The organism is Planctomycetaceae bacterium (assembly GCA_041398825.1).
GTDB lineage: Bacteria > Planctomycetota > Planctomycetia > Planctomycetales > Planctomycetaceae > F1-80-MAGs062.
Genome location: JAWKTX010000001.1, coordinates 865,069 through 980,411, shown reverse-complemented (window position 1 = coordinate 980,411; position 115,343 = coordinate 865,069). Strand labels below are relative to the sequence as shown.

Annotated in this window: 87 protein-coding genes, 1 tRNA gene and 2 pseudogenes (1 of these 90 running past the window's edge); 28 read left to right on the top strand and 62 right to left on the bottom strand. The window is 53.9% G+C overall.

What is annotated here, in order from left to right; all coding sequences use genetic code 11:
- The 9 genes from R3C20_03530 to purM form a co-directional block, all read right to left on the bottom strand.
- On the bottom strand, positions 1-655 hold the 5' portion of the coding sequence (locus R3C20_03530; protein ID MEZ6039549.1) for an acyltransferase. 68 nt of this gene lie to the left of the window's left edge; 655 of the gene's 723 nt are visible here — the first part of the coding sequence; the start codon lies at positions 653-655; its stop codon lies beyond the left edge, outside the window.
- Between the two features lie 39 nt (positions 656-694).
- On the bottom strand, positions 695-2,197 hold the full coding sequence (locus tag R3C20_03525; protein ID MEZ6039548.1) for a lipopolysaccharide biosynthesis protein: 1,503 nt from the start codon (positions 2,195-2,197) through the stop codon (positions 695-697).
- Between the two features lie 333 nt (positions 2,198-2,530).
- Positions 2,531-4,123, bottom strand: coding sequence for an O-antigen ligase family protein (locus R3C20_03520; GenBank protein ID MEZ6039547.1), 1,593 nt, complete (start codon positions 4,121-4,123; stop codon positions 2,531-2,533).
- Positions 4,120-5,358, bottom strand: coding sequence for a TIGR03087 family PEP-CTERM/XrtA system glycosyltransferase (locus R3C20_03515; protein MEZ6039546.1), 1,239 nt, complete (start codon positions 5,356-5,358; stop codon positions 4,120-4,122). The genes R3C20_03520 and R3C20_03515 overlap by 4 nt, the downstream gene beginning before the upstream one ends.
- A 54-nt stretch (positions 5,359-5,412) precedes the next feature.
- Positions 5,413-6,381, bottom strand: coding sequence for a DUF3473 domain-containing protein (locus tag R3C20_03510; GenBank protein MEZ6039545.1), 969 nt, complete (start codon positions 6,379-6,381; stop codon positions 5,413-5,415).
- A 51-nt stretch (positions 6,382-6,432) separates the two neighbouring features.
- A complete protein-coding gene (locus R3C20_03505) occupies positions 6,433-8,634 on the bottom strand; it encodes an AAA family ATPase (protein ID MEZ6039544.1) in 2,202 nt (733 codons plus the stop codon).
- Positions 8,635-9,042: 408 nt separating this feature from the next.
- Positions 9,043-9,390 carry a hypothetical protein gene (locus R3C20_03500; protein MEZ6039543.1) on the bottom strand — a complete coding sequence of 116 codons (348 nt, stop codon included), beginning with the start codon at positions 9,388-9,390 and terminating at the stop codon, positions 9,043-9,045.
- A gap of 36 nt (positions 9,391-9,426) precedes the next feature.
- Entirely contained in the window at positions 9,427-9,948 is a 522-nt protein-coding gene (locus tag R3C20_03495; GenBank protein MEZ6039542.1) for a hypothetical protein, read from the bottom strand.
- Between the two features lie 52 nt (positions 9,949-10,000).
- Positions 10,001-11,056 carry a phosphoribosylformylglycinamidine cyclo-ligase gene (gene purM / locus R3C20_03490; GenBank protein MEZ6039541.1) on the bottom strand — a complete coding sequence of 352 codons (1,056 nt, stop codon included), beginning with the start codon at positions 11,054-11,056 and terminating at the stop codon, positions 10,001-10,003.
- Positions 11,057-11,379: 323 nt separating this feature from the next.
- Between purM and R3C20_03485 the strand changes: the two genes are divergently transcribed.
- Together R3C20_03485 and R3C20_03480 are read left to right on the top strand one after the other, a co-directional pair.
- Positions 11,380-12,141 (top strand): ATP-binding protein, encoded by a 762-nt coding sequence (locus R3C20_03485; GenBank protein ID MEZ6039540.1) that lies wholly within the window; start codon positions 11,380-11,382, stop codon positions 12,139-12,141.
- Positions 12,142-12,463: 322 nt separating this feature from the next.
- Complete coding sequence (locus R3C20_03480; protein MEZ6039539.1) at positions 12,464-13,594, top strand: beta-ketoacyl-ACP synthase III; 1,131 nt, start codon at positions 12,464-12,466, stop codon at positions 13,592-13,594.
- A gap of 140 nt (positions 13,595-13,734) precedes the next feature.
- Here the strand turns inward: R3C20_03480 and R3C20_03475 are convergent, their stop codons facing one another.
- Positions 13,735-15,849: a serine/threonine-protein kinase gene (locus tag R3C20_03475; GenBank protein MEZ6039538.1), complete on the bottom strand. Its 2,115-nt coding sequence runs from the start codon at positions 15,847-15,849 to the stop codon at positions 13,735-13,737.
- A 48-nt stretch (positions 15,850-15,897) separates the two neighbouring features.
- Positions 15,898-16,428, bottom strand: a complete 531-nt coding sequence (locus R3C20_03470; protein MEZ6039537.1) for an ECF-type sigma factor — start codon at positions 16,426-16,428, stop codon at positions 15,898-15,900.
- A 414-nt stretch (positions 16,429-16,842) separates the two neighbouring features.
- Between R3C20_03470 and R3C20_03465 the strand changes: the two genes are divergently transcribed.
- The 4 genes from R3C20_03465 to R3C20_03450 all read left to right on the top strand — a co-directional run bounded on the left by R3C20_03465 (position 16,843) and on the right by R3C20_03450 (position 21,669).
- Positions 16,843-17,154 carry a hypothetical protein gene (locus R3C20_03465; GenBank protein MEZ6039536.1) on the top strand — a complete coding sequence of 104 codons (312 nt, stop codon included), beginning with the start codon at positions 16,843-16,845 and terminating at the stop codon, positions 17,152-17,154.
- Between the two features lie 678 nt (positions 17,155-17,832).
- Positions 17,833-18,309, top strand: a complete 477-nt coding sequence (locus R3C20_03460) for a hypothetical protein (protein MEZ6039535.1) — start codon at positions 17,833-17,835, stop codon at positions 18,307-18,309.
- A gap of 3 nt (positions 18,310-18,312) precedes the next feature.
- Positions 18,313-19,326, top strand: a complete 1,014-nt coding sequence (locus tag R3C20_03455; protein MEZ6039534.1) for a hypothetical protein — start codon at positions 18,313-18,315, stop codon at positions 19,324-19,326.
- Between the two features lie 75 nt (positions 19,327-19,401).
- Positions 19,402-21,669, top strand: coding sequence for a vWA domain-containing protein (locus R3C20_03450; protein MEZ6039533.1), 2,268 nt, complete (start codon positions 19,402-19,404; stop codon positions 21,667-21,669).
- Between the two features lie 768 nt (positions 21,670-22,437).
- Here R3C20_03450 and R3C20_03445 read toward each other — a convergent pair.
- The 11 genes from R3C20_03445 to R3C20_03395 all read right to left on the bottom strand — a co-directional run bounded on the left by R3C20_03445 (position 22,438) and on the right by R3C20_03395 (position 33,944).
- Positions 22,438-22,713, bottom strand: coding sequence for a hypothetical protein (locus R3C20_03445; protein MEZ6039532.1), 276 nt, complete (start codon positions 22,711-22,713; stop codon positions 22,438-22,440).
- A complete protein-coding gene (locus R3C20_03440) occupies positions 22,682-22,846 on the bottom strand; it encodes a hypothetical protein (protein ID MEZ6039531.1) in 165 nt (54 codons plus the stop codon). The genes R3C20_03445 and R3C20_03440 overlap by 32 nt, the downstream gene beginning before the upstream one ends.
- Entirely contained in the window at positions 22,843-23,088 is a 246-nt protein-coding gene (locus tag R3C20_03435; GenBank protein ID MEZ6039530.1) for a hypothetical protein, read from the bottom strand. Before R3C20_03435 ends, R3C20_03440 begins: the two co-directional genes overlap by 4 nt.
- 157 nt (positions 23,089-23,245) lie before the next feature.
- A complete protein-coding gene (locus tag R3C20_03430; protein ID MEZ6039529.1) occupies positions 23,246-23,524 on the bottom strand; it encodes a hypothetical protein in 279 nt (92 codons plus the stop codon).
- Between the two features lie 131 nt (positions 23,525-23,655).
- Positions 23,656-25,941, bottom strand: coding sequence for a serine/threonine-protein kinase (locus R3C20_03425; GenBank protein ID MEZ6039528.1), 2,286 nt, complete (start codon positions 25,939-25,941; stop codon positions 23,656-23,658).
- 144 nt (positions 25,942-26,085) lie between these two features.
- Positions 26,086-26,964 carry a hypothetical protein gene (locus tag R3C20_03420; protein MEZ6039527.1) on the bottom strand — a complete coding sequence of 293 codons (879 nt, stop codon included), beginning with the start codon at positions 26,962-26,964 and terminating at the stop codon, positions 26,086-26,088.
- Complete coding sequence (locus R3C20_03415) at positions 26,955-28,571, bottom strand: Calx-beta domain-containing protein (GenBank protein MEZ6039526.1); 1,617 nt, start codon at positions 28,569-28,571, stop codon at positions 26,955-26,957. Before R3C20_03415 ends, R3C20_03420 begins: the two co-directional genes overlap by 10 nt.
- A complete protein-coding gene (locus R3C20_03410) occupies positions 28,513-30,441 on the bottom strand; it encodes a Calx-beta domain-containing protein (protein ID MEZ6039525.1) in 1,929 nt (642 codons plus the stop codon). Before R3C20_03410 ends, R3C20_03415 begins: the two co-directional genes overlap by 59 nt.
- 364 nt (positions 30,442-30,805) lie before the next feature.
- Positions 30,806-31,369 (bottom strand): ECF-type sigma factor, encoded by a 564-nt coding sequence (locus R3C20_03405; GenBank protein ID MEZ6039524.1) that lies wholly within the window; start codon positions 31,367-31,369, stop codon positions 30,806-30,808.
- A gap of 1,093 nt (positions 31,370-32,462) precedes the next feature.
- Positions 32,463-32,533: transfer RNA gene (locus tag R3C20_03400), tRNA-Gln, on the bottom strand.
- A gap of 88 nt (positions 32,534-32,621) precedes the next feature.
- Positions 32,622-33,944 (bottom strand): DNA-directed RNA polymerase subunit alpha C-terminal domain-containing protein, encoded by a 1,323-nt coding sequence (locus tag R3C20_03395; protein MEZ6039523.1) that lies wholly within the window; start codon positions 33,942-33,944, stop codon positions 32,622-32,624.
- Between the two features lie 346 nt (positions 33,945-34,290).
- Here R3C20_03395 and R3C20_03390 point away from each other — a divergent pair, with 346 nt between their 5' ends.
- The 3 genes from R3C20_03390 (at position 34,291) to R3C20_03380 (ending at position 37,713) form a co-directional block, all read left to right on the top strand.
- Positions 34,291-35,481: a hypothetical protein gene (locus R3C20_03390; protein MEZ6039522.1), complete on the top strand. Its 1,191-nt coding sequence runs from the start codon at positions 34,291-34,293 to the stop codon at positions 35,479-35,481.
- Between the two features lie 40 nt (positions 35,482-35,521).
- Positions 35,522-36,112: a TlpA disulfide reductase family protein gene (locus R3C20_03385; GenBank protein ID MEZ6039521.1), complete on the top strand. Its 591-nt coding sequence runs from the start codon at positions 35,522-35,524 to the stop codon at positions 36,110-36,112.
- 590 nt (positions 36,113-36,702) lie between these two features.
- A complete protein-coding gene (locus tag R3C20_03380; protein MEZ6039520.1) occupies positions 36,703-37,713 on the top strand; it encodes an Lpg1974 family pore-forming outer membrane protein in 1,011 nt (336 codons plus the stop codon).
- A gap of 152 nt (positions 37,714-37,865) precedes the next feature.
- On the opposite strand, the gene xylB is transcribed toward R3C20_03380, so the two are convergent.
- Both xylB and R3C20_03370 read right to left on the bottom strand, forming a co-directional pair.
- A complete protein-coding gene (gene xylB, locus R3C20_03375) occupies positions 37,866-39,401 on the bottom strand; it encodes a xylulokinase (protein ID MEZ6039519.1) in 1,536 nt (511 codons plus the stop codon).
- Positions 39,402-39,715: 314 nt separating this feature from the next.
- Positions 39,716-42,601 carry a DUF1553 domain-containing protein gene (locus R3C20_03370; protein ID MEZ6039518.1) on the bottom strand — a complete coding sequence of 962 codons (2,886 nt, stop codon included), beginning with the start codon at positions 42,599-42,601 and terminating at the stop codon, positions 39,716-39,718.
- Between the two features lie 1,014 nt (positions 42,602-43,615).
- Between R3C20_03370 and R3C20_03365 the strand changes: the two genes are divergently transcribed.
- The 3 genes from R3C20_03365 (at position 43,616) to R3C20_03355 (ending at position 45,886) form a co-directional block, all read left to right on the top strand.
- Positions 43,616-43,819, top strand: coding sequence for a hypothetical protein (locus tag R3C20_03365; GenBank protein MEZ6039517.1), 204 nt, complete (start codon positions 43,616-43,618; stop codon positions 43,817-43,819).
- 163 nt (positions 43,820-43,982) lie between these two features.
- Positions 43,983-45,032 (top strand): 3-oxoacyl-ACP synthase III, encoded by a 1,050-nt coding sequence (locus R3C20_03360; protein MEZ6039516.1) that lies wholly within the window; start codon positions 43,983-43,985, stop codon positions 45,030-45,032.
- Positions 45,033-45,154: 122 nt separating this feature from the next.
- Entirely contained in the window at positions 45,155-45,886 is a 732-nt protein-coding gene (locus tag R3C20_03355; protein ID MEZ6039515.1) for a DUF1080 domain-containing protein, read from the top strand.
- On the opposite strand, the gene R3C20_03350 is transcribed toward R3C20_03355, so the two are convergent.
- Complete coding sequence (locus R3C20_03350; GenBank protein ID MEZ6039514.1) at positions 45,870-46,649, bottom strand: ABC transporter ATP-binding protein; 780 nt, start codon at positions 46,647-46,649, stop codon at positions 45,870-45,872. The genes R3C20_03355 and R3C20_03350 overlap by 17 nt on opposite strands.
- A 341-nt stretch (positions 46,650-46,990) precedes the next feature.
- On the opposite strand from R3C20_03350, the gene R3C20_03345 reads away from it, so the two are divergent.
- The 8 genes from R3C20_03345 to R3C20_03310 all read left to right on the top strand — a co-directional run bounded on the left by R3C20_03345 (position 46,991) and on the right by R3C20_03310 (position 59,649).
- Positions 46,991-47,152 (top strand): hypothetical protein, encoded by a 162-nt coding sequence (locus R3C20_03345; GenBank protein MEZ6039513.1) that lies wholly within the window; start codon positions 46,991-46,993, stop codon positions 47,150-47,152.
- Entirely contained in the window at positions 47,142-49,856 is a 2,715-nt protein-coding gene (locus R3C20_03340; GenBank protein ID MEZ6039512.1) for a TolC family protein, read from the top strand. The genes R3C20_03345 and R3C20_03340 overlap by 11 nt, the downstream gene beginning before the upstream one ends.
- A 66-nt stretch (positions 49,857-49,922) precedes the next feature.
- Positions 49,923-52,079, top strand: a complete 2,157-nt coding sequence (locus tag R3C20_03335) for an HlyD family efflux transporter periplasmic adaptor subunit (protein ID MEZ6039511.1) — start codon at positions 49,923-49,925, stop codon at positions 52,077-52,079.
- Between the two features lie 59 nt (positions 52,080-52,138).
- On the top strand, positions 52,139-52,837 hold the full coding sequence (locus R3C20_03330) for an ABC transporter ATP-binding protein (GenBank protein ID MEZ6039510.1): 699 nt from the start codon (positions 52,139-52,141) through the stop codon (positions 52,835-52,837).
- Positions 52,838-52,891: 54 nt separating this feature from the next.
- A complete protein-coding gene (locus tag R3C20_03325; GenBank protein ID MEZ6039509.1) occupies positions 52,892-54,235 on the top strand; it encodes an ABC transporter permease in 1,344 nt (447 codons plus the stop codon).
- 222 nt (positions 54,236-54,457) lie between these two features.
- The gene (locus R3C20_03320) at positions 54,458-56,794 is read left to right on the top strand and encodes a DUF1592 domain-containing protein (GenBank protein MEZ6039508.1); all 2,337 of its coding nucleotides are present in this window, start codon (positions 54,458-54,460) and stop codon (positions 56,792-56,794) included.
- Positions 56,791-58,140, top strand: a complete 1,350-nt coding sequence (locus tag R3C20_03315) for a DUF1552 domain-containing protein (protein ID MEZ6039507.1) — start codon at positions 56,791-56,793, stop codon at positions 58,138-58,140. Before R3C20_03320 ends, R3C20_03315 begins: the two co-directional genes overlap by 4 nt.
- Before the next feature lie 78 nt (positions 58,141-58,218).
- Positions 58,219-59,649, top strand: coding sequence for an ankyrin repeat domain-containing protein (locus R3C20_03310; protein MEZ6039506.1), 1,431 nt, complete (start codon positions 58,219-58,221; stop codon positions 59,647-59,649).
- A gap of 80 nt (positions 59,650-59,729) precedes the next feature.
- Here the strand turns inward: R3C20_03310 and R3C20_03305 are convergent, their stop codons facing one another.
- Positions 59,730-61,952 carry a serine hydrolase gene (locus R3C20_03305; protein MEZ6039505.1) on the bottom strand — a complete coding sequence of 741 codons (2,223 nt, stop codon included), beginning with the start codon at positions 61,950-61,952 and terminating at the stop codon, positions 59,730-59,732.
- 500 nt (positions 61,953-62,452) lie between these two features.
- Here R3C20_03305 and R3C20_03300 point away from each other — a divergent pair, with 500 nt between their 5' ends.
- Together R3C20_03300 and R3C20_03295 are read left to right on the top strand one after the other, a co-directional pair.
- Positions 62,453-63,385 carry a DUF4132 domain-containing protein gene (locus R3C20_03300; protein ID MEZ6039504.1) on the top strand — a complete coding sequence of 311 codons (933 nt, stop codon included), beginning with the start codon at positions 62,453-62,455 and terminating at the stop codon, positions 63,383-63,385.
- Between the two features lie 163 nt (positions 63,386-63,548).
- Entirely contained in the window at positions 63,549-68,516 is a 4,968-nt protein-coding gene (locus tag R3C20_03295; protein MEZ6039503.1) for a hypothetical protein, read from the top strand.
- A gap of 243 nt (positions 68,517-68,759) precedes the next feature.
- On the opposite strand, the gene R3C20_03290 is transcribed toward R3C20_03295, so the two are convergent.
- Complete coding sequence (locus tag R3C20_03290) at positions 68,760-69,803, bottom strand: hypothetical protein (protein ID MEZ6039502.1); 1,044 nt, start codon at positions 69,801-69,803, stop codon at positions 68,760-68,762.
- Positions 69,804-70,658: 855 nt separating this feature from the next.
- On the opposite strand from R3C20_03290, the gene R3C20_03285 reads away from it, so the two are divergent.
- On the top strand, positions 70,659-72,104 hold the full coding sequence (locus R3C20_03285) for a sulfatase (protein ID MEZ6039501.1): 1,446 nt from the start codon (positions 70,659-70,661) through the stop codon (positions 72,102-72,104).
- Positions 72,105-72,142: 38 nt separating this feature from the next.
- Here the strand turns inward: R3C20_03285 and R3C20_03280 are convergent, their stop codons facing one another.
- The 4 genes from R3C20_03280 to R3C20_03265 all read right to left on the bottom strand — a co-directional run bounded on the left by R3C20_03280 (position 72,143) and on the right by R3C20_03265 (position 79,895).
- A complete protein-coding gene (locus R3C20_03280; protein MEZ6039500.1) occupies positions 72,143-73,339 on the bottom strand; it encodes a hypothetical protein in 1,197 nt (398 codons plus the stop codon).
- A gap of 313 nt (positions 73,340-73,652) precedes the next feature.
- Positions 73,653-74,132 (bottom strand): Rid family hydrolase, encoded by a 480-nt coding sequence (locus tag R3C20_03275; protein MEZ6039499.1) that lies wholly within the window; start codon positions 74,130-74,132, stop codon positions 73,653-73,655.
- Between the two features lie 2,056 nt (positions 74,133-76,188).
- Positions 76,189-76,311 (bottom strand): hypothetical protein, encoded by a 123-nt coding sequence (locus tag R3C20_03270; GenBank protein ID MEZ6039498.1) that lies wholly within the window; start codon positions 76,309-76,311, stop codon positions 76,189-76,191.
- 3,422 nt (positions 76,312-79,733) lie between these two features.
- On the bottom strand, positions 79,734-79,895 hold the full coding sequence (locus R3C20_03265) for a hypothetical protein (protein MEZ6039497.1): 162 nt from the start codon (positions 79,893-79,895) through the stop codon (positions 79,734-79,736).
- Positions 79,896-80,100: 205 nt separating this feature from the next.
- Here R3C20_03265 and R3C20_03260 point away from each other — a divergent pair, with 205 nt between their 5' ends.
- Positions 80,101-80,718, top strand: a complete 618-nt coding sequence (locus R3C20_03260) for a hypothetical protein (protein MEZ6039496.1) — start codon at positions 80,101-80,103, stop codon at positions 80,716-80,718.
- Positions 80,719-81,278: 560 nt separating this feature from the next.
- On the opposite strand, the gene R3C20_03255 is transcribed toward R3C20_03260, so the two are convergent.
- The 6 genes and pseudogenes from R3C20_03255 to R3C20_03230 all read right to left on the bottom strand — a co-directional run bounded on the left by R3C20_03255 (position 81,279) and on the right by R3C20_03230 (position 85,557).
- Entirely contained in the window at positions 81,279-81,410 is a 132-nt protein-coding gene (locus tag R3C20_03255; protein ID MEZ6039495.1) for a hypothetical protein, read from the bottom strand.
- Between the two features lie 2 nt (positions 81,411-81,412).
- On the bottom strand, positions 81,413-81,799 hold the full coding sequence (locus tag R3C20_03250; GenBank protein MEZ6039494.1) for a hypothetical protein: 387 nt from the start codon (positions 81,797-81,799) through the stop codon (positions 81,413-81,415).
- 1,262 nt (positions 81,800-83,061) lie between these two features.
- A pseudogene (locus R3C20_03245) lies at positions 83,062-83,739 on the bottom strand (DUF1553 domain-containing protein).
- 711 nt (positions 83,740-84,450) lie between these two features.
- Positions 84,451-84,651, bottom strand: coding sequence for a hypothetical protein (locus R3C20_03240; GenBank protein ID MEZ6039493.1), 201 nt, complete (start codon positions 84,649-84,651; stop codon positions 84,451-84,453).
- 211 nt (positions 84,652-84,862) lie between these two features.
- Positions 84,863-85,000 (bottom strand): hypothetical protein, encoded by a 138-nt coding sequence (locus R3C20_03235; protein MEZ6039492.1) that lies wholly within the window; start codon positions 84,998-85,000, stop codon positions 84,863-84,865.
- Positions 84,997-85,557 (bottom strand): DUF1549 domain-containing protein, encoded by a 561-nt coding sequence (locus tag R3C20_03230; protein ID MEZ6039491.1) that lies wholly within the window; start codon positions 85,555-85,557, stop codon positions 84,997-84,999. Before R3C20_03230 ends, R3C20_03235 begins: the two co-directional genes overlap by 4 nt.
- Positions 85,558-85,793: 236 nt before the next feature.
- Between R3C20_03230 and R3C20_03225 the strand changes: the two genes are divergently transcribed.
- Entirely contained in the window at positions 85,794-86,051 is a 258-nt protein-coding gene (locus R3C20_03225; GenBank protein MEZ6039490.1) for a hypothetical protein, read from the top strand.
- A gap of 760 nt (positions 86,052-86,811) precedes the next feature.
- Here the strand turns inward: R3C20_03225 and R3C20_03220 are convergent.
- Entirely contained in the window at positions 86,812-87,219 is a 408-nt protein-coding gene (locus R3C20_03220; protein MEZ6039489.1) for a hypothetical protein, read from the bottom strand.
- 1,411 nt (positions 87,220-88,630) lie between these two features.
- Between R3C20_03220 and R3C20_03215 the strand changes: the two genes are divergently transcribed.
- On the top strand, positions 88,631-88,975 hold the full coding sequence (locus tag R3C20_03215; protein ID MEZ6039488.1) for a hypothetical protein: 345 nt from the start codon (positions 88,631-88,633) through the stop codon (positions 88,973-88,975).
- Positions 88,956-89,564 carry a hypothetical protein gene (locus tag R3C20_03210; GenBank protein ID MEZ6039487.1) on the top strand — a complete coding sequence of 203 codons (609 nt, stop codon included), beginning with the start codon at positions 88,956-88,958 and terminating at the stop codon, positions 89,562-89,564. The genes R3C20_03215 and R3C20_03210 overlap by 20 nt, the downstream gene beginning before the upstream one ends.
- Before the next feature lie 469 nt (positions 89,565-90,033).
- On the opposite strand, the gene R3C20_03205 is transcribed toward R3C20_03210, so the two are convergent.
- The 24 genes and pseudogenes from R3C20_03205 to R3C20_03090 all read right to left on the bottom strand — a co-directional run bounded on the left by R3C20_03205 (position 90,034) and on the right by R3C20_03090 (position 113,593).
- Positions 90,034-90,225, bottom strand: coding sequence for a hypothetical protein (locus R3C20_03205; protein ID MEZ6039486.1), 192 nt, complete (start codon positions 90,223-90,225; stop codon positions 90,034-90,036).
- A 165-nt stretch (positions 90,226-90,390) separates the two neighbouring features.
- On the bottom strand, positions 90,391-90,570 hold the full coding sequence (locus R3C20_03200; protein ID MEZ6039485.1) for a hypothetical protein: 180 nt from the start codon (positions 90,568-90,570) through the stop codon (positions 90,391-90,393).
- Complete coding sequence (locus tag R3C20_03195; GenBank protein MEZ6039484.1) at positions 90,560-91,090, bottom strand: ATP-binding cassette domain-containing protein; 531 nt, start codon at positions 91,088-91,090, stop codon at positions 90,560-90,562. The genes R3C20_03200 and R3C20_03195 overlap by 11 nt, the downstream gene beginning before the upstream one ends.
- Before the next feature lie 50 nt (positions 91,091-91,140).
- Positions 91,141-91,491 (bottom strand): hypothetical protein, encoded by a 351-nt coding sequence (locus R3C20_03190; GenBank protein MEZ6039483.1) that lies wholly within the window; start codon positions 91,489-91,491, stop codon positions 91,141-91,143.
- A 119-nt stretch (positions 91,492-91,610) separates the two neighbouring features.
- Positions 91,611-91,871: a hypothetical protein gene (locus tag R3C20_03185; GenBank protein ID MEZ6039482.1), complete on the bottom strand. Its 261-nt coding sequence runs from the start codon at positions 91,869-91,871 to the stop codon at positions 91,611-91,613.
- A 360-nt stretch (positions 91,872-92,231) separates the two neighbouring features.
- A pseudogene (locus tag R3C20_03180) lies at positions 92,232-92,689 on the bottom strand (glutathione peroxidase).
- Positions 92,690-93,113: 424 nt separating this feature from the next.
- Complete coding sequence (locus R3C20_03175; GenBank protein MEZ6039481.1) at positions 93,114-93,413, bottom strand: hypothetical protein; 300 nt, start codon at positions 93,411-93,413, stop codon at positions 93,114-93,116.
- 233 nt (positions 93,414-93,646) lie between these two features.
- Complete coding sequence (locus tag R3C20_03170) at positions 93,647-94,507, bottom strand: hypothetical protein (GenBank protein MEZ6039480.1); 861 nt, start codon at positions 94,505-94,507, stop codon at positions 93,647-93,649.
- A 496-nt stretch (positions 94,508-95,003) separates the two neighbouring features.
- Positions 95,004-95,621, bottom strand: coding sequence for a hypothetical protein (locus R3C20_03165; protein MEZ6039479.1), 618 nt, complete (start codon positions 95,619-95,621; stop codon positions 95,004-95,006).
- A gap of 676 nt (positions 95,622-96,297) precedes the next feature.
- A complete protein-coding gene (locus R3C20_03160) occupies positions 96,298-96,642 on the bottom strand; it encodes a hypothetical protein (GenBank protein MEZ6039478.1) in 345 nt (114 codons plus the stop codon).
- Positions 96,643-96,667: 25 nt separating this feature from the next.
- Positions 96,668-96,868 (bottom strand): hypothetical protein, encoded by a 201-nt coding sequence (locus tag R3C20_03155; GenBank protein MEZ6039477.1) that lies wholly within the window; start codon positions 96,866-96,868, stop codon positions 96,668-96,670.
- 162 nt (positions 96,869-97,030) lie between these two features.
- A complete protein-coding gene (locus R3C20_03150; GenBank protein MEZ6039476.1) occupies positions 97,031-97,180 on the bottom strand; it encodes a hypothetical protein in 150 nt (49 codons plus the stop codon).
- Between the two features lie 358 nt (positions 97,181-97,538).
- Positions 97,539-97,976, bottom strand: a complete 438-nt coding sequence (locus R3C20_03145; protein MEZ6039475.1) for a hypothetical protein — start codon at positions 97,974-97,976, stop codon at positions 97,539-97,541.
- Positions 97,977-99,444: 1,468 nt separating this feature from the next.
- Entirely contained in the window at positions 99,445-99,720 is a 276-nt protein-coding gene (locus R3C20_03140; protein MEZ6039474.1) for a hypothetical protein, read from the bottom strand.
- A 1,586-nt stretch (positions 99,721-101,306) separates the two neighbouring features.
- Entirely contained in the window at positions 101,307-101,459 is a 153-nt protein-coding gene (locus tag R3C20_03135) for a hypothetical protein (GenBank protein ID MEZ6039473.1), read from the bottom strand.
- 1,310 nt (positions 101,460-102,769) lie between these two features.
- Entirely contained in the window at positions 102,770-103,534 is a 765-nt protein-coding gene (locus R3C20_03130) for a prepilin-type N-terminal cleavage/methylation domain-containing protein (protein MEZ6039472.1), read from the bottom strand.
- On the bottom strand, positions 103,531-103,869 hold the full coding sequence (locus R3C20_03125; GenBank protein ID MEZ6039471.1) for a hypothetical protein: 339 nt from the start codon (positions 103,867-103,869) through the stop codon (positions 103,531-103,533). The genes R3C20_03130 and R3C20_03125 overlap by 4 nt, the downstream gene beginning before the upstream one ends.
- Positions 103,866-104,762: a prepilin-type N-terminal cleavage/methylation domain-containing protein gene (locus R3C20_03120; protein MEZ6039470.1), complete on the bottom strand. Its 897-nt coding sequence runs from the start codon at positions 104,760-104,762 to the stop codon at positions 103,866-103,868. Before R3C20_03120 ends, R3C20_03125 begins: the two co-directional genes overlap by 4 nt.
- Complete coding sequence (locus tag R3C20_03115; GenBank protein MEZ6039469.1) at positions 104,759-106,138, bottom strand: type II secretion system protein; 1,380 nt, start codon at positions 106,136-106,138, stop codon at positions 104,759-104,761. The genes R3C20_03120 and R3C20_03115 overlap by 4 nt, the downstream gene beginning before the upstream one ends.
- A 51-nt stretch (positions 106,139-106,189) precedes the next feature.
- Positions 106,190-107,032 carry a prepilin-type N-terminal cleavage/methylation domain-containing protein gene (locus tag R3C20_03110; protein ID MEZ6039468.1) on the bottom strand — a complete coding sequence of 281 codons (843 nt, stop codon included), beginning with the start codon at positions 107,030-107,032 and terminating at the stop codon, positions 106,190-106,192.
- Between the two features lie 100 nt (positions 107,033-107,132).
- Entirely contained in the window at positions 107,133-108,377 is a 1,245-nt protein-coding gene (locus tag R3C20_03105; protein ID MEZ6039467.1) for a type II secretion system F family protein, read from the bottom strand.
- 246 nt (positions 108,378-108,623) lie between these two features.
- Positions 108,624-110,330, bottom strand: a complete 1,707-nt coding sequence (locus R3C20_03100; protein MEZ6039466.1) for an ATPase, T2SS/T4P/T4SS family — start codon at positions 110,328-110,330, stop codon at positions 108,624-108,626.
- A 91-nt stretch (positions 110,331-110,421) separates the two neighbouring features.
- The gene (locus R3C20_03095; protein MEZ6039465.1) at positions 110,422-111,534 is read right to left on the bottom strand and encodes a type IV pilus twitching motility protein PilT; all 1,113 of its coding nucleotides are present in this window, start codon (positions 111,532-111,534) and stop codon (positions 110,422-110,424) included.
- Positions 111,535-111,901: 367 nt separating this feature from the next.
- The gene (locus tag R3C20_03090; GenBank protein ID MEZ6039464.1) at positions 111,902-113,593 is read right to left on the bottom strand and encodes a GspE/PulE family protein; all 1,692 of its coding nucleotides are present in this window, start codon (positions 113,591-113,593) and stop codon (positions 111,902-111,904) included.
- 609 nt (positions 113,594-114,202) lie between these two features.
- Here R3C20_03090 and mraY point away from each other — a divergent pair.
- Positions 114,203-115,195 (top strand): phospho-N-acetylmuramoyl-pentapeptide-transferase, encoded by a 993-nt coding sequence (mraY, locus tag R3C20_03085; protein ID MEZ6039463.1) that lies wholly within the window; start codon positions 114,203-114,205, stop codon positions 115,193-115,195.
- Positions 115,196-115,343 lie beyond the last annotated feature (148 nt).

Genomic DNA, 115,343 nt, shown 5'->3' with positions numbered 1-115,343 from the left:
CAATTGTGATTTCCACATCGGACACGATCTGTTCTTCAAGCGTGTCGTCCGATTCGGCCATCGGCCCATGCACAGTGACTCGGCGATCGCGAACAACTCTTGCTGGCACCCCCACTGCAACACAGAAGTCGGGAACAGGTTTGAGGATCAATGAGCCCGCCCCGATGATGCAGTGCCTTCCAACGCTTGCCGCCACAATCGCCCGTTCACCAATCCATGAGTTCTGACCAATCGTAACAGGAAGGTAGACACCAGCCTGTTCACGGATCGGCACATCGAGTCGTTCTGTGCCATGCTGCTGGCAACCATTCATGATCGATACATGAGAGGCAATCAGGACATCGTCTTCGATAGTCACTTCACCAATAGAGCAGGCGTTTCCGATGTAAGAACGAGCGCCGATTGAAACACCGGCATGCGAAAATAGTGTTCCAAAGCCAACGTGAGCATCCTTTCCACACCCGCCCGATGTGCATCGTAAGAATGCATGCCGAAGCAACACGCCCATGCGACCGGGCAACAGGCTCAGAAACTGCATCCAGCCGCAGAACGCATCTCGCTGCCCCATCTGGCTCTGCAGACGAAACAGGACAACCGCCGGGGCAACTACAAGACCGCACAGGCAGTTACAAATCGTTTTAAGTAGTCGTCGCATGAAAACGCTTGCTCTGACAACGAGACGGTGCCGTACGTTTCAGACCCTTGTCAGATCTCTGGATGGACCGGGGACCTTGCTGTGTTCAATGACATCAACGGAGGATTCCTGCCGGGATTGCCACCATTCCAGGAGATCCTTTCCCACCAGGGCAGAAGCCCAGACAGCGCAAACAGCAATGGACACGGCAACCTGGCCCCAAAAGCCAGTCTTTGGAAAGACTCCGAACCGCACAGACAAGTAAGTCGCCACCAGTCCTGCGATGGTCAGAAGACTTCGTGTCCACGGATACTCAATTCGGTAAACGTTGCGACACATGGCGTAAATCGTCAGCGAAGACACCGCATAGGTCGCAACGCCAATCCAGGCCGCTCCCCAAACACCCATCACGGGTACGAGCAGCAGATTGCCAGCAATGTTTACAATAACCCCAAGCACACTGCCCGGTACCATCAACTGCGTCCGCTTGGACAATAACGCGGGAACCTCAAACTGAATCTGTAAACCAAAGAAAAAGAAACCCAGGAGAATTACAGAGACCAATTCAATTGCATCGCCGTAGGCGTCGGGAGTCAGCAAAGGGAGAACAGGGTGAACGATCAAAGAAGCCCCGAGCAAGAGCACTCCCAGGCCGCTCACAAAACCGGTGAAGATTCGGGAGAAGAGGTTCTTTGCATTCGGCTGGCGTTCGATGTCGTAAATTGCAACGTGCCAGATAGAAATGAATGGCATCAAACAAAGTGTATGGACGGCAAACCCAATCTTATGAGCCAGCGAATAAACACCAACCTGTTCCATGCTGCCATACATTCGCACAACGTATCGATCGGACTCATGCATCAGCATGCAAAGCAGCCCGGTCACGACAAGAGGCGCGCTAAACCGGAACATCTGTTTCGCAACCCGCATATCGATAGTCACTCGACCTCGTGTGCGTACGAATACCGAAAGCAGTGCAACAGTGTAAAGGACAGAGGCAATCAGGTTGCCAAGCAGCAATCCCCGAATCCCCATTTCCAGCCCAACGAGGAACCACACATTCAGTCCAATATTCAGCAGAAGTCTCAACAGCGAAATCAGCACGAACGTGCCGGACCACTTCTGAACTCGCAGATAGGTATCACAGACATTCCCGATTACGTATGCCCATGTCGTCATTAAAGTCAGGGAATAAAACCAGGCGCCGTCAATTTGAGAGTGTCCCAGCGTCAAATCAGACAGCCATTGACGCCCAAGCCAAAGCGGCCCCAATACACACAACGCCGCGACGGAAACAAATGCAAGCCCTGTCCACCAAACGCGATCCCGGTGTGACTCACTATCGTCATCAAAATGAGAACGTGTTACTGCCGTCGCCATCCCGCTACCGATCAGAAGGGCGAGGATAGACGACGTGAGATCAAGAATTGCAGTCACCCCGTAATCAGCCGGGGAGAGTTTGTTCGTATACAGCGGCAACAACATCACCGACGCCATCCGGGTCAGGATCTGACCGATGGCATAGATGGAGGAGTGCTTCAATAAATCCCGAACGGGCTTCATGAAAATTCTTTGCTGAACTGCTGCTGGTAATTACTCGTAAATCGGAAAGCCCGACCAATGGAAACGTATCTCGTGTTCGTGTCTCCGGCGGTTTGCCTGACACGGTCCGCCATACACAATTCGATAGTTTCTCCAACTGTGGCAATCCTGCCACCTTTGCCGGAGGCCCACCCGGGCTCCGCCAGCAGAAGAGAACCACTGACACGACTGTTTCATCGCGCGTCGGTGCGTTCAAACCGTGTCCGGCTGAACAGGGTGCCATGGACAATTCAGGCAGCCGGGCCAGGTCGAAAAGTACTCGACAGAGATCCGCTCCCTCATCTTAAAATGCTGTCAATTGAGGATCCCCACGCGACTGTCAGGATGTGAAAAGTCGCTCTGCCCATCGCTTGTCTCAAATTCATTCAGGGCAACAGTCAAACTCGGTGATGTGGAATCATCCAATGCCTGATTCATCTGATCTCCGGGCTGTATCTGATCTCGCCAATCTGCAGCATGTGTCGATCCTGTCGCCCATGACTCAGTTTCGACGTTAAAGAATCCAGAGCGATCAAATGATGGCCGGGGTTCCGCATTCGAAAATACGTCTGCTGCATCGACATTCATCGCCGTAGAGAATCCGGCATTCGAAAACCCGGTCGTTGCAGGTTCGGCAATCGCGTAAGAATTGGGTTCCATCATGCGACCACGCTCGCGACGCTGTCGAGAATGCAGCATCAGCGTACCCGCCCCAACCAGATTGACGTAGTAGGGAATCTCAAGTGTTTCGAGGCTCACAAACTGGGCAGCCACTCCGAATCCACATAACGAGGCAATCGTCATTCGGGCGAAGTCTGCAAGCAAAGGGTCATCTTCCGGTGTGAGTGATCTCAGCATCCAGAAACACCGCCAGATGCAAAGAACATAGAATCCCGCCAGCAAACTGATCCCGGGTATTCCCATCTCTGTGGCAGTCTGCACCCAGAGACTGTGTGCTTCCTTGTAAGGTGTCCATCCAAAACTCTCTGCGTGCAGCGGCCAGTGGTTTGGCCCGCATCCCATAATCGGGTCGCGTTTAAACAGCGTGTAACAGTCTTTCCAGAGGTCGAGTCGGCTTTGCGCGGAGGCTTCGTACTTGCCATCCTTCTTTTCAAACGTCTGCAGGAAACGTTCCCGCACCTGTGGTCCTGCCACCATCAGTGCCAGTAACAGTCCGCCACCGAACAAGACATAGTGGCGAGTCGTTTTCTGCATGATGAAGAAGCAGATGCCCGAGGTAAGCACCGCCGCCAGCATGGCTCCACGGGAAAACGAGAACTGAATCGCATGCGCGATGAATGCAGCACAGACCACGACAACGACTCGTTGTAGCAGATTCTCTGCGGAGAAGAACAGGAAAATGCATAATCCGAGGACGGCCACAAAACCAATCGCTACGGAATTGTTATCCATGCCAGCGAAACCAACGTGCCACAAGTAGTTGTAGCCACGAAAGTACCACATATTCATTTCAAAGCAGACGTAGCCTTCGCAAAGAACAATCACCCACACCAGTTTTCGCAGATCGCTGACACTTCGGATGCTGGTGATGCCGACCAGAAAGGGCAGCAGAATTCGTGCAACCTCTTCAACAAAAAACCAGGCGGGCCCCGGAACATCGGCCGTCAGCGCGCCGAGAATCGCCCAGATCCAGAAACCAATAAAACAGAGCGTGATGCCTCTGGCCCGGCCCAGGTTCCAGTTTCCACACCCGCGAAAGCCCCAGCTCAGGAGCATGGACATAGCGACGATCAGGCTGAATCGCCCGCCGCTGATCGAGTGTTCCCAGAGCGAATCGGGCTTCAGAATCGCCAGCGCAACGTAGGCGATGAATCCATAGAACGGGCTGACGATCGATGAGGATACGCCGACCACTGTCAACAGCCATGTAAAGACAAGGCCCTTCACGCCTTCACCTCCTGCTCAGGTGCGTTTGTCACAGGATCTCCCCGAAGGAGATCATTGACCGAATCCAGGCACGCGTCCCAGCAGTGATTCATCTGCACCCAGGCACTGGCCGCGGCACCCAGTTCATTCTGAAGATTTGGATCCTGAAATACGCTACTGAGAGTATCGACCCATTCCTCAGGAGAATCGGCTTTCAGCAAATGCAGCCCGGGTTCCGCCTGCAGACCTTTCAGAGGTGCCGACGAACAGATGACAGGCTTGCCACATGCCATTGCTTCAAGAACTTTGTTTTGAATTCCCCGGGCGATCCGCAATGGAACAACGGCACAATGAGACTGATACAACCATGGTCTGACATCCGATACGCCGCCCGTCACTTCTATCCCGGGGATGGAAGCCAGCGCCTCGACTTCCGGGGCAGGGGACTTTCCAACGATCACGAATCGAGCGTTCGCAAATCGTTCCCGAATTCGAGGCCAGACTTCGTGTGCGAACCAGCAAACCGCATCAACATTCGGTAGATAGTTCATGACGCCAACAAAAGCACAGGTCGGTGGTTGAGTCAGCGAACTACCAGGACCCGGGCCTGGAGAGAAAAACTCCGTGTCGACTCCATTCTCCACAGACTGAATGACGCTGGTGTCGCAGAATGATCGAAACAGCTGACGTTCGGCTTCGCTGACAACCAGCAGACGATCCATCGACGAAGCGAGTTCTCGTTCTGTCTTCCGCAGCCGATTGCCTTCCAGCCGAAAGACGGCTGACCTGGGAAACCCGGAGGAAACGCTGTAGTCGAGCCACTTTTCACTGTCGACGTCAATCAGATCAACCCATCGTTTGCGGATATGGCCAACATGGATCGGGGCCAGGTACTGGGCGACACCAGACGAGGATGCGATGGCAGCATTCCAGGGAGACTCAGCACTCCAGCGCCGCAGCACTTCGCTTGCTGGTTTCGACCAGAACATGCCTTCGGTTATGGAATGTCCGCGGGCGACCGACTTAAGACCATTTACGTACCGGGCCATTCCACGATGAGGCACAATAGCCAGTCGATGCGCGACTCGCTTCAGCGTTTCCAAAGTCTCCTTACTGACCGGTTCGTCCGAAAGGCACAACAAATCAACCCGACTGCGTGCGGCAAGAAACCTGAGGATATTCCATGTGCGTATACGATCACCCCGATCAGGCGGCCACGGAACGCGATGAGTAATATAGAGAACCTTTGAAGACATGAGCACAGTTAGCCGTTAGCAGAGTTTCATAAATGAATTGTCGTATTCAAACGGTCAGCGTTGCATCGCACTCTCCGGAATCGCGGACCGACCGTCACCGACAACATTCACGCTATTTGCCAAAGGCAAGTCGTGCTGACTCAAAACCTGAGTCATCGTTGTCAGCGAAAAGCGAGACAGCAGCTTTCGCAATTTGGGAACCGTCGACTTCAGGTTCTGGTAGTGGCGAAATCTGGACTTCAGGGATGACGCGACACGAGGCTGGTCGGGGTCAACTTCCCATGGATGGATGTAAACATTGACTGGTCTGCCTTCCATGCGAATCTGCCGCAGCAACGCTTCAGTGATGCTCCAGGGGAACAGGCGGAGATATCCACCGCCACCAACGGGAATTTTTGCTTTCCCGAAACGGCTGACCATCCCGGGAAATTCATTGATGATTCCTGAGGCGGTACGAATGCGGTGCGGAATGATCGGAGCGGTTGAGATCCCGTAACGATCATGGCGTATCGGATAAACACTGGAGTCGGTATCGAAGCCTTCCTCCAGCAGGATCTCAAGGGCCCAGAGCGATTGCTTTGTGATCGAAAAGCTGGGTGCACGATATAAGTGGACTGGTTGACCACAGATATCCTGCAGCACATCACGTGATTTTTTCAGGTCATCGCGGAAACGATCCGGCCCCAGTTCGTAGACCAACTGATGCCAATGGCTGTGACAGGCAATCTCATGTCCGGCAGACTGAATTTCCCGGACCAGACGCGGATAACGCTCAGCGACCCATCCCAGTATGAAAAACGTCCCCTTCGTTCCCGCTGCCGCAGCCAGATCCAGAATACACCTGGTATTCCGCTCAACTCGACATTCGTAGTGGTCCCAGTCATCGGTCCTGATTTGCCGGGCAAACGCCGAGACCTGAAAGTAGTCTTCAACGTCAACCGTAAACGTACCATCAGACACAGGCTCGGGACGCAAGCTTGTCTCCGTAGGTTGCTCAGCAGTTCGCATCGACTCGATGGACATGGAATCGTTCTCAAATCTTGTCGTTGTTGACCAGCATCAGCTAACGGTTCATCAGCTCAGGCGCATCACGTCCTGCTGATAACCGTAGGTCTGACGCTGGAAGTCTGAGTCTGCACCGACCATGATCGCCCCGAGCAATGGAACCTGCAGGCTTCGCAGTGAGTCTCGGGCCTGCATGACGTATGGCACACGACTGTAGTCCTTGCGAGTAGCCAGCAGCACAATATCCGAGTTCTGTGCAACGATTGACGGTTCGGCAACAAACAGCAATGGGGAGGTATCAATCACAACGAAGTCGAACTGCCCCTTCAGTTCGCTGATGATGCTGCGTCCACCATCTGCACTCAGCTTCTGCAGCACTGACTGATCAACCATCCCCGCACTGAAGAAAGCCAGTCCTGGAGCTGCCGTCTTCTGAGCAATCTGATCCAGAGTGAACTCACCCCGCAGGTATTCGCTGATCCCCGGAGAAACCTGACCACCAATCATTTCATGTGCCGACGGTCTGCGAAGATCGCAATCCACCAGGGCAACTCGTTTGCCCGTGCGTGCGAGACTCGCCGCAAGCTGGCAGGAGACCGTAGTCTTGCCTTCATTCGCAGACGCACTCGTAATGAGGATCGAAGCGGGTCGTGAAGGATCGATGTGCCGCATCAGGAACGTTCGCACCACATCCATCGATTCAGTGACTGCCCGATTCCACTCGTCATAGTCAACCTTACCAGCAAACACTCCGAGCCCAAGCAGCCCACCTCGATCGGGCGAAGGAATTGTTCCCACCAGGCGAAGCCCAACCTCTCCGGAAATATCCGTCGTGGCCCCGACACGATGCGAAAACCATTCAAACAAAGTAAATCCGCAAATGATCGATCCAAGGACAGCGAGCCCCCCCAGGAAGGACATCTGCGTTTTCTTTTTGATCTCCCGCTTCTCCGGAACATGGGCAGCCTGTGCGACAGAAATACGTTCCGGAGCGTGCATTTCAACGCGTCGTTGCTTGAGCTGAAGACTCAGATCATCACGCAGTTTGATGTCCTGTTCAATCTCGCGCTGCTCCTGTTCCATCTGGACGATTTTTTGTCCGATGTCCTGCAGGCGATCCGTCTGCTCATCGATTTCCTGCTGGATCTTCTCACGTTCACGCATCAGAACATCGATGCGTGACAAAGGAATTCCGGCAGGAGACTTTTCGCCACTGACGCCGCTGATCATCTTGACCAGTTGTTGCTCCTGTTGTTTCAAATCAAGTAAATCCGGGTGGTTTGTATTGCGAGTCTGGGCTTCGAACTGAGAAATTCGGGTGCGAACAGCCATCAGTTGCTGCTGAAGTGTCATACCAAACGGGCTGGAACCTGTTGTCGATGATGCACCAGGGTTTGCGAGTCCCAGAATGCCATCCAGATTCAGCGTTCCGGGAGCAATCCCGTTTTCCTTCATGATCTGTCGAGCCGCTTCTTCGCCCCGGATCTGAGCATTGATTTCCCGCAGATCCTTTTGCAAATCCAGAATCTGATTCTGGATAATTGCCTGCGTCGTCGCGGCAACTTTGGGGTCACCGGATCCCAGCTTCTCTGCCAGCTGGTCGATGTTGTGCTGTGCTGTTCGTACGCGCTTGTCTACTTCTTCAAACGATAATTCCAGCTGTTTCAGTCGCTCAATTCTCTCGTTGCGTTCGCTGTAGACAACTTCGTTCAGATACGAATCTTTGACAGCATTCACAATCAATGCCAAATCAGCAGGGTATTCGCCTTCCAGTGAGACTCGCAGAAACTCAGGACTGACCTCCTCGCCGATGTAGATTTCACGAGCCAGCCAATCGACAGGGAATTCAACTTTCTTCAGAGTTCGGCATTCGGAAACTTCCGGATTGCGAAGCGCCGCGGTCAACACGCCTCGACTCTTCAGAAGCGCCTTCTGCGTGTCACGATAGGTCAGAAACTCCGACTGACGTTCTTTGGTTTCGAAGTTGAGTACCTGTTCGAACTGCTGAATCTTCAGCAATGCATACGACTCGTAGGCCGCTGGAATCATTTCCCAGATTAATGCCATGACCAGCAATGCGGCGGGGATACCCAGAGTCAGAGCGGGAATCCATCGACGGCGAAAAGCAGTCAGAATGCCAATAGCAGTGATTTCACGACCACCCGACAGCGGCCGACCTCCGGAATTCGATGAGCCAGCTGGGCGACTACTGAATTTTAGCGACTCTGCTCCGCTGGGAACGACTCGCTGTTCAGGTGCCTGAGTGTGCATTGGATTCTTTCTCTCTCTCGCAACTTTCAATTCAGCCCGGCCCGTCAGGGAACCCCGGCGCATGGTTCATCAATGGAAACACTAGTTCAGGAAGTCACAAAAGGTGTGAGAATCCCGAAACAAACGTCGCGGAACCTCGACACGTCCACAGGTCTGCACGTCGGACCAGCCTTTGTTATTCGCTGTTGTCAGAATGTACACCGCAAAGAGAGTCCAGCGAAAAAGGCTGGGCAATTGGCAAATGAATCGCCCATTTGCAAGTCAATGCGCGTGGATTGGCCACGCATGTTTAAAGCCTGAAACACTTCATGTTGCCCGGACGCAACATCAGCTTCCCGGAAAAACTGGCAAACACGTCATCAACCAATCGCCCGCTGAAATCACTACGAGCGGACGACAGGGACAAAGCTATTTGCTTCGGCGGAAAAATCGCCCCAGCGCAAATCCAACCAGTAGTATTGGAACTGCCACCAGCAGAACGGGCAGGGCAAAACGCAGACTTTTCGCGTATGCGACGCAAACAATAATCGCAAGTAGTTTCCAGCCAGATAGATGTTCCCAGGCAGCAGGGCGAGTTCGCGTCGGAAGAGCGGCCCACATGGCCCCCAGCACGATGCCAATCCGAAGGCAGGAACTGGCCCAGGCAGACTGAAAATCGCCGTTTAGAAAAGCCACGGCAGCAGCGGTCAGGCACCCAGTTGCGATCCAACCTACGTAGCGACGCTTCCGGATCAGGTCGCGACGAATATCATTCATTGCCTTTCCCGCACCGTTTCTTCACCGGCCAGATTTTCATTCGGATTCGTCATCTTCTTCGTCATCCCATTCTGAATCAGGAAGCGCTGTCTGCATCCAGTATTCTTTATTAGCCAGCACGTCGTCCACAATCGAGGGATTCTGAATCGCTTCCACCTGAGGCAGCATGTCGAGTTTATGAAGGGAATGCCAGCCCTCAAATTCGACTCCGTCAACATCGGCCGGAATCACCGCGCCATCGAGGTAAACATAGGTCTCACCGACTTCAACGCACTCAAGTAATTCCTGCATGGCCTCCACCCATGAGGCAACGTCCTCGGCAGTCGGCTCTTCTTCCCAGCTATTTCGGATGGCTTCAGTGGCGACTTCTTCCCATGTCGCATCCAGTTCCACGCCTTTAGCAAACGTGAATGCTTTGCAACACGTCACACAGCTGAAGAGCCATCCGCAGCCGCACCAGGGGCAATCCATCTGGCCCGGAAACGAAACGCGGCCGTCTTCACACGAACAATGCGAAACGACGTCGTTATTCAGCTTCTGCAGGTAAATGATTCCCACTTCGTACTCCCATCGGACTGGTTTAAAATAAATGTCTGGGTTTCTCAGCTGGTCACTGCACAACAACGACGGGGTTTTCTTCGGACTGCGCTTCAATCATTCCGAGGCGAACAGCCGGGTATTCTTCTGTCGAACACGCCTCCAGCACGACCTGTGCACGGCCTTCGGGCACCGCGAGGATCAGGCCGATTCCCATATTGAACACCCGGGCCATTTCGTCGTCGGCAACACTGGCAAGACTTTGAAGCCACGTAAATACCGGAGGCACCTTCCAGGCATCCCGGTTGACAACCGCCCGAACATTCTTTGGAAGAACTCGTTCCAGGTTGTCAGCAATTCCGCCACCTGTGATATGAGCGATGGCGTGAATTTCAGAATTGCCAGCCACCGCCAGGGCCGATGCAACAGTATTTGCGTAAATACGTGTCGGGCGCAGCAGAGCATCACCAACAGTGCACCCCAGCAGATCGATCGGCCGATCAATCTCCAGCCTTGCGTGTTCGAACACGACCTTTCGGACAAGGCTGTAGCCATTGCTGTGGAAACCAGACGATGGAACGCCGATAAGCACATCCCCGGGCTGTACGCGAAGACGGCCATCCACAAGCTCGGACCGTTCTGCGGCCGCAACACAAAAACCTGCCATATCGAAGTCGCCAACCGCGTACAGGTCCGGCATGATCGCAGTTTCGCCGCCCAGTAAGGCGGCCCCCGACTGCAGGCACCCATCACTCACGCCGCGAACCAGCTGTTCCAGGAGCGCCGGATCGTCTTTGCCCATTGCGACATAGTCGAGGAAGAACAGGGGAGTTGCCCCCAGGCAGAGGCAATCGTTGACACACATTGCGACGAGATCGATGCCGATGGTGTCAAACCGATTCGCGAGGATGGCAGCCTTGATTTTGGTGCCAACCCCATCTGTTCCGGAGACCAGAACCGGGTCGCTCCATTTCTTTTCCGCACACAACCGAAACAGACCGGCAAATCCGCCCGGCAGATCCATCACACCAGGAGTGTGGGTGCGCCTCATCAACGCCGGCAGACGCTCCATTGATTGCTCGTACAGCTCAAGATCTACCCCGGCAGAGCGGTAACTGAACTCAGTCATTTCAAATTTTTTCCGGAGATTTAGCGGGGGATGAAATTCAAACGGGAAGCCGACAGCTTCGACCACCGGTGGCACAGACAATGTCCGGCGATGCTCGAAAGAATTGCAGATCCTGCCAGCCATCGTGTCAAGCCGCCTGAAATGCTTCCGCATCAGCAGTCCTGGTTCTCATCCGAACCCGTTTCGCACGAATCCACTGCGCCAGATCCGCCGATTCTGCCGATCAGTGGGTTTATAGCAGGAGTTGCCAGCAATAGACCTGTCGACGCCGCCATTCTGGTAGTTGGGACCCGAAGTTTGCAGTCGTGCAAAAAGGACAAATCATGTTTGGGCGAAAAGTCGAAACGCCGGAATTTCTGGAAACACCGACTCACGTCGAAGCCCTGAATCGGCTCCTTTACCTCGTTGAATCCGGCACGACAATGGCGTTGATTCAGGGACAGACCGGCTCCGGTCGAACCGTCGTGCTTGCAAAGCTAAAACAAATTCTGACGCGACAACAATTCTCATGCCCAATGGTCAACGTGGCCGGAATGGATGCAGAGACTCTGTTCTGGCACATCGCATCCGTATTCTCGCTTCCGGCTGCCAGCCAGCAGAACAAAGCTGCGACCCTGATCAGCATCCGCGACGAAATCCTGGGCCGCGCACATTGTGGCCTGAAAACACTGTTGATCCTGGACGATCTGGACCACGGGTTCGGCGATTTTCAGGGGGCCATTCGATACCTGGCCGCCGTGGCTGCTCAGACTGAGGGAATGTTTTCGATCGTGATGGCCGCCAGCACATTACCAACCGGAGGCCTCATCGACGACGCGGAGCTGAGAGTGGAACTTCCGCGATTATCCCGCGCCGAATCCGCTGCTTTCGCCATGAAAATGCTGGGGGCGCTCACCGAGAACGGGCAGTCCCTGACCCAAAACGCCCTTGAAGAGATCACTTCACTGGCCCAGGGTCTCCCCGCACGCTTGACCCAGCTGTGCAATGTCCTGCACGTCGTCCACGAAACGACGCCTGATCTGGCTATTGACGAGCATATTGTGCGAGAATTGGCCCTTGAAGTTGGCCTTCGATCGGCCGCGTAAATCTCAATCGTGACCAGGATGAGGGCAATTCGACAAATAACGCAGGATTTATAGTCGGCGAGTGGTCGAGTCGAGGTTTCATTCAGTTAAATAACCGGGTAGACTGCCACACGGCATGGGTATTGGGGAATACCCGGTCACGAATTCAGGCGGCAATGTTCGTCAGGTAGCATGGCTCGATACCGTAACTATTCGATGTCGACGGTGTTTACCCACTGGGTCTCATGGGAAAGTGTAACCGAAGAAGCCAGGTGTGATTGCTGGGGAAGCACGAGGCAGTTCTCGGTCAGGAATCATCTGTTCTTTCCGGAACGAAATCCGCATGAATTCTAGAGCGACTGAACTGCAAGAGGCCGTGGGCGTTCCCGCAGCGATCGACCCGAATACCGTTCGTAGTGAGCTCCAGCCAGCCCTTCGTTCAGAGAACGGAAGCGATGCCAGGCTGCTCTTCCGTCGTTCGAAGCGAACAAACCAACTCACCGGCATCCAGATTCGGGCGATTGGATCCAGCGTTCCCGAGAACGTTGTCACCAACGAGCAACTTGAAGCTCGCTATGGGTTCGAACCCGGCTGGATTGAACGCCGAACAGGGATTCTCGAAAGACGGATCGCCGGCCCCTACGAAAATACAAGCGATCTGGCGGTTCAGGCTGCCCGAAATGCAATTGAACGAGCAGGCGTGGATGCCAGCGACATCGATTTGCTGATTGTCGGCACGTTCACTCCTGATTTCACCTGCCCATCAACGGCGTGCCTCGTGCAGGACAAGCTGAAGCTGGATGCGCCAGCGATGGACGTGCAGGCCGCGTGCTCCGGATTCATGTATGCATTGACAACTGGCGCTCAGTTCGTTGCTACCGGAAACTCAAAGCTTGCCCTGATCATTGGGGCGGACCTGAACAGTCGAATTGTCGAACAAACTGACCAGAGAACGGCTCCTCTGTTCGGTGACGGCGCAGGAGCTGTCCTGCTCGAAGCAGGCGATCGAACTCAGGGTCTGATTTGCTATCAGCTTGGGGCTGATGGAGCGGGTGGCAGCCTTCTTGACCGACCTGCTGGCGGAACACGAAAGCCGCTGACACCAGAATTGATCGCTTCTGGAGAACATTACCTGAAAATGGATGGTCGCAATGTCTTCAAGTGGGCCATCCAGGCGGTCACAGAAACCATTCAACAGGTCTTAACGACCGCTGGCATCGGTGTCGAAGATGTCGGCTTGTTCGTGCTCCATCAGGCCAATATCCGAATTATTGACCACGCGATGAAAGAGCTCGGGATCCCCAGAGAAAAGGTCTACTGCAACCTTGATCGAGTCGGCAATACATCAGCCGCTTCGATACCAATCGCGCTGGATGAAGCCTCCCAAAAGGGACGTATCAATCGAGGTGACATTGTGGTGATGTGCGGTTTCGGAGCGGGCCTCAGCTGGGGAACCGGGGTCTTCCGCTGGTAACGCGTTGCCGCAGAGCTTACAGAACCGGCTCCGGTTAACGCCCGGGGCACGCGCAACCAGGTCTCGCTCATCCACCGGTATCGAATCCGACGATCCCGGGGTATGAAATCGTGCGCGGTATGCCTGTGCTCTTTCGCAGGTCACTTGCCTGTCGGTTCGACCGGACTGACAGAGTTTTTCCGCCCCGAACCCTCGCCTCGCGAACTTTGAATACGATCGGTGAGGTTTTCAAGCTCACCCCACTCCGGAACGAATTCGCTTATCTTGCCGAGCACACGCTCTGCTTCGGCTCGCAGGCTTTCAGCCAGCTCAAACTGCTTCGCCTCTTCGGCGAATTCTGCGTAGTCACACAGAGTGACGAACAACAGTTCTGAATGCTCCGGATGAGGGCACTCTGCTTCGAACTGCCTGCAGTGCACCAGAGCCTCATCCAGCCAAGAGGCGGCCTTGCCGTATTCTCCTCGTTTTTTTTCAACGTAGAACAGTAGGTGAGCACTCTTGACAAGGTGCTTGCGATGTAATGGTTTCGCATCCGGGTGGGAGCAGGCACTTTGAGACCACCTGCGACTTTCCAGCGACATTTCTTCAATCTTGTCCAGACTGAATTCGTCAAGTACTTCCTGATAATCCGCGGCGAGGGCACCGTAGGTTGCCGCAACGGCATCCATGTAGTCGACATTATCGGGCTCCAGACCAACGATCTGTCCGATAACGTCCAGGCATTCTTCATGCAACTGCTTTCGCAACAATGTTGGACCACAGATGGAAGCTCGACTGAAGCGAGTCGCGAACTGCGAAAACTTGTAGTCGACGTTGTCGGGAAACTCCATGGCCAGGGAATCAAACAATTCCTGACATCTCAGGTAAGCTCGTTCAGCTTCCACGAAGTACTCTGCGTAGGAAGCTGCAATCCCTGTAAAGTGATGAGCGTCGCCCGTTCGCTGACGAATTGTGGGATTACCGGGAGCCCGTTGCAGAATTGCCTCCAGCCGGCCGGTTGCTTCTCTGAGAGTTTCAAATTGCCCTGGAACGTCGCCGGGGTTTCGGGGGCTTCGAGAAGCAGGCAGAATGACGTTCTTCCGTATTTCATTCACCTGCTGTACCATCGCAGCTTCAGCGTCGATTGATGGTCGGCCCGGGGCGACTGCGGTTTCCAATAGCGCCGCAGGGGTGCGTCCGCCCTCCATTGAATTGTCGTCCTTATCTGATGACAGCCACTGAAGACCTGCGATTATCAGCAGCAGGAAACCACTGCAAACAACAAGCATCTTTCTTCGAAGTAGTCTGGCTTCATCGATCTGATACTGGCGTACTTTAGGCTGTTTCCCTTCAACGAACAGCTGCAGATGCTCGAGCAGTTCACCGACGGACGGATACCGATTCTCAGCATCTTTTTGGAGGCATCGATCACAAATGCTGGCCAGAGTCTCCGGTACATCCGGCATCCGATCGATTACAGGGACAGCCGGTTGCTGAACGGTGGCGATCAATGATTCCAGCCAGCCACTATGACCGTGCGGAGTCTGTCCGGTCAGCAACTTGTATAGAATTGCGCCGATCGAATAGATGTCGACCGATGTCGATGCGGTCTTGCGTGAAGCAATGATTTCTGGAGCCGAATAGCCGACCGTCCCCGGCAACCAGGACCCTCGCGTTACGGTTTCATCCAGTTGGTCCAATCGCACGGCCAGTCCGAGGTCAGTAACAAACAGCTGCCCTGCTTCCGTAACCAACACATTATCGGGCTTCAGGTCACAGTGAATTACGCCCTGCTGATGAGCGAACACAATGGCGTCGCATAGTTGAATTGCCAGCTCCGCGATTCGGTCCCATGGACTTTCATTCGATTCCTTTGCATGGCCAGTAACCCATTGATCGATCGGTACACCATCAATGAACGGCATCACGATGTAAGGAACGCCATCTTCCGTCACTCCCGCGTTTAGAATCGCGGCAATACCGGGATGTCGGAGATCGGCAAGAGTCTGGCATTCTCGCTGAAACTGGCTGGTCAGCTTAATGGTGCCTGCTCGGAAAGGCATCAATTTGATGGCCACAATTTCCTCGTAGGGCTCAAAACGTTTCGCGCGGAACACAATGCCATAGCTACCGTAACCCGCTAACGATTCCAGGCGATAGTCATCGATCTCGCGACCAGTCCAGCCGTCCGCCCATTCCGCTACCAGGTCTCGGTTGAGTAATTCAGCAAGACTGTCATTCAAGAAAGAATCGGGAGGGGAGAGTTCAGAATCCATAACACAGCATTTCCGACGAATCATCAGGGACTTCAATGGCTGCACCGACTATCGATTCAGGAACCGGTAAAGCCAGTTTCTTGCAGCCCGCCAGTCGGCTTCGACCGTCCCAAGCGAGAGATCAAGTGCATGAGCGACCTCGGGCATCGTGAGGCCACCAAAAAACCTGAGTTCGACTACCGCTGCCTGACGCTCAGAGATCTTCATAAGAGATTCCATCGCTTCATCCAGCGCAAGGATGTCCAGTTGGTGCCGTTGCAAAGTATCGACTACTTTTTCCAGAACAAGAGTTTCCTGAGGCAGATCTCGTTTTGCAGCGGAGCTGGCTCGCGCATGATCGACGATCACAAACCGCATTGCTCTGGCGGCCGCCGCATGCACATAGGCGCGGCCTGGTGCTGCCTGCAGATTCCCCGAATTCAACAGTCGCACGAGTGACTCCTGAACCAGTGACGATACGGACAAATCGCGGACGCCGGATCGCAGTCGACGAATCGCCAATCGCCGCAAATCAAGCGACAACTGGGCCAGAAACTCGGGATCCTGTCGCCAGTCCCAATTCTTCTTTGGTGGTGCCATATCACCTGTTCTGCTTAGGTCCCATCGCCTCGACGCTGGTTGAGTTTCTTCCCACAAACCACACTCGCATCTGTCATTGACTCAACACGATGCTCGAATGTCGAGCCGCCAATTCCTCCGGACTCTAGTCTTCTCAACCTGAGTTCAATTGCTTTTCAATTCCGGAAACGCAAATCGAAATAAAAAAATGCCAGGGGATTCCTGAGGAGATTACGAAAGTACTCGTGACTACAACAAGTCGGCACGCTACCGGCATTCCCCCTTAAACGCTTTCACACGTTTTGATACTAGGTATGAACAGCCACACTATGAATGACTCAGAATCTGGTGACCTGTAACAGCGCCCAAAATCTGCGAATACCGCAAGCTGACTGGCATGGACTCAGAGCAACTGGCTGACTAACCGGTTACTTCGTGAGAGTCATACGCAAAGCAGAAAAAGATTGCAACCTGCGGTATTCCACTCTCTCAGCCATCACGACGGCTTTTCAGCGGGGCAATATCGATATTTGCCCCGGAGATCTGTGTACGCATCCACTGGCTGTTGTTCAGGCATTTGTAGAAGCCTGTCGCGTTGATAAAGACAAAATGGTCGCCCAAATCAGACATCTATTGAGCGACGACCTGGAATTGTTTATCGATGGCGACCCAAACACGATTCCTTTCGCCGGAACCTATTCCGGTTCAGATGGACTTCAGAAATCTGGAACAGATTCTTCTCTCTGATCGAACGTTATGACCAGACAGCCCTGAACCTGCGTTACTTCGTCTGCGGCCAGGAAGTCGTCGCCTACGGGACCGAAAAAGGCCGAATCAAAGGCCACGACACCGACGTTCCCAGCTGGCATTCATTGAAATTTGACGTGCGAGGCGGCCAGATCATCCGTTTCAAAGACTGCTTCGACACGGCGTCCGCCCAGGCCTACGTTCAGGCGTTTCAAGAGAAGATGCGGCGGAATGCAGAGGCAGGCGAAACAACGGAACCGTAGCTGACCGGTCGGACTCCAAATCTCCGAAAACCAGCCAGAAAGAAAAAATGCAACCACCCACCACTGCCCCGACTCAACGATTGTCCGAATCAGATACATCGGTCCATCCTCGGGATGAACGAATGCAGAACCTTCATTCATTACACCGTGTTTGTGTCGTCTTTGGATTCATCTCATCCACATTGCTCGCACCTTTCGCCACTGCTCAAACTCTGGTTGAAGTACGCATGGACCCAAGGCCAGCCCTGCGTTCGAGTGCTCTGAACCGGGCGAAGGCTACAGTATTGCAACATGCTAAAATGCCTTCTCGTGAAGGACATGTTGTTGTCGGGCGGATCAGGATTGATGCTGGCGATGATTACCGCAGTTTGTCGTCACAGATGCGAATCATTGAGGGCGGATTTTTGCTGACGCCGTGCGTGACGTCAGAAAGCCGATTCGGTTTCAATGCCACGGCTACAACCCGCTGGAATTGATAGTGCCGCCGGACCTGAAGCCGGATGCTGAAGGTATTTATGATGTGGGTGTCGTTCGGATGCGGCGATGTGCCCCGGACGAACTTGCGAACATTTCTGGTGTGGTAAAACGTGAGGGCGGGCACAGTAGCTCCAAAATCACAGTCTCACTTCGACACAGAATCGTCTCCCCAAACACTGTCTCTGGCGGATACAGCGGCGGAAGTTCGAATAGCGTTGTTACTACAGAGTCGCCTGACGGATCGTGGGCGCTGAAAGATGTTGCCCCCGGCGATTATTACGTGAGTTTCTACAGTAACCCACACACAGGCCACAGCCAGCAGATCATTCTCAAGGCATCTGAAACGAAGGAGATCGCCCTGTCACACTGGAGTGCCTCATCAGGTGAAAGTCGATTTTATTGCCACGGAAGCTGACACATGGCAATTTTCAGGAGAACACATCAATTCCATGGATCTCTGGACAGGGCAGAGCTGAAGGTCGCGGGCAACCAGTATTACTCCGAACTTCGACTCGATCAGAAAGATCACATTTTCAAATTCAATTACAGCTACGCCCCCTGCTATCTGACTGATCTGGGCAAGGGAAAGCTGGCTGACTTCTGCGGCAAGAATTTGACAGCAGAACGTAAGAGCCCTTCAAACGTACCAGTGGCGCCCGGGCACGTCTACCTGCTGAATCAGATCGCCACCAATCGCAACGTGCTGTTTACGATGACCATCGGCGAGCCCATAAGAATTGGTCAGTCACAGCCCGATGGCATCCCACGCCGTAAAGACAGCCCCCGGATGCCCAGCGTTGTCGCCCATTACAATTTTGATGGTCATCCCATGGAACTGAATGGCACGGCCTATCCGATGGACATTCGAAATGTGCAGTTCTCCGACACAGCCATGATCCTGAACGGAAAATCGGAACAAGTTGACCGAAAAAACGGTTTTCGAGCGGGCTCATTGATCCCGGGAATTGATCCGGGCGAATTCACACTTCGCATCCGACTCAAGCCGACTGGAGATTCGACTGAACCCCAGCCAATTTTTGTCGGCGGCGCTGGTTTTCATTGGCTGATACTGGAAAGAAAACCCAGCGGGGAACTGATCATTTCCCTGAATCATGGTAAGTTCACCCAATCAGTTCCGAATATTCGTATCAGTAAGGACACATGGACAACTCTCATTTGCGCTGTGAGCGCGTCTCAAAAGGTGGTCGCCGTTGCTGATGATTCGGGCAAGCCTGTTGTGATTCAGTTGCCAGCCAACCTCAGCATGACATCAGCCCTGAGATATTCCGGCAGTCAGCAAATTCAGTTTGCTCGAAGTAGTCCTCAGGCTTTGGCGTTCTGTGGAGAAATTGATGAACTGACTCTCCTGAACGGCGTGATGACGCAGGGGAAATTTGACGCAATCATCAAACGCCTCAGGGCGTTAAAGTAACTGCAACTGTCAGACTCAGTGACTTGTTTGATCCATGTGTCAGTGGCAGTACCACGACACCGTACGAGGCCAATCATGTCAAACATAAGATCGACAATTCAGCAGCCGCGTTTCAGGGAATGGCTGCGAAGAATGCCATTGTCAGCTGGCCGGATTTCCACGGAACTTCGGCCCTTTCTGATTTCACTGACAGTGCACTGCATTCTATTTGTGTTGATGGCGTTCTGGGTACTGCCGCTGCTCAGCAACGGCACCGATTCAACTGTCATTGAAGCAAGACTGCTCCCAAATAATCGGGACGCTGCGGATTACATGACGCATGAGGTTGATTTTAGTGCGACGAACCACGACCAAAGTACATTGTCGCAATTTCAGGCGACCGTTGCGGCTGAAATTCCAGCTGCTCCAATCGGGGGCGAGTCAGTTCCTGTGGATTCACCCGCCATGCCATCTTCACAGGTGAAGGTACGCCGGGGCGACCTTCAGCCAGTCACAAAGATGACAGATGCGGAGCTGATGCAGGACTTAAAGCTGGGTGTGCGAGCAATGGCCATTCATGGTCACCGAGGAGAAACTCGTGTTGAAGAAGCAGACACCCCCACCGGAATTGCGAGTACCCTGGAAGGCGACCTGTTGTCCATCGCGAAAGATGGAGATGCGATGGTCGTCTGGGTTCTCGACCAGTCGCTCAGTATGCAGCAGGACATGAAGGTGCTGGCGGAGGGACTGGTGGAAACTCTGAAAAATATCGAGGCAGACGAGACGAGTCAGATGCAGCACGCTGTCGTCGCCTTCGGAGATAATGTCAGAGTTGTTCAGAGCCCCACTTTCAAAGGCTTACGCGTGGCCGAAGCCATCTATAATCTTCCCCCCGATCCATCCGGAATCGAACGCACTTTCGGATCGGTGGAGTGGTGTGTCGATCGATTCTTTTCATCCAAATGGCGGGGTGGCGAGCGACAGAACCTGTTAATCCTGTGGACAGACGAATCTGGTGACGACTACCTGCGACTGGAAAACACAATTGCCAGATGCCTGGGGGCCAATGTTCGAGTGGACGTGATCGGCCCTTCCGCGGTCCTTGGCGCACAAACCGGATACACAGCCTTTCCACACCCTGCGGACGGAATCACCTACTTCCTGCCGGTTCATCGAGGCCCGGATTCAGGATTTCCCCAGAAGTTGTCGCTGGGATACTGGTACCGCGGAGTGCCGGCGACTTATGACGAATCTTTTCGTGGCCCCTATCAGGGAACATCACCCCGCTGGCAGGGCGGTAGTAACTTACAGTCCATGCTGTCCGGCTTCAGTCCCTATGCACTGACACGGCTGTCCCGAGAAACAGGTGGTCGCTACCTGATGTACGATCGCCCCGGTGATCGAGCTCCATTTTCGCTGGAGCAAATTCGAGACTATCAGCCGGACTACCGTTCGCTGGCAGAAATACAGTTTCAATTACAGCGACAACCGCTGCGCCAAATCGTTCTTGCATCCGCTGCACGAACATGGAGTGGTGGCAATCTGGCTCAAACCCAGCCGGATATGACCTTTCGCCCGGCATTCGGCGGTCAACCCCATAACGAATTCGTCAGATCCCGTCTGGTCCCAATGCTGACACGAGAAATCCGCACAGCATGGCAGGATGCTCAGGCCGTCGAAGAAGCATTATTGCCGTTCCTGATGGCGTCCGCGTTGCAAGGATTTCAACCCAGGCCGGAAGTCTCAGGACATCGTGCACCCATGTCTGAGAGCGACAAGATCGAGGATCACCGGGATCAGAATCCGCAAGAGAGACCAAAGAACGACTTGAATGATAAAGAAGCAATGGACAATGACGACGAAGAGGCCAACGAAGAACTGAAGAACATTCCCGCACTCAGCGCGGATGAAGTACAGCTGGCGACCCTGGAAACAGAGCTGAATGAATCGTTACTCGAGCAGCTTTATCAGAATGAACCTTCCCCACGATGGCGTGCATGGACAGACCTCAACATGGGGCGGTTGTTGGCACTCAGCGTCCGCCTGCGAGAATACCTCGTCGTTTCCACCAGCACACTGAACAACGTGCAGAACCTTCAAAGCGAAACTAACTTTGTCTCCTTTTCCCCCTCAGCGAGATTACAGGGCGGACCACCATCGGAACAAAGACTGGCCGTCGCTCGACGACTTTTGCAACGTTGCATTGAGGAAAACAGGGGCACCCCGTGGCAGGTCATGGCCGAACGCGAACTGAGGGATTCATTCGGCCTTGAAGTGACTCAACGTTTCGTACCGCGTCCCACGCGAATCATGAACACGCCTATCCCGCCACCACCTCCAAAACCACAGCTGCCAAACTTGTAACAGCCTGGAACAGCGATTCCCTGATTCAGAGTGCGGAGATGCATCTCGAAGCAGTACAACGACGAAACCGCATTGTCCGGGCCACTGCCGTCCCGGCAGGCAAGCAGAGCCCGCGCAAGCAAACGAAAATGGGATTGCAAGGATCTTCATCATGTGGGAGCTCGCAGTCTGACCGTTTTCAACGATGCCGCGGGGCGAAATCCAATCGACAGGCTGGCCAGGCGGAGTTCTTCAACAGAAAAGGGCTGGAAAGCGGTGATCGCTTCCAGCCCTTTTCAATGGTTGATTCGTCTGACGAGACTTGAACTCAAGACTAACCCGACCAGGACTCGAACCTGGAACGACAGAACCAATGATAATTATGCCCCGCAGTTAATATGGTCAACGCGTCCCGCGATCCACATGTCGCGATAACGCCGGTGGAAATGCCGGACTCGCTACGCAGTCGCTGCCTGCTTGTATGGGCAGCTCTATTTGCCGTCCTGTTTCCTGATCAGTGCTTCGGCCCTTCCCGAAGCAGTTGGAGGGATAGTCTGCGGTTCCACGGCGGGGAGCCTGCCAGTTCTTTTGCCGAGGATTCCATTGGCTGCCTGCACTGCTCTTCGCCATTTCGACGTTGCCAAGATGGTGTTCGGCCATCGCCAGAAGTAATAGGTGTAGCTGACTGTGTATTGCTTGTGTCAGCCGCTGTTAAACGCGGCCTCCAGCTGTTGCTTCTTCTTGCTTCCTCGTACTCGCCGGCACGGACAAGAATCGCACCCAGCCCGTTCAGGTACTGCTGGTTGACTTTGATCTTTTTCGACAGCCCTGCGAGCCATCGTGATGGCGGGGCGCATAATTCTGAACAGCTTCCGCGCCCAGTGCACACGTCCAGGCACTGAAATGTAATTCTTTAGACTCATCAGAATTGGCGAAGGTACTCAGCACCTGCTGGCACATGTCTCGGTAATCTTTGATCTGATTCAGCCGCAGGGACAACAAAGCGACCTGATACTGCGTGTAATATGTGCCGTTACCAGCCTGGATAGTTGAATAAAACTCCATCCTGAACTTCTCCGTATTGCTGCAGATGCAGCCGGGCGACCAGTTGTTGATCGCGAAAAATCGAGTTGGATTCAATTTCCAGGGCTTTGTTTAGATCAACGAGAGCTTCATCGTACTGCTGGAACTGGGTCATCCCATCGCACGCTCATGCTGACTCCATGTGTGTTCAGGATTCAGCTTCAACTGCCCTGTTGCAGTCGGCCAGTGCCGCTTGAGAGCGAAGTGAAGCTGCCTGAGAGCCTCGCCGCGTACGTAATATGCTTCCTGTTCTTCTGGATTCACAACCAGAGCCGCGGTTGGCATACTGAACCGCCAACTCGTACTCTTCGGCGGCTCTGACAGCGATAGCTGCCGAAACCATACCGCGTGCATCATCTTGCAGTCTGTCCGCAGCTTGTTTGGCCCACTCAGATGCCAGTGTCGGGTTTTTCCTTACGCCATTGCGTTCTAAATTTCCTAATGCACAGAGCCGCAGCCATTCAGCGAATTGGGGATCCAGTACCTCCGACCTGAATCGATTCTGAAAGCCTGGTCATAGAATTCTTCGGTTTACATCGTACTTCTTCGCAGCGTCGAACTTTCGACCGACTCGCTCTGTAGTCGCTGGCGGTTTCCGGGACAGCAATTTTTCGAGGAGTTCGGTGACTCTGGCAAAAATCACTTTCGATTCATTCAACTGGCCGCCATTTTCATACACTTCGCCACGTGCCTGATGGTAGTCAATCACATCCGGAAACTGTTCAATCATTTCCGTCAATAAGGGGACCGGATCTTCTGACTTCGCCAACAGCACAACATATTTTGCGTGCAATTTTACTGGGTAAATTCCAGGGGTTCTTCAGGAGTTCGACGATTTGTCGATGCTGCTTCCGGCCCTGGCTCGCCACCGACCAGGAATCATACCTGTCCGCCACGATCCCGGTAAACAGATAACGGTGTGCTTTACTTTCTGAAAATCCGTGACCAAAGACCGGGCAAGATCGTACGCTTCTGTGACCAACTCCGCTGCACGCTGGCGATCACGGGCTTTTTCATGAACCTGGCTGCTTTCCAGAGATTGCTACCAAAGAAGCTTCTACTCGCCTGATTGCCTTCCTTTGACACTACGTCTCTGTATTCATGGAGGAATTGCAACCAGAGTCGCTCGGCTCGATCCGGGTCTTCGCTTTCCATCAGCTTCGCATATTTGTTCAGATGATACCCAAACTCTTCGTAGTTGCGTTTTGTAAGCTCTCGATACTCTTCGACGCGGCCCTGGTGCTCGTATGTTGTCGCGAGGCCCTCCAGGGCTCCGGATTTGTCAACATCGTAGTCTGTCGTCAAGTCCGACTCTTGCAGCGATTCGTAGATCCTCAGCGACTGCTCAAAGCACGATTCCGCTGCGGAGAAGTCATGGAAATTGTGCACGTAGAGCCAGCCCAGCATTGATGTCTCTCGGGCTTGCTGAATTCCATAGCGATGATCATTCGGGAAGTGCTTACCAAGTCGCTCGAACTCGGCGATCGCGTCCAGGTAGGCGCGCCTGCTTAGCTCGTTCTCCTCAAAATGCCCCGCGAGTTGGGCCAGGCGAACACGAGTCATCGCGGCCTGGAAACGCACTTCCGGCGATTCGGCTTTGGAGACCTCTAAATTGTCATAGAACGCCAGAGCATCGGTGACGATGTTTTTCAGGATCGGCTGCGCTCGTGGAACTTCCAGTAGTTCCGGATTAGAGGCGTGCTCCAGTAATTTAGCGACGGCGTCCAGCGCTGCCGCAAGATTGACATCAGACATCTTTTGGGCAGTCACTGCTGCCTTCTGTGCGACGATGGCCTTCTTTTTCTCGTCTTCCGCCGCCAGCTTTGCATCAAGGGCGTCTGCGGCCGATTTGGTGGAAGTTATCTGGGCTTGATTGGCGTGAACCGCAAAGCCCCAGCTGATGATCGTAGACGTAATCAGGACGGACGCCAGAATAGCGCTGGTCGTCAGCATAAGCTTGTGTTTTGCGAAGTATTTTCGAAAGCGATATCCGACAGACGGCGGACAGGCCTGGACCAGATCGCCATTAAGATATCGCTGCAGATCGGCTGCCAGTGCACTGGCGGATTCGTATCGGCGTATACGATCTTTTTCGAGGGACTTCATCACAATCCAGTCCAGTTCCCGTTCCACCTGTCGTTCAAGTTGCGGCGTTGCTTTCTGTTGTTGCTCGGTCAGCGTTGAGAGGCGTTCCGCCTTGAGAGTACTAATGCGTTGACTGGGACGCGGAGGTTCGTCTTCCTGAATGATGCGGCGCATTTCGTCGTACCCTGCTTTGTTCAGAGTTGCACGATCAAAGGGAGTGCTGCCCGTAAGCAGTTCGTACAGCACAACGCCCAGCGAATACACATCGCTCCGCGTATCGACATCCATGCTGGTCATCTGAGCCTGCTCGGGACTCATGTACAGCGGCGTGCCAATCATCTGCGAGAACTGTGTAAATAACGTCCGTTCTGTGAGCCGCTGGTTGGTCGCCTTGGCTACGCCGAAGTCGATCACTTTGGGAACGTGGCGAACGTCGTCGAGCTCCACCAGAATATTGCCGGGTTTCAGGTCGCGATGAATAATGCCCTTGTGATGAGCATGTTGCACGGCCTGGCACACCGTCACCATAAGTTCCAGTCGTTGACGCAGGTCTAACTTGTGTTGATCACAGTAGTGGGTAATGCGAATGCCGCGCACCAAATCCATCACGAAATAGGGACGCCCTTCTTCCGTCTGCCCCGCATCCAGGACACTGGCAATATTCGGATGACTCATCATCGCCAGTGCCTGGCGTTCGGCCTCGAACCTCGCCACAACTTCCCTGGAATCCATCCCCCGTTTGATCAGCTTCAGAGCGACGTTTCTCCGCACGGGTTGCCGTTGCTCCGCGACAAACACCTCCCCCATCCCGCCAGTCCCCAGACGTTCGAGCAACTTATACGGGCCAATGGTCGGGTGCTGACTGACGTCGATGGCCAAGCATTCCGTCTCCCCAGGGGCGTCCATGTTCAGACTCTCCATCGCCTGAACCAGTGGATTAGGTTCCGCATCCTGCAGCGACGCCAGCATCCGTTCGACTCGTTGACGCAGTCCCGGATCATCACCGACCGCAGTCTTCAGATACCGATCGCGTTCCTCACCGGCTGGCAGTGCACGAGCCGCGAGGAAAATATCTCTGATTGAACGTAGGGGATTCACTTTCGGAACGAAGGTATGCTCATTCATGACGTGTGATCCTTGTTTCGTCGTATTCAAAATACACGCACGACGCGCCAGCGATTGTTACCCGTGAGCCCGGTATTCCCCGAGCCGAATACGGGCGGCTCGGGGCGAAGACTCACTGGCTTGCAATGGTGACCAACGCCGAGACTAACTCAGTATTTTCAACAGGTCTTCGGCAATCACGTCCAACCAGCCGTCAAAATCGCTGCGCTGTGGGTCTATCCGAATATTGACTTCAGGTTTCCAGACCCGACGCGGTGAGATGTCGGTCGGCGAGACATCCGGTGTCCCTGCATCTTCGGAATCCTGATTCTTCATACGGCCCCCTTCTTCAACAGACAGTGACGACGCGGTCCGATGTTGTGAAGGTGACTCTTCTTGTGGATCAAACAGCGATTTCGCAGCAGTCCGGGTCGATGCCGAAACCGGCGTGGACCAATTATCCTCACCAGCCAACGTCACTTCAGTTGCCACCAACTGTGGGCTCGGCGATGGAGGATCAGCAATACCTCTCGGATTCGTGTTGCCGCTGGCCAGAGCGAAGACCTCGTTCGCACTCTGGCTGCCGGACGTACGACTGGCTGCTCCTGAATACTGATAGACCGCGTCATCGCCACTATCGACCACCCAGATATCGTTCACATTAGCGGGATCGATCGTGATTCCCTGCGGCGACGTGTTGCGGCTGTCCAAAGCCCAGCTTCCGAGCAATGCGCCGCCGACTGTATACTTGTAGACGTTGTCCGTGCCGGCATCGACAACCCACAGATAAGTTCCATCCGTAGTGATGCCGCGAGAATCTCCGGCCACCAATGAGAAGCTGGACGTGGTGCCCGTGTTACTGGTACGCGTTGCTCCGTCGGCGAAACAATGCACTCGGTCGTTGCCGCGATCAACGATCCAAACATCCGTCCCGTCGGTGGCAATGCCTTCGGGGCGACTCAGGCCGGAAGCTCGCCACGAACGCAGCAGGTTGCCGGCGTTGTCATGGACATAGACGTAGTCGTCGTTGTCAATCACCCACACGGTGTTGCCCGTGATGTCGGCCGCTGCGCCTCGCGGAGAATTATTGCCTGAACCGAGATTGTAGTTTTCGACGACCGTGCCATCTGCTTCGTACTCGAACATATCGTCCAATGAATCATCGACCACATAAAACTCGTCCCCGACGCAGCTACCGGGTTGACGGTCACAACGACCGTGTCGCTGGCCGTTGCACCACCGTTGTCGGTGACGGTCAGAGTGAGCGTGTGAGCCCCCAGACTCAGGACTGGTGAGATACTGGCTGTGGTTCCAAGAACGGTGGCCCCTTCGGTCCACTGATAGCTGACGATCGTGCCATCGCTGTCAGAGCCACTACCGTTAAGCGTCACGGCCGCACCGTCAATTACAGTTTGGTCAGCACCGGCATCGGCCGAGGGGGCGACATTGGCAACTTCATTGTCAATGATCGTGCCAAGCCCTGTGCCGTCTGCGATCGTGGTGCCCAGGGGATTGCCGAGCGTGATCGTGAAGGTTTCATCAACCTCAAGGTTCAAATCATCAACGGTTGGGATGATGATGGCTCGACTCGTGACACCTGATTCAAACACCAGGGTACCGCTGGCCCCGGCATAGTCGCTTCCATCAATCGCAGTCACGTTGTTCGTCAAGTAGTCGACCGTCACCGTGTCTCCAGAGGATGACGAAAGACTGACCGTGAACACAGCCGATGATTCGGGTGCATAGCGAAGTAATTCGCCGGTCGTAAGATTGGCACCAATGTAAAGCGTGCCAGCACTGTCGAAGGCCAGTCCAACCGGCTTACCATAAACGGCATTAATGTCGATGGTAGCAACGAGATCGCCGGTTTGCCCATTGAACTGGAACACTTGTGATGCGCCATTGTCGCCAACGTAGAGATCGCCGTCAGGTCCAAATTCAAGAGCAGAGGAATTGACCAGTCCGTCTTGCACAAACAGACCGAGCGGTGTTCCATCCACGCCGCTGAACTTGTAAACACGATCATTCCCGTTCACATAGATATCGCCGGCGGCATCGACGGCAAGATCCTTTGGCCCGGTCCCTCCATCGGTAACACTTGCCGCGAAGACTCCCAGAAATGTTCCGTCCGCACCGCTGAACTTCAGGATCTGATCAGTGTCTTTGCTGCTGACGATCAGGTTGCCAGCGGCGTCGAAGACGATCCCTCGTGGGTTGGACAGACCGGCGGCTCCGGACGAAATGAATGCTCCCGCTGGATCAGGAGTTCCCGTGGTTTCGTCGAAACGCAGAATTTCGTTGGTACCCTTATTGGACACATAGATCCAACCGTCATGAACCTCGATTTCTTTTGCATTGAATAGCCCCGCGGTTCCGATCGGTACGAAGTCGTGATCGATTTCGCCGGTGAGACCGTCGATCTTCTCAATTCCAGCGTCCTCGCCTCCAACTCCATTGATCTGACTGAATGCAATAAACAAATCCCCATTGGTTCCCTTAGCAACGCCCCACGGCCACCCGCTGAATCCCCCGCCGAGAGCAATGGTGTCCGCAAATTCCCACGTGGATCCAGCCTCCAACGCGGTTGCATCGCTAATGACGACGCTGGTGTCGTCGTTCAGGATTGTCCCGACGGCAACCGCGTCGACCAAAGTGCGCCGTTCCGGAATCGAGCGTCAGGTGCAGCGTCAGTGTTTCATCTTCTTCGGGCGTCTGGTCGCCATTGATTGGCAAGACAAAAGTGCCCACCGTCTGTCCTGCAGCAAAAGTCAGTGTGGTCGAATTCAGAGTGCCGTAGTCACCATCGGCGAACGTCGCCGTGCCTTCGGCAATCACGCCGCTGACAATCGCCGTGCCCGACGTGTCGCCATCACGCGTGACGGTGAACACCAGGTTCGTGACACCATTATCACCTTCGATCGCCTGAGCATCGGCAACGCCAATCGTCGTGGTGACATCGGCCAGCACGCTGTATTCCCAACTCAGAATATCGTGGCTTTGGGCGTCTCCTCCGGATACTCCCGTGAATCCAACCCACGCCTTACCGACATCCAGATCCAGCGTCTCAGCAAGGTCGACGGCGACGGTCAGCGCCGGACTGACAAAGTCGTCCAGAAAGATGGCCATCGTTCCAGGCTGGTAAACCACCTTCACCTGATGAATGTTTCCATCATTAATGTCAAAGGCTGGAGTCACTGTTCCCAGCGAAGCCGACTCGTGGTTGCTGTTTGGTGCGGCGCCCATCGTATGCACACCGACATGGTTGTTATTGGGATCGTTGGTTTCGCTGTTTTGAAATGTGTCAAACTCGATCGCCAAACTGTTGGCAATACTCTTGTAGCCCAGACCACCGCCGACGCCACCCAGTGCATCATCCTGACTATTCTGAACAACGAATGCAAAACCATCCGAACCGTCACCAGCCGTCTGGAACTCAAACTCAGTCTCAAAGCCGACCGACAATAGTTGAGGTGAGGCGAACCACGCAGCACCCTGCTGGCTGGTCAATTGCGGAGTCAAACGAAGCGCATTGTTCGTTCCAGCAGGAGCCGTCGCGTGACGGACCAGATTCAAACCGGTTGGATCGCTAAAGTCGGAATACGAAATCGTTGCCACCGCGTCGTCGTCCAGAATCGTTCCGGTCCCCTGCGTGTCAGCGATGGTTCCGCCAGTGGCGTTTGACAAATTCACGAAGAGGTTCTCGTCCGGTTCGACGGCGGTCTCGCCATTCACCTGCACGGTAATCGTTTGGGAACTGCTGTCGCCTGCGGGAAAAGTCAACATGCCACTTGATCCGACATAGTCAACGCCTTCCGTCGCCGTTCCCGCGACTGTCGCGAAATCAACGGTGGTCGCCTCGGAGATGTTGCCCGACCGTGAGACCGTGTAGACAAGGTTGGTGTGACCGCCATCTCCCTCAAGAACCTGGGCGTCGCTGATTGCAATTTGCGAATCCGCCAGCGTGCCTTCGATCTTCACATTGTCAACGAAACCGTCTTCTCGGCTGTCGCTGACCTTGGCGCGATACCGCAATTGAAAATCGGAGACAAGGTAGCTGCCGTCGATAGTGACAGTTTCGTTGTGCCAGGTATTTTCCTGATCCACATTTCCCCGTAGCGATGCAACTTCGTTCCAGCTGTTGCCGTCGTACAGATCCAGCGCGATGTATTCGCCACTATCAAAGCTGCTTTCGATGTACCACGAAAAAGTGAGTTCGGCACTGCCATAGCTGGCCAGGTCCAGTGGGTTGGCCAGGCTCAAAGTGGCATTCGAAGCCGAGCCATCGACTTCGGCGGCGTACGACCCGTCGGCGGCACGCTGACTGGTACGAGCCCAGTCGTTCTGACTGTCTTCGACCCAGTTCCCATTCCACTCGCCAACTTCAAAGCTGTCGGCCAGTAGTACCGTCAGCATCTGTCGAGTCTCCAGCGATTCCAGCTGGACAAGGCTGTGGTCTGCACGACGTGATTTGTTTCGACGATTCATCTTTTGCTTGCGGGAGAATCTGCGTGAGTTGGTCATGACATGGTTCCTGAGTCTGGGGCGAGTCTCACCGGCCCGGTGTCACATGAAGAGGCTCGCAATCAAGCCCGTCATGAAACAATGCGAAATCGACGGAGAGTTTTCCGGAACTATCAGAGGCTCTTTCCGAAATCAGGTTTTGCAGAGATGCAACTCCTCTCAAGCAAGTGACTTATGAGTTCCAATAATTCAGCACAACGTCCCGGCACGTCTGGCAACAACAACTGATCGGCACTGCGAACGAACACAAATGTCGTTCCGGATGATCAGCAAGCGCCCGAAGCCCGCACACTGTTACTCGTACGGGCTCCATACTCGTTGGCCACCGGTATTTGCTCGGATTGCCTGCCTGAATGGGGGCTTTTTAATCTGAGGGGGCGAGCCATGCAGCGAACCAGGCTTCGGCGAACTCCCAGGTTTCGTACGCCTTTGTGCGGCCGAGCCCCAGCATTCTTCCGGACTCGGTGACCGACAGTCCGGCAAACAGACGCAGCTTGACCAGTTCCCCAGCTTCCGGTTCTTCTGCCAACAGCTGGTCCAGAGCCTCACTCACTTCGATTAAGTGCACGGGGCCGACAGCCATGGTCTGCTCGAGATCCACGTCAATCTCAACCCGCTGACGGTCACCACCTCGTTTCAACGAATCCTTCCGGCGAGCCGATTCGATCAGGATTCGCCTCATCGCTTCGGCCGCTGCCGAAAAGAAAAGCCCACGACTATCCCAGTGCTGAGCCTGCTTGACGTCCACTAAACGTAGATACGCCTCATGAACCAGGGCCGTCGGCTGCAGTGTGTGGTCCGACCGTTCATTAGCCATTCGCGTCTTCGCGAGGCGTCGCAATTCTTCGTAGACCAGCGGCAACAACTTTTCCGCCGCCACTGCATCGCCGGATTCAACTTGCGACAGAATGTGGGTGACTTCGGACATGGGCAGGTGCTCCGGGATGATCGGTTTCTGTGACCAGCTTACTCAGCCCGGGAAAAACAACCAATCCACTTTGATCCGACTATTCCAAGCATTCGACAATCTGACCAACAACAGCCCGAACTGTTACCAGGCAACGACGTCGAAATGACGATAATCATCACTTCACGCACCTGCCGGAGCGATTGACACTCCAGAATGCAATAGCCCGCATTCAGGCAACTCATGCGAGCGTGATATGACTCACCAACCGTCTGGCGAGCCACGCTACACCGCTCCGACATGTCGATCCTGCCAAGACGTTCGCGTTAACCTGTTTCGGAAAGTAACCGAAGACCTCCGGTTATCTGGGCTTGTTGGGCATTACGAATTGGAACGACGTTCCGTCACTTGAAAACGGAATTAATCGCCTCTTCTTGAGAGTCGGGGAACAAGTGCCGGTATCGCCTTCGCTGCTCATCTGTCTGGTCTCCCAATCATTGATCGATGAACCGTTGGTCGCCTCCCCTTGAAGCACAATCGCTCATAGAACTGTGGCGGAATACGTGCCAGCCCCGGATCGATTCCCATTTGCTCGCTCGCTGTACATCGGAAAGGAAGAGTGTTGCTGTCGTTCGCGAATCGTGACTGTTGAGGCAATCAGATCAATATCTGAAACCAGTGCGCGACAAATCTCACTGCCGTGCCCCGGTGAACGCCGCCAACGCACACATTGCACGCAGGCAGTCGTGGCGTGAACTTTGCTCAACGAATGAGAGAAGTCTCGTTGGCTTCGAACTGACCGTTGGAATCATTGATCCCTGAAGAGAAAACAGAATTGATAGTTGCCGCCTGGACCCTGTTGAATTGATGCCACGTTGAATCTCCCTGTCTGTTGAAAACACCGGGAGTGCCTCAACCAGCCATGGACATCCGACGGACTCGCAACGCGAAATGCTCGGAACCAATACAGTGACACTACGAAACCAATTCGGATTCAACAGGTGTCATTGATTTGTCACTGATTCAGATTTCCATAAAAAAAGACCTGAAGCAGTGATTGCTTCAAGTCTTTGCGGTTGTGTGGTTTACGTTCGAGATTTTGGCTCGAAAGAATTAACCCGACCAGGACTCGAACCTGGAACGACAGAACCAAAATCTGTTGTGTTACCATTACACCATCGGGTTGTGTCTGCAATTTTAGTGGTAGTTGCTTTGTTCGGCAAGATGCAGACACGGCATTCCGGCGGACGGTTCTCCACCAGAAGTTCGACAATCAGTCGTTTCGCAGTCGCATCCCCATTTCGGTCAGCTTCTGGCGAATTTCATTCAGTGATGTCACGCCAAAGTTCCTGCTGGCCAGGAGTTCATCGGCAGTACGCTGTACGAGTTGCCCGATCGTCTGAATATTCAATCGATTCATACATTTACGAGACCGAACCGAAAGATTCAGGTCACCAATGACACGATTCATCATCGCCTGCTCTTCAGGAGACAGGTTCTGATCGACCACGTGTTCGCGTGAGTGGATTCGATGCAGATGCTGCCCGATTCGCAGTCCGTGTGCGGACAGCAACTCGCGAATTTCGTGCAGTGACGTTTCGCCAAAATTCTTACCGGACAGCAATTCCTGCTCGCTGATTTCAGTCAAATCACCGAGGCTGTTGATGTCCATCGCCTGGAGGCAATTTCGACTTCGGACTGACAACTCAAAATCGGTGACAGGCCGACTCAGCAGTTGCTTCATGCGGGCTTCCTGACGAGCCGAATCTTCGTCGTAGTACATCCCCTGAGTTGCTTCGATGTCCTTCAGGTAGAGTTCCGCATGGGCGTTGTTGGGGTCGAATTCCCGAATTCGACGGAAACAGAAAGCCGCCGCCTGATAGTTCTCGCGATCCTCATACATCAACCCAAGATTCAGCAGAGCGCCGATGTAAAACGGGGGACGAGACAACGAACGCTCGTAGTAGCGAATCGCCTCATCATCGTTCCCTCGCAGAGAATTCTCAGCCGCCAGCCAAAACAAAGCCCGAGAATGATGCGGGTCCATGTCCACAGCCCGCTCGAAATACTCCACTGCCGTCAGAGCATCTCCACGATCAGCCCAAATGCACCCCATCTGAAATGAGTATTCCGCGCGACTTGCCGCAGACGCAGCGACACTACGGAGCAGTTTTTCGGCTTCGTCGATCAAACCCGCCGAACGAATTGCACCGGCCCGGCGAAGCGTACACCCGACAGGATCGAAACCAGCCTTCGCGGCAGCTTCAAAACGGTCGCCTGAATCCTGAGCACGACCAAGTGCCAACAAACACTGGCCATGTACGAACAAGGCCAAACCATCTTTCTGCACGCCGGACAGAAGACGATCCGCCTGCTCCTGCTTTGCCAGCAGGTAACTGCCAACTCCAGCACGGGCAATCGCCCCTTCTGAGTTGCGGCCGCCATCAATATGACGACACAGATCCCCTACGCATTGACGAACATCAGTTAATTGTGAACCGCTGATCGCCGACTCCAATTGCGTCAGCATGTCCTGAGTCATTGGGCCTTCGGATTCGAAGATGGCTTTCACATTCACTGCGGTCGCTGTTGGCACTGTCTGAAATCCCTGATACTAAATTTCGGGAGTGAAATTGAACGCTCGCATTCACAGTCGTCATGATGCACGGGCCGGAATCAATCCCCTGCGCGTGCAACCCCCGCGTTTTTCGAAACCGGGGAGTTTATCCAATACGCAGCCTTGACACAAACGTGCCTGATTTTTTCCCCGCGGATTACCATGACCGGAGCAATAACAGGGGTTTTCTGTGCTGTATTACCCGCATTTCATCGGATGAAACGCTGGCAACCAGCAGACAGGACCGGGAAATTTCATTACATTCCGCGGGTCTTGATGCTCACAGGAAGGTGACCACAGTTCAGATTCCATGGAGGGTGCCGTTGTGGAAATCGCGCCGCGTTTGTTGCTGTTTGCCTGTATTGCATGCCTGGGCGGCACCATTCTGGGTCGAAATCTCTTCACCCCGGAATCCAGTCAGGGTCCAGCATCCCCACCACCAACCAGCATTCCCAGCACGATCGCTGACCCACCGATGTTCGGGGACAGCGGTTGGGACGCGACAGCAGGGAAGCCTCCAAACCAGATGGAGAACTCCGGTTCCGTCCGGATGGCTTCTCACTCGCGTGTACATCCGACCCCAATGACAACCGAGGACACCGCGGAACTTCGGCAGCTCATTGATGAATTCCGGGTCGAAGGCGCGGAAGGAACGGTTTGGGAGGAGGAGCTGACCGGCGTGAATCTTGATGACGCCAGGTTCCTGCTGGAACAAAGGAACCAAATGCGATCGCACGCCGGCTTATCCTCCCTGAAATTCCTGGACCACTCTGTCGACGAACTCCTCGATCCCCAGAAAACGCAGCCCAACACGGCCGATTCATTCTCAGAAGCAGCAATGCAACGCCTTCGCATGAACCTGGCTGGGGCACATATTCCCGGCTATCGAGCTGCCACCGCATTCATTTCAACTCAAAACGATCCACAGTCGCCTGCCAATTCACTTCACCTTGAGGTGGTCACGCGTTTCGAGCCTGGCAAACTTTGCTTCACCGGGCGCCCCCTGGATATCGCTTTGCCAGACGACCCAACGCTCTGGATTTGCCTTCATGCGTGTTGCCAACAGTCAGACAACAACGTCCCGTGTGGCAACTCCTCGTGTGGTAAAAGAGTCTTCACACGACGAGGCGACATGCGAATACTGCCCAATGGCGAAATTGGCCTCCAGGTGGGACAAAGCTATTTTTCCGCAGTCGCCACTCAAAATGAATTGCCGAGTTCCGGAGACGTTCGTTTCCAGCCCGATGGTACGATCGTTGGCGGCCTTGCGGAAAAGGAGTTACAACTGGGCCGGCTTTGCGTACTGCAAATTCACAACCCAGGCCGCTTATCAACAAAAGATGGCGTGCTGTTCTCTCTGCCGGACAGCCCCTCCAAAGAGTCGGAGACTGAGGCAATGGAGCCAACCCAATTCGAATTACGCGTTGGATATGTGGAACTGTCCAACGTTTCGCTCAGTGAAGATCAAGACTTGTTCGCGAATGTTCAGCGATTGTTACACCCTGAAAATCAATGAATGCGACACGTTTTTCTTGCGACAGGAACGAGGTACCCCAATGAGCTCTACAAAATATCACTCCACTTTCATTGGCAGGCTTTCATCAATCGTACTGCTGGCCATCTCAGCCATCTCTTTCGGTGACAGCACCTCGGGGCAGGACGCCGCAGCTGTTTCATTGCAGAACGGAACGTGGGAGCATGTTCAGGCGATTGTTCGAAAAAACCAGGGGAAAGTTGTCGTCGTGGATATCTGGTCAACCTCCTGCCTGCCATGCATGAAGGAGTTCCCAAAGCTCGTTGCACTCCAAAAGCAGTCCCCGTCCGAGATCGTATGCATCAGCTTCAATGTCGATTACATAGGAATCAAATCGAAACCGGTTGATACATACCGTGCACCGGTAGAGAAGTTTCTGAAGAAGAACTCAGCGACCTTCACCAATATCCTGAGTACGACGGAATCCGATGAAATTTTTGCCTCTCTGGATCTCGCTTCAATTCCTGCCGTCTATGTCTACGGCAGGGACGGAAAGCTGGCGAAGCGATTCGATGATTCACTCTTTAGTGACGGAGAAGAAGAAGCCTTCACCTATGAAGACGACATCAATCCATTTGTGAATGCGTTGTTGAAGGCATCTGCAAACGAATAACGCCTTGCCAACACATGGCATTGACAGCCGGGTCTCGACGAGCACCGCATTGATAAGAAACCGCCGCATCAGCGAGGGATTGCTGGCCCCTGAATACCGTGACAAATCCGGCAATTGAATTCCTGCCCTCGAATACAGACCATCCCTACCCGAGGATTGAAGCCGGATGGCCACAGGCCGGTCGACTGGAGTTTCGAATTCCGGCACCGGGTAATCCCCCGCATTCGGTTTCCATTTTCACATTCCGGTCGAGATCCGCGTTCTGACGGGGCCAACCAGGTTACTGGGGACTCATCGATCTTCGCCGTGAAGCTATCCCCTTTGCGAAAATACGCACCTGGCCTGGTTCAGTTCGGGAACGACAGGCGAACCATGATGACATTTCCAGGTGCTTACAGTGCGACGAAGCCGTGCGCCGGTTAGACAGTCTGTGCCGGTCGCATCAATGAATCGTCGGATATGGGTCATTGGGACGGTGACAGTTTCCCCACCAGGCAGACGATCACTGAAGTTGCCGCGTTGATTCTTTCGATGGTCTGAAGAAGTATCACTTTGGGCCGAATGGTTTCGCCTACTCAGGAGGAGTTGGTGTGCGGAAGAATACATCCCGTCTTATCATGGCAGCCCTTGCGCTGCTGTTGACGCAACTCCGGATTACGCGTGCTGATTCCCTCGTTACCCCTGAATGGGATTCCCCGGACAAAGCAATTGCGCTGATGTCCCACTCACCAGAGCCATTGATGGCAGAAACTCTGGTTTCCACTTCTTCGATGCAGGATCTGGAATCGCGCATCGCCAGTATGGAAGCAGATCTGCAGGCACTGCGGCAACCACGTCTCGCACCGAGCTTTATATCTCCGCCTGATTATCATCAGGACAAGCTCTTCGGGTCCGTTGAGTTTACATTTCTTCGCCCTCGAATGAGCGGGGCGATGGGCGCATTGAATTCTGCGAATGGCGGCCAGTTAATCGACCATCACTTTGAGTCAGGGATGCGTTACACTCTGGGCTACCGTACGGCAAGTGGACTTGGACTCCGGGGCCGATACTGGTCTTATAGTCACGGATTCACTTACGATCCACCGTTTTCAAATTCCACGCTCTACGTCGGCGCCCATGCTGCAGATCTGGAGATCATCTCCCTGCAGCGTTTCCGTCAGTGGAATCTGGAGTTCTCCAGCGGTGTCCGTCATGCAAAACTCCGCTATGACTCGCCAGTCATTGGAGCATTCGGTATCGGACAGGCGTCTTTTGAAGGTGTGGGCCCAACAGTGTCCGTTGAGGCAACACGAGGTGTCGGAACGTGCGGAATCGATATCTTCGCGAACGTGCGAGGTTCTTTGCTGTTCGGACAGATCAATAACGCATCAATGCTGACCTACATCCCCACCGGCCCAATCCGGGATGAAGTGATGCAGATCGTTGAGAATCAGCTTGGCGTCTCATGGACCAGGACCATCGGTCACTCGTCCGTCCTGCAGTTGAGAACAGCCTGGGAAACCCAGTACTGGATGAACAACACATTCTCAGACGACGCTCTGGGAATTGGCACCAATATTGGTTTTATGGGCCCGACAATTGCCGCCGAATTGAGATATTAACTATCCCGTTGAAAATCCGGGACAGGCACGCAGGACGACTGGAAACCGTCGTGTATTAAGGTCTCCTGCTCGAGCCAGTCCCGTCTTACAACAGGCTGCGAAGCCGTCCGCCCTTCCGCCTCAATTCAGCGGCGTTCAAGTTGCAGAGCAACCTACCCGTTCACCAGATTCTGGATGTCCGCAAAATCGTCGCGAAGTGAACGGTACAACTTTTGATAAATCGGGTACCCCGAATTGTACTTCTTCACAGCTTTCGATTTCTGGCTGGTCTTCGAAACGACACGAATGGTCGCGTTACACGCTTCAACAACATCGCTGTAGGCACCGGTTCCGGCAGCAGCCAACAAAGCAACTCCATACGCCGGACCTTCCTCCGCGTTAATTGTGCAAACAGGCTGACCGTAGATGTCCGCCTGCATTTGCCGCCAGAATTCGCTGCGTGCCCCACCGCCAGAGAGTCGAATTTCGCTCACCGGGATCGTCATCTCCCGAATGATTTCCAGTGTGTCGCGCATCGCATAGGTAGCGCCTTCCATAACGGCCCGGGCCATGTGGCCTTTCCCATGCCGAAGACTTAAGCCAATCCAGCAGGCACGAGCATTCGGATCGGCATGGGGCGTCCGTTCGCCCGTCAGATACGGCAGAAAGAACAGGCCCTCAGATCCTGCTGGTGCTGCCGCAGCCTGCTGCGTGATCAGCTCGTAAGGGTCAACCTTCTGTTTTTTCGCAAGATCGATTTCGCTTTGACAGAGCTGATTTCGGAACCACTGCAGACTCCCGCCCGCTGACAATACACATCCCATGACGTGCCATTTTCCGCGAACCGCATGGCAGAATGTATGGAGACGTCCCGCCGGATCGACCTGCACATCGTCGCTGTGCGCAAACACAACGCCGCTTGTCCCCATGGTCGCAGAAACGACACCTTTCCGCACAATTCCGTTGCCAATCGCACTTGCAGCCTGATCCCCACCACCTCCGACAACCGGCGTTCCGGGTAACAGCCCCATCTCTCTGGCGACCATTTCGGTCAGCTGACCGCTGACCTCTTCGGATTCATAAACTTTGGGCAGCAGCGACGCATCAAGCTGCAACTTGCTGAGCAATGGCTTCGACCAGTCTCGCTTCACAACATCCAGCAACAACGTTCCGGATGCATCACTGACTTCTGTCGCAAACTCGCCCGTCATGCGATACCGGACATAGTCTTTCGGAAGAAGGACCTGAACGGTTTTCTGGAAGTTTCTCTTTTCACGATTCCGCAACCACAAAATTTTCGGGGCGGTGAAACCGGTCAATGCGGGATTGGCCACCATCTGAATCAGCTTCGATCGACCTCCGGCCAGTGATTCAATCTCAGCGCATTCCGCTGCCGTTCTCTGATCATTCCAAAGCAGAGCAGGGCGGATGACTTCGCCTGACTTGTCCAGAAATACACTACCGTGCATCTGACCGCTCAGTCCAATCCCTCCGACATCCGCTGGCTTGAGTTTGGCAGCTTTCATCACGCGGCGAACGGATTTGACGGAGGCATTCCACCAGTCAATTGGGTCTTGCTCACTCCATCCGGGCTTCGGACTGCTCAATGGATATTCTTCCGTCGCCGTTGCCAGAATCTGACCATCCTCTCGCATGGCCAGAGTCTTCGTGCCACTCGTTCCGATATCAATTCCAAGATAGACAGGCATCGTGCATGTACTTCTACAAAGGACCAGAAATTAAGCCCAAATGGCTGCGATCAGACGACGTTTCGATACACCACAACTTGTGTCCAAATCCAGGGAACGGATCTGCCCCACGTGATCGACACTTCCGGCGGTCATACGTCCCGCATTCTAGCAGGCAGGACGATGGCTTTGAAATCCATCCGTACCCTGAGTTCGAGGTGGCTGAATCTTCACGGACCTTCACTGACACAATCGCGTTCCGGACCAGGCACCCGGTCCGGAAGCTCGCGTTGTTCGATTCCTGCCAATGGTCCATTTCCAGACATGACAAACAATTATTCGATCCAGGCAAATTCATTGAGTCCGAACAGTACCTGACAGAAATCAGCCAGCGATACGACGTCGACGGGTTCATTGCCGCCTCTGTCCTGCCTGAAGTTCACCTGCGACCGAACAAATGCCACACCCTGTTCGACTTCTCCCAAAGTCGCAGTACGACTCAAAGCTGATTCAATGCATGCACGCACGCGGTCTGATGTGCGTTCACCGGAATTACTGTCAGGAAACTCACTGGCAATCCGGCGGGCGAAGTTCTTCGCACAATCACGTACGAAAGGATCGTTCAGAATGGCAAGTGCCTGGGGAGCCACTGTCGTAACGCTTCGGCGAGAACAACTCTGAAGACTGTCAGGCCGATCGAACGCCTGCAGCAGTGGATAAGGAATCACTCGTTTATGAAACATGTACACTGTGCGGCGGCGTGTGTCGTCTGATTCTTCGACGTCTTTCGGGTATGCCGTTTTCAGATTGCGGGCAATCATGGCATCAGTCGAAATCGGTGGTTTGAATGAAGGACCATACATCTGTCGGTTGAGCAGACCTGCCACGGACAACATCGAATCGCGAAGGACTTCCGCCTCCAGCCGACGCGGTGTGAACCGCCACAGAAGCTGATTCTCGGGATCTACAGTCGACGCATTTTCACGAAACTCTGAGCTTTGCTGCCACGTCCTGCTGTTCAGGATCAGCCGATGGATGTGCTTCAGCGACCAGCCGTGATTCACAAGCTCACTGGCAAGCCACTCTAACAGCTCAGGGTGAGAAGGGAGTTCGCCTCGCACACCAAAATCGCCAACGCTGCGAACCAGGCCTTCACCAAAATGGTGATACCACAGACGATTTACGATCACGCGAGCCAAGAGCGCACCGGCCCCCCGCTGCGAATCCGTCATCCACCATGCCAGCGCAGTCCTCTGACGGGTTGAGTCTGGCTTTGATGCCGTTTGCAGGGCAGTCTCCATGTAAGCTTCGGGAGTCGTTTGATTCGTCAGGACGTTCAGAAAACCAAGCTGAACGATTTGATCGCGATCGTAGAAATCACCGCGTTCAAATAACCATGTCGTTCGTGGTTCGGCCCCAAAGTCCTGAAAAATCATCGCCTGATCTGAAAGGCCGGCTAGTTTGACCTCCCTGCGATCGCCGCTGTGGAAGGCACTCAGCAGTCGATAATACTCCCGCGACGAAACGGCGTCGTATTTATGGTCATGACATCTTGCACACCCGATCGTCAACCCAAGCAGTGCACTCCCGGTCGTTGAAACGATGTCATCCAGTTCGTTGTATCGATTCTGCAGTCGCTCCTCTTCCAGGAATGAATCTTCCAGAACGGTGCTTGGCCCGGCGGCCAGAAAACCGGTTGCAGAGACAGCCAGAACATTCTCTGGGGACAACTCGTCCCCAGCCAACTGCCATCTTACAAACTGGTCGAACGGCATATCGTCGTTCATGGCTCGAATGACAAAGTCCCTGTATACCCACGCGCCGGGACGATCCCGATCGCCCTCCTGCCCATCACTATCCGCGTAACGAGCTGCATCCAGCCAGTGACGCCCCCATCGCTCGCCATAACCGGAATCTGCCAGCAGGTGTTCGACAAGCGAACCAGGATCATCAGCATAAACCTTATGCATTTCCGGTGTTGGGGGCAGCCCGACAACATCCATCGCCATGCGTCTCACAAGTACATCATCCGGCGCCGGAGGGTTCAGCGCCAGCTCCTTCCTGCTGAGAGCCGCCATGACAAACGCATCAATCGGGTTACCGGAAGGCGTTTGGTCTTTGCTCAACTGCGGAATCGGGACGGTACTGGCCAGAGGCTGAAAGGCCCAGTGTTCTCGAGCTTTTTCAATCCGGGGATCCGCGATGTCTGCGGACTCCGGCCAAATGGCCCCGTCGTCAATCCACCTGCGAAGAACGCCAATCTCTTCCGGAGTTAATGAACCTTCCGGAGGCATTGCCGTTGCTTCGCTGAGACGAGCGACACGGTGAATCAGCGGGCTCAGAGCACTGTGCCCGCGACGCATACTCGCCCCGTTTCGACCGCCCTCCATCGCTCGCGATCGCATAGAAAGATTAAGTCCACCTTCTTCGTTGCCTGCGGCATGACATTCGAAACAGTGTTTTTGAAGTATCGGGCGAACGTCCTGTACAAAACTAACCGCCTGCTTCGCGGGCACAGGGAGCCTTGTCATCAGTTCTCGGCCGGCAATCACACCCGCCTCAAAATTCGATTGGACTTCGCTGCCGCTGATCGCGCGATCGAACAAGGCCATCAGATGAATCGTACCTATCCAGGGCCGATCACCCGTTGCTTCGTTCGCAACGACCAGCGGATAGTTCAAATCCCAGTTTGACAACTCCCCTTCGACACGACCGGAGTACGCGACTTTGCCATTCAGGAAAATCCGGACCTGTCCGTTACGGCTGCGGGTCACCACCAAATGGGTACGCGTTGTTGTCACCGTTCCACTCGCCGTTGCGAAAGAAGGCAGACCGTTCTCAGAAGTCCCTGTCGTTCGCAATCGAACTTCGAAAGTGTCGCCATTCTGCCCAACAGTCAGATTCCGATGCGAAGGATCAGACGACAGCGAAACAATCCTCGCCGGTCCTTTCTGCTGCAGGTTCTCGGGAGTCAGCCAGATTTCAACACTGCATTCTCCCGACCGCACGATCGACTTATTGATGTGCTGAGCGTCCTGCTGATAGAGTCGAGTCGAGGAGTTCACACGAATCCCGTCTATCTGCCAGGACGCATGGCTTGAGGCCATGATTTTCAGCCCGCCGCGTGAATCTTCGGACACACGATTCTGCACCTGGCCCCCACCACCAGCTTCGAAGGTGTACAGCGCAACAAGACCATCGCCGATCCGATCCTCTGCCAACAGTCCGCCTCCGCAGAATGGATGACCTGAAGAAAGGATCGCTAGAAAAACCCACATCAGTCGACGCATGCGACTCGCAGAGAAACAACCGTTTGATCGGCAACTCACGGAAAGATCCTTCGCGAAGTGACTTCGAATCGGAACCAGCTTGAGCAGTATAAGTAGGGACGGGTTATCCACAAAACCTGCGATCCAGGTGATCAGAATTCGTCCCCACAGATTCAGCACCGTACCAACGGAACGTGTAGGCCAGGCAAATGGCAAACATTCTTTCCATGGTGTTGCTTAGCTTCGCTTAGCAGCCAGTTGAAGTACGGGACTGGCTCGAGCGGGAGACCTGAAAACGCGACGGTTTTCCGTCGTCCAGCGTGCCTGCCCGGGTTCTTCAACGGAAAGTCAGCATCGACTTTAGTCGTGGGGTTTAGTCCACACCCTCCGTTTGATCTTCATGGAGAAAACACGCTGGCAGCAAACGAGGTGCGGATTGCTTCCGGGACTTACAGGCTGCCAATCTCCAGGATCGCTGACGTTGCTGCAAACGGAAGGGAGGCGGATCCGGGCGAAGATACTGCTCAAACTGTGGAGCAGGACAGTGCTTCCAATTTTACCCGGGCAAACGTTTCGTCGGCCAAATATGCAGTCCCGGAATTATCAGATCTCCCTCTGGTAACTGCAATTTGCAGTGTCACCGACCTGAAGCCTGAATTGACATCAAGGAAGCAGACAGCTTTAGGCCAAATCTCTGGTTTTTACGATCCTTCCCGGGGACAGAAGCCCTCTCCATCAAAGATTTCCTGACACAGATCTTCGACATTCCTTGAGTTTCGGGTTTGATTGTCAATTTGATTCCTGGGTGTGCATTTCTGACATCTGGCCCAAAATAGCAAAAACGGACGGCTTGAGTGTGACCGATGCTGGGCGTACACTTGCATGTCGTACGAAACGCCAATCGGGAATCAGGGAGGTTTCCGCGATCGCGCATTGATGCCGAAGTCTTGTCGGAGTTCTTTCGCGATGGACAGTATTTTTCAGGTTGAGCTGACCCCCCACGAGCGCGACGTCCTGCTAAGGGGATTGCGTTACGTTCGTAGCGCGATCATGCTCGAGCAACGGGATCCAACGCCCGAAGACAGTGATCGACGCACTGGAATGCTGGACGAAATTCAGTTATTGCGACAGCGGCTTGAATCTTCGGACGCTCTCGGGGCTCGAATCTGAGATTGCAGAGACAACATTGCCAAAAACGCACCTCGCGCAAGCCAGGTGCGTTTTCTGTTTTCCGGCTTCCGGTTATTTTCCGCCCTGTTTTCAAACGTGAGCCTCTTTGATCCGGCAGTAAGTTGAATTGCTGTTGATTATTTTCCGTCGGAAGCAATCTCGGATGCGTTATCAGAACGTCTGTATCGAAGCCGTCAGCCACACCCTTCCCACCAACGTTGTGACATCGGAAGAATTGGAGCGACAGTTGGCTCCTGTGTACGAACGGCTGGGCCTGCCATCCGGGCGTCTGGAGCTTATGACCGGAATTCAGGAGCGTCGATTTTTCGATCGACACACGCGTCCCGGAACAATTAGCGCCGAAACCGCAAACAACGCCATCGATCGATCCGGCATACCCCGGCACTATTTTGGTGCATTGATCCACGGCTCTGTCTGTCGCGACCAGATGGAACCCGCAACGGCAGCCGCAGTTCATGCAGCCGCTCAACTTCCCGGTGATTCGCTCGTGATGGACGTGAGCAACGCGTGCCTGGGCCTCTTGAATGGCATGCTGATCATCGCTGATCTGATTGAACTCGGCCGAATCCGTGCAGGCGTCGTTGTTGGAACGGAAACCGGTCGAAGCCTTGTCGAAGGGACAATCGATAGTTTGCTGAATGATCCGTCGATCACTCGACAATCCATCAAACCAGCCTTTGCATCTCTCACGATTGGATCCGGTTCGGCCGCCATCGTCCTTTGCGACAAACGACTCAGCAAGACGCACCGAATGTTGAAAGGTGGAGCGTTCTTATCCGATTCGTCAGCCCATAATCTTTGCGCTGGAGGAGTCGATTCGTCTGCGAATGGAGATTCCAGACCCCGAATGGAGACAGATTCTGAGGCCCTGCTTCACGCAGGAATCGCCATCGCTCAAAGGACATGGACCAAAGCCAAGGCCCTTCTGAGCTGGACGAATACGTCGGTCCATCGTGTATTTACTCACCAGGTTGGAAAACAACATCGCAATCTCTTGATGGAACGCCTTGGACTGGACCCACGACTGGATTTTCCAACAGTGGAGCGATTCGGAAATACTGGCGCGGCAGCGCTGCCGATGGCGTTGTCGCTGGGGCTGGAAAACAATCCTCCGGCAGCGGGAACCAACCTGGCTCTGATGGGGATTGGCAGCGGATTAAACTCCATCATACTGGGCGTTGAATGTCGGTAGTTCGCCGGGTATGCTCGACGCTTCACACCAACGACACCAGCAGGACTCTCACCTGACCTATTGTCATTCCGAATTTCCCTGACGTAGTCACACGCCCCAAACACCAACCTCCGGAGATTTCAATGCGATTCTTTACGTTCATGTTGACCTGCCTGCTGATCGTCACAGAGAATGCGGACGACAACAGAAATGCCCCTGCAGAGTCGGAAGGCATGAAGGTGTTGTTTAATGGAATGGACCTCGAAGGCTGGAGTGGCGACCCAAGACTCTGGTCCGTGAAAGACGGTGTCATCCATGGTGAAACTACTCCCGAAAACGCCGCCAACGGCAATACATTCCTGATCTGGCAGGGAGGAAAGCTGAACGACTTTGAATTGCGATTGTCATTCCGCTGCAACGCCTCCAACAATTCAGGCATCCAGTACCGATCTCGTCACATCACCGAAGGTAAAGTTCGCAACGACTGGGTGGTCCGTGGATACCAGCATGAAATCCGAAATGAGAACACACTGCCCAACGTCAGCGGGTTTATCTACGACGAGGGTGGCAAGCGAGGACGAATTTGTCTTGTCGGCGAAAAGGCGAACTGGTCTGACGGAAAGAAGCATGTTCAGGAGGAATTGATCTCGAAGGAAGAATATTCCAACCTGTTCAAAGTCGATGACTGGAACGATGTCGTCATCATTGCAAAAGGCAACCACATCCAGCACTACACCAACGGTCGCCTCGTGCTGGACTTCACCGACGAAGACCCTGAGCTGGCCCTGAAAGAAGGTATCGTCGCGCTGCAACTGCACGCCGGTAAGCCGATGTGGGTTGAATTCAAAAATATCCGCGTCAGAGAATTGAAGTAGCCGTTCCCAGCAAACGCCTCGTCAGGCCATCCACCTGACGATGAAACTCATCGGAGCTTCGGAGTTCAGAACTCCGAAGCTCTTTGAATTTGACGGGCACGTCATGCGTCACGCGAGCAGGAGAGCCCGACAAAACAACAACGCGATCGCTCATAAACACAGCTTCAGCAAGATTGTGAGTCACCAGAACCGAAGTCAGTGACAGTTCCTCGTGCAGCCGGCGAACTTCTTCCTGCAGGCTCATTCGAAGCAGATCATCGACAGCTGCCAGCGGCTCATCCAGCAGTAAGACATCGGGGCGAAGAATCAGCGCACGGGCCAGGGACAACCGCATCTGCATCCCACCCGAAAGTGCTGAAGGACGCTTTTGCGTATCTGATTCTGACAGTCCCACTCGCCTGAGCATTTGCTGTGCGTCATAGATCGAGACATCCTTCTTTTCTGCTCCCAGTTCCGCTGGCAGCAGCAGATTCTGTATCGCCGTACGCCAGGGCAGCAGAGTGGGTTGCTGAAAAACAAACCCAAAATGCAGCGAAGTTCTCTCGAGGTGCCTGCTGACACTTCCGCCGGTTGGCTCGAGAAGCCCCGCAATCAATCGCAGCACCGTCGACTTGCCGCTGCCTGAAGGTCCGACGATGCTGAGGAATTCTCCCTCCGCGACTTCCAGATTCAATTGCCGCAGGACCTGTCGTTCTCCATCGAACGACAATGCCGCATCAGAAAGGGTCACAAGGGGTTTACGAGCGGAAGGCGTTATGGGCACACAAATTCTCTCTTGAGTTTCAAGGGTGGCGAACTGTCAGCGGGGCCGCAGAGTCTGTTGAGTTTGTCAAAATGTAACGATTCTATCGACGTTGACGATTCTGTTGGTCAATTTGGTTTTCGTGTTCACAGCGGATGTCCGCTTCGTTCGGCCTTTGAAGATCATAGGGATCTGTTCGCGCGGACTGGATCGATTATCCCGAGTCTGAAATCCGGTCCCGGATGCCATGAAGTACGGGTCGAATCCTGGACGAAATCCGAATAACCCACACCGTCCGACCAGCCTGCAAATCTGGACGAGGGTGGTCGCCCGGCTGTTCGAGGAACAGAAGGGAGAGCACAGTGGGACGAACGTTCGCAGCCTCAATGACGGATCATCGAAGCACGCGACGTTCGACAGGGCAGTTACGATTGACACGCACCATTGACGTCGATCGCCACTGCTTCTTTTTTGTGTTCAGGGACGAACACGGACTCAATGGAGAGCAGCAGGATGCTGACTAAACTGACTGGTACATACGCACGCAAAGTGACCACATGGCTCATGATGGGGTCACTGAGCTTGTCTACGTTCAGCGGGTGTTCGCGCCAATTCTGGCGACGGCAGGCAGAAAAAGATACCTACAATGCGGTCACCGAGAAGCTGAATGATCCGCGATGGCAGGTCCCCCGGATCGACCTGAAGCCGGATGTCCGAAGCCGATTTTTCGATCCCTATGATCCGGATTGTGAACCACTTCCGCCCGATGATCCAGCTGCACACGAATTCATGCACTGCGTGAATGGAAAACGCGGGTACAAGAGCTGGCACAAGCTGGGCACAGCACTCAGCATTGAAAACCCGCAATGGCTGGAACCATACGGAGTGGCGGTGCAGGGCGCCGATCCCGTGATTGGACATTCCCAGATTCAGATCCTGAAAGTCACCCTTCCGGATGCCGTGGACCTGGCCTACATCCACAGCAGAGATTATCAGACAAACATCGAGGACCTCTATCTGGATGCTCTTGCCTTAACGCTGGAAAGATTTCGTTTAGGCGTCCGTTTCATTAATACGGCCGGAGCCGCACCGGGAGCTGGTTTTTCGCTGACAAATCCGGATCCGGGGCGTTCCAATGCCGCCTTCCGTCCGGCATTTGGAATCTCTCAGGCACTTCCTGCCGGCGGGCAGATTGCCGTTGAACTTGTCAACCAAACCGTCTGGCTGTTTGGTTCGAAGGATTCTTCAGCATCGTCGATGGCCTTTACACTGACGCAGCCTCTGCTGCTGAACGCTGGTCGCAAGATCGCTCTGGAACCGCTGACACAGGCAGAACGTAATGTTCTGTATCAGGCGAGAACACTGGCTCGATTTCGACAAACGCTCTTCACCAGTGTTGCTCAAAGTTACCTGGGCCTGCTGCAGCAAAAGCAGAACATCCTGAATACGGAAAACAATTTGCGTCAGCTTCGAGAGCAGCTGGATGCTCAGGAAGCTCAGGATAGCCGTAAGCCCAATCTGCTGCCGGAGATGTTGCCGCAGATGCCGGATGACTTCGAAATTCCGGAAAGTCTTCAGGGAAATCTTCGATACGACGGTCGCACCCTGACGTGGACCGGTGAGATGACCGACGCGCAGGAACAGGAATTACTGGCCCTGACCGACAACGAAGCCTATCAGGCCGCTGTGCAGCAGATCATTGCTTACAAACAGGGCAATGTGGTCAGTCTGTCGGCGGCACAGTTGCGGACCAATTACAACAGTACTCAGAACCAGCTGGAGAACTCTCGTCGACAGTATGCCGATCAGCTGGACAATTTGAAGATCACCCTCGGTCTTCCGCCCAACGTACAACTTGAGATCGATGAAACACTGCTGGCTCCATTCGAATTAATCAGCCTGAAACTGATTCAGGCGGAAAAGGAATTTCGTGAGCTTCAGCTTTCTCTGGGGCAAAAGCTTCTGCCGCCGGCAGACACCGGCGCGGCCGTTGATGTTGAGATCCTGAAAGACTACCTCTCAGAACTGGCGCTCGACAGAGATCACCTGTTTGAGGTGGGCCTGACACAGGTGCAGAATGACTTTGAGCCAATCCGCCAGATTTTGCAGGCCACAGAAACCGACTGGCAGCAGACAGAAGACGGACGCAGATACTTCATCTCAGAAGGTGAGCGCGAGCGAGTCATGGCGGATCTGGAAAGGGATCTGCGGCTGTTCCGAATGAGTGAGCGCGAGTTTGCCATTGCATCTGCCACACTGGATTCTTTCCTGGAAGTCGCGAATGCCGATAGTGCACAATCGATCCTTCAGAAGCTGGATGCAGACAACAACGGAACCGTGGAACCCTCGGAGATGCCGTCTGCATGGCAGTACCTGAAGCAGGCCAACAAGAGCGATTCCGTCAGCATGGATGCGGACAAGCTGATGCAGTTCATCCGCAAAGCGGCATTCGCCCTGCGGGAAGACCTTCAGCGCGCGGCACAGAGCCTTCAGGTGGTGCAGGCGGGTCTTCGCGTGGAAGCCATCGCGTTAAATCGGTTCGCGCTGACGTCGGGCGAGCCCAAACCCGATATCGAAGAAGTCGTGAGGATTGGGCTGGAACAACGACACGACCTGATGAACGCTCGAGCCAGCGTTATGGACAGGCGGCGTGCTGTTGAAATCGCCGCAAATCGGCTTGAATCCACCATGGACCTGCGGCTTTCCGCAAAGACCGGGGCCGGCGGCGAATCCTCCAATTACCAGGGGGGCATCGACTTTAAGACGCCGATGGATATGGTGGACGAGCGAAATGCCTACAACGTTGCCCTGATCAATTATCAGCGTGAACGCCGGGCCTACATGCTGCTGGAAGACCAGATTAAGCAGAGTATTCGCCAGGCCTGGCGTCAGATTACAGTTCAGGAGAAGCGAATTGAGGTAGACAGACAAACAGTTCGAAACGCTGCTCTGCAGTACGACAACGCCTCGTTGTCCGCTCAGGGAGCCGCCCAGACGAACGCTCTGAACCTGTTGAACGCCTTGAATTCGGTACTTGGAGCCCAGAATTCTTTGGTGAGTGACTGGGTCACGTACGAAAATAACCGTCTCAATGTGTTCCGCGATATGGGTATTATGGAAATCGACCGGCGCGGAGTTTGGACTGACGGGTTTTATCAGAAGATGGATGGTGTACAATCTGAAGGCTCACCAGACTTCAGTTCTGTCCCGCCGATACCGAATCCTTAGGTTCCCAATACTGTTCAGGCCCGCCTTCCCGGAACCTAATCACCAAACAACGTGAGGTCTCAGAGGATGCTCCCTCCTAAAACCGTCGTCGCTCGCCAGCTTATGACACGTTATTCGAATCAACGCTCCGGCAAATCAATGCTGCTGATCGTGGTATCGATGCTGATTGTCGGTGCGGTCGTGGCCTTTTCAGTGCCAGCGATTCGAGAACCCCTGATGTCAGCAATTCGCCCGTCGGAGGCGAGTCTGAGTTCCAGGTATATACTTCGCATGGCGGAAAAAGGCCCGTTCCGCATCATGATCACTGAGAATGGAACGGTCGACAGTCTTCGAAATGCAACGTTGACCAGCAAGATCGAGGGCTCGACCACTATTATCAGCCTCGTTCCTGAAGGCAGTCGCGTAAGCGGCCCCGTCATCGCAGACTTCGACGGTGTGGTAGAATTCGTCGACGTCGATTCGGATTCGCACAAGACACTGCGTGTTGTTGCTGACGACGGAACAGAACAAAGCTACGACGTCACTTTGGGCGAATTCACCGAGGTCCTCGTTGAAGACCGCCAGAAAATTCGCAAAGGCGACTACCTGGCGGGCGATGTTCTCTGTGAACTGGATTCGTCCGTCCTGGTTGAAAAAGAAAAAGAGCAGCAGATTAAGCTGACGACGGCCAAGGCGAATCTGGAAAAGGCGCAGAAGAACATCCAGATTCAGGAGACGACAAACGCCAGCAATATTGCCAAAGCTGAGCTGGCCGAATCTCTCGCAGAACTGGACCTCGAAAAGTATCTGGCCGAGGGCGGTGAGTACCAACAGGCCCTGGAAACACTGAAAGGCGAGATCAAACAGAACGAAGAAGCGCTCGCCATGAACATGGAAGATTATGAGCGTGTTCGGGACCAGGCTCGCCGTGGCTATGCCAATCTGAACGTACTCGAAGGCTCCCGGATTAAGGTGACGCAGTCAGAAATCCAGCTGGTCGTGAAGAAGGGTGAGCTGAACGTTCTGGAAAAGTTCACCTACACCCGCACTGTCAAAGAACTGAAGCAGCTGGCGGAAGACACGAAACGCGAGACGCAGCGAGCGAAGCTTGAAGGTGAGGCGGCCATGGCGCTGCTTCAGGCTGACCTGGAAGCGGCCAAACTGACCGAAGCCGTCGAAACGGAAAAGCTTGAACTGCTCCGGCGACAGATTGCCGCAAGCCGGCTGGTGGCATCTCAGGCCGGTGAAGTCGTTTACGCCTCCCAAAAGAGCAGCCGCAGCGAACCGGTCGTCATCGAAGAAGGAGCCAGTGTCCGTGAACGTCAGGCGATCATCAACCTGCCGGACCTGGATGCGATGAAGATCGACGCACGAATTCACGAATCAAAGATTAGCCGCGTGATGGTTGGTCAGCCGGTTGAAATTGAGATCGACGCATTGCCCGGGGACCCTTATCACGGCCGATTGCAAACGGTCTCGTCCGTGCCCATGCCGGGCAGCTGGCCCAATACCGACCTGAAAGAGTATCAGGCGGTGATTGAAATTACAGACTCAACCGAAAAGGTACGACGCCTGAAGCCGGGCATGACGGCGCAGGTTCGCATTATTGTCGAAGACCGAAAAGAAGATGTCCTGCAGGTTCCCGTTCAGTCGGTCATCTCGTTCTCTGGTCATTACTTCAGCTATGTTGCAGGCAAGACCACTGCGGAACGACGAGAGATTAAAGTTGGTGACGCGAACGATGAATACATGGAGGTCCTGGATGGGATTTCCGAAGGCGAAATGGTCATCATGAGCCCGCGCACCCACTTCTCGAAAGAGCTGAGCGAACTTGAAAATCGCCTGTCAACTGAAGCCGAAGCCAATCGCCCGAAAGCCGAAACGCCCGATCGATCAAAGCGTGGCGCGGGGGGCCCATCGATGCCGGGGGCGGCTGGAATGCCCGGAGAAATGGGAAGTGGTCGACCGCGGGGCGAAAAAGGTGGTGAAGGTGCCCGAAGTGGCGGTCCATCACCGGGCGCACCACAAGGCGCATCCGGGGCTCCAGGCGGTGGGGGCGGGTTCGATCCAAAAGCCATCTTTGATCGTCAGGATAAGAACAAGGATGGAGCGATCACAAAGGACGAGGCGAGCCGGCCTGAAACGTTCGACCAGACTGACGGGAACGGTGACGGAAAGATCACACTCGACGAAATGATGGAAGCATTCCGAAAACGACAGGAAGCATCGGGGCAGGGCCGCTAAAGAGAGCGGGATCACTCATCCGGTTTACAGTTCGGATTCCAATCAGGCGGGTGTCTTTCATGGAAATGGCAGCTCAGGTTATTGACCTGCAAAAGCATTACGACCTCGGCCCGGTCGTCGTTAAAGCGTTACGCGGAGTCTCGATTGATTTTCCGAAAGGGGACTTTGTCGCCATCATGGGATCATCCGGAAGCGGCAAGAGCACTCTTTTAAATCTGCTGGGAGCTCTGGATCGCCCGACACTCGGCAAGTACATCATCGGAGGCAAAGACGTCTCCCTGATGTCCGACGATCAATTGTCATCCATTCGCAATGAACTGATCGGATTTATTTTTCAGTCGTATAACCTGATCCCGCAGTACACAGTCGTGGAAAATATCGAAGTCCCGCTGCACTATCGAACCGGATATCCCACGATCGGTACGAAAGAACGCGAACGGATTGAATACCTGGCCAAGCTGGTCGGCCTTGGCGACCGTCTGGACCACCGGCCATTCCAGTTGTCTGGTGGTCAGCAGCAACGTGTCGCCATCGCTCGAGCGCTCGTGAATGATCCACAGATTATTCTGGCGGACGAGCCGACAGGAAACCTGGACTCTGCAACCGAATCAGAAATCATGGAGATGCTTCTGGCACTCAACCGTGAGGGTCGCACCATCATCATGGTGACTCACGAGCCGGCCGTCGCAAAACTAGCGAAACGACAAATCTACATGAAAGACGGAGTTGTTGCCGGAGAAGGAGTATTTCCCGGTTAACACCAATGTGGCACCGGGTTATTGAGAGATTATTTCCTGAACTGAGTGATATTCATGCCGAATTTGATTCGAACAATCCAGCTGGCTCTCAAGAGTCTGATGCTGCACAAGCTGCGGTCAGGGCTGACAATGCTGGGTATTGTCTTCGGAGTCTTTTCGGTCATTGCAATGCTGGCCATTGGTGAAGGCGCCAGCCAACAGGCTCAGCAACAGGTGCTTGAACTGGGGGCAACAAACATCATTGTCCGCAGCGTGAAGCCTCCGAAAGAAACAGCTGGCGCACAGAGCTCCAATTCGTTTGTGCTTCGCTATGGATTGCTTCGAGCAGACTACGATCTGTTATCGAAGACGATACCGACTGTCGAAAAAGCCATTCCCATCCGCGAACTCACAAAATCATGTCGCCACCTCCATCGTGAGCTGAATTGCAGAATCGTCGGCTGCACGCCCGAGTATCTGGATGTGAACCACCTGATGCTCGCGCAAGGCCGATTCATCTCGGACAAGGATCGATCCGACAAATCCAACGTCGCCGTCCTGGCGGCCGGCTCCGCGCAGGAGCTATTTCAGTACGAAGATCCTCTGGGGCAGTCAATCAAGATTGCCGACCGTTACTACACCATTGTAGGCGTGACCCGAGCCCGCGAAGCCAGCGCGGCCATCGGTGGCAGCATGTCAGGTCAGGACTACAACAACGACGTTTACATTCCGCTGGAAACGATGCGGGCACGAATGGGTGACCTGGATATCGATCGAACAACTGGCTCTTTCAGCGCAGAACAGATTGAACTCAACCAGATTACGCTGCGCATTAACGACAAAGATCGCGTTGAACAGACAGCCGACGTAATCCGGGAAAGCCTGCGGCAAAACCATAAATCGGACCGCGACTATTCCGTGGTTGTTCCGCTGGAACTTCTTCGACAAGCCGAACAGATTCGCGATATCTTTAACGTCGTCCTGGGTTCAATCGCCGCGATCAGCCTGATCGTTGGCGGTATCGGTATCATGAACATCATGCTCGCGACCGTCACAGAGCGGACCAGAGAAATCGGAATTCGACGAGCTCTCGGTGCGAAACAGCACGACATCACACTGCAATTTCTGACCGAGACGGTTGTGCTGGCTGGCAGTGGCGGATTAATCGGCGTAGCACTGGGCCTGATGACGCCGATCGCGTTCGATCTGATCAAGTTTGTCGTCGAGAATTTGATCTTCGAAGGTGGCACAGCTGGATCAGACCTTGGCAAGATGCTCATGGGAATGCAGCCACGTCCGGTTCCTGCCAGCCTCCCACTGGCGTTCGGCATCTCTGTCGGGATCGGCGTTCTGTTTGGACTCTACCCTGCGAGAGCCGCGGCTCGACTTGACCCGATTGAAGCATTGCGGCACGAGTAGCAGTTCAGACTTGGCGAATGGCCGTCAGTTGCTCACAATCCAGTAGAAGATGAATTTCGTTCACGCAACCCTGATTGCGAATGGAATTGCATCATCCTGTCCGCAAAAAATGACTGGTCGCCTCTGTGTTCGTTCGGGGACAAACGTGTGAGCATCTCGGACCCTGAGAAATCCGAACGACGGATCTTACCGCGTCTGTTGCATCTTGTTCTGGCGACCGTCTTGGGCATTCTTGCTTCTTCCGCGACTTCCATGGCTCAGGAAGAAACGCCCGAAGCCGTTCATTCGGTCGCTCAATTCACAACAAAATGGTGCACCGACTGCCACAGCGGCGCGACGCCTTCCAGCGGGTTTTCACTGGATCAGGCAACATTAGTTCCCATCGGACAATCTGCTGACACATGGGAACGAGTCGTTCGAAAACTCGGCTCGCGACAAATGCCTCCACTTGATTCGGATCGCCCCAGCGAAGCGGAATACACAAAAATCATCACACTCCTCGAAACGACGCTCGACAGGCACGCGACTTCGCATCCCAACCCCGGGCGAACGGAAACATTTCGACGACTCACTCGTTATGAGTACCAGAATACTGTTCGTGACCTGCTGAAGCTGGACATGGATGTCACCGAAATGCTGCCGGAGGATGAATCCAGCCACGGATTCGACAATGTAACCGTCGGTGAACTTTCTCCTTCCCTCATGAATCGTTATGTCCTCGCCGCTGAAAAAATTGCCAGTCTGAGCACTGGCTCCACCGGCAATTCAATGATTGCCGAAACATTTCGAGTTCGACCGGATCTGACTCAGGAAGAGCGACTGCCGGAGTTACCTTTCGGTACTCGCGGCGGAATCGACGTACCCTACCCATTTCCTGCCACCGGCGATTACGATATCGAAGTTCGACTGATGCGTGATCGCAACGAGCACGTCGAAGGGCTCAATCGCCCACACGACCTGATGATTCTGCTGGATCGTCGTCGCGTTGCAGTATTTACGGTTCATCCACCGAAGAATCAGGGGGGGCATCAGACAGCAGATCAGCACCTGAAGGCACGAATTCGAATACAGGCCGGACCTCATAATATCGCCGCAACATTCCTGAAGATGCCGTCTTCGATTCCGCAAACCAAACGCCAGCCACTCGATGCACATTTTAATTTTCATCGACACCCCCGACTCTCGCCTGCCGTCTATTCATTGTCGTTCACAGGTCCGCTGGCAGAAGACAACACTGCCCCAACTCCGGCCTGGACTCCGGTTCTGACATGCACACCGACATCAGAAGCTGAGTTAGACAATTGCGCGAGACAGGTTCTCTCACCATTACTGCGAAGGGCCTATCGACGGCCGGTCACAGAATCTGATTTCAAAGAGCCAATGCGTTTCTTCACGGAAGCAGTCTCTGCCAATCCTGATTCAGACCTGGCAACTCGTTTCAGTTCCGGCATCGAATCCGCGGTCGCCGCGATGCTTGTGAATCCCAACTTCCTTTTTCGAATTGAGCGTGAACCCCTGGGAGCAACTGCCGGAGACGTCTTCCGAATCAGTGACCTCGAACTTGCCACCCGACTTTCATATTTCCTGTGGAGCAGCGCACCCGACGAAACACTCCTAGAACTGGCTGAACGTGATGAACTGCGACGCCCCCATGTGCTCCGGCAACAGGTGAATCGGCTTCTGGCCGACGAGCGGGCGAATGCAATCGTCAGCAACTTTGCCAGCCAGTGGCTGTATCTTCGCAATCTCAATTCGATTACTCCGGATGCCCGCTTGTTCCCGGATTTCGATCATAATCTGCGGGTCGCATTTCAGCGAGAGACCGAAATGCTGTTCGAACAGATGATGCGTGAAGACCGAAGTGTCCTCCACCTGCTTCAAACCAATCAGACATTCCTGAACGAGCGACTGGCACGTCATTACGGGATTGATCATGTTCAGGGCAGTCACTTCCGTCCGGTGAATCTGCCTCCGGAAAGTCACCGTGGCGGGATACTGCGTCATGGCAGCATTCTGACAGTAACGTCGTACGCGACTCGAACCTCGCCCGTCATCCGCGGACACTGGATTCTGAAAAATCTGCTGGGAACTCCTCCTCCGCCACCACCAGACAACATCCCGGCGTTAACAGAGAACAACGTCTCATCAACGCTGACTGTTCGAGAACGCCTGGAGGCCCATCGTGCTGATCGATCATGTGCCGTGTGCCATGACATGATGGATCCGCTGGGATTCGCTCTGGAAAACTTCGATGCAGTGGGAAGATGGCAATCCAGTGACGAAGACATTCCGATCGATGCCACGGGACAACTTCCGGATGGCCGGACGATCAACGGTGTGGAAGCTCTTGAAGAAGGACTGCTGTCACGACCTGAAGCATTTGTCCGAACAATCACAGAAAAATTAATGGTGTATGCACTTGGTCGCGGGCTCCAGACATCCGATTCTCCTTTTGTGCGGGACATTGTCAGAAATGCCGCCGTCAACGATTTTCGATTTTCGTCCGTTATTATTGGCATTGTGGAAAGCCCACCATTCCAGATGAGGACTGCCAGATGATGATCACCCGCAAAACCCTGGATCGAAGAAGTTTTCTTCGAGGTGTCGGAACAAGCCTGGCGTTGCCGCTGCTGGATGCGATGGTTCCGCCGATGACCGCGATGGCAAACACCGTCGCCGCGCCATCTCAACTCAAACGTCTTGGATACGTCTACATGCCAATGGGCTGCGACATGTCCCGATGGGCACCTCCAAACCCGAACAACCTTGATGAACTCTCGCCAACACTTTCTTCTCTTGCACCGGTTCGATCCCACACAACTGTAATTTCCAATACGGAACTTCGTAATGCCTACCCCGGAACGCATGCCACTTCGAATTCAGCGTTTCTGAGTGCTGCAACCGCGCGGCGAACAGAAAGTACCGACTACTTTCTCGGTACCACAGCGGATCAGATTGCAGCCAGACACATTGGACAAACAACTCAACTGCCTTCACTCGAAATGTCCATGGACCTGCTTTCTGTTGTCGGGCAGTGTGACAATGGATACGCGTGCGTTTACCAGAACAATTTGTCGTGGTCGTCTCCTACGAATCCCTTACCCTCCGAAGCGCATCCTCGCCTGATCTTTCAAACGCTGTTTGGAGAAGGAGGCACGTCAGCAGAACGAAGATCCGTGCTGCGCAAACGAGCCAGCCTGCTGGATTCAGTAACTCAGGAGATCCAGCGACTGAAGATGACACTGGGACCAGCCGACCAGCAGCGAGTCGAACAGTATTTGAACTCCGTTCGTGAAGTCGAACGCCGCATTCAGAAGGCCGAGTCCGATGCCACAGACAATCCATTACCAGATATTGATCGACCAACAGGAGTCCCGGCAGCGTACGGCGATCACGCTCGCCTGATGTTTGACCTTCAGGTGCTGGCGCTGCAGGGCGACGTCACACGCGTCATCACATTCCAGCTTGCTCGCGAAACAAGCAACCGAACCTACCCGGAAATCGGCATCAATGATCCCCATCACCCGCTGACTCACCACGGCAATGACCCGGAGAAAATCGCCAAAGTCGCCGAAATCAATAAGTTTCACGTCTCGCTGTTTTCTGAATTCCTTCAAAAGCTTCAACAGACACCCGAGGGCGACGGAACTCTGCTCGACCATTCGCTGTACCTTTACGGAAGCGGTATGGGGAACCCGAATGTTCACGACCACACGAATCTGCCTATTATCGTCGCAGGAGGTGCAGGGGGCGCTATGAAGGGCGGGCGTCATGTGAATTTCGATCGTCCCACACCTCTGGCGAATCTGCACCTGACGCTGCTTCAGAAAGTGGGTGTCGACATAGAAACATTCGGGGACAGTACCGGCCGCATGGATGATCTGTTCGAGACAATTGATGTTTAGCTATCCGTTGAATAACCGGGACCGGCGCGCTGCCACGTTTTTCAAGGCCGTTTCAACCTGGAGGGACGGAGACGAATCGTGTTGAAGTTAATCACGGCTTTCGTCCTGGCAATCAGGATCACCATCAATTGCGGAAACGCTGCAGACGAGAATCCTGCTCTCGCAGACCTTGCCGAATGTAAAAACTGGAACAGTCTTCGTCAGCTCATTGAATCAGGCTCAGGCATCGATACCACGGGCCAGCGTGACGGAATGACCGCGCTGCACTGGGCCGTTCACCATGATCACACGGAGATGACCCGACTTCTGATACAGCGAGGTGCAGTGGTCACAGTGCCGAATGAATTCGGCGTCACTCCTCTGGCCCTCGCCTGTATCAACGGCAATCCAGAGATTGTAGAGCTGTTGCTCGATGCCGGAGCAGAAGTCAACCGGACACGGCCCGGTGGAGAAACGCCTTTGATGACGGCAGCCAGAACCGGCAATGCAGATTCCGTGGAGCGACTGCTGCAAGCCGGGGCGGAAGTCGACACAACGGAGTGGTCCGGTCAAACGGCACTGATGTGGGCTTCGTCTGCAGGTCACGAGGACGTTGTTCAGTTGCTTCTGAACGCTGGCGCTGATCGCTCTGTAACGCTGAAGTCCGGATTCAACGCACTGATGTTTGCCGTACGGGACGGCCAGAAGGCCTGCGTGCTGAAACTGCTGGATGCTGGTGACGATGTCAACAGCGTCATGTTGCCGAGTCGCCCGGGTGGCAAAAACCCCAGAGAAGGAACCAGTCCTCTGATCCTGGCGGTTGAGAACGGACACTTCGAACTAGGGGTTGAATTACTGAAACGAGGTGCAGACCCCAACGATCAGCGATCGGGATATTCCGCACTGCATACGCTCACGTGGGTCCGCAAACCGGACCGAGGCGACGATCCAACCGGCGATCCCGCGCCGCGAGGTTCCGGCAACGTGGGAAGTCTTCAGTTTGCGGAATGGCTTGTGCAACACGGTGCCGATGTGAATCTTCAACTCACAGGTGGTCGCGCAGGACGTGGTCGGCTCAACGAAAAAGGGGCCACACCATTCTTTATGGCGTCCGACACAGCAGACATTGGTCTCATGAAATGTCTGCTGAAACTGGGCGCAGACCCAACCCTGCCCAATGCCGACCACTGTTCCCCACTGCTTGCTGCGGCGGGTCTTGGGACACTTGCTCCAGGAGAAGTGGCCGGGACAGAGGAAGAATCTCTGGCAGCGGTTGAGTTGCTGCTTCGCCTGGGAGCGGAAATCAATTCCGTTGACGACAACGGAGAAACGGTCATTCATGGTGCTGCCTATGCCAGCTTTCCACAAATGGTCGACTACCTTGTCGCTCATGGTGCTGATGCAGCGATCTGGAATCGGCCCAATAAATACAAGTGGACCCCGCTGGCCATTGCTCAGGGACATCGGCCCGGCAATTTTAAGCCAGACCCCGCCACCATCCAATCCATCCAGCGAGCCCTTGGAAAATAGCTGACTGACTCTTCGCGGCAGGCCGGATCCGACCGGGACGACTCGACACCTGTCACGCGCCGCCTGTCACTCGACACCTGTCACTCGACCCTTGCTTTCAATTGCCCGAGAGTATCCCGTAACTGACGCAATTCTTCCGGGTTTTCTGACAACGATTCGGTATGGAACGCAGGCAGCAGTTTCTCCCAGACCAGATTCAGCTGCCCCTGCAGGTCACGCGTGTTTGCAGTCATCACCACAACAGCATTCCATTCGGGCAGGACGATGCAGAATTGACCGTCTTTGCCATCACCGCGGAACGCACCATGGCGACAGCGCCAGAACTGAAATCCATATCCCTGATTCCAGTCACTTTCGGGGTTGCTTCCGTTGGAAACCTGTTTCGACGTCGCCTGCTCTATCCAGTCAGACGGAATCAGTTGCTGTCCATTCCATTCGCCTTTCTGAAGATAGAGCTGGCCGAATTTGGCAATGTCTTCTGTGCGAAGAAACAATCCATATCCGCCCAGAGAAATGCCTTCCGGGCTGGCATCCCAGCGTGGAGCTTCAATTCCCAGCGGATCAAACAATCGCGGCTTGAGATAGTCGACCACGGTTTGGCCGGTCATCTTTTGCACAATGGCAGACTGCATGTACGTAGCGGGGGTGTTGTACCTGAAGTGTGTTCCGGGCAGGTGCGGAACCGGATGCGCGAGAAATGCTTTGACCCACTCCGTCTTATCCCGCAGAAAAACCTCGTCCTGGTGTCCGGTGGACATCGTCAGAAGGTCTCGTACTCGCATGGCCGCTAAGTTGGCAGATGGCTTGTCCGGCATTTCATCAGGAAAAAACTGTGAAACGTGATCATCAATACTGAGTTTGCCTTCGTGCACCGCCAAACCGACCGCCGTCGAGGTAAAACTCTTGCTGAGCGACCAGAGTACGTGCGGCTTGTCTGCGGCTTCCGGTTGCCACCAGCATTCTGCCAGCACTTTTCCATTTCGAAGCAGCATAAAGCTGTGCATGGTATTGACGCGGGCATCAGCGGACATCACGAATTCACGAATCCCCGATGACGAAACACCCTGCGACTCAGGCGTTGCCCGTGCCAATCCCTCTCCGTACCTGACCCAGTTCAGAGAGAACCGGGCGGATGTGATTGTCTTATCACCTTCGTACAAACAGATGACATCACCATCAGGCAACACCGCCAGGTCCGAATAGGCACTCGGACCGGCTTCCAGCGTCCTGCTGACGGACCACGTCTGACCGTAGTCTGTGCTCAATTTGATGGACAGGTTCTTACGCTTTCCACGGCCAGCGGCCACCTCTTTGCCATTCGCGTCCAGCCCAACCGTGTGCGGATTTGAAAACAAGACCATTCCCGGCTGGCTTGGATGTGCAATCACGCTCGCCATACAAACTGGCTCCATCAACTGAGGATGAAACACCGGCTTACTCCAGCCCGTAGCACCATCTTTGCTGTATGTAATGAGTTTGCGATTTGGCTTTGACACACTTCGAGTCACGAGCATTACCCGACCATCATCAAGCTCAGTCACCATCGTTTCATTTGGGTCTGAGAACTCTCCTTCATCTGGAACAGCGATCTCGCCTGCATGCCAGGTCCTGCCGTGATCATCGCTGTAGATGGTGGCAGACGCAGAAGGCTTATGATCTCCTGTATTTCCGTAGGCGAGCCAAATCGGAACAACAAGACGCCCCGCCTTATCACCGTGCTTCAACTGCACACCATGCCCAGGCCCCGTGGCGATCACTTTCCAGTCGTAGTGCTTTCGGAACGCTTCGAAAGTGTCTGTGATCTCAATGGGTTCGCTGAACGTTTCTCCATCATCCGTACTTCGGATGTGAAAACACCGGGCATAGTTGACGCAGTAGAGAAACTCAATGTGGCCGGTCTGCGCATCCACAATTGCAACAGGGTTATTAACGGTCTGTTCCTTCTCTCCTCCCGATTTCTTTCGAGGATTCCCTTCAATCCGTTCTCCACGATGCGCAATTCGCTGGGGGGGCAGCCATGTCCTACCCGAATCCAGCGAACGCCGCAGATGAACTTCGATTTCTCCCCAGTCGGACGAACTATTACGACGCGCTTCACAGTAAGCGAGCAGGGTTCCATTCTGACTGACCGCAATGCCCGGTATTCGATACAGCGCGACCCCGTCCATGCCAGCAGGGAAGACCTCGGTTCGCACTGGGGCTTCCGCGGCGACCGCCGAGGTCAACCAAACCTGCGCAGCCACCAAAGTAAGCGCTAACATCAGGCGAGTAGAGGGCAGTAACAGAGCGAAGGGTGACAACATTTCGAACATTCCATCGGTGACAAGCGTTTGGCAGAGAACTCAAGTCGACGCAGCCAACCCGAGCAACTCCTCAGGACATTCTAAAACGGCAATAGCCCAGCCACTTGTATCTGAATTCGTAAGAATTCCCAAGGCACCCAGCGGTTCCGCGACTGCCACGGACGTTTTGGATGGATTTACATTCCACCTGCTCAAATGGACTGGCGGGGCAAACCATGGATTTCTGGTGAGGAAAAATCAAATTCGAAAAACTATTTGTCGTGCCTGACCACCGAAAGCGCTTGACCTGTTAGTTGATGGTAATACCCCGAATGAATGCCGGCTATGAGTTCGGGGATGGCCCGTTACCATCTTCCAGCCAGTTGTTGGTCAAAGCTTGCTTTGACTGACAACTGGCTTTTCTTTTTCCGAGTCAATTGCGTTTCCACACTCAAGTGTAAGAATCTTTCCACCCACTCGCGTGGCTGGAACGAACAACGCACATCTAACGGGACCCAGCGATGGCAAAGGCAAAAAAGAAAGTAGATGCCGCACGCGCGGAAGCGTCTGTGTCAGAGGACGGTGCATTCTGGATCGAAGCCGACAAAGGCTACTCCATTGCCCTGATCGAAGGGAAGCTGCAGAGCCGCAACCCCAAAGGCGCCGCGCTGGCGTCAGTCCCCAAGTGGCTGAAGGACAGCGAACAGGCACAGCAACTCATTTCGCTGGGGGAATGGCTGGATGAACACGAAAAACAATCGAGAGATACCATCGAAGCGTGGATGCTGCGTTCTTTGCCTGTTCCGCGATCCGTGCTGGTTGCCATCTGGCAGGATCCATCCTGGAAAAGCATCCTGACGAACGCTGTAGTTTGCAGCGTCACCGGGGAAAAACTCAATCAGCAGGAAAGCGGATTTCTGCGAGAAGTCGATGCTAAAAAAGGGGCAGGGGTGATCGATCTGGATGGAGAGACGCAATGGCTGAAATCGGATTCCATTGCAATTCCACACCCCATTCTGCTGGATGAGCTCGACGACTTTCGGGCTTTGACGATTGAACTCAGTTTTCAGCAGAGTCTCGATCAGCTGTTCCGGCAAACCTGGAAGCCGACAAAGGAACAATTGAAGGGGAATGCCGTCGAAGACTTCCGAAACGGAAAGTTTGAAGCTCTGACACACGCATTGAGTCTCTGCCGGAGACTTGGTTATCGCGTCAGCGGTGGATCGGCCTGTAGTCCGGTCTGGGAGAACGGCAGGCTGACTGAAGGTCGCTTTTGGGTTGGGGCTGAGTATCCGGAGGCCGAAACTTACACGTGGGACCTGATCTTCACCGACGATCGAGAACGCACGCTGCCCGTCAAAGAGGTGGGGCCCGTCGCGTTTTCTGAAGGTATGCGAATGGCTGCTGCAATTTACGCCAAACGCGTCGTTGAAAAAGAACCTGAAGTCGTCTGAAGCCGCACAGGATCGCCAGGCCCATCGATCCATCATCTCCATGCCGAGATGAAATCAGTTGGCCGCCCACAATCTTCGCGCCAACCACAAGAGTCTGCGCCAACCACAAGAATCACTGAATCACACACGTACCATCCCTGGTCTTTCGTTGAGGATCAAGCAGATGCCAAAGCCAGAACAACTACTGGAAGCCGGTGCCTTACTCGCCCCAAAGACAAAGCTGAAGGACGCAGCAGGCATTGACGAAGTAAGCGCTCGTGCTTATCGACATCCGGCACTCGGAGATCGTGTCGTTGTCCGACTTACCCCGGACAATCTGGCCGCAGGCGACGATCTGACGCTTTCATTCCTTGGCTTTGCCGAACCCGATGTGACAGGCCCCGTGGCGGTCCGACGACGACAGGCTCTGGGGTTTCCGGAATGGGCCCTGGTTCACGACCCTGCTCATGCTCGCTACGCACTGGACATGGTGAAGGAATTCAAGCGAGAAGCACGTCGGGCGAAATCAAAACCCGGTCATGCCTGGGATGCGTTCAGCGAAATCGCGAAGTCTCTGGGAAAAAGCGTGGCCCATTTCCTGCCCTCGTTCTGGGAACAGGTTGGGCGAGAATTCATCGCCATTGACAATTCGACGTATGCATCGCGAGCCTTCGGCAAAGCGCGCGAAGCAGAACGCGTGCATGGACTGAAGGTCGATGAAGCGATTCGAAGAGACGCATTCCTGGAATTTGCTCTGGCCGGATGTGTCAGCGCCAGCGCCATCAATGACTACGGCAAAGAGCTGCAGGCCGCGGGCGAAGCGGGCGAAGCATGGTCCATCATTCGGGACCTGAGTGTGCGGCGAACGCTTGGCGGTCTGCCTCCATGGAAAAATATGTGTAAGGATCTTGCCACACTTGCCAAAGCGGCAGGATTGGATGTGGATACTGAGATACAGCAAGTCGTCAGGGAGCTGCTGGAGTCTCCGGCAATGCCTCGCACCAGCATGGGATTCTGGCAGGTAGCCTCGAAATGGGTGCAGTCGCTCGCCGAAAATGATGATCAGGCCGCTGGATTGCTTCTGAATATGATTCCCAAGTCAGGTGGTTATGGACAAAGTGATGCATGGACATGGCTCAACTACCTCGAAACCTGGGGAATCCTCGATAATTCCTGGAAGGATGGCGTTTCAGAGCAAGCTGGTCCGGTTGGCAGTCCGGCGGAGTGGTTGTCAAAGCTCTGCGCGGTCGGTTCGCCAAGTCAGGTTTTGTTTGACCTGGTTGAGCGGATGGCGGATCGACTCAAGAAAGATGACATCAGAGTATACCCATATGAAGTGAATCGCTGGAACAAACAATTAAATGCCAACATCGATCTGCTTGATCATCTGTTGGCGCTTGGTATCCCGATTGCCGATCCCGAGGGTGAACTCAGGCTGTCGATGTACAGCTGGTTCCGAGTGCACGACGACAACGCGAAGAACCGGCCTCGCGACCCGGTCATGCTGGCACAGGATCCACGATTCTCTGTGGCACTGATGGACGCTGTCCGCGAGTCAGTCGGTGTGGCAGAATTCGAAGCAGCAGCCACGGGTAAGAAAGCGATGCTGGAAGTCCGGCGCAACTGGTTATTGTCCGAAATTGAAAAGTTTGGCAAAGCCGCATTGCCGGGATTTGAGGATGCGTTCTCAACCATCAACGGCAAGACGACCACAGCGACCTGGCAGGAATTTCCGGAGGCATTTGAACGACTTCAGGAAGCAAAGGTTGCAGCAGCATTGCACCGTTCGCTGAAAAACGGACTGATGGACGAATACGGATGGCCTGCGCTGGAAGCTGCCTTTGAACACTTTACCGGGAAATTCTCGATCTCCGCTCCCCGGGAAACTGCCAGCGACGTCAAACTGTTCGGCGCCTACCCTTATGCCGTGGTCACGGATGGAATCGCAGCGATTGTTGTTCGAGGAAACGAACGCGTCGGAGAGTTTGAGTTGAAGCTCCCTAAAGGCGAGCCGCTAAAACACGTCGAATATATCGACGGTGACCTGCTGGTCACGGCAGGAAAGAACTATCGCTGCAAGCAATTCTGGAACAGGAGTCCGGGGAAGAGTTGGGAGACCTGGGAACGAGACAATCAGGGTTTGCAGGGGTTCGCCATCGACGCACGGGGTGGCGGAGCCTTTACGGGCGAGAAAATTATTCACGCTGGAGAACCTGAAACTCGCGGCATTGGCTCGAGTTCAAACTTCTTCTTCGACGGCGAACACTACTGGGCCACAGGCTGGGATCATGCTTCCCAAACGGAAACCTCCTGCGAACTTGACCCCGTAAAAGGGGAACAAGGTCGTCGGTCTCTACCCGGATTTCTGGAAGACTTCATCGCACCGGATACCAGGTTAATGCTGCACCGATGCAGCCTGTTTCCATTGCCTTCCGGAATCCAGCATTCCCCCCTTGGCCAAAAAGATGGTCTGTGTGGGTTCCGTGCCAGAAAAGACAGTGTGACCTTACAATTTACGGCGGAAGGAATAGACGGGCGTTCCATTTGCACTGGCAAAGATGATCTCTCCTTTCAAGCGCTTCTGGATCAACCAGGCACAACACAGAAACTCCCGATTGAAGGTGTGGAGGGACGCTGGAGAACGGCACCGCACCTGGCTTTTCATTCTCCGGATAATCAGATTGTCACCAGCCGACCCGAATTCGATCCAGGCATGTACAACTCGGGACAGCCTGCCGGAGTCCCCTGGCGCTATCTCAACTTCTTCGAAGTTCGGGACGAAACGGCCTCGAAAAAACTACGCAGCATCAGCCTGGACGATACACAAACTCTGCTGGATGCAGCATCAAAAGACATCGAAGCGATTGCGAGCAAACGCGAGGCAAAACAGGGTAAGAAGGCAGAAAACCCGACGTACCCGCTGCTCGATAAAGCCATCGGCAAACTGTTGCCCAGGCTGAAATCGCCGCGTCTGCATGCCGGAATTCGCGGAATCATCGTCGGTGCGATCCAGCTTCAGCTCTCGCTCGAAAAAGTCATCGCTCAATCCGATCCCAACAGAGTCCAGCCCACGAAGATTACAGTCACCAATGCCGACGCAAGTGTAGTCCATGTACTGAACATGCTCCAAAAGCGTTCGTACGGAGCCGAGTCCGTTTCGTTTTTCAACGAACTGGCAAGCATCGTCATGTTTCTGCAGGGAGAATCAGACGATATCACGGCCCCAGATTTTACGTGCGGAATATTCGGCGAGATTGTCTCAGAAAGTCTGCTCAACGCATGGCAGCTGCAGTGGTTTGCAAGAGACGACGGGGATACTAAATGGCTCACGTTTTATGAGGCTCTGCTGCAAACGGGCGCGCTGAGTCTGACGGGACGACTGCGTCAGTTCTCGATCGATGAAGATAGTGACCCCAAATTCAGAAAACTGCTCGAGGACGCCGTCGGAGGACGCCATGACGATATTGATGATCGAGAAGCTGCGACTGCTCTGCAACACGGAAACAGCAAGTTCGTGATCACGCGGGACTGGCGTGGATTTAACGTCGTCGAATTCTCAAGATCCGAGACATTTCATCCCGTCACCGGAGTCGACAGCAACGAAGAAACGCAGCCCCTTGAGCTCAGCGATATCCAGGAATCAGTGCAGCAGTTCATTGACCTGTGCAAAGACCAGCCACCAAAGATTCCATCGGCCGATTTTTTTGCGGAAGTCGCGGAGGGCATGAAGCTCAAGCCTGCAATCGTCGCTTACATTTGGTTCGGCTATCCGCATTTTGGAAGATACGGATCGGATCCAATTCCTGCGTACCTTCGAGAACCCGCTGGAATCAAAGCGAGGGAAGGAAAAGCAGCAAGGGAGTTCATACAATCTTTACCCGAAGAATCCCGGACGCGATTGCGGCATGCTTTGCTTGCGGGACCAATCGCTTCTTTCAGCCACGACCCACCAAACGAAATGGCGGCAAATCTGAAGAAGGCCTGGGAATCCATTCGTCCTGACTGCATCGAATTGCCGGACAGCCTGACAGAACTGCTGACACATGGGTTGCACGGAGACAGTCGCACCGTCTTTATGGAAGCACTCAACAGACCTGATGACGCAGAAATCCTGAATGCGAAGGCAAAGTACTCCCTTCAGTTCGACGCAGACGGCGACTTTGGAGGCGTTGGAACGGGCAAAAAAGAAGAACAAGAGTTCAACGAGCTCTGGCTGCAACTGGCCACTCATGCAGTGGTTCGCCTTGCATACGAATTACCAGTGGGAGATCCAGCCTTAGCAAAAATGGCAGGAGTCCTTGCCGCCGTACAGAAGGCGACCAGCAATCCAAACCTGTTAATTTCGTTGGGCGAGACCTATCACTACAACGACAAGAACGAAAACAAGTCAAATGAGATCGCAACAAGCATCGTCGGTAGGCTGAAGAAGACGAAGAACGTTCTGACCGGAGAATCCGGAGGGCTGACAGTCGTTGTCAATAATCGACGCCTTTCGCTGCTGATCAACCCCACGAAGCTGAAGAAAGACACCGATATCGCAACAGTACGCAGCCAAATGCAGGCCGCGCATGGAGACTACGATTCCCTGAAGTTCGAAGCTATCGATGCATTGAAGTACCTGCGTTCAAAAGACATCGCCAGTCTCGGCAATCGACTCAAGAAGTCGCCCGTTCCGGCCGGTCAATATGAAGCGAACCCAGCACTTTCGGCTGCCGAAACTGTGAGTGAGGTCGCAGCGAAACTGAAGATCAGTGCGGAAGCGGCAACGTATTATCTGCAGTTATTAACGCTGCCAGATCCAACGGACAAGAACATCAGGACCTGGAATGGATGGACGCCATCGGCAATCACGAAGGCTGCAAAAGAACTTTTGGCCCGGGAACTCATCGTCGAAGCAAAGCGAGCAAGAGCAGGTCGCAAGTACTTCCTGCCCGGCGGATGGGAAGAACTCAAAGCCCCGTATTTGCCAATCGAAACGTGGAAACTTCCTTTGTTCGATGTCACGCGAGACGAAAACCAGAAGGTTCAGTCGCTGTTTCTCACGTTGCTTCCGCTCAAACCAGTGCACGAACTCTTCGCCGGGGCATGGCAGAGAATCTGCGAAAACGACATCCCACAGTATGAAGAAGTTACACGGCGCAAAAAACGCTGAGTTACCGTCTGTTCCGACGGCCCAATCCACATCGAAACAGACAATCCCGGGAGTCTGATCGTCGACACGTCGACACCGTCGAACGCTTCACATTCTCACACAGTAATCTGAGGTTCCTGTAATCCTTTCAGCGACAGAACTGTACGCATTTGTTCAACGGACCATTTGGACGAGCGGCCACATAATCTCAACTCCGATGTTTCCTGTGTTGGGCAGGAAAGTGTTGCCGGCAGGAAAGTCGAATCAATTCGGATGGCTGCCGACTGCGATGTCTGGTCCAATGATTTCTGTGATGTAGGCGGGAAGCTCAGGAGTGTTTCGCGCGGCGTGTTCCGCCAGCTCCAGGGGTTCAATCACGTGCACCGCTTTCGCCGTTTGTCCCTCTAAAGATGTGAAATCCGTTTTGCCCATGATCACGATTCCACCCTGGGGCTGAAAGCTCTCTCCGGCAACAATTTCAACGGTGCTCCAGCCTGTCGCCAGAGCTTTCGACGTTCCAAACTCGACCAGCAATCTTGATTCGTCAACGACCTGAATGACGCGCAGCGGCCCCGCAAAGCCTGCGTCGCCAACTTTGGGCGGCTGCTCGTCCGGCGATGTAAAGAGTACTCGCCGTGGCGGGCCGGCCTGAACAAACGCCTCGATTTCATTTCTCAGCATCGCGGACGGCTGTTCGTCGTATTCGCGTTTCAGCAACAACAGTGCCGCGAGGAACCGGAGGTTTCGTTGCTTGTAATACTTTTCGACCGCGGCGGAGCGAAGCAGAGAACGATCGGCTTCGGTGACTCCGGTACCGACCAGTGGAACGTTCACTGGTTGATACTCGGTGCCGCGGCGAGCCAGTTCTTGCTCAATATAATGCTGATCTTCATCACTCAGAGCGAAGATGCTCGCCCAGTCCGATTTGCCCTGACCGTCCCGTAACTCAACTTTTCCACTCTCTACCGCAGCCATTGTTGCGACGACAGTTCGCCGACCATCGCGGCTGATCCACACTCGCGCCGAAGACACCGTGGAATCCGAGTCCGCGGCCTCGATAGCTTTTGGCTTTGATTCATGAGCGTGCTTTTCAGAGTCCGTTTGCAGCTCCGTCGCTGGAGCAGCGCCGACAACTGCAGATTTGGGAGTTGCGGATTTGGGAGTTGCGGACACTTCGATTCCCGATTCGCCACCACAACCCACCAAGACCAGAGGGATCAGAGCGATCACAGTACGAAGACCGTTCGCCTGCGCACGTGATTTCATCTGTATTGCAGCATCGCTCCCGGGGATTTTTGTAAGAAGCATGAGAAGGCCCTTTGGGAAGTCGGAAGACGTTGGAGGTACGGCGTATGGCCTCGTTGTTGCGCGATTGAAAGCCGCCTGGGAAGACGAATATGCAGAATCGTCGGGGAGTTCTTTGATGGAAAACGGTACGTCTACATGTTGGTAAACAAAACATTGCCACGCTTCTAACGAGCCGGATAAATTGCGTCAGTGGATCGACAGCATGTTAGATTGCTGTCCAGAGCAAATCGCGATCACAAACATCCTACTTCAGAGTGCAAGTGGAATGGTACCTGGAATGGCCCAGGGTACTCGCTAGAGGATTCTTTTCTCGGCCGCCCAAAGCAACGTTCAGATGGCTGACGCAGCAAGCTGTTTGAGAGACGGAATCCTGACCACTGTTCTGCATGGCTGTCGAACCTTTCGTGGGAATGGGTCATTGTTTCGAAACCAACTCATCCCAGGAAACGCAGTCCTCTTTTCCCCGCCCGTCACACATGAAAAACACCTTCTTTTCGCGAGCAGGCCAACGGCTCATTAGCCATTCACTCCACTCGCCTTGTACAATTCCGCTCCGGTAGCCATCTCGGATCTTCTGGTGAAACAGCATTAGCTGTCCGTTGAAAACCGGGACGGTCACGCAGGACGACTGGAAACTGTCGCATTCTAAAGTCTCCCGCTTGAGCCAGTCCCGTTTTCTTACAGGCTGTTAGGTTAGATACTGCTCATCAGGTTGCGTCAACCACCTTTCGTAGACGCACCCCCCGGCAATACTCTTCACCGCGCACTTCATCTCACGAAGAGCCGAAATCCCCCACGGGATGCGTCGGCCCGGTCACGAATTCAGGTGCCATTCCATTAGACAGGTTTGAAATTGTGAAAAGACTACTGTTCGGTTTCGGCGTCGTCGCAATATGGCTGGCTGGAATATCATGCAATTCCACATTCGCAGATAAGCCGAATGTCGTCATCATCTTCATCGATGATCAAGGCTACGGTGATTTGAGTTGCTTCGGATCAACAACAATCCGCACACCGCACATTGATCGACTTGCCCGCGAAGGGCGTAAATTCACGAGCTTCATGGTCGCCTCGCCTGTGTGCACGCCATCTCGTGCAGCGTTACTCACGGCCTGCTACCCAAAACGTGTAGGAATGCATCAACACGTCCTGTTTCCAACATCGAACAAAGGGCTGAATCCTTCAGAACACACGATCGCGGATCACTTGAAGCAACAGGGATACGCAACGGCATGTTTTGGAAAGTGGCATCTTGGACATCATCCAGAGGTACTACCCACGTCGAATGGCTTCGACCAGTATTTTGGCATTCCTTATTCCAATGACATGAATCATCCGGATAACAAAGGCAAACCCAAAGGCGGGCCTGATGGTATGGATTTGCTTTGGAACGATCCTGATTCTTCGCTGACCAAGTGGAACACCCCCCTGTATGAGAATGAGGAGATTATCGAGCTCCCCGTGGATCAAAGAACGGTGACGAGGCGGTACACGCAGAAGGCCATCGAATTCATCTCAGAGCACAGGGACGAGCCATTCTTTGTCTATCTCCCACATTCGATGCCGCACATCCCGCTTTATGTTCCGGATGATGTCCGTGATGCCGATCCACGAAATGCCTACATCAATACAGTGGAACACATCGACGCGGAAGTTGGTCGCCTGCTGGACCACCTTGACGAACACAAACTATCCGACAATACCTTTGTGATCTACACGACGGACAATGGTCCATGGCTGCAATTCAAGCATCATGGCGGTTCTGCTGGTCCATTGAGAGACGGCAAAGGAACGACGTTCGAAGGTGGTCAGCGAGTACCCTGCCTGATCCGGGGGCCGGGTATTCCCGCTGGAACGGTTTGCCATGAGTTGACTGGTACCATCGACGTCCTGCCAACAATTGCAGCCATTACGAACACTCCACTGCCCTCGGACAGGGAAATTGACGGACTGGATGTCTCTGCGCTTTGGATGGGAACGGCTGCGAAGTCGCCGCGATCCGAATTCATCTACTATACGTCGCAAGGCGTGCTGGAAGGTCTGCGTCAGGATAACTGGAAGTTGCTCGTAAAAGCTCCACCCGCTTCACGCAATCAGAAAGGGAAGTCGGGAGTAATCGGAGAAAGCCAACTGCTGCTGTTTGATCTCGATCAGGATCTGGGCGAAAAGCAGAACCTTGCGGCAATGCGTCCGGAAATCGTTACGAAATTGCAGGTCCGAATGCAGGAACTGGATGACGAGATCACACGAAATGCCAGGGCTCCATGGACAAAGGCTCCCGGTGACATTCAGGCTCGTTGAGATGGGCCTCGCATTCGCTGTGCATCTGTGAACAGATATCAATAGCGAAGGATGAGGTCCATGGTGAATCGATCGTCGATAATGTCTTTGCGTCCCGTCACCGGTTTTTCCCAGGCAAACCCGATCTCGGTGTGAGCGGATGGTTTGAATTTGATGCCCAGTGCTGTCGTGACGACGTCATTTGCATTGACGCCAATGGCCCCTCGGTTGATGAGGTCCAGTCCCTCAAAACCACCCGCTGAGACTGTGCCGTCGTTCGTCCAGTGATACCAGTTGCATTCGCCAAGCAGATAGAATCCGGAATTGCCAAGCCGTTTGTCGATGTGGTTTGACCAGTAAATTGAGGTGCTGTCAGAATTCTGGTCTACAGGAAGACGCCATCCGCCAGCCATCAGGTAGTGCCAGTCTTTCGCAATCTCTCGTCCGCTCGTCATGAACAAATTGAATTCGCCATTCCCTCGAGTTGTACGTGCATCAGAAGACCCGGACGGCATGTCCAGGGTGGCTCCGAGGCTGACCAGAGATTGTCCGGCAACGTCCCGATACAGGTTGTATTTGAATCCCGCAGAGATATTTGACCATCCATCATCAGCCAGCGCGTTACCGGATGTCGTGTAGCCGGTTTTGTTCACGATAATCGATACGTTTTCGCTGACAGCTGCGCGAAGTTGCAGGCCAAACCATTGCATCGTTCCACCATTGATGCCACCCGGGATCTGGTTATTGATGTAAATGAATCTCGCTTCTGTGAGCGTTCGAGGATCTTCGAAGAAAACGGGGTTGGTCATCGGGCTGATGAAGTGCCGGAAGCAGTCGTCGCTGCGTCGGAAAAGCCCCAGGAGCCGTTCATCGCACGATGCCCCGAATCCATTGCAACCTTCGCCACAATACTCACCGCAACCGTCACCGCAGAAATCGCCCACTGGATAATCCGGGTACTGTCCAATGATGGACATGTCTCCACATACGTCCGGTGTCGAGCATGCGACTTCAGGCATCGAGTAAATTGGGGCTGCACAGACTGGTGCTTCGCAAACCGGGGCGGCACAGATTGGTTCAATACCACAGATGTCTGATGGAGGCATCATGCCAGAATAATCACCGAAGCTTTCTCCGCAACCATCAACGCAACCCGGCACGGCTGCTGAACTCAGTCGCCCCGCTCCGAACAAGCCTCCACCAGCAGTTGCGGCGGGCATCAGGATGACGCTTGCGAGCAGAATTCGAATCAGCATTGTTTTACCTCGGTACATCAGCCCAATCCGTTTAGGGTCGCGCAGAACAAAGTTCGGTACGAACCCGGTCTGGTCACCCTGGCCCTGAAGCGCGCGTAGACGCCTATGAGAAATATGGATCGACCATCCGTGCGAAGAAGTTGGGATTTGCCGGGTTGTAACGATCAGAGAAAGACGATCTGTTGGGCAAAGCGTTACGGCCGGGCAAAATCTGCCGCGGCAGACCCATCAATGGTTGCCGGTCGCTTCCAGGTACGCGGCAAATTCTGCCGGACAATTTCGGAGGGAGGGCTGTCTTTCCGGAAGCGACGCATCAATTCGAAGCCGGGGCCGCAATCATATCGATCGAAAGTCCACTTTGTTGAACTGGCATTCCCAACACCATGGCTTTTGAGGCGGCCGGAGGATGAAGGGGATCATAAATCCGGGGCCTCAGTTCATTGAGCTTCTGGCTGGCGGATTCCGTCGAAACGAAGTAAGTCGCCTTCACCAGATGGTTCATGTTGCTGTCGGCTGACTCCATGATCTTTTTCAGCTGCTGGAAGATGGAATTTACTTCGTATTCAGCAAGTTCAGCAGGATCAGAGACTGAAGCGGCCTGCAATCGTTCACCCTGAATACCTCCGGTGTAAACGGTGCGACCGCGATTGATCCTCGCCACTTGCAATAAACGGGTGACTTCGTCAGCCACGGAACCCAGAGGTGTTCGACGATCGGGGCGTTCGGATTTGCCGGGCCGCCCCGCCACCAGCTCGATCTCAATGGGCGTTGTCTTCTCTGCCCTGATTTCCATTCAACTGCGCGCGGAGGATGCGTGCCAACAAAGAACTCCCGAAACTTTTGGACTGTATGACGCCGACATCAGCCATCGGCAGTGATTGAAGGCTTTCAACTGAACAATGTCCTCGCTTGAACGTCCCAGTGAGTCCAGTGTTCTCTCTAATCCTCAAGGGTGCTCAGCGTTGCCTGCGCAAGCGAGCAGAACTTTCTGCCTGCCCCGATACATACAGTCGAGCTGCCTTCCGGCAGCACCGACCAATCCTGGTTTCGCTGTACCTTTAATTGTGAGTTGGTTTCGGAGGTGAAGTTTTTCGGCCCGAGATGGTTGGACTGCGATCACGTCTATACCCAGCAGCGCTGTCCGGGTCCGCGTACGCGAAATCACGGGGGAGATACAGGGGCGGAGCATCCGTGGCATTGGCCATTGCCTGTCCAGCTCGGCAAGAACTTCTGAGGCGAGTTCCTGACTTCGGATGGAGACATTAACCCGCACGACATGCTCTGCCGAAGTGCCTGCTGATGCCAGACGATCTGCCAGGTTTCTGAGCGTCGAGGAGACCTGTTGCCTGTGGGCATGTCAGCTGCCGTCAGTGTCGGCAGGATTAAGCTGGTATGAACAAGGGGCACATCATCCATGACGCATGCCACGCAATGGCCGCGTCGATGCGGCTTCCAGACGCTTGATTTGGTTCCCGAAAGCCACAGCCGATTGAGCTGAATGACAGTGGATGTCGAGGAAAGACCAGTAGACGAATGCCGGTGCCACATGTCTGATTCATGAGTCGTCTCAATTTATTTTTTTTGGGGCTGCGAGGGCAAAGGAAATTACGACGACGAAGTGGCGGTAATCAGCTTGCTGCCATCACCAGCTGCACGAGTTCGGAAAGATCAGCGACACCCATTTTTTCGAAGATGCTGCTGCAGCGGCTTTCGAGCAAATGTTAATGACCCCATTTCGAACGCAACGGCCTTGTTGGTTTCGCCATTGACAATCAGCCGAAGCACTTCCTGCTTCACTATCGAGTCAAGGAGGCCAGTCGTTCCTGCGAATCCCGCAAAAGTGAACTCGCTTCATTAAGCCAGGAACTCCTTGTCCCTCCTCTGGAAGTTGGCTTGTTGATGGCCTCCCGAGTGACGTGTTTGAAAAGGTTTCTCCAGCAGAGATCGCAAACACGAATGGCGCCTGAACCGTCAGCTGAGCTGGCGTATAAGCGTCATGTCGATGACGTGTTAGTGACGCCTTTTGAACGAAGCGTTTGCAGGTCAACCCCCGTCATCCTTGCACAGCATCTTGATGGTCCGGCAGACAGGCTGGCTCAGACCATTGTAGTGTTTCAGAAACTCTTCGGCCGATCGTAGCCTCAGTGCATCGCCATCTGCGATACCAGGCCGCCATGGCGATTCTCGGCGTGGAATCGACATCATCGTCGACGATATAGATCACAGGTTCGCCATTCATTCCCGCTTGCTTGTTGGGATTGTAAATTCAAAACAACCGGTACCATTCTCGGGGACAACGGCGGATACGACCACCATTGGCATCTATGATAGATCTGCCAGATGGCAAGTCCCACTCCCATCCCTTCAATTTTCGATGTAACAAACGATTCGGAAGATATTGCTCGCCACTTCCGGAATTCCTGGCCCGAATCATGACGGTGACGGTAACAAAACCGTCAGTCAACCGGCTGCCGATCCGCAGCGTTCGCGTCTGCCTGCGGATGACGTTCGACTGCGTCGGCGTTAGTGAATCAGATTGACCAGAACCTGCTCAATCTGAACCCGGTCCGCGAAAACCATCGGAAGGTCAGCCGGGCAGTCGATATCCAGCTGGTCGGGATAGCGTCTCTTGTACGTATTTCCGTCACCATCACGGCTTCGTTGATGGCATCGACGATCAGGAACGGTTCGCCCTTGATCGCAGACTCTGAACGTTTGAGCCTCTTGGACGATGGCATTAATTCGTTCCGTCTGCCTGGAAATTACGTTCAACTCAGATCCAGCTTTTCTCAACTTGAATCTGGTCCATCCATTCTGGTCCATCATCATCATGGCGTATGACGAGAAGTTCAATCGTCGCCAGCGGTTGATTGATCTCGTGCGATGCCCAGAACCATTTCGCCAAGCGTCGACACACGAGCGAGATGGGCCAGCTGTTGTTCTTTTTCATGCAGTTTTCGTTGGGGCTTCATGTAGCTAAAGGATGTCGCGTCCAACCGCCTGAAATCCGATTCGTCCATCGGAGTCGGCGGCACGCGCCCGGCCCCATGCTTCCAGTAATCTGAGCTTGAGCTGGGTCGGATCACGCTCGAGCTTTTGGAAATGCGCTCAGACTGCACATCCTGGCCTGGAAAGTTTTTCAACGATGCGACAACGTCCTCCTGATCATCTTGTGATGCGAAAAATACGGCTGGTTCAATCAATTCATCTGCTGTCGCAATCGCTTGGTACCAAATATGCCTTGTTCGCGAATGTAATTTTGCCCTGACGGAATCGAACAATCATCTCCGATTGGTCCTGGACGATGGAGCTACATCGCAACTCACTCTCTTTCAGGCATTTCCGCCTGTCGACGTTCTACGATTTCACTTTGCAGTTGGGCATTCAGTAAGCGAAGTTGCCCGTTCGCTCGGCCACACGGCGTTCCGAGACACGCACCTCAAGCCATTCCTGTATCTTTCGAGGTTCGTGATACTCTCCTCGCGATACAGTCAACTGCCTCTCCGATGCCTCGACGATTGCGGACTGAAACAAAGCGAAATTGAGGTGCCCGAGAGTGCCATCCGCATGCGACGAACTCGGACACGCCCACTGCAACCTGGGAATTGTTCGCCCATTTTCAGTCGTCGGTTCGGGCACGACGGAAGATTTCCTGGCGCAATAGAAAATCATTCCACCTCTTGTGAATCATGTCCTCCGGCTTATATCCAAGAACCTGTTGAACCGGACGGGCTTACAAAAGTAATCCGTTTGCCGCCATTCAGGACTGGTGAAGAGTAAAGCTCATTGAGTCCTTCGACCAGCCATTGGTATCTTTCCTGTGACTGTTTGAGATCTGACGTTTGTTCTGAACGACGTGTTGAAGGGCGTTGACCTGACGTCGAATTGTGTCGTCCCCATTGCACCAACCCCCGGTAACGAAGGCCAGACCAATACCATATAACTCACGCACGGCTGGGATGCATACCACGGAGGAGCGACAGAGAAATGGATTCTTTGGAGACAGCCCAAGTTTAACGCACGACTTCTGGCTCGGGCTTCAAACGTATAGCCCCCCCCGTCGGCAAGCGCGTACTTTCGGTATTGCTGTTCCGGCTGATTTTACCATTCCACCATTCGTCGCTAGTTTCAGTCGGTACTGACATTGAATTTGTCGCAAACAGATTTCGAGATAAGGACGCATACTGGAAAACGTACGGATTCTCCCCCAAAGGGCACTTCGCTTCCGTCAAACAACATCCTGATGGAATTGTCGCGCGGCTGAGCGGATTTTCTCGTTTTCTGTTTCGTCGTTCAGGTCGCGTGAATTCGGACGCCGGGTGTGCCCATCATTCGGGGAAATTCAGGCGAATCGACCCAATTGCCGCATAGTCAACACCGGAAATCGTGTCGCTGGCCGCTGAGACGAAATGATGGCTGCAACAACATCTCCCGGCAGACAATCCCACTGGTCAACCGGCCTCACCATTTGCCCTGAATACGCATTAGTTCTGATTCATTCGTCGCCAGCCAGAGATTGAGCCGCGGGTCGACTGTCAGTGTCGAAACAATCCTGGCGTTCAAGGAATTTCAGTTCATCCGATATTGGCACGAAACGAGTGAATACATCTTCCTGATGGGACTGGGCCCACAACCTGGCGTTGGACGCGAAGAGAAGGCGATCTTTCCAGAACACCATTGAGCTGCTTCGTGTTGAATAGATTGCTGGGTAAGATACTGAAGGTTTTGATTAACCGTCGATACATTCACCGCCGCTGCTCTGCGGGGGCAATCTTCCGTGCTGGTGAAGACCGGATGTCTGGACAGATTGGACGCGGTAAACCCGACGATTCGAAGCAATCGTTGATATATCCGTCTGAAACCAAATTCCGATTCATCTGGAATCTGGTGATTCGTGTCCACGCGCAACGTCCCTTTGCTCCGGCAGGTTGCCTGTGCTCAATTGTCCGTCAGTCTTCTGGAAGATGAACTTGAATCCGTGCGCTAACAGTGAGCTTATGCTTCCGGGAAGATAGACGCCATTTGTAAGACACGTCTGACATCGATCTGAAATGTCAGCTCACTCATCCCTGACCATTCGTGAGGACTTAAACAGGAGCTCGCCCTCGGTGGCAGACAGCATCCAGAGAGTGGTGAAAGATCCCTGGTCAGTCAGGGCACCGGATTGTTTACCGGAGATTGTTGAACTCTCTAATTTCGTCCAATGAAAACAGTAGCTGATCCCGATGCTCGATCCATTCGACCCGATGGTCCGACGCAGCAAATGCTGAAGTTTGGCCTTGAAGATCGATTGAGCTAGCGGCCTCAGCTGACGCATTGGAATCACATCACGTTGCCCTTGTCGACACCCGCGGTCTTTGCGGAACAACACTTCAATTAATCGCAACCGATGTAGTTCTTTGATTTCGCGCATCGGCATTGAAGAACACGCCATTCTCAGTTGTGGACGCGCAAATCGGTCCTGGAAATGATGACCTCCTTGACTCACTGTGTGACTGCAGCGATGGCTGGCCGGCGTATCCTAGAATATAAATCGATTCGTTATGGCATCGCAAAGCCTGCTCCACATCACTAAGACGTCTCCCTGCCCAATTCCGTGTGAGCCCGATGAAAGAGTTCGTAGTGGATCACCGTTGCCGCAAGGATTCTGACCCATCGACTGTGACACTTGCAAGACCAAGATCGGTTTGCGCAGTGGCCACCCTGCCATCAACGATTTCGTAAGACGCACCTCTGCCGGTGCCGCGACAAGATGCTGTCTGAGCGTCCGTTTTCTGAAATCTCCAGGCGGGCAAAATACGGACACCACTCTTGAAAAGCAGAATGCCAGAGCATACCGATCGAGACCAGAATTGGAATATGTTCACCGTGGGTACCTGAATCTATTACGGCAATGCGCTGCGAACGGATCGAACTGGTACTCCGCTGCAAGGATCGATTCGCACGTAGCCGGAAAAATCGTTGGTCATTCCGGCAAGGATCAACCCGTTCGGCGTGAATTGCACTGACCAAACCGCCAGCTGCTCGGTTGGGTTAATCAGCTGCCAGTGTTCGCCATCGTATGAGCAGGCCTTCTCGACGTCACGGCAAGCAGCCCATCCCGACCGGCGGCCACATCGTTCGCTGTCAGGATGCCGTTACAATCGGTGAACGTACAACTTCAAAAAAGGAAAGCCCGGTTCCAGAGCCGCAAAGTGACGGTGCAGTGACAGTCAACCAGAGAGGGAGGTGAGGAAATAGATAATTGCTGCAAAAGATCGCAAATGACTGGGCGAAGATTGAGATCACAGTTACTCTGTAATCTGGAAGATCATGAAATGCACCGCAGACCCAATGTTCATTATCCGTCAGGCCCATGTCAAGCTAATCAGCACTGTTCAGAAGTTGCCGGTCCTCAATTCTCGCGCGACGGGGAGTGGAAAGTACCGCCCACCAGCGCATAAGGAGCGTAAAGGGATCGTGCATGGTTTGAAATAATGCCGGGAAAAACCGCATCAGGTATGGAAATCGCCCGGGCATTCGGGGCGACATCGACAGATAATCTCAGGACTTGCATCTGCTCCGCCCTTCGCTTCAACGGAAACAGTTTTCATCAATGACGTCCAGCCGTCCAGCAATTGCGACCCATCTGATTAAGGATTCTGCCCAAAGTGCTGTAAGTTTCATGGGCGGCAAGGAGGTTCGAAGCTTCCTGCACGCATATCGCGAGCACATCGAATCTGTTCGATGCCATCAGGTCATCTGCCATCGGTATTCTGGTTATGGAACTGGACGATCCGGCGTTAGAAACACTGGCAATTCAGGAGCAGCTGCGAGTGGAGGCTTCGCCGATCAGCTGTGTCTACCTGTCGTCGAATGCTATGCTGGAAACGGCTGTTCACGTGATGCAGCGAGGGGCGATTTCTGTGCTGTCGCTCTCGTCCAGCTCCGTGCAGATTGTGGAGGCCCTGAAACAGGCTGAAAGCGTCTTCGATCGACGAAACGCATGGTTGACAATGGCCTGGATGCCACAATCAAAACTATCCAGTGCTGACAGATCGTCAGCGACTCGTGCTGGAGCGAATTCTGCTGCTGGTCAAACGAATAAGCGATCGGGACCGAACTGCACGTCAGTATCAAGACGATTGAAAAACACCGGCAGATCATTCATGAGAAGACGCGGCCAGACATTTCCGGATCTTGTACGGCTCCACACAATTGCTAACCTGCCACTCGACGCCTTTGGTTTCCAGAGCTGCTCAGGGACGTTGAAGAAGCTGCATTCTGACATGTCGATTTCTCCGCCAGCTCGAATCCTCGGAGTCGTAGGACCAACGGAAGCCGACGAGACCTTTCTACCTGCGGCATTTCTCCCGGAGTGCACTCTGGCCGGACTCTGACGGTCACGGTTCCGGATGCGGATGCGGCGCGTCGAGCTCGGGGCCAGCCGTTAGCTAGTTCGAAGCAGTCCTGTGCTCTCGTAGCTCCCATCGTAGTGCTCCAAACGCCTCAATACTCGCCGATGTTCATCACCGTGAGCGAAATCACGCTTGAAACTCGAAAAGGCTTTAACTCCCGCTTCAATGAGATCTTCACGCAGCCGGACTTGCGGTATCTGTGACACAATTTCACGCAAAGCAGCGATCGGGTTTTCGCAAAAGCCTTCATAGGTGACTTCAACAACTCGGTCTGACGGGATTCGCGACAGTTGTTCGTCCAGTTCTTGCTCGATCTGAACAATCTGGTCATGACATCATCGACGTAAGCAAGCCGATCTTCTGATGCCGCATTTTCATGAGCCTTCAGTCCCCAGCCAACATTCTTATCCTTAACCTGCTCTCGCGTGCTTTAATCAGCGACTGGGCAACCAGAACGGGATTCCGCCGAATAACAATACAACGTGCGTTGGGGATCGCCAGGCACAGTTGGTCCAGGCAGCTGGTGTTGCGGTTGTTCTTGTTCAGAATGGTTTTCCAAAGGTCGCAGTCCAGGTGTCGAAGAACTGGCACATCGACTGAAGCTCATCGCTCGACAAATCAGTCTGCGGCGAAACGATCGTCACCCAGCCACTGATTCCAGATGGCAAATCCATCATTAAATACTCAGACCCGCGGTCTGCCCGTAGAAGTATCGAAGTCTGCTCGATGCTGCCGGGCCAGCCAGCCAAACATTTGTGATCCGGAAATGGGTGACCTGGAAAAAAGAGGTCAGGTTGCTGAAGTAGCTCACATCCAGGTATCGACTCAGTACCTGATAGCAGTGTCGTGCGCCGCTGCGTGGTGCCCCCACAAGAAGCAGTACAGGCTGGCCCGATGACTTATTCAGCAGAACGCTCGAGCCTCCTGCCGGCAAGAAGGCATCCAGCGGGCGAGATGCTATTCGAATGGCCTCGTGCGCCAGGGCTGCATATGCTGCTCGTTTACCTGAGGTCAGCATCCGGAAGAGGAGACCGAATGGATTTCGAATTTGCCGATGGAGCAATGCGTGACTTCAAGGACGCTCAGTAGAACGATGAACATTCGATTGTCGATGGATTTCGTTTGCTGACGTCACCGTCCGCTGGCGAGACAATCTCTGACTTCAATCACGCGTTGAGATACCGTTTGCCGTCCCGATTTCGAAAGTCCCCATGGCCCGGTTTTTTATCCTGAGGGATGGGGTTGGTGCAGGATGTTGCAAAAAAGCCACACCGTTTCAACCGGGAAAACGACGCCTGAATGGCCGCGGAATCAGGCGGCTGGAAACAGGCTGAGCCAGCCCGGATGAGTCCCCCGGTCACGCCACCCTGTAAACGACACCCGCTGCGTTGTCGGATCATTTCCTGTATGATCTCCTTGACCATTTCCGGGTGAGCTCGTTCAGCCGTTGAATGACAATTGAATCCACTTTTTCAATGATTTCCTGCGTGCGGCTTCCTGATTGAAGGCTGGACGTCAGAGCTTTGAAGGCTGGGCGACCATCGCACGGATTTCCTCCTTGACATTGTTGATGAATGGCTCCCTGAGGCTGCGGGGCTGCCTTCACACCGCCCATCCCGAGCATGCCGCCAAATGGAGATGAAAGTACTGCGTCGACAAGTCTCTGAAACATCGGTCGTAGTCAACCACGGCCAGAATTGGTTCGGGATCCAGATGCGTCGCATCCTGCGTTGCCTGTTGATTAAAAGTTCTCAACATTCCTCCTGGTGAAGAATTGCTCATGATCAGTTGGTGGATCCTGTCTTGAATCCCTTCGAATCGATTGGGAATCACTCCTGAACCGTAAAGTCCGGGGACACGCCTGAACAGCATGTAGATGGTACAGTTCGTGATCGCTCCGGAAGTTGCAAAGTATCCAATGGCTGGCAGAGTGCCGGACTGAAATCGCCGTAGCCAACTGCAATCATCCCAACGGAAACCAGATTTGTAAGCAGGCTCTTGTTCATGAATGTGAAGGTTTGGACAGGATGACGTTTGAAGATGATGTGTAATGACAGGTTCAGGGACGAGTAATGAACTCACTGAGATTGAAGAGGTTTCTGGTGACAGACGTCCATGTTGCAAAGCTCGACCTTGTATTTTGACTGACTGGCTGACCCGCCGCAAGAATCCCATCTGCCAGATCCCGGCTGAGCACTGTAGATCTCATATCACCATGCAACACGCCGGCCAGCACCTCTTCTTCTCGTTTCGTGATATCTCTCGATAATGCAACGCGGTACGCATAGTTGAGGCGGTCGGGTGCGTGAGTTGATTCCGCTGAACTCAAATCCGGGTCCGATTCCTTTGACGGGTGTCCTGGAAGAATTCGGCGGCAGTACCGGTACTGGCTTCGACGTAAGTCGGATCATTCAGAAGGACCAGAGCCTGCTGAGGAATATTCGAGCGAGGTCTCTCGACAGTGCATTCCTCGCGTGGGGGCGTCAAAGGCCAGCAGGCCTGGGTGTAAAAACATGCGTTGCCACCATGTGTATAATCCAGCGCCGGTACAGTTGTTCGCCGGAATCGCCGGGCCATTCCCGGACCGGGAAATTCAAATGACTCCAGTACCCTGCTGGTTGATACGGGGAATACGCTGCGTCCGCTGACATCATCGATCAGCAGACCGCTCACGCTCAATGCGTTGTCGCGTAATGAGTTCTGTCGAGCCGAAACCGTGACCGCCGCGTAGCGTTGGTTGTACGGGTCTGCAGAACGGATGTGATCGTAGCTGCGACGACTGTCGATACGTGTTTGAGGTAACCAGCGTTCGGATCATGCGTTTCCAGATCCCAGTGGCTGTCCATAAACTCAGCTGCCATCCAGCCTAAGCAGTTCCGGATGCGTCGGCAGAGTTCCCTGGCGGCCAAGATCATCCAGAGGGGAAGCGAGTCCCTGTCCGAAATAAAGTTTCCAGAGACGGTTCACCATCGTCCGCGATGTCAGCGGGTTGCTTCGATCCACAACCACTGGGCCAGTTCAAGGCGAGTCGGCCTTTCCCTCTGGCGATGGCAGGGTTCCAAACCATGAAGGAATAGCAGGTTCCACAATCGGTCCTGTGTCGTCCATCCAGTTTGCCGCGATTTAAGACCCGACCAATTTCTGGCGTTGAGGTTTTGGTCATCATGGTCCGGGAAGATTGTCTTCGAATGACTTCTTCCGGCAGTCATACCTGCGATCTGTTCGCGTAGAACGCAGCTGTCTCCGGCGCGATTGACCGGAAGTAGTCGGACAGCTTTTCTTGCTGCTCCTTCGTACGGTCCGCTGCGATTTGTTACCACGAGAACTGCAGACATTCCTGTGGAATTCCCACAAAGAAGTTTCAAATAGAATTTACGTCTTCGCCTATTCTGGTGGACTTCAACAGATGCCGCGCTTTCTGGCAAACCCACAGTGGCCGCTCGCGATCCTGACTGGCGGCGACAGTGCGGTTGGTTCGTTCGTAAATCGACTTTCTGCCAGTTCAGCCAGACGTCGATAGGCATCAATCCGATCTGGTGGAAACTCGCTGGTTGTGCCATTGCTCGTCATCAACGCGCGTGAAAAATAGTGGAGGTGCTTCCGCCATATTGGACTTTACCATCGTCGAACTTCCTGCCGGACTCCCATTTCAAACCGTTGACCGGAGCAGTCGTATCGATCTCCGCTGGATTCAGAAATCTGGCTGCATAAGCGTCATCGAAGTCTTGACGTGAATGGCCCGATCGTTTCCCATTCAGAAAGAACGGGTGTCTTGAGGACTGTCACAACAGCAGCTGCCTCCCATGCTTCCTGAGCAGCCGTCAGTTCCGGTGTGGACCGTCTGTATTCCGAATTTAGTCTCGCTAATTCATCGTTCAGCTGTTGAAGTCGAATTCCATCATCATCCGTCATCACGGGGAATGTTGCGGGTTCCCGATGGCGGGGTTGCTCAATGTCGGCAAAGAAATGCCGCCGCAAAGCTGTAAAAAGTCCCTGATCGTTATCGGGTCATACTTGTGATTGTGGCATTCGGCACACCCCATGGTCGTTCCAAGAAAATCTGCGAAGTGTTACGAACCCGGTCCGCTGCATACTTGGCAATATATTCTTCGGCTGCCCGCCACCTTCACTCGTTGTCTGCAGCAGCATGTTGAAACCAGATGTAACCATTTGCTCCGTTAAAGGATTCGGCAACAGGCTCACCGGCAAGTTGCTCAATACCAAACTGATCGAATGGTTTGTTGGAATTGAACGAGTGAATCACATAGTCGCGGTAGGGGGGCTATTTTCGAGGTTCATCCGAGTGGTAGCCGTTGCTGTCGGCGAAGCGAACCACGTCCAGCCAGTAACAGCAAGACTACCGAAGTGAGACTGCAACAGTTCGTCCACGACCTTCTCCCAGGCGTTCGGGGATCCATCATTCACGAAAGACTGAACCTGTTGCCACGAAGGTGGAAGACCAATCAGATCAAAATAGATCCGTCGAATCAACGTGACACGTCGAGCTTCTGACGCCCAGCCAATTCCGTTCTCCGCAAGCGGCGAGCGAATGAACTGATCGATGGGATTGTTCTGCCCGGCGATTTCGGGAGGCACATGTTTCACGACGGCAGCGTAGGCCCAATGCGTCTCCCATTCTCCTCCCTGATCAATCCAGCGTCGAATCAGCTCTTTTGCACAGTCGTTGGGTTGTTTGGCCGAATTCCGCAGCGGCATCGCGATGTCAGGGTCATCGCAGAGATCCGCTGATAAAGTTCGCTTTCCGCAGATTTGCCCGGCACGGTGTGGATCGTACGCCACCGGAGAAGCGTGTGCCGTCATCCAGCCTCCAGGTTTCCTCCCTCAGCGTTGCTTCATCAGGTCCATGGCAGGTAAGACACTTGTCTGACAGGATCGGCCGAATGTCGCGATTGAAGTCAGCCGGCGGCTGAAATGCCCCGGCCGGGACGGCAAGGGCTGGAAATCAACAGAACGACAAATGCTGAGATGACGGAATGAGCACGAAAGACATAGAATCACCATGAGGCGTTTGGTTAGGCAAGTCCTGCAAGAATACCATGACAAACAGCTTCGCAAAGCTTCTCCTCCCAATCAGCCTGTTGCTCAATACAGCTCGCATGTTGTCTCTTCGACAGAAAAACAACCAAGCTCAAAGCCAGACAGAATGCTTATCAAAGGCTGAACAACAGAACTGCCAATCTGCCTTCTTGATGCTCGAGTCGTGGTTACAGAATGATCAAGAGACAAAAAGGCTTGCCGTGGCCATCAAAGCACAACTCGCGGCAGGCAACAAGTCCCCCTCTGCCTCAAAATGATCTGCATTCAATAGTCTGACAGCAGTTCTGCTGGATATCAACTCGTTCGCAATGCGTTCACTAATCGTTTCGGGGGCCTATCCGGAGAGGCGTTTGGCATAACAGGCCACGTATAGGTTTCGACTTGAAGAAGCGCGTAACGTTCTGCGGACTCGATTCAAGCTGCGGCGATCAGACTGGTCGCGTCGTTGACAATGGCCCGATCGACCGGCAAAAATTGGCACGTGAAATGAACTCGCCAGGAACGGGCCTGCATGAACTATCCGGTGGTACACGAAGAATGTCTTCCCTCTTGAGATCTTCTCGAAAAACAACCTGACCAGACGCCGTTTGAGCGTAAGTCTGATGCAAGTATCGAGGTTCAACGAATTGACACAGAGCATCGCGTCCCGCGACATTGTTCGCCGGATCCAGCAACTCCACTGCATTGGTAATGTGTACTTTGTTAATTCGAATACCCGCCTGATCACCAGCCCGATTGAATTGGCCACGTCTTCGAAAACCACCGCCCATGACAGACGTCAAAACACAGACTGATGTACTCAGGTACCAGCTGAGATCCATGTCCCGCAGCCTCAGCAACCGCAAACAATTGTTCGAACAATGGCAAAGTCGTTTCGAGCGTTCGATCCATTTCACAAAACGGTTCCGGCTCGATCGCCAGACGGATCTTTCGGCCCGTTGTTTCATGGATCTGCCGGAGGTACAAGGTACCTGATCAGGTTGTTCCAGCAGGCATCCAGAAAACCGATGCCCTGGATCATCCGCCCCGCCAACGGAACCGTGGAAAGACTTCCTTCGCTGGCCGGCAGCAATTGTGCCAGAAGGGCTGCACATTGTTGAGTGTAGCGAACACGGTCCGGCGAGGACCAATCCGGCAGATAGACCTGCTCCTGACACGTTCGCTGTGAAAGTCACCAAATGGAAAAGTATTCGTGGTGTAGCAGCACAGATCATGCTGCCATAGAGTCTGAGCCAGACGCTCCAGCGCCTGGTCACCGGAAAGCTCGTCCGCAACACGGTCGACAACCACAGCCCCAGCCATCGGAAAATCAACACGACGACGGACATCTGCCGTGTGTTCGATCAACCCGCTAATGACCTCGGCAACAGCTCGACCGGGATGAACATTGGTGCAATAGCTCAGGGGCAGGGTAGCAAAAGTCATGCAGCCACTTTTGAATCAGAAAGAATCCACCAACAGGCGATGAGGTTTCCATTAACCGACGCCGATGAGTCTGTCAGTCGGCTTTCTCCGCACCGAACTTTTTCAATGCGAAGACGGATTTCATCTCGCACTCGACGGAATTCCGCATCCTCTCTGTTCTTCGGTCCCTGCATGAAAGGGGTCATCGAGATCACGTAGCCCAGCGTTCGACATTCGCCGGAAAATCAAGCAGTTCTCGTCTGCAGTCGAGCACACGCCGATGATGACGTCCGGCAATTGTCCGTGTGCAGAAGGAACTCATTGGATCGACTTGCTTTCCTGGGAACCGATATCGATCCCCAGTTCAGCCATGGCTGCAATCGCTTTTTGGATGCACGTAGCCCGCTGTCTCGCTCCCGCAGACAAAGCTTCGAACCGGTCTGAATACAGATGACGAAGGAACCTTCGGCCATTTGACTGCGGCAAGAAATTACCCAGGCAAAGAAACAGGATACGACGACGATCTGCCGTGCAGAACTCCTTCGACATGTCTGAAAATGCAAGCTGCCACCACGACTGCGGCACCCGTCATGATAATCATCTTCGGCAGATAATGCCGAAGCATCGCAACCACCTTGTTCGCGAAACACAACAGATTTAGCGACTGAATCGGATATCACGACAGTGCTCGGCAAACGCCCCAGCAGGCGTCATCTGGTGTCATTCCGCCTGAAGAACTGATCGTCGCGAATACGATTCGATCTCTGAACGGCTCGAGAGTGCTGGTACTGTATCGAAAAGACCGGCCAGAATCGGCCACGTCATCGTCTGTGCCGTGGCTACCATCTGTCAGGGAAACGCCCCGGCAGAGTCTATTCGCCGGAAGGGATTCCCATGCGAACTGCGCTTTATTGTTTGCGTTCTGCTCCGTAGTACTTGGCAGGTTGCTCGTTGTCGACTGTCTCCGTGCACCGAACATTACGCGGACTTCTATCGATGATAAAGCGACAAGCTCATCTGCCTCGACAAATGCTACGTCGAGAAACTGGATGTCACGCGTTACTGCATGAATCGGCGATGCTGCCGCTGAGCAGACCAGTGAGAGAACGGATACGCACCTTCCTGTAAATTTCCGCAGGACCGGAGTCAGGTTTTCCGGACATCCCGGATACGGACCAGCAGAGTTGGTCAATCAGGTGATGCAAACATGTAACGACGGTACCGGTCTGAACGATTCGACTGACCAACTCCGGCATCCACTACCGATAAGTTAGTCCGGGGTGATCAGCGACGGATTGTGGGGGCCGTAACTGCATTCGCCGATCCTCTGCCCGGCTGTTTTCTCAGCGGCTTAATGCCCTGCCATTCGATTATTTCAATTCACTCATTCTGCAGCACGCCGCAAATTGTGTTTCTGGAGAGCCGTTGAGGAATGGCCATTGAACTCTTTGCCGGCGATTGGGGGAACGGTATGCGTTGCTCGTACCTGCGCTACAAAGCGCTCAAACTGCATCTGCTGGTCGCAGCATGCACGATGAGTGGTCTGCTAAGCCCCGCGCATGCCGGTTCCGAACTGGAAGACCTTTGCGATCCGTGCCGGGTTCAGAATCCTCTCTCAGGGCGATTCTTCAGGAACGGCACAGAACCAGGCAATCGCAGGTATTCCGTTGCGAGGAATGACACCGAAACCGTGAACGTGCTGAACAGGTCATCGAGAAGTGCAATCAGTTCGAAAGCCTCGACTCAGTATTCCGTGGATGTGCCAATTTATCGGTAATTCTCTTCAGCATCCGACGTGGCCGTCAGCACCTGGCGAGTCATGGGAATCTCTCGATTTGAAATGTGGCAAACAGGGCATATGGAATACGGAAGCTCGCAAGTGGCGGATGGTTCCGAAGGACCGTGATATTCTCTACCGCGATTATAATCAGTGCGTCTTCATTTGTGATGGAAGCCATCACAACCCACTTCTGCCCAAACCATTGCAGGCTGGCTCTCATCTGGTTCAGAAATTACTCTCTCCAGCGGTCGACGGAACCCAGGTCGTCACTCAAAAAGTAGACGTTCTTGTTTCGTTTTCTTCACTTGGCCTATCAACGTTCGCCAAAGTACTGACCTCAGGGACTAATTCGTTGATGGATCGAAATCTGTTTGAAGTTTCGTTGTACGCAAGCTTGATGTCGCGTGCTGTCCGTGATGAACCGAACGGATCATTCAGGTGGCTCAGCAGATGGACGGTGTATTGCCACAACGAAGCGGGAGAACTGATGGCGATTGCACGGCAGCCAAGAATCGTTCCAGCAGACTCACGGGCCGTTTCAGCAGAGAAATCCCGTGACGATCGGAAGCAACTGCTGAGCCTTTAGTTCTCTGTTTGAACCGCCTGCAGTTCAGCAACTCAGGACTGCACCATTGAATCTCGACGGAAGCCCTGGCTGTCGGCCCGGAAGGATTCCCGCAACACTGGCACCGCAAAATGCGACCAACCCCGTCACATCACCGGCAGCTGCGCCGCTTCTTCGAATATCACATTCGCAGCATCGGCAAAGAACGGCCTCCGGTGCGCACCGCTGGTAGTTCGACGGGAACGTCCTCTGCCAGCGATGGAGTTCCGAAACGCGTCCGGCAATCCATTGCAGAGTACAGACACCGTGGCTCCATTCAATGGCAGCCCCCAGCAGTTGGACACAGTCGAAGACACAGAATTTCTGCTGCGCCAAGCATCCTGCCCCGCGGAAGGATTAAGTGTACTGAGCCATAAGGTTCATCGCCCGCACCGCGTACCAGGGCCTGGTTTTCGGTTGTCAGCAGCAAAGACAGTTACTTTTTACCGACTCACGGATTCCAGCAGTTCCAGCGTTCGAGGCAGTGCAGCAGGTCTTCTTCCACTTTCTGCATGCGCGTGCCAATCTCAGCCGCCTTTGAACTGTTGCCCCGATAGATTAAAGGGTCAGCAAGCTGCTCAGCTAATTGCTTTGTTCCGCTTCGAAGCCGCCGAAATCCGATCGGGTAATTCGTCGAGTTCACGCTGTTCTTTGTAGCTCAGTTTCTTCACAGTCGAACTGTATCTGAAGAAGCCATTGCCGCGACCGGCGTTGCCGCCGGAAGTCCGCATTCGCAACAACAGTCGTCTCAGAACTCACGGCAGCAACTGAGGTCACATTGGGCGGTTTGGCAGACTTGTCTTTCATGTTATCTGACCGATTGGCAGATCGAACCGCCTCGTTGTGGCTGAATCCAGTCATCGTATCCGCCATCATATTCACGCAGCTGTGAGTCCCCTTCAAATACGATGGTGCTGGTCACAATGTTATTCAGAAACGCATCGATCGTGGCTGACGAGAAAATGGTACCGCTGAACTCAGGCAACATTTCTTCGAGCAATTCCGGTGGTCTCTGCATCCAGATCGTTCGTTGGTTCGTCCAGCACCAGAACGTTGGCTGGCTTTGACATCATTTTCGCAAGCAATAAACGATTGCGTTCCCCCGACAGGAACCGCCAGTGTTTGAGCTCGTTCCGGAGAGAACAGAAAAATCCTGCAGATACTCCCACCACGTGCCGCTTGTTGCCATTGATCAGCAGAAAGTCAGTCCCGTCGCCAACGTTCTTCTGCAGACTTTTCGTCAATTGCTGATCTCTGCAGCGGATCGAAATAGGCCACGGAAAGATTGGTCCCCAGCTTAACTTTTCCGGACGTCGGCGAAAAGTTGGCCGAGCAGAATCTCGCAGCAGCGTCGACTTGCCGGCACCATTCGGACCGATAATACCCACACGGTCCCCACGGAATACTGTTGTGCTGAAATCATCAATGACTTTATGCTCGCCGAAACCCTGCGACACGCTTCCAGACGCGCCACCAGCTCCGGATCGTTCGGCCTCCTGAATCTGCATTTTGGCCACACCTGTCTTTTCACGGCGGGCTCGTCGCCGCTCTATTCTTTTCAGAGCCCGGTACGCCCGCCATGAGTCCGGCGGGCTTTGATTCCCCGACGAACTAAGCGCTCTTCCTCTGCCAGCTTCTTGTCGAACTGCGTTGTTCGACCTGTTCGCAGCCAGCAACTGATCTCTCTCACCAGGAACGTCTGGTAGTCGCACGTCCAGTCGAACAACCGCCCGCGATCGACTTCAATAATTCGATTTGCCAGTTCCTGCAGAAAAACCCGATCGTGCGTAACGAAAATCAGCGTACCGCTGAAACGCGACAGGTAATCCTGAAGCCAAGAGGATCGGTCGATGTCCAGATGGTTTGTTGTTGGCTCATCCAGGAGCAGGATATCCGGCTTACGAATCATCGCAGTGCCAACAGAACGCGGCAGCTTCATCCCGGCCGACAATGAAGCAAACGGTGTGTCAAAGGGGGAGCGACATTTCCCGTCAACAACCCTTCCAGTTCATCGCCGGCGGACAAAGCTCAGCATCTGCAATCTGATGACTGAATTCCTCGTAGACTTTCTGATCCATCTGCGGAAAGGTTTCCTAATTCGCCATCACATTCATCAATCAGCGATACCCTGCAACAACAACGCCATGTTGCCGAAACCTTCGGCCGCAACTTCGAAGGCTGTTTGTCTTCCCCGTCCGGAACTTCCTGATTCAATTGCGTGATGACCACATCCGGCTGCACATCAACAACGCCATCATCCGGAATAATTCGCCCGGCAATGATCTTCATGAGCGTTGATTTCCCCGCCCCACATTTCGACCCGCCAGGCCAATACGTTCTCCGCGTTCAATATGCAGCGTGATATTGTCAAGAAGCAGGGTAGGGAGGCGTACGTGAAAGTCGAATTGACCAGGCTCCAGCAGCGACATAGGGATGATCGAAGCAAAAAGAAAAACTGCTCTGCCGGAAAAGAGTGAAGCCCGACGGAAGCCGCCGGGCTCCTGACCATGATATCAACTGAATCACGTCAATTACACTCGCGAAGAAACGTACCAATTCTGAGTCAGCCCGTTTGCTCTCCCGTTAAAAAATCGGAACAGACATGCTGCACCGCAGTCAACCGTCGTGTCTCAAGGTCTCCCGCTGGACCTAGTCCCGTATTTCAACGGGCTTCCAGACGTTATTTCGCCAGTTCACTTTCAGCAATTTCACAACGGCAGGTGCATCAGGAGATGTGCGAGTCTTGAATCGACCAGCGACCTTGCCATCCTTGCCGACGATAAACTCTCCAAAGTTCCAGCCCACAGCAGCCGTATCTTCCGCATGTTTACGGTCAGGTACTTGTAAATGGGGCCTGATCATCACCTTTGACGTTGATCTTGGTGAACAAGGGAAATGTGACATCGTAAGTACTGGAACAAAAGGATTTAATTTCTTCAGCGGTTCCAGGCTCCTGCATACCAAACTGATTGCACGGAAACCCAAGAACCACGAGGCCCTTTTCTCCATACTTCTCATTCAGCGCTGAGTTGTTCGTACTGAGGCGTCGCACCGCACTTGCTGGCGACGTTCACGATCATCAGTACTTTACCCTTGTACTGCGACATATCGACGTCCGCTTGCCGTCGATAGATTTCAGTAAATTCATGAACCGAATCTGCAGCCATCGCTCCCCGCCCGGAAAACAGGCCAGCCAGAGTCAATGCCAACCCCATACAAAATGCGCGTCGCACCCTCATTGAGCTTCCCCTGAATTGAAAAAACGTTCAGCCTGGCCCACGGCACCGAGCGAGCTTCCCAGGTATACAAGCCCGAACACAACCAAATCGGCAACGGTGCGAACCAATGCTGGTGTATTGTTACCGGGCTGCGTCAAAGGCAAGCAGACTGTCGCAATCGCACATCCGTCATGCCGGCATCAGCAGCATTATGTGGGCCCGCGCACGGAAGTTTCGCCACTGTCCATTTCTGCGGGCGAATTTGCAGGGCGCGATGAATCGTCACACTCATCAATCGCTGAAATGGGGCGTTCTATGGTTCCAGCCATTGGCGAACAGCAACCGTTCGACTGATCCAGCTGTTCGGGGCCAGTCGAGTAGAATGGACCGCAACACGCCGTCCCGGCATGGGGAACATGGCAACCAGCCGAAGCAGCGATGAACCGACAAAAACGGAAAGGTAGGCATCGCGTGTTCCGCCAAACCACTTCCAGGATGAATGCCCCAAAGATTGCCCCAGAAGAACCATCGCCGCTGAGTTACCCAGATTGTACAGAGTTAATATGCCGACCCGCCGATCACTGGGGATTTGACGGAAAAACTGAAGCAACATGGCCAGTTCGTAACACCCCCAGACCATGCCGCTCGGTCTGGATGCACCCAAGAAACCAAACCGACTGATTCAGCATCCAGAACGCACTAATTGGTACAATTCCAGGAACCCACCGATCCACAGAAGCCGGTCCGCTCCAAAACGGTTGGCAATTCGAGCTGCCCACGGCAATGAGATCATCTTTCCGACGAATCCCAGAGACAACAGCAGCATGTACTCGACCCAATCCATCTTCATGGACTTCCGTATGAAGGGGGTAAAGTACGGCCGGAAATATGAACCGCAGTCTGAACTGCCATCAGGAAGAACACGAATCGACCGATGTCACCGGGATATCGAAGCGACCGAAACATCGTTGCAATCGATCGATTGTCCGCACGCCGTCTCGCGGCCGTTCGAAATTCTGTTCGCCAACCTCGTTGTGTCATGTCCATCGGACTGTCGACCAAGCGACAAGGCAGAAATGAATCGCCCAATGGAACCAATACCGAACAGGATTGCAAAGATCCGGATGGTGTAGTCGGTTTCCACCAGACATCCGCAGAATCAGTCCACCAGTGATTAATCCCGTCAGAACACCAATATGACACATTCGACTGCGTATCGCGAAGAAACCGGGGCGAATCTGATGAGGTACAATCTGTTCGACCCATGTATTCCAGGCGGGACCCGTCGCGGTCTGATGCCCAATAGATTGTGTAGGAATAAACAGCCCACGCAGCCACATTTCTCATGCCAGGGCCATGACCAGCAGTGCAATCATGCTGACGGCCTGCAGAGTTGCCATCCCAACGACAAAGGCGGTAAGATCCTATTCTCGCAGCAACAATGGCGCTGACCAGCTGAAGGCCACTGCCCAGCAAAATGGGAACCGTCGCGATCATTGCAGCAGTTAATTCGCCCATCCACGGAGCCAGAACAAATGCAGGGAGGTACGTTTCGCTCATGCCAACCATGATGCTGAACGAAATCCCGTCCACATTCATCGCACGCAGGTTGCGTCGAAGGGACAGCCTGCCGAGGGCTGTGAATCGTTGTGTTGGCGATGACGCCATAATCTTCAGGCCGGTGCATTCGGGGACAAACCAAACCACTCGGGCTGAAACCCAATCAGCTCAACGGTGCCGTGCCTTAGCATCAGATCAGCGCGATTGTTACCCGATGCTTTGTCTCATCGACAATCGCAGTTTCCAGGCAAGCAGACAAATGCAGAATTGCCAATTCCAGGGCGAAACAGACAATCAGCATTGCAAACGTCAAGCCCCCACGCGTTAATTCCGGATGCAGACATCCCATTAAAAACCCTTCATTCCGCGAAGAAATGAAGGGTTTCGATTCCTGCCACCTGACGGGCGCGATGACTTGGCCTTCGCCGGATGCGGAGTCAACCCCCGGTATTGATCAGGCGGCGCGCGGTCAGAGCTACCACTTGCCGGATCAAACAGTATACGCCTCGGTACGATCGATAATGAAGATCGACCGTCGTTCCCAGCCCGTGGTCGTGTCGTCCGAAACGCCGTTGGTCACGGTGTCGCCATCCAGGTCAAGCCGACCACCAATTCGAATAGGCCGCTCGGGTCTTCATAGGCTTCAGTAACCGACCGTCGCATAAACGATAAAACAATTACTGGTCGTCGTGGTGTTATTCAGGATCTTGGAAAGCAAATGGTGACGCTGCATTCCGTTCGCTGTTGCAGAGACCGAATCCGGATCCTGATGATAGTTCGCTGTCCCTGTTTCCAGCCAGTTTCGATTGGTGTTGTTTATTGCCATCAGATACATCCTCAACAGAGGTTCTGAAGATGGTGCGATCCACGGCATTATCCCCATTCCCTGCTCCCACAGACTGCATGCGTGTGTATCAAACGGCTGGAACAGTGACGCAGCAGGAGTGCCCGGTACCCAAAACGCCGTCTGGCCTGCCCTGCAAGGGATCATAAGACGAAACGACGCCGTCACTTTTGCATCGCTCAGTTCAAACCACCGGTCTCTGAAACCGACGGTGTTGGGACCACCAGGACCGTTGATGGTCATGGTTGCGGATGCCGGCGTATTGTCGTTCATGTACGGCAGATAGCGATTGTCGTTATCAAATGGATTTGTCCCGCTGAGCGGCAGATTCGGATTTCGTTCCGGCGGCAATTCTGCCAGGACAGTATCCAGCAGTCCGGCGTACACTTCAGGATGCCGAATGCCGTTCAGATTCATCTTGCCCGGCGTCCGTTTCAAATTCACATAACTGCCAAGCATACGATTGAGTCGGCTTGGTACTTCTGAACTGAAGCAGGCAGATACACCGATTGTCGTTGACGGTTCCCGTGGTCACCGGAAAGTCCGGAACCATAAACATCGATTCAGCCGAACTAATCCATTTAGGATCGGGAGTACCGCTGACAGGTGCTGGTGAGAAACTGGGGGAAGACCTGCTGGTACCGGGATAACGCATGCGTTCCAGTCGAGCTGTCAGCAAGCGAGGTGGGATGACAGGCACCTGAAGCAACTCAGCCGGAGAAGCAAAATCCCGATCGAAATGAGGCTGCCACAAATTGAATACGCTTGCGGCTCTGTGATGCCGTGGCATCATTGGTGTACACCAATTGTGTTTTTCGTCGACGGTCCGTCGCCGTAACGCCGGCATGGTCATTTTGTTGTTGCCCGTGTGGAATCCAGGGGCTCAATACGTTCAATGCTCGCGATCGCGTCCAGGTCGGTCGTGGGTGTCATTCGGAGACATCAACGAAGTCTGCAATGGAACTTTAATTCTGTCCACTTCGACAAACGGATTCTCCAGAGAGGGACGTTCGGCAGGTTCGGATTCAGTCGCCTTTGCAGGACGATTTCGAAACCTCCGGATGGGCCAATCCCAGTGAATCCATAGTCATCGTTACCATCGCCAGTCCTTCGGTACCGGAGGAACAGCGGAAAAGAATCCCACCACTCCCTGAAGGAACTGTCCGCCGCTGGCCGTCCCGTTCGCCAGGAATCGGTTCTGATGCGTTGTGTGAACCGTATCCAGGTTGCATTGCGGAGTCGGGGTATCTCCCGGAATAATGGTCGCTGTCTGAGCCCCGATGTCCGGAGCAATCAAACTGAACGCGTTATCGTTGTCGTGGTCGACGTACAGATCTGCTGTCCCGAACCCAAGCGGATTCGTGTCATTGGGCGAACCCCTTTCCTCAACTGCAATCGTGAACATTCCCCCTCCCGGGATGTCTGCGTTGCCCGTCATGATGCTCAGTTCGTAGTTTGGCGTATCATCCTGCGGATCCGCTGGATCCTTCTCTATCCACTCGAAGGAATCGCCAGATCGCATATTCTTTGTTGGTGGTCCCGACTTCCGGCAGCGCGAGTGGCACCGTGGATGGAAGCATGTTCTTCAGTTCAAGCTGAAGCATCAATCGAGTCGCGGTCTCGTCGTTGTAGACGGTTTCAACCAGGTCATCCCCCGGATCCACCTGCTCACTGTACAGGGCAAGCGGCTCTGAAAGGCGAGCTGCTTGCGAGCTTCCACTCCGTAAACAACACCCCGGTTTGGTGAATCTTCGTTGTACATACCGTTTGACGAAATTCCGGATGCACCCATCGTTTCGCCGGCCAACTCGGTATACGGATCGTCATCAAGCTGCCATCCGTCTCCAAAGGTTCTTGTCGTGTTCAAACGTAATCACCTCATCCGGATCCATGGCATCCACCATGCTCACAGCAAACTGGGCCATTCTGCGAAGTTGATCGTCTGTGTAAAGAGCTCGTACGGAGTTGCTTGTCACCGGTGTAGTTGAAAACGTTACTTCCAGTCAGCTGCGGCTTCCCAAGCGTATACAGCAGCACGTAAATATCGCGAGCCATCTGTTGGCGATCACGCCGTGCCAGAATTCACGATCTGCGAGAGTTTTCGGAGGATAGTTCGCCCGAGCCGCATCGCCAGCAGCAGTTCCCCGTCACAGGAATGGTTGTGAGTGGAAAACGTGCTGGTGGAATCGCTGTCTATTTGCCCAGCGGTGCTCGGTCAACGAACGAAACCGGGGCACAGTGTTGATTTTGGGGTCATGTCCAGATCCAGAAGATGATTCAAGCTCAGCGGCAGAAGTTTTCCCAGCAGTGCTCGGCGGTCTCCGACTTCTGTTGTCAGGAATAGGCGCACGACCGGTCGATACGGATCTTCGGCAGAGCAGGGTGCGACTGCACCGAACCGTGGTGGAAATTCCAGAAGTCCATCACCGTCGGAGTCCGGCCGACCATTCCCAATAGCGTGGACCATCCATCGCCGGTCCCACCATCGCTGATCAGATTCGGACCCAGCTGATGCGGAAACGGCGTGTAACGCAACTGATTGGTGACAGTCGTAAACCGATCCTTAATCGACGAACCTGTCCCCAGTGCGTGCGGTACAAGCGTTGAGAGTCGGTTACCGGGCGGCGTCTGAGCAGCACCGATGTCCGTCGATGTCAGATGAGCTTCAACCATGTCTCCCGGACCGTAAATCGTATCATCGGGACGCAGGGCAAAATCGATATCAAAGATCACTTCCGCTGGATCATCCAGGGCCATATTCCAGTCTTGCATTCGTAATCAGGTCGTCCGCGTTGCCGAAGACACCATCTCGGCCCGCCAGATACTTTGTACTGAAATAGCCACCGCCGGTGGCCAGGTAAGTTGTAACCCAGCCATTGTTCCGGCGATGTCACGATGTCACGAACTGTAATCGGGAAGCGTGGATCAGGAACCGGCGTTCCGCAGTCCCGAATAGCTCATAGCTCAACCCAACGCCACCGATATCCAGCCGGATGAACGAATCCTCGACGAACCCCGGTCGTTGGGAATTGGCCAATCCCTCGAAAACGTCCTGATTGTCGTCGAAACCTTCGTAACCCCCGAAGTTGATGGGGTTGGAGGACGAGGCCGACAGATTGCCGCTAACCAGGCGGGGCAAACTTGCGATTCGCTTATTTTGAAAGAAGTACGGCAGTGCATTCTCGTCGCCCCATTTCCCGGCGAGAACGTCCGCAGATCAGTTAGGGTCATCAACACGGCCCGCCAGAAGCCACATCAGTTGCATATTCGCCTGCTCCAGCCGAGAAGCAGGATTGGCCCGTACCAATCAGTATATTCGACACCCGAATCAGGGTTCTGGACGGGTATCAGAGCATACGTCGGATTGATCTCTGTTGACTCTAATCCCTGATTCGACGACGACAGACAGCGTGTCCATCAGGGTTACCCGATCCCACGCTTGCCGAAAGAACGGAATTGCGAGGATCGCACATGTTAAGGCGGACATTCAAATCAATCAAAGAATCCAGATCGTAAATGGTGAATGAGAACAGAGTGATATATGGGACGTTGTCTGACCGAATCTCCACGGGTAATTCAGGTCCATCCAGATCCCTTCCTTCACACCGTCTCCATCGTTGTCAACGTCAAGTTCAAATGTGCCGGAGAACTGCCCCGGGATGCCATCGGAAACGTTCGGCGGGTTGGCCGTATCGATCGGTGCGTCTGTCCACAAGCCAAGCTACAAAATTGACAGAGTTTCCGCCTTGTCCCGGCCGCAGAGGAAATGGCCCGCTTGCCCCGGGCAAGGACGCAATCACAGGAACATCTGCCGTGTTGTTTGCATCCAGGTAACGTCGAACGGGTGTCCCTGCTGCATTGAAGCCGGCAATGTGTGTTGCATGAGGACGCATCAAACGCGTCCTGTATTCCGGATGCAGTACTGCTGTACCAGTCGAAGTCCGTGATCGCGTTATTACCACCAGTGCCGTTTGAGGTGCTTGATTTCAACAGAGCAGGGCGTACGAAGCTTGGGATAGCGACGGGAACGCGTTCATACCGCAGAATGTTACTGGCCGCACCTGGTCCATTGTCACGTATCGCCTGTGCCACGTAGGCCAGAAACAAATTGTTGTGGTCCGGATATGGCGACGGCACATCCGGTTCCGGCAGAGAATTGCGAGCCGCCTGAAAGCGTTCTCGTTGACTGGCGTCGTCCAACTGGACACATTTCCCCGTGCAGCCAGCGAGTCGACCACGTTCAGCGGACAAGCGCCGGATGGGAAAAGGTGTCGGCTGTTCCATCGTAGTTCTGGTCAACCACCGGCAGTCCACCAACATAAGTCAGACTGACGCCACTTCCGGTAAACGGAGCCAGATCGCTGCCAGCCATGTTCGTCACCAGCGAATGACGCGCTGTCGGATGCTCCTGAGTGACCGGGCTGTACAAAATGCTGGTCTTGTCACGAGCCTCAGGGCCCGTAATCAGTTGCTTCATCGCAAACGGAAGCGGGTCATCCGGGATTGCTGACAACATCCTTCGCCGACTCGTTGAAATACTCCGACGAAATCAGTTCAGATGAGGATGGTGTAAAACACCATACCCAGAAACGCCAGTATGCTCAGCAATGCCAGCACGATGATCAGTGTAGACTCCCTGCCGTTCGTCCGGACTCCGCCGATTCGTTGTTGTAATGCGTTTTCATTTTCACAGCCCCTGTAAGAACAGAGAGGAACTCGTGAACGAGTTTGCGGATAGGAAGTAGTGCCGATCGACGGCTATTCGTCATCAGTGAGCGACAGAATTGTGTGACCTGTCGCATCTGTTCGCTGCTGTCTCTGAAAACCGAATTGTGACCCGAATAGAGCTCAACGGCCGACGATTATCCACCGGCTTCCCATTGGACGGTTCCATCGGTGATACGTTGCCCCGGAGTCGTTGGCCAGCGAGTCGGTTGAGCCGCCAGCTGTTGTCCCAGAAGTAACACAGCGATACGCAAGATTAAACTTGGTTCCGGTATCTCGTTGTATTGAAACATCTCATCGCCGGGCGAGCCCAAGTCATTCCATTGTGGAAATACCAGGTCGCCAGGAGACGTTTGATTGCCCGACGAATCGCGCTTAGCAGCTGAGTAAGACTGGTTGGCGGTCCAATATCCGCGGTTTTGCAGTCTCTCGTCACGCGGCAGATTGGAATTGAAAATCTGAACCCGGCTGATTTCCGATCCTGCAGGATTTGGAATCAGCGGAGGCGTCGGACCGTTTGGTGCGGAGTGGTGGAGTAAATCGATAGGCGATGTACGGTGGCGAAATCTCATGCAACTGCGCGACTGTATCGCCATTCCTGTCAAACGTGGAATCGGCCGCGAAATCCCGTGCCAGGTATCAAAAATGTGAGGTTGCTGGGTCGGATTTGTATTGTCGGTGTATACGGAGCCAGGGGACCGTATTCGAATCGATTTCTGCCCCAATGTTGGCCTGCAGATTTCGACGAATATGATAGTCACCAACGGATTCCGGGCCTGGTACCACTGACTGTGCTGCAACCGGCGACGACGTACGCCTAAGACGTGCGTCCCAGATCTCGACTCGAAATTCGTGAACGTTGGGCAGCAATAAGTCTTCCACAGAGCGATTACCGCTCCTCGGCCCAAACCACCAATGTCTGCGTTCCCCAGTCCATCAAACTGTGAGGACACTCCATTCGGCTTCGTGCAGAAGCGGGGTCCCCACAACATCCATGGGATTCCCTGTACCAGATATGTTCCGGTGAAGGTCGAAGCATTCGGCTCCTTCGGGAACCCGACATGGGCCAGTTAAATCGCCAGTCGGATGTTTCGGCTTCGCAGGAATCGACCAATAAATAAACCGCCAGCAGCCGTTGATGTGTTCGCGGGATTGCCCGGTATAGAAATTGAATCCCCAACAAGTATCACCGGGTTTCCAAGCGAAGTGAGCCCGATGTCGTTGGAATCGCATCGATCTCCCCTGACCAGCGTGCAACCGGTGGAAGGGCTTGTTCCACCACTCAGCACCAAGCGGGACCGCAGAAAGATCAAAGTGAGCCCAGAAGTCGCTGGATTGTGTGACATTCCAGGCGGCTGGGGCTTCTGGTGCCACCGCTCAACTGAAAATTCGCCAGCGTGATGGCTCCCGACTGCCAACAAACCAGACCGTCTGCCAGCGTCCGCGGATCCAGATCTCCTCGTTCAGCAGGAACGGATTATTCGCAACATTGCTTGTTGGATTAACGGCAAGCTCGTCACCCGGAAACATTCAGCGGATCTCGCAGCAACATCACTCGACGATACAAAGCCCCCCCACGCATGAAGTAAGAAACTTCGGCACTGGTTGACGCAGCAATCCCGATTGACCGACATACTTCCATCGTCGGCATCCGGTTGATTGGGGTTATAAAGCAGCGATGCTGGAGCGAGCGATTGAATTCACCCGGCCAACTGATCGTACAACATTTTGGCTCGCCAAAGTAGGGCGTCTGATCGGAGTTCTGCTGAAGTTGATCAGCACTGACCACGAACTGGTGGGATGTCACGATACCTTGAGGATGGATTGTTGCACTTTCGATATACAGATAACCCCGCGTTTGCCAAAAGATCCCACAGGGATTGATGTGTTGGAGTCTTCACCTGGGTAGTACGGAACAACTTCTGCGGAAGCGGCGTTTTCGACGTCCGACTTCAGCATGTTGACAACGGTGCGGGCACGCTGGTCGTTTTCAGCGATCCTTGCTTGCTGACGCTGTCTGTTGCCATGGAAAAGATGCTGGCAAACATCGTCATCATCAAAAGGACGAGCGTAACTGAGACCAGCATTTCAACCAGAGTAAAACCCTGTCGACCAGAGTCTACTCGACGGATGCAGGCTGGCGATAAGCCGATTGCTGGCACATTGAAGAGTGCATGAAGACAGTCCTACACAAGGCCGACAAACTAATCAGCAGTCTCGGAAACGAACGGTAACCAGCTGGGTAAACATCCACGATTCCGGGTGGAAACATCGCACCTGCCATAGACGACATATCGCTGCCATCCAACGGCGTCGCCTGGGGTCACCGGTGCATCCATCGCATCGCTGCCGTGCCGCTGGCAACAGCATCTGACTCCAGCTCCAGGATAGTCATAGCTGGCCCAGAAAGAAGTCGATGGGCTCAGCAGACTTTTCTCCTGCACATTGCATGCGCACCCGATACCACTGCGCGTTGACGCCATCGAAAATGAATCTCCCTTTGCGAATTTTTGGTTCCACACCATCAGCTCCAACCTTCACTCCCACGAATTGACTTCCGCGGATGAAGGTTGCGGGGAAGATTCGTTCATTATTGGTGTCCGCACCATCACTCGAACCGAACGACGATATCAGCACTTTCTCGAAGAAAGCCGCCGTCACCACGTCGGCGAACCGTTAACATCCAGCTGAAATCAGAGACTCTGCGAGCCTGAATCACCACCCGGGAAACGACGGGCGGATTAGTGATCCTGTTCGTATAAAACTCAACGGGCAAAGCACGAGATCAAGAACGCCGTTGCCATTAAAATCTTCCCCGGCATCCAGACCATTACTGCCATTCAGATCTTCGGACCAGTCACGATCAGTCCCGAAACGCCCGTCAAAGGGAATGCCTGACTGAACTTGCCCGTATCATCGTACAACAGCACGCGAAAGTTCTCGGGGTCCCGGACCAGCGGAACCGTCCCGGAAAACGGCATCAGTAACTGCGATGTTGGCACAGCTGACAAGTCGGTGCCTGCAGGCATCGTCAAAGCGGTCGCTGTCACCGCATCAGGAACCCCCTGAAGAATTTCCGTCCATCCATCGCCCTGGCCAGACAAAGCCTGTGCCGCAAGCTTCAATGCCTGCAGGTCTGCTGTAGTAGCCGTTGGCGCTGGGCCTTCAGCCGTTCGACCTGTCAGCGTTTGAAGGCCGCCCCCGAACCGAGGGACAAAACCCTGAGTTAACGTGCCCGTAGGATCGTTCCCAAACACCGTCGCTAGTGCATTTCCGTCAGCGGCCAGGGTATAAAACGTACCGGGATCCACGATGTAGTTTCGCGTGGCTCGGTTCTGAAAATGTTCTGCGAAGTCAGTGTCGTGATCAGGGTCGAAAATCAGATGGGGCTGGAAATCCAGCAGTGCGTTCACGCTGTGCGTGAGGATCGCACCGTTCGTCATCTGAGTCGCGCGAAGGCTTCGCAGCATCGATATCGGAAAGAGCACGGCCACGGCACTGACGCCGATGCTCATGATCATCAGCGACATCAGAACTTCCACCAGGGTCACGCCTTTGCGACCGTCGACGACAGACATGCGGTGCGATGAATGGATCTTCTTCATTTCGCCACCTCACCCGTCTCTGCAAAGTAGTACGGATCATCAGCAATGCCGTCGGCAATACCTCCGTTGTTATCCGGCGACGCTCCATCCGCTCCGATGTAGGCGTTTACCTTGTGCACTGAGATATTCCCCGTCTGACTGAAGACACTCACCAGTCGCCGCTCCTTCACTTTGTAAATATCCGTCGAAGCGATCCAGGTCTGGTCAGTCAATGTCGGATTGATTTCATCCATTGGAATGAACGGCGTACCCGCTGCCACCGCCGCATCAAACGCACTCAGGTTGCTCGGCGCTGACCCATTGTTCTTTGATGAACAACGCGTCTTCTGCGTCATGATGCGAAGTGCAGAACTCCGACGCCGGCTGCATCTCCGATCACTGAACCTCGAGGAGAAAACATTACGTCCATGTAGCCGGAATACACGCTACCCGTGGCTGCGGTGGGTCTCCACACGCTGGGCACCTTGGACCCGTCAAGGTCGATCACGACTCCGTCGGGCAGGATAGAAGGATCCTGCGGAAGCATTCTGGTGGGCAGTTCAATTTCGTAGGTAAGATCGCGATGGGCCACCAGCTGGCCAGCGTCACCGGCATCTGCATACGGAATCTGCAGCAACAGCAGCTGCTGGTCAGGTGGGGGCTGCGTCACATCCAGCGTTGGATTGGTCGTCGCATTGCCCGTCGTCAGCGGATACCAGTTGCCTGAGGGTCCCGCAGGAATTCGAATCCTCATCCCGTCGACAAGCAGTCCACGCCGTTTCAGATTCCACCAGCCCGGATTGTTAAATCCGCGAACGATCGTGACCAGATCGACAGCGTCTTCATAGTCTCCGTCGCTGTTGCCATCGACTCGTTCCAGTTGAATCTTCGCGCTATCGCGAGGAGCTTCCCACGTTCCGCCTGGCGCTATGTACGCCATTGTCGTCACGGTCCTCAACGCTGCAGGGGATCCTCCCAGACTCTGTTCGATAAATAAGCGAACACCGCGGGCTTCATCAGCATGAATGGCTCGATCGCGGGCTCCCGCCAGAAACGACTGAACCTGACGGGCAGCGGAACTCACCTTATCACCGGTTCGAGAGTAGTTGATGCCGGCAACGGTGATCCCCAGCAGAATGAGCATGATGGTAATCACAACCAGCAACTCAACCAGCGTGAAACCTGCACGATGCGGCCTGCCGGCGAGCATCCTTCTGGCAGGAATTATGTGTGCGGGTAAGTGTCTCATCGGCGACCTCCCGCTCGTCGGTTACGGCTCGAGATATTATCGAACAGCTGATCGACACAGCCTGCCACAAGGTTGGGATCAATCGGACCTACCATACAATTTGTTCCGGCGTATTGGGCCAGATTTCCAAACACGCCATTGGGACCATCCACATCATTGGGCTCCCGCAAGCCAAGTAACCCATCTGGCCCGGCGGATACAATCAGTGGTGCATGGTATGTATCAGGCGTGTGATAATTCACTTCGTTGAATTCGCCGGCCACATTCACCCCCAGAGCGATGTATTTGGGGTTTTCAAGAAATGTATACAACAGTCCCACGGGATCGTCGGGATCAATCAACAGGACATCACGGGGAGTTGACGTGCCAATTGCACTCGGAGTGGGCGGCAAGCCCTTCAGAATGACTTCAGCAAGTTCGCGTTCATAGCCCGTCACGCGACGCAAACCGGCCCCACCTGCATCACTGATATCATTGGGCGTCAGGTCGACCTCGGTCGGATCGTTCACTGTCGCAAAATTTGGAACAAACGGGTTGGGAGCATCCGGGTCAACAAGCCGAGTCGGCCAGCGATAGTATCGCAGTGGTTGTCCCCAGCCATCAACAAACTCCATCAGCCCATCACCATCGGTGTCTGCAATCTCTGAAGACTTAAAGGAATCAGCATCAACGGGAGACGCTCCGAACGTTCCCGATTCGATCAGAAAGAAGTACAGCAGCTCAGCACTTTCCGTGGAATGCAATCCATCCACAGATGCCCCTGCCGTCACGCCCCCGGTCACGGTGTTCACAGCGACTTCATGCTGCAGGTGCTTTGGCCAGAGATACATGCGCACTTCGTCCGCGATCTGCAAAGCGGTTGGCGATGGATTGGGAGTCAACCCGCGTGCTGGATCGCCGTCATTCAGGTTCTTCCTGGCGGCATTCTGAAGCAGATTGAAAATGACGTCCGGAATTCCGTCCGAATCAGCATCACCTCCACCCACGGTCAGTTCCACCATTCGCTGTGGAAACTCGAAACGGAAGGCAGCCTTCCGGGCCAGTGCAACAATTTCCGGAGGCACCTCATCCGGATGCGAAACAAAATAGTCGAATTTGGCACTCGCATTCGTTTTCAGAAGGCCAAGCGTTCCCAGGATGTAGCCCTGCCTTCGGGAGCCTTTAAAGGCCCGATCAAAGGCAAGCATTCGTTGCTCCATCAATCGATTAATCTTTGCGACAGTCACCTTGGTCGCTTCGACCTGAGCCTGCGTTGTCACCCCCTGCATGGCCATTACAGACAAAGCAATCAGGATCGAAACGACGGCAACAACCATCAACAGTTCGATCAGCGTGTAGGCACCTCGCCGATGATGATGTTGTTTTTGAATTGTCATTGCCGGAACCCTCAGTTTTTACACAAAGACTCAGTGAAGAACCGTGGCCAACTAGTTCAGCGTACCATTGCTGAAATTGGCGATGTTGTCGGCTTCTGTGACTCGATTTCCGCTCAGCTCATCGCCCGGGGCATAGGTCGGTGTGATCGGTGTCGCAGGACCAAAATCACCATCAAAACCTGGTGAAATAATCTGGTGCGAATCGCGATTCCACGGTTTCAGGTTACCGTCCAGATAATGCCCGATCAGTGGCGAATAACCCTGACCGTTATTACTGGAAGCGTAGTGATAGGGTTGCTTCTGGTCAGCGATAGGATCCAGGTACTCGAACATGCCATCCGCATCCTGATCGACCAGTCGACCAACACTAAAATCCATGTAGCGTGGTGTTCGCGAGGTGCTGGTCGTTGAAAACGGGGCGAGGGGATTTGCCGAAAAACCCACAACATCCCCACCTGAAGGAACGCCACCCAGGAAAAACACGAGACACTCAGAACCACTGAGTTCAATCAGGTCAGTCGTATCCCCATCGTTGTTCAGGTCCGCAGCTCCGAATGGGAATTGCGACCAAAGTCGACGCAGGCGACTCCGCGAATCCTTCAGCTGCTTATCGATCGCTGGTGACGCGCTTGCCCAACCACCCGATTCATCGAACAGGATGAAGTCCCACGGTTCAAGTCCCCCAAAATCAGACTTGAACTTCGAGATGGCCGTTTCAAGTCTGGTGATATCCGCAACGACTTCAGCAACACGAGCCGCTCGCCTCGCACCACTGATTGCCGGAACCAGCAAGGCAATGAGAATGCCAAGGATCACGATAACAACCATCAGCTCAATCAGCGAAAAGCCGGATCGGCGTTCTGGCCGGTTTGTTTTTTTTGTCAGGCGTCTCATTGTTCTGCATCCAGGACAAAGGTTAGTACCAGTTTTCAGATCTGCACCATCCGGGAATGACGAAAGCCAAAACCCACGCGGCCCCATCTGAACACACTCTCTATGCCAGGTCGTTCAACAGCTTGATCAGCGGAAGGAACAGGGCGATTACGATAAAGCCGACGATCAAGCCCAACACAACAACCATGATCGGTTCCAGCAGGCTCACAAGACTTTCAACCCTGACTTCCACTTCTTCGTCGTAGACGTCCGCAACCTTGTAGAGCATGTCGTCCAGAGCACCAGTCTCTTCACCAACGTCCACCATGTTGACCACAAGGTCATCAACGATCTTCGATTCCTTCAGCGGAACAGCAATGGTTTCCCCTTCGCGAATCGCCGCATAGATATTGTCAAATGCTCTCACAAACACCGCATTGCCAGCGGTATCTCTGGAGATGATGAGCCCTTCAAGAATGGGAACACCAGAAGCGATCAACGTTCCCAGAGTTCGGGTCACTCGGGCGATCGTGCCGATATGCAGGATCTTCCCGACAAGCGGTATCCGTAACGAACACCAGTCGACCACGTACGCTCCCGTCTTGTTCTTCTTCACAATCTTGATGAAGATGAAGAAACTCAAAGGCCCCACGATCAGAAAGTACCAGTAGTCCATCATCCAGTCAGACATATCGATCAGCATCACCGTCATGGCTGGCAGATCTGTGTCGAAGTCTTCGAAGATCTTTTTGAACTTCGGAATAATGAACATCATGATGAACGACACAATCCCCACAGCGACGGTGATCACCGCCGCGGGATAGATCATGGCACCAACGATCTTTCGCTTCAGGGACTGAGCCTTCTCTTTGAATTCAGCCAGACGCTGAAGAATCACTTCCAGCGCACCGCCGGCCTCACCAGCCCGCACCATGTTGACGTAAAGATTATCAAAGGCCTTCGGCTGCTTTGCCATCGCCTCTGACAACGTATTGCCGCCCTCGATGTCTTCCACAACATCGATCAATGCATTCCTTAGCGCACCAGGCTTACACTGGCCTTCGAGAATGCGCAGACTTCGAAGGATTGGCAACCCCGCATCCTGCAGCGTCGACAACTGACGCGTGAATGTACAAAGCAGTTTGGGCTTCACACCGCCAAGCGTGAATGTCTTGCCCTGCTTCTGAGTCGACTTGCCCTTCTTGGCGGGAGTCGACTTCTTCTTTCTTTCTTTTTCGCGAATCTTCGTAACATAGAAGCCCTTTTCGCGAATCATCGTCTGGGCTTCGGCCTCCGACGGCGCCTCGATCGAGTCTTTCACTTCAAGACCCGAACTGTCCATTGCTTCATAAGTGAAGGTTGGCATACCGTTCTCTCCCGAAAGTTTCGGCAACTGTCGAGGCACTCGCCCCGACAACACCCAGCAACTCCGAAACTCAGCAATTCATCAACAGGATGTATTGCAACCAGAACAGAGAAGCAAAGGACGCGCCGGAATTTCAAATAATCCCTAAAGTGTTTACATACTGCCAGTTAGACACAATAAGTGTGTCTCATCTATAGCGTCTGCTGCAGCGTGTATGTTTCTGCTGCAGCAAAACAACACACACAGCTATTCCACGTCTTCCATAATGGTTTCGCGAACGATCTCATCGATCGTTGTGAGTCCGTCGAAGATCAGTTTCAAACCCGCTTCACGCAGCGTCGTCATCCCCTGCGAACGAGCCATATCCCGAATATCATCTGCCGAAGCTTCTGAACCGACCATGTCACGAATCTCGTCGGTGACCTCAAGCAATTCGTAAATTCCGATTCGCCCCTTGTAGCCGGCATTGTTGCATCTTGCACAACCTTTGCCGTAATAGAACTTGTACTTGCGTGCCGTCTTCAAGGGCAGCTGAAGTTCCATCAGGAGTTCATCCGAAGGCTCAAACTGAGTTCGACATTCCGAACAGATTCGACGCACCAGCCGTTGTGCCAGGATGGCCTCCACGGTCGCGGTGATCAGAAACGCCGGAACTCCCATGTCCCGCAGTCGCGTGATCGCACTCGGGGCATCGTTCGTGTGCAATGTGCTGAATACCAGGTGCCCCGTCAGTGAACTCTGCACAGCAATTTCTGCTGTTTCATAGTCTCGAATTTCTCCCACCAGAATCTTGTCCGGGTCGTGACGCAGGATGGCACGCAGAATACTCGCGAATGTCACGCCCAAATCCGGATTCACCGGGACCTGAACAATGCCATCGATGTCGTACTCGATCGGGTCTTCGCTGGTAATGATCTTCGTGCCAATATCGTTCAATTCGTTTAACGCAGAATAAAGCGTTGTCGTCTTTCCACTACCCGTTGGACCAGTCACCAGCATGATGCCGTTTGGTCGGGTAATGATCTTTCGGAAACGGCTCAGCGTTAATGCATCCATCCCGATCTTGTTCAGGTCCAGCGCAACAACAGTCCGGTCCAGAACTCGCATCACCACAGATTCACCGAACAATGTCGGCAGAACGGAAACGCGAAGGTCGACAGCGTTCCCGCCCACATTCAGCTCAATTCGCCCGTCCTGAGGAACTCGGCGTTCGGCGATGTCCAGATTGGACATGACCTTGATGCGCGACACGATCGCATTGGCAAGATGGCGAGGCGGAGGCACCATTTCATAAAGCACTCCGTCTGCTTTGACACGGATCTTGAATTCATCTTCGAACGGTTCGAAATGGATATCGCTCGCCTGATCACGAATGGCCAGCAACATCACCATATTCAACAGCTTCTTGATCGGAGCCGAATCCGACATCTCCTCGGCCGACGCCAGGTCGTATCCCCTGACGCGTTTGTCGTCATCTTCCTCACTCTTCAGTTCGCCGATGACATCTTCGATGGATTCTTCACGTTCGGCGTAATACCGGGTGATGGCGGCATCGACATCCGACTGCGACGAAACAGCTCCGCGAATTTCCAGATTCAACAAGTTGCGAAGGTCGTCCAGCGTGGCCACGTTCTGCGGGTCAGCCATGGCGACCGTCAGCACGTTGTTCTTCAGCGAAACAGGCATAATCTTGTAGATCTCTGCCATCGCCTGCGGAACCAGCTCCAGAACATTGGAGGCGACATTCGTCTCCTCCAGATTGACAACAGGCATTCCCCATTGCTGCGCAAGCGCCTCTGTAACCTGAGCCTGAGTGACCAGTCCCATCCGGACAGCCACCTGACCAATGACCTGACCAGGGCTTGCCTTCTGCTCTTCAAGAATATCCCACAGCTGATCATCATCGATGTAGCCGAGGTCAATCAGAATTTGTCCAAGCTTACGCTGTGCCATAGGTAGCAACCATTTGTCTTGCGTCGTAGAAATTTCCTGCCGCGATCAGGCAGCAGCCCGACCGTTCGGTTCCCCTGCGAACGACAGAATCTCACTCGTCATCGTCATCATCATCTTCGTCATCATCAAACACGCCGCGTTTCGCACGCTCAATACGAGCTCGCAATTCACCAGGGTTGTTTGATTTCGCGATCACATCACGTTCTTCACAGAGCCCGTTCTTCCACAGGTTGAATAAGGAATCATCCAGCAGAATCATCCCGAATTTACGCCCGGTCTGAATGGACGAATTGATTCGGAATGTCTTGCCCTCACGAATCAGGTTGGAAATCGCGGGGGTCACCACAAGCATTTCATAAGCCGCCACAAGACCCTTGGGTTTACGAGGCAGGAGCGCCTGGCTCAGAATCCCGATGATCGCATTCGCGAGCTGAGTACGAATCTGTTCCTGCTGATTCGTTGGAAACACGTCGATGATACGGTCAACCGTCCCCTGTGCACCCGTTGTATGCAGAGTACCGAAGACAACGTGCCCGGTCTCAGCAGCCGTAATGGCCGCAGAAATGGTTTCCAGGTCACGCATTTCCCCCACCAGAATCACGTCGGGGTCCATACGCAACGCCCGCCGGAGGGCTTCCGGGAAACTCGGAACGTCCACTCCAATTTCACGCTGGTTGATCGTGGATTTATGATGGTCGTGGTAGTACTCGATCGGGTCTTCCAGCGTGATGATGTGATGATCCATGTTATGGTTCATCCAGTTGATCATGCTCGCCAGACTGGTGGTCTTTCCTGACCCCGTCGGCCCCGTGACCAGAAACAATCCGCGAGGACGCTGAATCAAATCCCGAATGACAGGCGGCAGCCCCAGCTGCTCGAACGTCAAAAATTCATTGGGAATTCGCCGCAACACCATCCCGATCATGCCGCGCTGTTTGAAGACAGCCACACGAAACCGGGCTTTATCCCCGAAGGCGAAACCAAAGTCCGTCCCGCCCCGCTCCTGAAGCTCCTGCTGGTTGCGTTCCGGAGTGATGCTCTTCATCAGGTTGGACGTGTCTTCGGCATCCAGCGTCCGCGTTTCCAGACGCACCATGTGCCCGCCCATGCGTACGACGGGAGGCTGGCCGACAGTAATATGAAGATCGCTGACTCGCTCTTTGACAACCGTCTCAAGCAATTTGTCGATCTGAAATGAACGCATAAATCTCTCCGTATTCGCAACAACCCCACCCCGCTCACCAGAAATTCCAACATCGTGCCGTCGTCAGCCCGTCAAAAACGGCGCACCGACTTCCCAACTGAAGCCGTAGTGAGCCTCAGACTCCCTGAGAAACAACGATGTAAGAACAGAAACAGTGAACTATAAAAACTGCCGAAAGCAGAGTGGATCGATGCGACGCCCGAGGGTGAACACGAAAGGAATAAAACCCAAAAGAACTGCGGGTTGTGATGTAAGACCGATAGGCGTCGAAGAGAGGAACAGCACGCGGCGAAAAAATCAGATCCGCGTCCCGTCCGCACTGACATCTTTGCCGGATTGGTGCTCCTCATCAAATTTCCGGACAAAATCAATGGCCACCCTTCGAAAGTTTCAGCACCTCTGACAGCGAAGTCATGCCTTCGTACGCTTTGTCCTTTGCATCCTCAACAAGTGTACTCATGCCCAGCAATCTGGCCTGACGGCGAATGTTCTGGGCCGGCTCGCTATTGAAAGCCATCTCTCGCAAAGTTGTGTTCATCGTCATCAATTCGAACACCGCTCGGCGACCCTTGTAGCCTGTATGCTTGCAGTTAGGGCACCCACGACCACGAACCCACTGCCCCTCTTCCAATTCCTCCGGAGTGATATTGAAGCTCTCAACCTCCTCAGGAGTTGGTTGGTACGGCTCCTTGCATTTCACACAAACCACCCGCACCAGACGCTGAGCCAGAACCGCCATTAGTGAACATGCGACCAGAAATGGCTGGACCCCCATGTCAATCAGGCGCGTAATAGCTCCGGGCGCGTCGTTCGTATGCAGCGTACTAAAAACCAAGTGTCCAGTTAAACTTGCCTGAATTGCCATCTCACCGGTCTCGGTATCTCGAATTTCCCCAACAAGGATCACGTTCGGTGCCTGACGGAGCATCGCCTTGATGATTCGAGCGAAGTCCAGGCCGATACTGTGCTTCACCTCCACCTGATTGATCCCGGGCAGGTAGTACTCAACCGGGTCCTCCGCTGTGATGATCTTTCGGTCGGGACGGTTCAGTTCACCCAAAGCACTGTACAGCGTCGTCGTCTTTCCGCTTCCCGTTGGACCGGTCACAAGAAAGATCCCGTTCGGGCGACGAATGATGTTCTGAAAGGTTCGATAGTTATCCTCTCCAAACCCCAGGTTCCGAATGCCCACCTTGATGTTGTCACGATCAAGGATACGCATGACCACCGCCTGGCCATGGTTCGTCGGAAGAATCGACACGCGCAGGTCGAACTCCTTGGAGCCGGATCGCGTCTTGATTCGGCCGTCCTGAGGTCGGCGTTTCTCCGCGATATCCATTCTGGCCATAATCTTGAAACGCGAAACCAGTGCAGCCAGCAGTCGACGTGGAGGACTATCACGTTCCATCAACACGCCGTCGATTCGGTAGCGAATACGCACCCGATCCTCAAACGGCTCAATATGAATGTCGCTCGCCCGCATCGCGACGGCTTCCGAGATGATCAGATTTGCCAATCGAATGATTGGAGCACTGTCATCCTCGTCGCCCGCTAACGCCTGAGCAGCCTCCGTCTTTGTGAAGTCAATCTGGGTTTCAGTGAATTCACTGATCATGGAGTCCACAGATTCGGTTTCGGATTGCCCATAGTGACGGTTGATTGCCCCCTGAATCGACTCCAGCGGGGCCATCACAGGCTTAATCTCCCGATTCAAAACAAACCGCAACTTGTCAAGAACCTCAATATTGTTGGGATTCGACATCGCAATGACGACAGCATCACCGTCAATATCCGTCGGAATGACAACATTCTCTCGGGCCATCGACTCCGTCACCATCTCGATGATGCTGTTGGGAATCTGCAGACCCTCCAGTTCAACATATTCGTAGTTGAACTCGGCAGCCTGTGCCCGTCCCAGGTCCGCCCCAGAGATATAACCAAGGCGCACAAGAGCGTCTTCTGTCGGAATCCCCAGGTTGGCAGCCATGCTTCGCGCTTCTTCGAGCTGCGATTCACCGATCGTCCCGTCGTCGACAAACCGTTCGAGCCAGTCAGCCATGATTATCTCCACAGATTAGAAGAAGCGATCCGCCAGACCATTGCAGCTTGATCCCCTCACCCAGGAACAACAAACCGTGTATCCATCGAGCATTGCGGACGTTGATTTTGAGTACAAACACGCAGAACACTGTTACACAATCGATTCAGTCTTGGGTGAGATGTCATCAGAAAGCACTCACCTTGTTCAACACCACCAGAAAAACAGTAAATCCGTCAGACTCAGCGCCCGGTCACGCCGAGTTTTCTGCCTGAGCAATTCCGGACGCTCTGCCGAATTCCATTGATTCAAATATGACGGCAGAAAGCACAAAATACACGCAGGCCGAACTATTGGTCGACAAAAGATCAGGTCCCCCGCTCATTATCCGTTGAAAATCAAACCTGCATCACACCCGGTGTCAGCAGAAACCGATCAGCCGGCTTTCCCGAAGCATCGATCCTTCGCTGAACCATCCGGTTTGATTTTCCCGAAAGTCTCTCAGAGACCGTATATTTTGCCTTGATTCTGAAGTTTCACAAGCACCAACACAAGCCAGTCGCGAATCGGATCCCATCCTGACAGCCGCCCGAACACCCAACCACAACATCGACCACCAGCAGCGATCTCATGCCACTGCCTGAATTCACGTTAACTGTTCGATCTGCCGCCGCCGCGGCCACTGCTTGTGGTGTGGTTCTGCTCGCGGGGAACACGACCGTTGAGTTTCTGGCAAAAAACCTGAGAGAACGGGTGGTCAGTGATTCGGTAGAATTGAACAGACGCCATGCCGCAAAGCAGGGAACGCCGACAATGGGAGGGCTGCTCATTGTTTTCGCCCTGACAATCTCGTGCCTGATTTGGGCAGATTTGAAGTCGGCCCCCGTTCGGATTGGATTGCCAGCCACGCTGGCCATGATGTTTCTTGGAGCCGCTGACGACTTTTCGAAAGCGAAATTGCAGAAGAAGGGTGTCTCTGGAAAACTGCGGCTCATCATCGAAGCGGTCTGCGCCATTGTGTGCGGTATCGCAATCGCAGAACACTCTTCCATCAGCCTGCCCTCCGCATGGGCAGAGATTGCCTGGATCGCCTTCGTTCTTGTGGGCTCGATGAATGCCGTAAACCTGACTGACGGACTGGATGGCCTCGCAGCCGGTTGTTCTGTTGTTTCAGCAACCGTTTTGGCAATCATTTGCCTCAGTTGCGCGAATGCAGCAAGGATTTCACCCGAAATATGCCGACTTGGACCTCAAAGTGCCGAGTTCTCGATCGTGTCCGCTTCTCTGGCAGGAGCAATGTTGGGTTTCCTGCAGTTCAACCGTCATCCAGCACGCCTGTTCATGGGCGACACCGGCGCTTTGCCGGCCGGATTTATCCTCGGGTTTGCGGCGATCGTGAGCGGGCGTGAATTCCTTTATGCGTTCGTGGGAGGCGTCTTTGTTCTGGAAACCGTTAGCGTTATCGCACAGGTAGCATGGTACAAGAAGACTCGCAACAGGCTCCTTCTATGCAGCCCTTTGCACAATCATTTTGTTTTCCGGGGCGTCGCGGAGCGAAAGATCGTCGGCTCATTCTGGATCCTGGCCCTCGTCCTGGGACTCACCGGCCTCGCAATGCGATAACCCGCCCCTATTCCAGCCAAACACACCAGTTAACCAAAACCCCCAGGGCAAGCTTACAAAGATCCACTACAAAAAAACTGAAGATATTGCCGGAATTTCGTCATCCTGATATAAGCGGGTGACGCGAGGCGTCCTTAACTCGTTGCGA

Coding starts and splice junctions, on each gene's coding strand:
- R3C20_03135 (MEZ6039473.1), bottom strand. CDS start 101,459: ATGTTTCCGGGTGACGAGCTTGCCGTTAATCCAACAAGCAATGTTGCG.
- R3C20_03525 (MEZ6039548.1), bottom strand. CDS start 2,197: ATGAAGCCCGTTCGGGATTTATTGAAGCACTCCTCCATCTATGCCATC.
- R3C20_03120 (MEZ6039470.1), bottom strand. CDS start 104,762: ATGAGACACTTACCCGCACACATAATTCCTGCCAGAAGGATGCTCGCC.
- R3C20_03475 (MEZ6039538.1), bottom strand. CDS start 15,849: ATGGATTCTGAACTCTCCCCTCCCGATTCTTTCTTGAATGACAGTCTT.
- R3C20_03505 (MEZ6039544.1), bottom strand. CDS start 8,634: ATGCACACTCAGGCACCTGAACAGCGAGTCGTTCCCAGCGGAGCAGAG.
- R3C20_03185 (MEZ6039482.1), bottom strand. CDS start 91,871: ATGAAGATCATTGCCGGGCGAATTATTCCGGATGATGGCGTTGTTGAT.
- xylB (MEZ6039519.1), bottom strand. CDS start 39,401: ATGCCTGTCTATCTTGGAATTGATATCGGAACGAGTGGCACGAAGACT.
- R3C20_03125 (MEZ6039471.1), bottom strand. CDS start 103,869: ATGACGCAGAAGACGCGTTGTTCATCAAAGAACAATGGGTCAGCGCCG.
- R3C20_03435 (MEZ6039530.1), bottom strand. CDS start 23,088: ATGATGCACGCGGTATGGTTTCGGCAGCTATCGCTGTCAGAGCCGCCG.
- R3C20_03145 (MEZ6039475.1), bottom strand. CDS start 97,976: ATGCAAGACTGGAATATGGCCCTGGATGATCCAGCGGAAGTGATCTTT.
- R3C20_03090 (MEZ6039464.1), bottom strand. CDS start 113,593: ATGGCTGACTGGCTCGAACGGTTTGTCGACGACGGGACGATCGGTGAA.
- R3C20_03215 (MEZ6039488.1), top strand. CDS start 88,631: ATGGCCATTGAACTCTTTGCCGGCGATTGGGGGAACGGTATGCGTTGC.
- R3C20_03295 (MEZ6039503.1), top strand. CDS start 63,549: ATGCCAAAGCCAGAACAACTACTGGAAGCCGGTGCCTTACTCGCCCCA.
- R3C20_03100 (MEZ6039466.1), bottom strand. CDS start 110,330: ATGGCACAGCGTAAGCTTGGACAAATTCTGATTGACCTCGGCTACATC.
- R3C20_03105 (MEZ6039467.1), bottom strand. CDS start 108,377: ATGCCAACCTTCACTTATGAAGCAATGGACAGTTCGGGTCTTGAAGTG.
- R3C20_03425 (MEZ6039528.1), bottom strand. CDS start 25,941: ATGAATGAGCATACCTTCGTTCCGAAAGTGAATCCCCTACGTTCAATC.
- R3C20_03275 (MEZ6039499.1), bottom strand. CDS start 74,132: ATGGAAATCAGGGCAGAGAAGACAACGCCCATTGAGATCGAGCTGGTG.
- R3C20_03255 (MEZ6039495.1), bottom strand. CDS start 81,410: ATGGATTTGCCATCTGGAATCAGTGGCTGGGTGACGATCGTTTCGCCG.
- R3C20_03110 (MEZ6039468.1), bottom strand. CDS start 107,032: ATGAGACGCCTGACAAAAAAAACAAACCGGCCAGAACGCCGATCCGGC.
- R3C20_03515 (MEZ6039546.1), bottom strand. CDS start 5,358: ATGTCTTCAAAGGTTCTCTATATTACTCATCGCGTTCCGTGGCCGCCT.
- R3C20_03500 (MEZ6039543.1), bottom strand. CDS start 9,390: ATGAATGATATTCGTCGCGACCTGATCCGGAAGCGTCGCTACGTAGGT.
- R3C20_03405 (MEZ6039524.1), bottom strand. CDS start 31,369: ATGTCCGAAGTCACCCACATTCTGTCGCAAGTTGAATCCGGCGATGCA.
- R3C20_03510 (MEZ6039545.1), bottom strand. CDS start 6,381: ATGTCCATCGAGTCGATGCGAACTGCTGAGCAACCTACGGAGACAAGC.
- R3C20_03165 (MEZ6039479.1), bottom strand. CDS start 95,621: ATGAATCTGAACGGCATTCGGCATCCTGAAGTGTACGCCGGACTGCTG.
- R3C20_03200 (MEZ6039485.1), bottom strand. CDS start 90,570: ATGTTGCCTGAGTTCAGCGGTACCATTTTCTCGTCAGCCACGATCGAT.
- R3C20_03480 (MEZ6039539.1), top strand. CDS start 12,464: ATGAATTCTAGAGCGACTGAACTGCAAGAGGCCGTGGGCGTTCCCGCA.
- R3C20_03340 (MEZ6039512.1), top strand. CDS start 47,142: ATGCTGACTAAACTGACTGGTACATACGCACGCAAAGTGACCACATGG.
- R3C20_03410 (MEZ6039525.1), bottom strand. CDS start 30,441: ATGACCAACTCACGCAGATTCTCCCGCAAGCAAAAGATGAATCGTCGA.
- R3C20_03260 (MEZ6039496.1), top strand. CDS start 80,101: ATGGAACTGGACGATCCGGCGTTAGAAACACTGGCAATTCAGGAGCAG.
- R3C20_03385 (MEZ6039521.1), top strand. CDS start 35,522: ATGAGCTCTACAAAATATCACTCCACTTTCATTGGCAGGCTTTCATCA.
- R3C20_03440 (MEZ6039531.1), bottom strand. CDS start 22,846: ATGACCCAGTTCCAGCAGTACGATGAAGCTCTCGTTGATCTAAACAAA.
- R3C20_03330 (MEZ6039510.1), top strand. CDS start 52,139: ATGGAAATGGCAGCTCAGGTTATTGACCTGCAAAAGCATTACGACCTC.
- R3C20_03315 (MEZ6039507.1), top strand. CDS start 56,791: ATGATGATCACCCGCAAAACCCTGGATCGAAGAAGTTTTCTTCGAGGT.
- R3C20_03095 (MEZ6039465.1), bottom strand. CDS start 111,534: ATGCGTTCATTTCAGATCGACAAATTGCTTGAGACGGTTGTCAAAGAG.
- R3C20_03355 (MEZ6039515.1), top strand. CDS start 45,155: ATGCGATTCTTTACGTTCATGTTGACCTGCCTGCTGATCGTCACAGAG.
- R3C20_03280 (MEZ6039500.1), bottom strand. CDS start 73,339: ATGCTGATTCGAATTCTGCTCGCAAGCGTCATCCTGATGCCCGCCGCA.
- R3C20_03230 (MEZ6039491.1), bottom strand. CDS start 85,557: ATGACGGCACACGCTTCTCCGGTGGCGTACGATCCACACCGTGCCGGG.
- R3C20_03455 (MEZ6039534.1), top strand. CDS start 18,313: ATGGCAATTTTCAGGAGAACACATCAATTCCATGGATCTCTGGACAGG.
- R3C20_03445 (MEZ6039532.1), bottom strand. CDS start 22,713: ATGGAGTTTTATTCAACTATCCAGGCTGGTAACGGCACATATTACACG.
- R3C20_03115 (MEZ6039469.1), bottom strand. CDS start 106,138: ATGACAATTCAAAAACAACATCATCATCGGCGAGGTGCCTACACGCTG.
- R3C20_03485 (MEZ6039540.1), top strand. CDS start 11,380: ATGTTTGGGCGAAAAGTCGAAACGCCGGAATTTCTGGAAACACCGACT.
- R3C20_03140 (MEZ6039474.1), bottom strand. CDS start 99,720: ATGTTGTCAGCAATCCCGGATGACCCGCTTCCGTTTGCGATGAAGCAA.
- R3C20_03270 (MEZ6039498.1), bottom strand. CDS start 76,311: ATGAAGCCCCAACGAAAACTGCATGAAAAAGAACAACAGCTGGCCCAT.
- R3C20_03190 (MEZ6039483.1), bottom strand. CDS start 91,491: ATGATTCGTAAGCCGGATATCCTGCTCCTGGATGAGCCAACAACAAAC.
- R3C20_03360 (MEZ6039516.1), top strand. CDS start 43,983: ATGCGTTATCAGAACGTCTGTATCGAAGCCGTCAGCCACACCCTTCCC.
- R3C20_03450 (MEZ6039533.1), top strand. CDS start 19,402: ATGTCAAACATAAGATCGACAATTCAGCAGCCGCGTTTCAGGGAATGG.
- R3C20_03225 (MEZ6039490.1), top strand. CDS start 85,794: ATGACAAACAGCTTCGCAAAGCTTCTCCTCCCAATCAGCCTGTTGCTC.
- R3C20_03130 (MEZ6039472.1), bottom strand. CDS start 103,534: ATGAAGAAGATCCATTCATCGCACCGCATGTCTGTCGTCGACGGTCGC.
- R3C20_03365 (MEZ6039517.1), top strand. CDS start 43,616: ATGGACAGTATTTTTCAGGTTGAGCTGACCCCCCACGAGCGCGACGTC.
- R3C20_03160 (MEZ6039478.1), bottom strand. CDS start 96,642: ATGACGGGCAACGCAGACATCCCGGGAGGGGGAATGTTCACGATTGCA.
- R3C20_03195 (MEZ6039484.1), bottom strand. CDS start 91,090: ATGCAGATTCAGGAGGCCGAACGATCCGGAGCTGGTGGCGCGTCTGGA.
- R3C20_03305 (MEZ6039505.1), bottom strand. CDS start 61,952: ATGTTGTCACCCTTCGCTCTGTTACTGCCCTCTACTCGCCTGATGTTA.
- purM (MEZ6039541.1), bottom strand. CDS start 11,056: ATGACTGAGTTCAGTTACCGCTCTGCCGGGGTAGATCTTGAGCTGTAC.
- R3C20_03325 (MEZ6039509.1), top strand. CDS start 52,892: ATGCCGAATTTGATTCGAACAATCCAGCTGGCTCTCAAGAGTCTGATG.
- R3C20_03300 (MEZ6039504.1), top strand. CDS start 62,453: ATGGCAAAGGCAAAAAAGAAAGTAGATGCCGCACGCGCGGAAGCGTCT.
- R3C20_03290 (MEZ6039502.1), bottom strand. CDS start 69,803: ATGCTTCTTACAAAAATCCCCGGGAGCGATGCTGCAATACAGATGAAA.
- R3C20_03335 (MEZ6039511.1), top strand. CDS start 49,923: ATGCTCCCTCCTAAAACCGTCGTCGCTCGCCAGCTTATGACACGTTAT.
- mraY (MEZ6039463.1), top strand. CDS start 114,203: ATGCCACTGCCTGAATTCACGTTAACTGTTCGATCTGCCGCCGCCGCG.
- R3C20_03265 (MEZ6039497.1), bottom strand. CDS start 79,895: ATGCAAGTCCTGAGATTATCTGTCGATGTCGCCCCGAATGCCCGGGCG.
- R3C20_03470 (MEZ6039537.1), bottom strand. CDS start 16,428: ATGGCACCACCAAAGAAGAATTGGGACTGGCGACAGGATCCCGAGTTT.
- R3C20_03220 (MEZ6039489.1), bottom strand. CDS start 87,219: ATGACTTTTGCTACCCTGCCCCTGAGCTATTGCACCAATGTTCATCCC.
- R3C20_03175 (MEZ6039481.1), bottom strand. CDS start 93,413: ATGTTGCTTCAGTTTTTCCGTCAAATCCCCAGTGATCGGCGGGTCGGC.
- R3C20_03210 (MEZ6039487.1), top strand. CDS start 88,956: ATGTGCCAATTTATCGGTAATTCTCTTCAGCATCCGACGTGGCCGTCA.